The organism is Micromonospora sp. NBRC 110038, assembly GCF_020884815.1.
GTDB classification, from domain to species: domain Bacteria; phylum Actinomycetota; class Actinomycetes; order Mycobacteriales; family Micromonosporaceae; genus Micromonospora; species Micromonospora haikouensis.
This window is the reverse complement of the sequence record NZ_BBOL01000008.1, coordinates 57,672-158,957: the sequence shown is the minus strand read 5'-3', so window position 1 is coordinate 158,957 and position 101,286 is coordinate 57,672. Positions and strand designations below refer to the sequence as shown.

Annotated in this window: 70 protein-coding genes (1 of these 70 cut by a window edge); 47 read left to right on the top strand and 23 right to left on the bottom strand. The window is 74.2% G+C overall.

The annotated features are described in order from the left end of the window. Positions 1 to 1,144 (top strand): cellulose-binding protein (locus tag LPU61_RS24820; protein ID WP_229406319.1); only part of this gene is annotated, 1,144 nt, incomplete at its 5' end. A 98-nt stretch (positions 1,145 to 1,242) separates the two neighbouring features. On the opposite strand, the gene LPU61_RS24815 is transcribed toward LPU61_RS24820, so the two are convergent. The 3 genes from LPU61_RS24815 to LPU61_RS24805 form a co-directional block, all read right to left on the bottom strand. After that, entirely contained in the window at positions 1,243 to 2,469 is a 1,227-nt protein-coding gene (locus tag LPU61_RS24815) for an ROK family transcriptional regulator (RefSeq protein WP_229406318.1), read from the bottom strand. Positions 2,470 to 2,690: 221 nt separating this feature from the next. Continuing rightward, complete coding sequence (locus tag LPU61_RS24810; protein ID WP_082106340.1) at positions 2,691 to 3,209, bottom strand: cupin domain-containing protein; 519 nt, start codon at positions 3,207 to 3,209, stop codon at positions 2,691 to 2,693. Further along, on the bottom strand, positions 3,206 to 4,108 hold the full coding sequence (locus LPU61_RS24805) for a LysR substrate-binding domain-containing protein (protein ID WP_043963439.1): 903 nt from the start codon (positions 4,106 to 4,108) through the stop codon (positions 3,206 to 3,208). The genes LPU61_RS24810 and LPU61_RS24805 overlap by 4 nt, the downstream gene beginning before the upstream one ends. Positions 4,109 to 4,578: 470 nt before the next feature. Between LPU61_RS24805 and LPU61_RS24800 the strand changes: the two genes are divergently transcribed. The 17 genes from LPU61_RS24800 to LPU61_RS24720 all read left to right on the top strand — a co-directional run bounded on the left by LPU61_RS24800 (position 4,579) and on the right by LPU61_RS24720 (position 25,269). Then, positions 4,579 to 5,949 carry an NtaA/DmoA family FMN-dependent monooxygenase gene (locus tag LPU61_RS24800; protein WP_229406317.1) on the top strand — a complete coding sequence of 457 codons (1,371 nt, stop codon included), beginning with the start codon at positions 4,579 to 4,581 and terminating at the stop codon, positions 5,947 to 5,949. Then, complete coding sequence (locus LPU61_RS24795; protein ID WP_229406316.1) at positions 5,946 to 7,493, top strand: ABC transporter substrate-binding protein; 1,548 nt, start codon at positions 5,946 to 5,948, stop codon at positions 7,491 to 7,493. Before LPU61_RS24800 ends, LPU61_RS24795 begins: the two co-directional genes overlap by 4 nt. After that, the gene (locus LPU61_RS24790) at positions 7,490 to 8,473 is read left to right on the top strand and encodes an ABC transporter permease (RefSeq protein ID WP_043963441.1); all 984 of its coding nucleotides are present in this window, start codon (positions 7,490 to 7,492) and stop codon (positions 8,471 to 8,473) included. The genes LPU61_RS24795 and LPU61_RS24790 overlap by 4 nt, the downstream gene beginning before the upstream one ends. A 1-nt stretch (position 8,474) precedes the next feature. After that, the gene (locus tag LPU61_RS24785) at positions 8,475 to 9,347 is read left to right on the top strand and encodes an ABC transporter permease (protein ID WP_229406315.1); all 873 of its coding nucleotides are present in this window, start codon (positions 8,475 to 8,477) and stop codon (positions 9,345 to 9,347) included. Then, complete coding sequence (locus LPU61_RS24780) at positions 9,347 to 10,219, top strand: ABC transporter ATP-binding protein (RefSeq protein WP_052503804.1); 873 nt, start codon at positions 9,347 to 9,349, stop codon at positions 10,217 to 10,219. The genes LPU61_RS24785 and LPU61_RS24780 overlap by 1 nt, the downstream gene beginning before the upstream one ends. After that, the gene (locus LPU61_RS24775) at positions 10,209 to 11,069 is read left to right on the top strand and encodes an ABC transporter ATP-binding protein (RefSeq protein WP_043963444.1); all 861 of its coding nucleotides are present in this window, start codon (positions 10,209 to 10,211) and stop codon (positions 11,067 to 11,069) included. Before LPU61_RS24780 ends, LPU61_RS24775 begins: the two co-directional genes overlap by 11 nt. A gap of 12 nt (positions 11,070 to 11,081) precedes the next feature. Next, positions 11,082 to 12,818, top strand: coding sequence for an FAD-dependent monooxygenase (locus tag LPU61_RS24770; protein WP_305071993.1), 1,737 nt, complete (start codon positions 11,082 to 11,084; stop codon positions 12,816 to 12,818). 26 nt (positions 12,819 to 12,844) lie between these two features. Continuing rightward, entirely contained in the window at positions 12,845 to 13,639 is a 795-nt protein-coding gene (locus LPU61_RS24765) for an alpha/beta hydrolase (protein ID WP_229406314.1), read from the top strand. Between the two features lie 31 nt (positions 13,640 to 13,670). Further along, positions 13,671 to 14,201: a flavin reductase family protein gene (locus LPU61_RS24760; protein ID WP_229406313.1), complete on the top strand. Its 531-nt coding sequence runs from the start codon at positions 13,671 to 13,673 to the stop codon at positions 14,199 to 14,201. 155 nt (positions 14,202 to 14,356) lie between these two features. Continuing rightward, positions 14,357 to 15,865 carry a PQQ-dependent sugar dehydrogenase gene (locus LPU61_RS24755; protein ID WP_229406312.1) on the top strand — a complete coding sequence of 503 codons (1,509 nt, stop codon included), beginning with the start codon at positions 14,357 to 14,359 and terminating at the stop codon, positions 15,863 to 15,865. A 52-nt stretch (positions 15,866 to 15,917) separates the two neighbouring features. Then, positions 15,918 to 17,072, top strand: a complete 1,155-nt coding sequence (locus LPU61_RS24750) for a hypothetical protein (protein ID WP_229406311.1) — start codon at positions 15,918 to 15,920, stop codon at positions 17,070 to 17,072. Positions 17,073 to 17,277: 205 nt separating this feature from the next. Next, positions 17,278 to 17,742: a hypothetical protein gene (locus tag LPU61_RS24745; protein ID WP_043963450.1), complete on the top strand. Its 465-nt coding sequence runs from the start codon at positions 17,278 to 17,280 to the stop codon at positions 17,740 to 17,742. Beyond that, entirely contained in the window at positions 17,724 to 20,531 is a 2,808-nt protein-coding gene (locus tag LPU61_RS24740) for a M48 family metalloprotease (protein ID WP_229406310.1), read from the top strand. The genes LPU61_RS24745 and LPU61_RS24740 overlap by 19 nt, the downstream gene beginning before the upstream one ends. Further along, a complete protein-coding gene (locus LPU61_RS24735) occupies positions 20,486 to 20,863 on the top strand; it encodes a hypothetical protein (protein ID WP_229406309.1) in 378 nt (125 codons plus the stop codon). The genes LPU61_RS24740 and LPU61_RS24735 overlap by 46 nt, the downstream gene beginning before the upstream one ends. Before the next feature lie 453 nt (positions 20,864 to 21,316). Further along, positions 21,317 to 22,381, top strand: a complete 1,065-nt coding sequence (locus tag LPU61_RS24730; RefSeq protein ID WP_043963452.1) for a cellulose binding domain-containing protein — start codon at positions 21,317 to 21,319, stop codon at positions 22,379 to 22,381. 222 nt (positions 22,382 to 22,603) lie between these two features. Continuing rightward, the gene (locus tag LPU61_RS24725) at positions 22,604 to 23,827 is read left to right on the top strand and encodes a multidrug effflux MFS transporter (protein WP_043964704.1); all 1,224 of its coding nucleotides are present in this window, start codon (positions 22,604 to 22,606) and stop codon (positions 23,825 to 23,827) included. A gap of 80 nt (positions 23,828 to 23,907) precedes the next feature. Next, the gene (locus tag LPU61_RS24720; RefSeq protein ID WP_229406307.1) at positions 23,908 to 25,269 is read left to right on the top strand and encodes a glycoside hydrolase family 43 protein; all 1,362 of its coding nucleotides are present in this window, start codon (positions 23,908 to 23,910) and stop codon (positions 25,267 to 25,269) included. Between the two features lie 90 nt (positions 25,270 to 25,359). Here the strand turns inward: LPU61_RS24720 and LPU61_RS24715 are convergent, their stop codons facing one another. The 9 genes from LPU61_RS24715 to LPU61_RS24675 all read right to left on the bottom strand — a co-directional run bounded on the left by LPU61_RS24715 (position 25,360) and on the right by LPU61_RS24675 (position 38,964). After that, positions 25,360 to 26,934: a DHA2 family efflux MFS transporter permease subunit gene (locus LPU61_RS24715; RefSeq protein ID WP_229406306.1), complete on the bottom strand. Its 1,575-nt coding sequence runs from the start codon at positions 26,932 to 26,934 to the stop codon at positions 25,360 to 25,362. A 256-nt stretch (positions 26,935 to 27,190) separates the two neighbouring features. Continuing rightward, entirely contained in the window at positions 27,191 to 28,261 is a 1,071-nt protein-coding gene (locus tag LPU61_RS24710) for a hypothetical protein (protein WP_229406305.1), read from the bottom strand. A 169-nt stretch (positions 28,262 to 28,430) separates the two neighbouring features. Next, the gene (locus LPU61_RS24705) at positions 28,431 to 30,548 is read right to left on the bottom strand and encodes an alpha-glucuronidase (protein WP_229406304.1); all 2,118 of its coding nucleotides are present in this window, start codon (positions 30,546 to 30,548) and stop codon (positions 28,431 to 28,433) included. Next, positions 30,545 to 31,237 (bottom strand): hypothetical protein, encoded by a 693-nt coding sequence (locus tag LPU61_RS24700; RefSeq protein WP_229406303.1) that lies wholly within the window; start codon positions 31,235 to 31,237, stop codon positions 30,545 to 30,547. The genes LPU61_RS24705 and LPU61_RS24700 overlap by 4 nt, the downstream gene beginning before the upstream one ends. Further along, positions 31,234 to 32,835, bottom strand: a complete 1,602-nt coding sequence (locus LPU61_RS24695) for a xylan 1,4-beta-xylosidase (RefSeq protein WP_229406302.1) — start codon at positions 32,833 to 32,835, stop codon at positions 31,234 to 31,236. The genes LPU61_RS24700 and LPU61_RS24695 overlap by 4 nt, the downstream gene beginning before the upstream one ends. Positions 32,836 to 32,920: 85 nt before the next feature. Next, on the bottom strand, positions 32,921 to 34,555 hold the full coding sequence (locus LPU61_RS24690; protein WP_043963458.1) for an extracellular solute-binding protein: 1,635 nt from the start codon (positions 34,553 to 34,555) through the stop codon (positions 32,921 to 32,923). 49 nt (positions 34,556 to 34,604) lie between these two features. Then, positions 34,605 to 35,537: a carbohydrate ABC transporter permease gene (locus tag LPU61_RS24685; protein ID WP_229406301.1), complete on the bottom strand. Its 933-nt coding sequence runs from the start codon at positions 35,535 to 35,537 to the stop codon at positions 34,605 to 34,607. Further along, entirely contained in the window at positions 35,534 to 36,532 is a 999-nt protein-coding gene (locus LPU61_RS24680; RefSeq protein WP_043963459.1) for a sugar ABC transporter permease, read from the bottom strand. Before LPU61_RS24680 ends, LPU61_RS24685 begins: the two co-directional genes overlap by 4 nt. A gap of 29 nt (positions 36,533 to 36,561) precedes the next feature. Next, entirely contained in the window at positions 36,562 to 38,964 is a 2,403-nt protein-coding gene (locus LPU61_RS24675) for a glycoside hydrolase family 3 N-terminal domain-containing protein (RefSeq protein WP_229406300.1), read from the bottom strand. Between the two features lie 225 nt (positions 38,965 to 39,189). On the opposite strand from LPU61_RS24675, the gene LPU61_RS24670 reads away from it, so the two are divergent. From LPU61_RS24670 to LPU61_RS24655, 4 genes are all read left to right on the top strand, one after another. After that, positions 39,190 to 40,230, top strand: a complete 1,041-nt coding sequence (locus LPU61_RS24670) for an acetylxylan esterase (protein WP_229406299.1) — start codon at positions 39,190 to 39,192, stop codon at positions 40,228 to 40,230. Further along, a complete protein-coding gene (gene manD / locus LPU61_RS24665; RefSeq protein WP_043963462.1) occupies positions 40,227 to 41,435 on the top strand; it encodes a D-mannonate dehydratase ManD in 1,209 nt (402 codons plus the stop codon). Before LPU61_RS24670 ends, manD begins: the two co-directional genes overlap by 4 nt. A gap of 63 nt (positions 41,436 to 41,498) precedes the next feature. Further along, entirely contained in the window at positions 41,499 to 42,833 is a 1,335-nt protein-coding gene (locus tag LPU61_RS24660; RefSeq protein ID WP_043963463.1) for an SWIM zinc finger family protein, read from the top strand. Beyond that, complete coding sequence (locus LPU61_RS24655; protein WP_229406298.1) at positions 42,830 to 45,481, top strand: DUF6493 family protein; 2,652 nt, start codon at positions 42,830 to 42,832, stop codon at positions 45,479 to 45,481. Before LPU61_RS24660 ends, LPU61_RS24655 begins: the two co-directional genes overlap by 4 nt. A gap of 7 nt (positions 45,482 to 45,488) precedes the next feature. On the opposite strand, the gene LPU61_RS24650 is transcribed toward LPU61_RS24655, so the two are convergent. Together LPU61_RS24650 and LPU61_RS24645 are read right to left on the bottom strand one after the other, a co-directional pair. Then, complete coding sequence (locus tag LPU61_RS24650) at positions 45,489 to 46,292, bottom strand: IclR family transcriptional regulator C-terminal domain-containing protein (RefSeq protein ID WP_229406297.1); 804 nt, start codon at positions 46,290 to 46,292, stop codon at positions 45,489 to 45,491. Between the two features lie 53 nt (positions 46,293 to 46,345). Continuing rightward, on the bottom strand, positions 46,346 to 47,794 hold the full coding sequence (locus LPU61_RS24645) for an amidohydrolase family protein (RefSeq protein WP_043964714.1): 1,449 nt from the start codon (positions 47,792 to 47,794) through the stop codon (positions 46,346 to 46,348). A 252-nt stretch (positions 47,795 to 48,046) separates the two neighbouring features. Here LPU61_RS24645 and LPU61_RS24640 point away from each other — a divergent pair, with 252 nt between their 5' ends. From LPU61_RS24640 to LPU61_RS24625, 4 genes are read left to right on the top strand one after another with little or no spacing between them, the layout of a single operon-like run. Beyond that, positions 48,047 to 49,210, top strand: coding sequence for a CaiB/BaiF CoA-transferase family protein (locus LPU61_RS24640; protein WP_229406296.1), 1,164 nt, complete (start codon positions 48,047 to 48,049; stop codon positions 49,208 to 49,210). Then, the gene (locus tag LPU61_RS24635; RefSeq protein ID WP_229406295.1) at positions 49,195 to 49,995 is read left to right on the top strand and encodes a citryl-CoA lyase; all 801 of its coding nucleotides are present in this window, start codon (positions 49,195 to 49,197) and stop codon (positions 49,993 to 49,995) included. Before LPU61_RS24640 ends, LPU61_RS24635 begins: the two co-directional genes overlap by 16 nt. Positions 49,996 to 50,011: 16 nt before the next feature. Beyond that, positions 50,012 to 50,875 (top strand): extradiol ring-cleavage dioxygenase, encoded by an 864-nt coding sequence (locus tag LPU61_RS24630; RefSeq protein WP_043963466.1) that lies wholly within the window; start codon positions 50,012 to 50,014, stop codon positions 50,873 to 50,875. Next, positions 50,872 to 51,234 (top strand): hypothetical protein, encoded by a 363-nt coding sequence (locus LPU61_RS24625; protein WP_229406294.1) that lies wholly within the window; start codon positions 50,872 to 50,874, stop codon positions 51,232 to 51,234. Before LPU61_RS24630 ends, LPU61_RS24625 begins: the two co-directional genes overlap by 4 nt. Positions 51,235 to 51,361: 127 nt before the next feature. On the opposite strand, the gene LPU61_RS24620 is transcribed toward LPU61_RS24625, so the two are convergent. Both LPU61_RS24620 and LPU61_RS24615 read right to left on the bottom strand, forming a co-directional pair. Further along, positions 51,362 to 52,816 carry a family 43 glycosylhydrolase gene (locus LPU61_RS24620; protein WP_229406293.1) on the bottom strand — a complete coding sequence of 485 codons (1,455 nt, stop codon included), beginning with the start codon at positions 52,814 to 52,816 and terminating at the stop codon, positions 51,362 to 51,364. 22 nt (positions 52,817 to 52,838) lie between these two features. Further along, positions 52,839 to 55,379, bottom strand: a complete 2,541-nt coding sequence (locus tag LPU61_RS24615) for an alpha-L-arabinofuranosidase C-terminal domain-containing protein (RefSeq protein ID WP_229406292.1) — start codon at positions 55,377 to 55,379, stop codon at positions 52,839 to 52,841. A 466-nt stretch (positions 55,380 to 55,845) separates the two neighbouring features. On the opposite strand from LPU61_RS24615, the gene kdpF reads away from it, so the two are divergent. The 6 genes from kdpF (at position 55,846) to LPU61_RS24585 (ending at position 64,072) form a co-directional block, all read left to right on the top strand. Continuing rightward, positions 55,846 to 55,935: a K(+)-transporting ATPase subunit F gene (gene kdpF, locus LPU61_RS24610; RefSeq protein WP_036343797.1), complete on the top strand. Its 90-nt coding sequence runs from the start codon at positions 55,846 to 55,848 to the stop codon at positions 55,933 to 55,935. Further along, positions 55,935 to 57,590, top strand: a complete 1,656-nt coding sequence (kdpA, locus tag LPU61_RS24605; RefSeq protein ID WP_229406291.1) for a potassium-transporting ATPase subunit KdpA — start codon at positions 55,935 to 55,937, stop codon at positions 57,588 to 57,590. The genes kdpF and kdpA overlap by 1 nt, the downstream gene beginning before the upstream one ends. Before the next feature lie 20 nt (positions 57,591 to 57,610). After that, on the top strand, positions 57,611 to 59,809 hold the full coding sequence (kdpB, locus tag LPU61_RS24600; protein ID WP_229406290.1) for a potassium-transporting ATPase subunit KdpB: 2,199 nt from the start codon (positions 57,611 to 57,613) through the stop codon (positions 59,807 to 59,809). Then, positions 59,809 to 60,690: a potassium-transporting ATPase subunit C gene (locus LPU61_RS24595; RefSeq protein WP_229406289.1), complete on the top strand. Its 882-nt coding sequence runs from the start codon at positions 59,809 to 59,811 to the stop codon at positions 60,688 to 60,690. The genes kdpB and LPU61_RS24595 overlap by 1 nt, the downstream gene beginning before the upstream one ends. Positions 60,691 to 60,782: 92 nt before the next feature. Further along, on the top strand, positions 60,783 to 63,389 hold the full coding sequence (locus tag LPU61_RS24590; protein WP_229406288.1) for a DUF4118 domain-containing protein: 2,607 nt from the start codon (positions 60,783 to 60,785) through the stop codon (positions 63,387 to 63,389). After that, a complete protein-coding gene (locus LPU61_RS24585) occupies positions 63,386 to 64,072 on the top strand; it encodes a response regulator (RefSeq protein WP_043963474.1) in 687 nt (228 codons plus the stop codon). Before LPU61_RS24590 ends, LPU61_RS24585 begins: the two co-directional genes overlap by 4 nt. A 16-nt stretch (positions 64,073 to 64,088) precedes the next feature. On the opposite strand, the gene LPU61_RS24580 is transcribed toward LPU61_RS24585, so the two are convergent. From LPU61_RS24580 to LPU61_RS24570, 3 genes are read right to left on the bottom strand one after another with little or no spacing between them, the layout of a single operon-like run. Continuing rightward, positions 64,089 to 64,727, bottom strand: a complete 639-nt coding sequence (locus LPU61_RS24580) for a hypothetical protein (RefSeq protein WP_229406287.1) — start codon at positions 64,725 to 64,727, stop codon at positions 64,089 to 64,091. Positions 64,728 to 64,765: 38 nt separating this feature from the next. After that, positions 64,766 to 65,146: a YccF domain-containing protein gene (locus LPU61_RS24575; protein WP_043963476.1), complete on the bottom strand. Its 381-nt coding sequence runs from the start codon at positions 65,144 to 65,146 to the stop codon at positions 64,766 to 64,768. Between the two features lie 47 nt (positions 65,147 to 65,193). Further along, a complete protein-coding gene (locus tag LPU61_RS24570) occupies positions 65,194 to 65,928 on the bottom strand; it encodes a DUF2470 domain-containing protein (protein ID WP_229406286.1) in 735 nt (244 codons plus the stop codon). A 46-nt stretch (positions 65,929 to 65,974) separates the two neighbouring features. Between LPU61_RS24570 and rpsD the strand changes: the two genes are divergently transcribed. Beyond that, positions 65,975 to 66,583 (top strand): 30S ribosomal protein S4, encoded by a 609-nt coding sequence (gene rpsD, locus LPU61_RS24565; RefSeq protein ID WP_229406390.1) that lies wholly within the window; start codon positions 65,975 to 65,977, stop codon positions 66,581 to 66,583. 30 nt (positions 66,584 to 66,613) lie between these two features. On the opposite strand, the gene LPU61_RS24560 is transcribed toward rpsD, so the two are convergent. Then, on the bottom strand, positions 66,614 to 67,399 hold the full coding sequence (locus LPU61_RS24560; RefSeq protein ID WP_043963480.1) for an alpha/beta fold hydrolase: 786 nt from the start codon (positions 67,397 to 67,399) through the stop codon (positions 66,614 to 66,616). Positions 67,400 to 67,555: 156 nt separating this feature from the next. On the opposite strand from LPU61_RS24560, the gene LPU61_RS24555 reads away from it, so the two are divergent. Beyond that, complete coding sequence (locus tag LPU61_RS24555; protein WP_229406285.1) at positions 67,556 to 69,985, top strand: glycogen debranching N-terminal domain-containing protein; 2,430 nt, start codon at positions 67,556 to 67,558, stop codon at positions 69,983 to 69,985. A 16-nt stretch (positions 69,986 to 70,001) separates the two neighbouring features. Here LPU61_RS24555 and LPU61_RS24550 read toward each other — a convergent pair whose 3' ends face one another. Continuing rightward, entirely contained in the window at positions 70,002 to 71,087 is a 1,086-nt protein-coding gene (locus tag LPU61_RS24550; RefSeq protein ID WP_043963481.1) for an SRPBCC family protein, read from the bottom strand. Positions 71,088 to 71,292: 205 nt separating this feature from the next. Here LPU61_RS24550 and LPU61_RS24545 point away from each other — a divergent pair, with 205 nt between their 5' ends. Continuing rightward, a complete protein-coding gene (locus LPU61_RS24545) occupies positions 71,293 to 72,546 on the top strand; it encodes a glycoside hydrolase family 16 protein (RefSeq protein WP_229406284.1) in 1,254 nt (417 codons plus the stop codon). A gap of 165 nt (positions 72,547 to 72,711) precedes the next feature. Then, positions 72,712 to 73,671 (top strand): hypothetical protein, encoded by a 960-nt coding sequence (locus tag LPU61_RS24540; protein WP_229406283.1) that lies wholly within the window; start codon positions 72,712 to 72,714, stop codon positions 73,669 to 73,671. Positions 73,672 to 73,733: 62 nt separating this feature from the next. Here LPU61_RS24540 and LPU61_RS24535 read toward each other — a convergent pair whose 3' ends face one another. Both LPU61_RS24535 and LPU61_RS24530 read right to left on the bottom strand, forming a co-directional pair. Beyond that, positions 73,734 to 74,954: a S8 family peptidase gene (locus LPU61_RS24535; RefSeq protein WP_229406282.1), complete on the bottom strand. Its 1,221-nt coding sequence runs from the start codon at positions 74,952 to 74,954 to the stop codon at positions 73,734 to 73,736. Between the two features lie 68 nt (positions 74,955 to 75,022). Beyond that, positions 75,023 to 76,258, bottom strand: coding sequence for a S8 family peptidase (locus LPU61_RS24530; protein ID WP_043963484.1), 1,236 nt, complete (start codon positions 76,256 to 76,258; stop codon positions 75,023 to 75,025). 401 nt (positions 76,259 to 76,659) lie between these two features. Between LPU61_RS24530 and LPU61_RS24525 the strand changes: the two genes are divergently transcribed. The 11 genes from LPU61_RS24525 to LPU61_RS24475 form a co-directional block, all read left to right on the top strand. Beyond that, the gene (locus tag LPU61_RS24525) at positions 76,660 to 77,574 is read left to right on the top strand and encodes a ribokinase (RefSeq protein WP_229406281.1); all 915 of its coding nucleotides are present in this window, start codon (positions 76,660 to 76,662) and stop codon (positions 77,572 to 77,574) included. A 5-nt stretch (positions 77,575 to 77,579) separates the two neighbouring features. Then, positions 77,580 to 78,608, top strand: coding sequence for an ABC transporter permease (locus LPU61_RS24520; protein WP_229406280.1), 1,029 nt, complete (start codon positions 77,580 to 77,582; stop codon positions 78,606 to 78,608). A 55-nt stretch (positions 78,609 to 78,663) separates the two neighbouring features. Next, entirely contained in the window at positions 78,664 to 79,686 is a 1,023-nt protein-coding gene (locus LPU61_RS24515) for a substrate-binding domain-containing protein (RefSeq protein WP_229406279.1), read from the top strand. Positions 79,687 to 79,689: 3 nt separating this feature from the next. Then, positions 79,690 to 81,234 carry a sugar ABC transporter ATP-binding protein gene (locus LPU61_RS24510; protein WP_043963489.1) on the top strand — a complete coding sequence of 515 codons (1,545 nt, stop codon included), beginning with the start codon at positions 79,690 to 79,692 and terminating at the stop codon, positions 81,232 to 81,234. Continuing rightward, positions 81,231 to 81,686: a D-ribose pyranase gene (gene rbsD, locus LPU61_RS24505; RefSeq protein ID WP_043963491.1), complete on the top strand. Its 456-nt coding sequence runs from the start codon at positions 81,231 to 81,233 to the stop codon at positions 81,684 to 81,686. The genes LPU61_RS24510 and rbsD overlap by 4 nt, the downstream gene beginning before the upstream one ends. A 44-nt stretch (positions 81,687 to 81,730) precedes the next feature. Further along, positions 81,731 to 82,438, top strand: a complete 708-nt coding sequence (gene deoC, locus LPU61_RS24500; protein WP_043964721.1) for a deoxyribose-phosphate aldolase — start codon at positions 81,731 to 81,733, stop codon at positions 82,436 to 82,438. Positions 82,439 to 82,514: 76 nt separating this feature from the next. Then, positions 82,515 to 83,282, top strand: a complete 768-nt coding sequence (locus LPU61_RS24495; protein ID WP_043963493.1) for a GntR family transcriptional regulator — start codon at positions 82,515 to 82,517, stop codon at positions 83,280 to 83,282. A gap of 1,507 nt (positions 83,283 to 84,789) precedes the next feature. Continuing rightward, positions 84,790 to 86,025, top strand: a complete 1,236-nt coding sequence (locus tag LPU61_RS24490) for an NAD(P)/FAD-dependent oxidoreductase (protein ID WP_043963494.1) — start codon at positions 84,790 to 84,792, stop codon at positions 86,023 to 86,025. Positions 86,026 to 86,123: 98 nt separating this feature from the next. Next, positions 86,124 to 87,284: an SRPBCC family protein gene (locus tag LPU61_RS24485; protein WP_198956574.1), complete on the top strand. Its 1,161-nt coding sequence runs from the start codon at positions 86,124 to 86,126 to the stop codon at positions 87,282 to 87,284. Further along, on the top strand, positions 87,281 to 96,817 hold the full coding sequence (locus tag LPU61_RS24480) for a polyketide synthase (RefSeq protein WP_229406278.1): 9,537 nt from the start codon (positions 87,281 to 87,283) through the stop codon (positions 96,815 to 96,817). Before LPU61_RS24485 ends, LPU61_RS24480 begins: the two co-directional genes overlap by 4 nt. 10 nt (positions 96,818 to 96,827) lie before the next feature. After that, positions 96,828 to 101,286, top strand: the 5' end (the start) of a protein-coding gene (locus LPU61_RS24475) for an SDR family NAD(P)-dependent oxidoreductase (RefSeq protein WP_255700204.1). It continues 4,739 nt past the right edge of the window; 4,459 of the gene's 9,198 nt are visible here — the first part of the coding sequence; its start codon is at positions 96,828 to 96,830; the stop codon falls past the right edge of the window.

Here is a 101,286-nt window from a genome sequence, read left to right as displayed (position 1 = left end):
CACCCCGCCCCCGACCACCCCGCCCCCGACCACCCCGCCGCCGACGACCCCGCCCGCCAGCGGCGCGGTGTACGCCTCGCCGCAGGGCACCGACGGCGCTGCCGGCACCCAGTCCAACCCGACCACGATCACCTCGGCGATCACCCGGGTCGCGGCCGGCGGGACGATCTACCTGCGCGGCGGCACCTACAGCCTCGCCAAGACGGTCACCATCGCGCCGGGCAACAACGGCACCTCCAGCGCCCGCAAGAAGCTGATCGCCTACCCGGGCGAGACCCCGGTGCTCAACTTCTCGGCGATGAGCGAGGACCCGGCGAACCGGGGCCTGGCGCTGAACGGGTCCTACTGGCACGTCCAGGGCGTCGTCGTCGAGCGCGCCGGTGACAACGGCATCTTCGTCGGCGGCAGCAACAACATCATCGAGCGGACGATCACCCGCTTCAACCGCGACAGCGGCCTGCAGATCTCGCGGATCGCCTCCGACACGCCCCGCGACCAGTGGCCGGCCAACAACCTCGTCCTGAGCGCGGAGTCGCACGACAACGCCGACTCCGACGGCGAGGACGCCGACGGGTTCGCGGCGAAGCTGACCGTCGGCAACGGCAACGTCTTCCGCTACGCCGTGTCCCACAACAACATCGACGACGGCTGGGACCTCTACACCAAGAGCGACACGGGGGCGATCGGCCCGGTGACCATCGAGGACTCCCTCGCCTACAACAACGGCACCCTCAGCGACGGCAGCCAGGCGGGCAACGGCGACCGCAACGGCTTCAAGCTCGGCGGCGAGGACATCGCCGTCAACCACACCGTGCGCCGCACCATCGCGTTCCGCAACGGCAAGCACGGCTTCACGTACAACCGCAACCCGGGCTCGATGTCGATCTCGAACAACATCAGCATCGACAACACCGAGCGCAACTTCTCGTTCGACGCGGGCACCTCGGTGTTCCGGAGCAACACCTCGTGCCGCAGCGGCAGCGGGTCCAACGACAAGACCGTCGGCAACGTCGACAGCTCGAACCAGTTCTGGACCGGCTCGAACGGCTCGCGGTGCGCCAACTACTCCGGTGCCCTGAAGTGGTCGTTCGCCTCCGACGGCCGCCTCGTGGTGACCCTCGGCGGCAAGACGGTGACCTTCTGACCGGTCCCGTCACCCGTCGCCCGGCGGGTCGGCCCAGTGCGTCGCCGTACTGGGCCGACCCGCCGGGGTCGGCACCATCCCGGTCGGCGCGTGCCCGGCTAACCGCGTCGCGGCTCTGCCGTCGGCCGTGCCGCCGTCCGGGCCAGCAACCCGTGCGGGTCGGCCAGCAGCTCCGCGAAGCCGAGTTCGGCGGCGCCGACGAGGGTCGCGTCGTCGCCGAGGGCCGACGTGCGCAGCCGCACCCGCTCCTTGGCCACCGGCAGCACGCTGCTGGCGATACGGGCGCGGACCTGCTCCGCCGCGCCGGGGTACACGTCGCGCAGCATCCCGCCGAAGATCACCACCCCGGGGTTGAACAGGTTGATCAGGTTCGCCACCCCGATGCCGAGCCAGTCGCCGACGCGGCGCAGCGCCTGCCGGGCCACGAGGTCGCCGCCGTCGGCGTCGGCCACCACGTCCCGCAGGGCGTCGCGGCCGAACAGCCCGGCGGGCCGCCCGGCGGCGTCGAGCAGTGCCCGCTCGCCGACCTCCGCCTCCAGGCACCCACGGGAGCCGCACCCGCACGGCCGTCCGTCGTACGGGTTCACCACCATGTGCCCCAGCTCGCAGCCGTAGCCGCCCTCACCGTCGAGCAGCCTCCCGCCGACGATGATCCCGCCGCCCACGCCGACGTCGCCGTGCAGGTAGACCAGGTTCCGGAAGCCCACGCCCGCCCCGCGCTGCTGCTCGGCCAGCGCCCCGAGGTGGGCCTCGTTGCCCACCGACACCGGCGGACCGAACCCGAGCCGGCGGCCGAGCTCGACGCCGAACGCCTGGTCCACCCAGCCCAGGTCCGGCCCGAACCGGACCATGCCGTCGCCCGGCCGGATCATCCCGCAGTACGACGCGCCGACGCCGACGCACGTCGAGCCCGGCGGCGCCGCCTCCCGCAGCTCGCGACCGAACCCGGCGAGCGCCTCAACCACCCGGTCGAGGTCCGGGCCGGCCCGAGGCCGCGCCGCCCGCCGCCGGTCCAGCACGACCCCGCCCAGCCCGACCCGGGCGGCGAACAGCCAGTCCACGGCGACGTCGAACGCCAGCACGTACGCCCGGCCGGTCTCGGGCCGCACCAGCAGCGACGGCCGGCCCGCGCGCCCGGTCTCCGTCGGCGCCTCCTCGCGGACCAGGCCGGCGGCGGCGAGCTCCGCCGTCAGCGCCCCGATGGTGCTGCGGTTGAGACCCATCCGTTCGCCCAGCGCCGCCCGGGACACGGGGCCGTCCAGGTGGACGTGCCGGAGCAGGGTGGCGAGGTTGCTCCGGCGGATCTCCTCCTGGACCACCACCATGACCTCCAGGGCTCGCGGCGTCGCGGAGCCCCATTATCGCGGCGGGGGACCGCGAGGGTCGCACCCGTCGCGTAGCCGCCGGCCTCGCGGGGTGAGCCCGCCCGCCCCTGACGCAGCCGCTCGACGGGATCGGGGCTGGCGACGAGGGTGCCGAGCCAGGTGTCGCGGAGCCCGGGTGGAGCGGGCTCCTCGGCGGTGGCCTGGTGGTGGACGTACGCCGGTCAGCCGGGGCGGACCTGCGACCAGTCGAGCGCGTCGAGGTTGACCACGATCGCCTCCTGGGTGGTGCGCGCGATCACGACCACCGCCTCGACCTCCGGGTCCGGGTTCTCCTCCCGGTGCGGCACGTACGGCGGCACGAAGATGTAGTCGCCCGGCCCCGCCTGGACGCGCGTCTCCACCGGCTCCTCGCCCTCCAGGTCGAGGAAGACGAATGCCGGCGTCCCGGAGACCACGAAGATCGCCGTCTCGGAGGCGCCGTGGTGATGGTTGGCCGACGCCGTTGCCCCCGGGACGTGGGTCTGCCCCATCCACAGGTTGCGGGCGCCGACGGTCTTGCCGCTGACCGCCTCCAGGCGCCTCATCCCCGGCGTCTGCGTGGTCTGCCCGACCAGCCCGTCGGGAGCGATCCGGTGCAGCCGCCGGTGGAACGGGTCGATGTCGGCCGGCAGCAGGACGCCGCTCGGCGTGCGGACGAGGTCGCCGCCGGCGGAACCGGCGGGAACGTGCACGATGCTCATCGGGCTCCTTGCGCGGCGAGGACGGTCGCGTCCGACGGCGGACGCCCCTGGGATGCGGACAGCAGGCGGCGCAGCGCGTCGGCGGCGTTGTCGGGCACGTCCGGGCGCAGCCCCCGGCGCGCCCATACGGACAGCTCCAGCGGCTGCGGCACCGGCAGGTCGTCGCGGGCGACCAGGCCCTGCGGGGTCTGCCCGAGCGTGGCCATCAGGCCGACGCCCAGCCCGGCCTGCACCGCCGCCTGCACGCCGGCCAGGTAGGCCGCCTCGGAGCCGACCTCGGCGGGCAGGCCGTGCGCGGCGAGGGTGTCCAGCGCCCGGGTACGCAGCGCGCAGGGCGCGTCGAAGGCCACCAGCGGGATCGGCTCGTCCCGGGGCGGCCACCGCCAGTCGGGGGCGGAATACCAGGTCAGGTCCAGCTCGCCGACGATCCGCGCGTCGGGCTGCTCCACCCGGCCGAGCAGCAGCGCGAGGTCGATGCGGCCGTCGGCGAGGGCGGAGCGCAGCGGGGCGCCCCGGTCGATGCGGAACCGTACGCGCCAGTCGGGGAACGTCTGCGCCAGCGCCGCGGTCAGCTCCGGCAGCAGCTGCGCGGCGGCGTGCTCGGTCGAGCCGACGACCAGGGTCTGCTCGGGCTCGACGCCGAAGCCGCGCAGCGTCTCGTCGTGCGCGGCGAGGATCAGCCGGGCCTGGCGCAGCAGGATCTCACCGTCGGCGGTGAACCGCGAACCCCGCCCCTGCCGCTGCACGAGCGGCCGCCCGATCGCGGCCTCCAGCCGGCGGACGTGCTGGCTCACCGCCCCCTGGCTCAGGTAGAGCGCGGTCGCCGCGCGCTGGAAGCCGCCACAGTCCGCGACAGCGACGAAGCTGCGCAGCGGGGCGATGTCCAGGATGCGGCTCATGGCTGGTCAGTCTAGGAGCGGGGGAGCCGCGGATTATGAACAGTGTTTCACAGAACGTGAACAACGATCAGGAATCGTGATCGGTCCCCATCACGATCCGTTGTTGGACATCCGCCCTGCTCAGGGGCCAGGCTTGAGCCCATGAGTCGGAGAGCCGTCGTGAAGCTGACACGTCGCCGCTGGCTCGACAACGCACGCAGCCGCGCAACGCTCTGTTGCTGAACCGGCGACGTCGCTGATCGAGCGAGTCGCACCGCCGCGCCCGCCCTGCGAGGCGCCCGCACCGCCTGCGCGCTGATCCTCCGGGGTGCCCCGCACCGTCGCGAGCACCCCGCCCACCCGTACCGCCCGCCGGCCCCGGCGGGCCGACGGCTCGCATCCCCACGACCGCTCCGCCCCGACGCCGGGCTGTGCCCGGCGGGCGTCGGCGTGGCCTCCGCCTGCACCCTGCTGACCGAGAAGGCACCCTCATGACCGAAAAGACCCTCAAGCTGGGCGCCGTCCTGCTCGGCGTCGGTGGCCCCGGCCAACACCACACGTGGCTCGACCCGGAGATCCCCGGCACCGCCAGCGTCGACATCCACTGGTACATCGCCCGCGCCCGGCAGGCCGAGGCGGCCGGGTTCGACCTGGTCTTCATCGTCGACAGCCAGTTCATCACGCCGGACTCGCCGCACCACTACCTCAACCGGCTGGAACCGCTGACCCTGCTGTCCGCCGTGGCCGTGCACACCACCCACATCGGCCTGGTCGGCACGCTCACCACCTCCTACAACGACCCGTTCAACGTCGCCCGCCGACTGGCCTCACTGGACCTGATCAGCGGCGGCCGGGCCGGCTGGAACGTCGTGGCCACCGGCGACGGCGGCACCGCCGGCAACTACGGCCGCGCCGAGCACTACGACTACGCCACCCGCTACGGCCGCGCGCTGGAGCACGTCCGCGTCGTGCAGGGCCTCTGGGACTCCTACGAGGACGATGCCTTCCCCCGCGACAAGGAGCGGGGCGTCTTCTTCGACCGGTCCCGCCAGCACGCCCTGCACCACGTGGGGGAGCACTTCTCCGTCGCCGGGCCGCTGAACATCGAACGGTCCCCGCAGGGCCAGCCGGTCATCTTCCAGGCCGGCGACTCCGACGAGGGGCGCGACCTGGGCGCCACCGTCGGCGAGGCGATCTTCACCCACGCCCAGACCATCGAGCAGGGGCAGGCGTTCGCCCGCGACATCCGCGCCCGGGCGGCGGCGAGGGGCCGCGACCCCGAGCACGTTCTCATCTTCCCCGGCATCAGCCCCGTCGTCGCCGACACCGACGCCGAGGCCCGGGAGAAGGAGCGCGCGACCCGCGACGGCAAGAGCTTCGACCGGGCGCTCGCCGAGCTGGGCCGCCCCTTCGGCTGGCACGACTTCTCCCGCTACGACCTCGACGCGCCCTTCCCCGAGGTCGGCGCCGCCGGGGACCGCAGCTTCAGGACCCAGGCCGAGCGGATCAAGAAGCTCGCCCGGGACAACGGGTTGACCCTCCGGCAGACCGTGCAGCACCTGCTCGACGCCCAGCGGTCGCCGTTCGTCGGGTCGCCGCTGACCGTGGCCAACGAGATCGAGCGGTGGTTCCGCGCCGGGGCCCTCGACGGGCTCAACGTCAGCGTCACCGTGCCCAGCGAGTTCGCCCGGTTCACCGACGACGTCCTGCCCATCCTGCGTGAACGCGGCGTCGCGCGCAGCGGCTACGCGGCCAGCACCCTGCGCGGCAACCTCGGCCTGCCGATCCCCGAGAACAGGCACACCGCCGCCCGCCGGGCCGCCGCGCACTCCGCCCCCGCCGACCTCAGCCCCGTCCCGTGACCATCCCCGACACGATCCGGAAAGGCACCACCATGACCATCGCCCGACGTACGAGATGGGCCGCCGCGCTCGGGGCGGCGCTCGCCCTGGCGCTGACCGGCTGCGCCACCGACGCCGGCAGCTCCGGCGGCACGCCCACCCTGCGGTGGGCGGTGGCCCTGCCCGCCCACTGGGACCCCGTCGTCAGCGGCAGCGGCGCCCAGTTCCGCATCCTCTCCCTGGCGTACGCGTCCCTGACCGAGATCGACGAGTCGGGCAAGGCGGTGCCCGGCCTCGCCCAGGGCTGGGACTACAACGCCGCCGGCGACGAGGTGACCTTCCACCTGCGACCCGGCCTGAAGTTCACCGACGGCGAGCCGCTGGACGCCGAGGCGGTCAAGCTCTACCTCGAACGCGCCAAGACGCAGCAGAACTCGGCCCTGTTCGGCGACCTCACCTCCATCAGGGAGGTCACCACCCGCGGCGACCTCGACGTCGTCGTCCGGCTGACCCAGGTGGACTACCAGATCCCGCTGCTGCTGGGCCAGCGCGTCGCGCAGATCACCAGCCCGAGGGCCGCCCGGGACCCGGCCAAGCTGGACCAGTCCCCGGTCGGCGCGGGCCCGTTCGTCGTCACCGAGAACGTGCCCGGCTCGCACGTCTACCTCGCGAAGAACCCGGACTACTGGAACGCCGCCAACATCCACCTCGACCGGGTGGAGCTGCACTCCGCGCCGGACGCCGCCACCGTCGTCTCCAGCGTGCAGACCGGCGTCTACGACCTGGCGTACCTCGAACCCACCCAGGTCAAGCCGGCCAAGGCCGCCGGGCTCGACGTGGTCTTCCAGCCCGGCTTCAACGCGGCCAACATCAGCATCAACGTCAACAAGAAGCCCTTCGACGACCCGAAGGTCGTCGATGCGGTGCGGCACGCCGTCAACCGCCAGGAGTACGTCGACAAGGTCACCTTCGGCTACGGCAAGGCCACCGACCAGCCGTTCCCCCCGGGCTACGTCGCCTACGACGAGCAGTCGGCCAACCGCTATCCCTACGACCCCGACCGGTCCCGCGAGCTGCTCGCCGAGGCCGGCTACACCCCCGGGCAGATCAAGCTCGACCTGGTCGTCCCGGCCCAGTCGACGGCCGCGGAGATCGTCCAGTCCCAGCTCGGCGCCGTCGGCATCGACGTCGCCATCAAGGTCGACCCGAACTGGTCCACGCCGTTCTTCGCCAAGGACCTCACCCTGTCGCTGTACGGCACCACCGGCCGCGAGTCGCCGGTGCAGACCCTGACCGCCCACTTCGGCCCGAACGGCCCGCTCAACCTCAGCACCCCGTACGAGCCCGACGGCTTCGCCGAGGCCGTATCCCTGGCCCGCCGCACGCCCCTGGAATCGCCCGACTACGCCCGCAACCTTCAGGCGGCCACCCGGGCCGGGCTGGCCAGCCGGGCGCTGGTCTTCACCTACTCGCAGCCGAACATCCTCGTCAAGAGCACCAAGCTGTCCGCGCTGCCGGCCGTCCCGGGGCAACTGCACTGGACCGGCGTCAAGGTGACGCCGTGACCGCGACCCGTCTGCGCCGGGCCCTGGGCCGCACCGCGGCCGTGACCGCCCGCTCGGTCGCGATCTTCGTCCCCGTCTTCGGTGTGGCGACGTTCGTGACGTTCGCGCTGCGTGCCCTCAGCGGCCTCAGCCCGGCGCAACTGCAACTCGGCGAGTCGGCCACGCCGGAGTCGATCGCCCGAATCGAGCACCAGTGGGGCCTGGACCGGCCCTTCCTCACCCAGTACCTCGACTGGTTCGGCGACGTGCTCTCCGGCGACCTCGGCACGAGCTGGCACAACGGGGCCGACATCTCCCGACTGCTCGCCGAGGGCGCGGTGATCAGCCTGTCCGTCGCCGGGCTCGCGCTGGCCATCGGCGTCGTGTTCGGGTTCGGCTTCGGCGTCCTCGCGGCGCTGCGGCGCAGCACCTGGGTCGACCGGACCATCACCGGGTTCATGACCGTCGTGTCGGTGATGCCGTCGTTCGTCGTCGGCATCGTCCTGGTCGCGGTGTTCGCGGTCGGGTTCGGCTGGTTCCCGTCCGCCGGCTACGCCCCGGCGGACCGGGGGCTGGGCGTCTGGCTGGCGCACATCACCCTGCCGGCGATCGCGCTCAGCTTCGACACGGTCTCCGACGTGGCCCGACAACTGCGCTCCGGCCTCGTGGCGGCCTACCGGGAGAACTACGTCACCGGGGCCGTCGTGCGCGGCCTCGGCCCCCGCCGGATCTTCTTCCGGCACGTGCTGCGCAACGGCATCGGGCCCGCGCTCACCGTGCTGGGGATGAAGTTCCCCAACCTGCTCGGCGGTGCGGTGGTGACCGAGGCGATCTTCGGGATGCCGGGGTTCGGCCAGTTCGCCGCCAGCTCGGCCCAGCGCGGCGACGTCCCCGCCGTGCAGGGCGTCCTGGTCGTCTCGATCGTGCTCGTCGTCGTGTTCAACCTGCTGGTCAACGTCGTTCTGAGCCGGGTCACCCCGGCCTCGGCGAGAGGGGTGTGACGTGATCCGCCGGATCCTCGGCCTCACCTCCGGCCGCATCGCCGTGGGCATCCTCGCCGCGATCGCGCTGCTGGCCCTGTTCGGGCCGCTGCTGGCTCCGCAGGACCCCCTGGCCGGCGGCACCGACATCCTCGCCCCGCCGTCGGCGCGGCACCTGCTCGGCACCGACTACCTCGGCCGCGACGTGCTCAGCCGGCTGCTGGCCGGCTCCCGGCTCAGCGTCCTGGGCGCCGTGCAGGTCACGCTGATGGCGCTCGTCGTCGGCGTCGTCCCCGGCATCCTGTCGGTCTACCTCGGGCGCGGCTTCGAGTGGGTGACGCTGCGGCTGGCCGACACCCTCATCGCGCTGCCGTTCCTGGTGTTCGCCGTCGCGGTGACCGCCCTGCTCGGCAACGGCATCCCGCAGGCGATGCTCACGGTGGGCATCATGGTCTCGCCGCTGTTCTTCCGGGTGTCCCGGGCGGCGACGCTGTCGGTCGCCCGCTCCCCGTACGTCGAGGCGGCGGTCATTTCCGGCGCGTCCGTCGGCTGGATCGTGCGCCGGCACGTCTGGGCCAAGGTGCTCCCGCCCATCGCGATCGCGCTGGCCAACACCGCCGGCGTCGGCTTCGTCGTGGTGTCCAGCCTGACGTTCCTCGGCATCGGCGTACGCCCGCCCGCCCCCACCTGGGGCGGGGTGCTCGCCTCCGACCTCGGCTACCTCAGCTACCGGCCGTGGGCGCCGCTCGCCCCGACCGTGCTGATCATGGCCACCGTGTGGGCGTGCAACCTGCTCGCCGACGCGATCCGCGACGTGTCCGGCGAGGCCGGCCGCGCGCTGTTGCACAGCAGGACGATCCGGGGCCGGCTGGCCGCCGCGGAAGGGAGTGCCTGATGGCCGACGAGGTGCTGAGCCTGCGCGACGTGCGCATCCACGACGCGGTGCGCAACCGGGACGTGGTGCGCGGGGTGTCCTTCTCGCTCACCCCCGGCCGGGCGGTCGGCATCGTGGGGGAGTCCGGCAGCGGCAAGACCCTCACCTGCCGGGCCGTGCTCGGCATCCTGCCGGAGCACTTCACCGTGGCGGGCGGCGCGATCCACCTCGCCGGCCGGGACGTCGCCGACCTCACCCGGCGGGAGTGGACCGACCTGCGCGGCGCGACCGTGAGCGCCGTCTTCCAGGACCCCGCCTCCTACCTCAACCCGTCGCTGCGCGTCGGCGCCCAGATCGCCGAGGTGCTGCGGGCAAAGCGGCGGCTGAAGCGGCGGGAAGCCCGGCGGCGGGCCGTCGACCTGCTCGCCACCCTGCGGCTGCGCGACCCGGAGGGGGTCTACCAGCAGTACCCGCACGAGCTGTCCGGCGGCATGCTGCAACGCGTCCTCATCGGCACGGCGATCGCGGCCGACCCGCAGGTCCTCATCGCCGACGAGGCCACCACCGCGCTCGACGTCACCGTGCAGGCCGAGATCCTCGACCTCCTCGCCGAGCTGCGGGAACGCGCCGGGCTGGCGCTCGTGGTCGTCTCCCACGACCTGGCCGTCGTGGCGCAGCTCTGCGACGAGGTGCTCGTCATGCGGGCCGGCGAGGTCGTCGAGCAGGGACCCACGGCCGACATCCTGTTCCGGCCCCGGCACGAGTACACCCGGCTGCTCGTCGCCGAGCACGAGCAGTACGGCCTCGACCGCTTCCTCGACGACCGCGAGCCGGCCGACGCCCACGCCGGGGCTCCGGCGCACCACGCGAAGGAGCTCGACCATGTCGGCTGACCCGACCCGGCCCGTCCTCGACGTGACCGGCCTCGACGTGCACTACCGCCGCCGGCACGGGCGCCTGCACGCGCTGCGCGCCGCCACCCTGTCGGTCGCGCCCGGCGAGACCGTGGGCGTCATCGGCGAGACCGGCTCCGGCAAGTCGACCCTCGCCCGCGCCGTGCTCGGCCTGGTCCGCCCCTCGGCCGGCCGCGTCGTCGTCGCCGGCGAGGACGTCACCGGCCACTCCGCCCGCCGGTGGCGGGCCCTGCGCCGCCGGGGCGTCCTGCAGTACGTCTTCCAGGATCCGCTGCGCAGCCTCGACCCCGACCTCAGCGTCGAGGAGTCCCTGGTCGAACCGTTGCTCATCGCCGGCCGGACCCGGGCGGAGGCCGCCGCACGCGTCCGCGCGCAGCTCGCCCGCGTACACCTCGACGCCGCGCTGCTGTCCCGGCTGCCCGGCGAGCTGTCCGGCGGCCAGCGCCAGCGCGTCGCCGTGGCCCGGGCCCTGGTCACCGATCCGGAGCTGGTCATCCTCGACGAGCCCGTCAGCGCCCTGGACTCGGCCAACCGGGTACGGGCGCTGGAGCTGCTCAAACACCTGCGCGACGCCGGCACGGCGCTGCTGTTCATCTCCCACGACCTCGGCTCCGTCGCCGGCGTCGCCGACCGGATCGCCGTGCTCTACCAGGGCGAGATCGTCGAGGTCGGCCCCGCCCGGTCCGTCGTCAACGCGCCCCGGCACCCCTACACCCGCCTGCTCGTCGGCTCCGCGCCCACGCTGCGCTCGGCCGCTGCCGACCGCACCCGGCGCGACGCGCTGCGTGACCTGCTGCACTCCGCCGCGCACGCCACCACCGACGCCTGAAGGAGAACCGTCATGCCCGAACAGCACTCCGCCACCGGCGGACGGGACGTGCACACCGTCCACTTTCCGTCGACCACGCCATCGGCGAGCACCGGCGTCCTCGTCGTCGGCGCGGGACCGGTGGGGCTCGCCGCCGCCGTGGAACTCGCCGCCCGGGGCGTGCCGGTCGCGGTCGTCGACGCCGCCCGTTCCGCCGCCCTCGTCCGCGCCGGCGCGATGGGACACTCACCCCGCGTCGTGGAGCACTTCCGCCGGTGGGGGCTGCTGCACCGCATCCGTGCCGAATGGACCTTCCCACCCGAGTGGAACCGGGGCATCCGCCTGGCCACCTCCCTCGTGGGCCACGACCTCGCGCCCCGCCCGGCCGCCGACGCCGAGCGCGCCCGGTTCTCCCTCGCCCGGCCGATCCGCCGCCCGCAGACCGCCCTCCAGCGGGTCTTCCTCGACCACCTGCGCCAGCACGACGTGCCCGTCTGCGGCGGCTGGCGGGTCGACGCGCTGCGCGACACCGGCGACGGCGTGGACACCACCGTCGTGTCCACCACCACCGGCGATACCCGCACGATCCGGTCCGCGTACGTCGTCGGCGCCGACGGCGGCAGCAGCACCGTGCGCCGCCTCGCCGGCATCGCCCGCGAGGGCGCGTACGCCGACGAGAAGATGTTCCGCCTCGTCGTGCGCACCGGCGACGCCACCGACCGTCTCGGCCCCGCCCCGAGCGGCACGAACATCGTGTTCAACCAGCGGGCGTCGGGGTTCCTCGCCGCGATCAGCACCCACGAGTGGCGGGTGTACGCCGGCCCGTACCCGCTGGACGCCCAGCCCGCCGACGCCGAGCTGCTGGCCAGCGCCCGCGCGGCGTTCGGCGTCGACCTCGACCTGGAGCTGGCCTCGGTCACGTCCTTCTACCAGGCCACCCGCATCGCCGAGACGTTCCGCGCCGGCCGGGTGCTGCTCGCCGGCGACGCCGCCCACGTGCGCACCCCCGGCGGCAACCTCGGCGAGGGGTTCGGCGACGTGGTCAACCTCGGCTGGAAGCTCGCCGCCGTCCTCGCCGGCCACGGCGGCGACGCCCTGCTCGACTCGTACGACCACGAGCGGCGGCCGCACAACTGGCGCGTCGCCGACCACGCCCTCGACCGGGCCCGCCGCGCCCGCGACACCCTGCGGGCGATCCGCGACATCGGCGTGCCCGACGACGCCGACACGGGCCCCGACGCGGCCCGCCGCCGCGCCGAGATCGGCGCGCTGCTCGCCGGCGACCGGGGCGGGGACGCGCCCGGCGTGACCTACGACGAGCGCTACGACGCCTCCGGCGTCATCTGGTACGAGCCGGACCAGCTCACCTCGGAGACCCCGTGGGCGGCCGACGCGTACGTCGACGACCCGCGCCCCGGACACCGGGCACCCGACGCGTACGTCGACCCGTGGGGCGACACCCTCTACGACCGGCTCGGCGACGACCTCGGCCTGCTGGTCGCAGACGGGGACGAGGCCGTCGCGCCCGCCTTCGCGGCCGAGGCCGCCGCGCGGGGCCTGCGGCTGTCCGTCGTGCACCTCACCCACAGCGCGGCCCGCGACGTCTACTCGGGCGGCGTCGTACTCGTCCGCCCCGACCAGCACGTGGCCTGGCGGGGGACGACGCTGCCGGCCGGCGGCGCCGCCGCCGTGCTCGACCGCGTCCTCGGCCGGTCGACCGTCGCGCCGGACGCCGCCGGAGCCCTCGTCGCCGCCGCCCCCGCCACCTGAGCCGTCCTCCGAAGAAAGGGCCCCTCATGGCCGACTACCTCGACTTCACCGGCCCCGCCGAGCTGCGGACCCGAGGCACCGTCCTCGTCGCCCCCGGACGTGGCGAGAGCCAGGCCAGCTACGTACGCCTCGGCCGCCGGCTGGCCGCCGACTCCTACCGGGTACGCGTCGTGCCCGCCCCCATCGTCGACGACGCCGACGTCGCCGGCTCCCTGGACCGGTTCGCGTCCGTGCTCGCCGACGCGGTCAAGGGCACCGGCGACGACGCGGCCGAGGGAACCGGTGCCGACAGCCCGGTGCGCCCGCTGGTGCTCGTCGGCGCCGACACGGGTGCCGCCGTCGTGGCCGCCCTCGTCACTCGCGCCACCCCGGACGCGGTGTGGTGGCCGGCCGCCGTCGTGCTGGCCGGGCTGCCCGGCCAGGCCGCCCACCGCCCCGGCGACTGGGCCGACGAACTGGACACCCGCACCCACTGCGCAGTGCACCGGGGCGTGCTCAGCGACGACCCGTCGGTGCATCCGGGCACCCTCGCCGAGCCGGTTCCCGCGCCGCTGCTCGACGCCGCGTATGCCGGCCGGGCCGGGGTGGCGCACCTGCTGCTGGTGGGGGAGGCCGACCCGTACGCCGACCGGGACCGGCTGACCCGGCTGGCGCGCGCCCTGCCGCTGGCGCGGCTGTCGGTGATCCGGGGCGCCCACCACGACGTCCTCAACGACCTGCAACACCGCTCCGTGGCCGCGGAGATCGTCGGCTTCCTCGAGCGACTGCGCCTCGGCGCGCCGCTGGCGCCGATCGTCGCGCTGCAACACACCGCCTGGTGACCAACCGACCCCTCGAACCGGAGGCCAGTTCATGACCACACCCCTGGACGCCCCGCCGACTGCCGCCGACGCGCTGCGTACGCTGCTGCGCCACCAGGCCAGCACCGTCGTCGTGGTCACCGCGCCCGGCCCGCCGAAGGCGGGCTTCACCGCCACCTCGTTCACCTCGGTCTCGCTGGCGCCGCCGGTCGTCTCGTTCTGCCTGAACCTGCGCTCGTCCAGTTGGCCCGCCGTCGCGAAGGCCCGGCACGTGGGGGTGCACCTGCTCGCCCACCAACAGCAGGAACTGGCCCGGACCTTCGCCACCAGCGGCATCGACCGGTTCGCCGCGCCGACCCGCTGGCGTACCGGACCGCAGGGGCTGCCCGTCCTCGACGACACCCTGGCCTGGCTGCTGTGCCGGGTGGTCGACCGGGTGACCGTCGGCGACCACGCCATCGTGTTGGCCGAGCCGGAGCTGCTCCGGCACGCCGACGTCGGCTCGCCGCTGCTCTACCACCAGGGCCGGTACGCCGGCCTGGCCGCCGGGGCCGAACCGGTCGTCAGGCGCGGCGCGGCCTGACCGGATGCGGCGGGGCCCGGCCCGGTCGAGCCGGCCGCCTCGACCGGGCCGATGCCGGCCCCCGCCCGACGTGGTCGCCCGCGTCGCTGTCTGTCGCATTTCCCGCCGGCCGGATATATTGACGTCATTCTCTGGATGGTTTGGAGGGGTTTGCCGTGAGAGCCCGGTCGATGATGGTGGCAGCGGTCGTGGCGGGTCTCGCGGTGAGCGGCGCCGGCGCCGCAGCTCTCGCCGACCCGCCGTCGCCCGCCGGCCCCCGCCCGGCGGCCGGCGTCGCCCTGGCCGTCGGTGACTTCGATCTCAGCCGCCCGCAGGTCGCCGCCAGCGGCCTGACGGTGCCCTGGGGGATGGACTTCCTGCCCGACGGCAGCGCCCTGGTGACGCTGCGCAACTCCGCGCAGGTGCTGCGGGTGCGGCCGGGGCAGCCGCCCGAGGCGGTGGCCCAGATCTCCGGCGTCACCCCGGTCGGCGAGGGCGGCCTGCTCGGCCTCGCCGTCTCGCCGACGTACGCCCAGGACGGCTACGTCTACGTCTACCTGACCACCGCCACGGACAACCGGATCGTCCGGTTCCGGCTCACCGCCCCGCAGACCCAGACGCCGATCCTCACCGGCCTGGCCCGGGCCAGCAACCACGACGGCGGACGCATCGCCTTCGGGCCGGACGGCCTGCTCTACGCCGGCGTCGGCGACGCGGGGCAGACCGCCAACGCGCAGAACCCGGCCAGCCGCAACGGCAAGATCCTGCGGATGCGGCCGGACGGATCGGTCCCGCCGGACAACCCGTTCCCCGGGTCGCTGGTCTACAGCCTCGGCCACCGCAACGTGCAGGGCCTGGCCTGGGACGCCCAGGGCAGGCTCTACGCCACCGAGTTCGGGCAGAACACCTGGGACGAGGTCAACCTCGTCGTCGCCGGTGGCAACTACGGCTGGCCGACGGTGGAGGGCCGGGGCAACGACCCCCGCTTCCGCGACCCGCTGCTGGTGTGGACGACCGCCGAGGCGTCCCCGAGCGGCGCGACGATCGCCGGCAACCGGCTCTTCGTCGCCGCGCTGCGCGGGACCCGGCTGTGGAACGTGCCGCTCGACGGCGCGGGCGGCGCGGGCACCCCGGTCGCCGAGCTGGTCGGCGCGTACGGGCGGCTGCGCACGGTGGAGTACGGCCCGGACGGCTGGCTCTGGGTCGCTACCAGCAACCGCGACGGGCGCGGCTCGCCGGCGGCGACCGACGACCGGATCCTGCGCTTCCCGCCGCGCGACACCACGCCCCAGCCCACCACGACGCCCCCGCCGACGACCGCTCCGCCGACCACCCAGCCCACGACGCCCCCGCCGACCGGTGCGCCGGCCCCCTGCCTGGTCACCTGGACGCCCAACCAGTGGACCGGCGGGTTCACGGCGGAGGTGCGGCTCACCAACCGCGGGCCGGCGCTCAACGGGTGGGCGCTGACCTGGTCGTTCGCCGCCGGGCAGCGGGTCACCAACGCCTGGAACGCGCAGGTCACCCAATCCGGGGCCGGTGTCACCGCCCGCAACGTCGACTGGAACGCCGGTCTGCCGCAGGGTGCCACGGCGAGCTTCGGCTTCCAGGCCAGCTACGGCACGAGCAACCCGCGCCCCGACGACTTCGCCCTCAACGGGGCCGCGTGCCAGGTCGACCAGTAGCCGGCGGCACCGGGATTCCCCACTGGACGGTGGGGCCGGAATGATGCGGGGGGTGACCAACCCCGGATCGATCCGGCACCCTCGGCGGTGGTCGGCGGCAGCAGCCACGGCGGCCACGGTCGTCGCCCTCGCCCTCGCCCCCGGCGTCGCGGCGGCGGGACCCGTCACCGCGCCCGCGCCGCCGGCGGGCCGGCCGGTGTGCGACATCCGCGACGACCGGTTGACCGAGATCTCCGGCCTCGTCGCCACCGACGACGGGTTCGTCGTGGTCAACGACGGCGCCGACGAGGAGTCCCGCCGCCGGATCTTCTTCCTCGACGACCGCTGCCGCGTGGTGCGGACGGTGCGTTACCCCTCGCGGCCCCGCGACACCGAGGACCTGGCCGTGGGCGCGGACGGCACGATCTGGGTCGCCGACACCGGAGACAACGACCGGGCCCGCCGGACGGTCGCCCTGTGGCGGCTGTCGCCCGGCGCGGCCCGCCCGGTGCTGCACCGGCTGACGTACCCGGACGGGGCCCACGACGCGGAGGCCCTCCTGGTCGACGCGGCCGGGCGGCCCGTGATCGTGACGAAACAGGGCGGCAGCGCGGGCCTGTACCGCCCGGCCGCGCCGCTGCGGGCCGGCGGTACGGTGCCGCTGGCCCGGGTCGGGCAGGTGCGGTTGCCGTCCACCACGACCGGCAACCCGTACTCCTTCCTGGGCCGCAGGGTGGTCACCGGCGGGGCGAGCGCGCCCGACGGGCGGCGGGTGGTGCTGCGCACCTACGCCGACGCCTTCGAGTTCGACGTCGCCGACGGCGATCTCGTCGGGGCGCTCACCACCGGCCGGCCGAGGAGTATCGCCCTGCCCGACGAACCGCAGGGCGAGTCGGTCAGCTACAGCCCCGACGGCCGGTCCCTGCTCACTGTCTCGGAGACGGCGAACCAGCCACCCGGCACGCGGCCGCGGATCCTGCGCTACGCCCTGCCCCCCGGCCCGACCCCGTCCGCGCGCCGGACCGGACCGGGGCCGACCGGGCGTGCCGCCGACCGTGGCGCGGCCGACCGGGCCGGCGACCGCGCCGCCGCCGGACCCGGCTCCCGGGACCGGGCCGGGCGCGGCGGCACCGCATCCCTCGTGGTGGGCGGCGTCGCGGTGGCGCTGGCGTTGGTCGCCCTCGCGATGGTCGGCGCGCGGGGCGTCCGCCGTAGCGGCGGGCGGTGACCGTCCCCGCCACCCGCCCGCCCGGCTCGCCACCCTGCCCGTCATCCGCCCGGCTCGACCGCCCGACCGGGAGGAGCCGCCAGCCGATCGGCCGCGCCGACGCTCGGCCGATCCGGCGAACGCGTGGGCGGTGTCGGTCAGCCGACACCTCGCCCCGCGCCGCTCTGCCACGCTGCCCCTGACTCCGGATTCAGGGGAGAGCGCGGTGCCGGTCACAGAACAGCGCAAGGTCATCGACATCGCCCGCGACATCGTCGCGGAGGTGGCACCGGACGAGCTGTCGGACTTCGACTTCGTGGCGACCGCCTACCTGCGCGATCCGGCCGCCGCCAGCCGGGCGGGCCGGGCCGGCGCGGAGCCCACCGCCGCCGGCTGGGAGGAGGCGGGCCATGCGGTGGGCGTGCTCGCCGCCGCGGTGGTCGTGGACATCTGCAAGGACCTCGTCGTCACCGGCGCGAAGGCCGCCGGACGCCGCTACCGGGCGGCGGGCTGGTGGCCGTTCCGCGGCCCCGCCGTCGGCGAGGACAGCACGGCCCCGCCGATCCCGCCCGGCCAGGAGGAGCGGATCAGGGCGCTGGCGGCCCGGCGCGCCGCCGACCGGGGCGCGCCCGAGGCCCTCGCCGCCGACCTCGCCGCCGCGCTGGTGCAGCGGTGGAACGCCCGGCCGTAGCGGACCCGGCCACCGACCGGGCACGGCTGAACCCGTTCACCCTCCCGCCCGCGACCACCTCGCTGTTCCTGCTGCTGATGACGCTCACCCTCAGCGCCGCCGCCTACACCTACGACGCCGTGGCCGGCGGCCTGACCGGCTGGGAGAGCAGCTACCGGCGGTGCGTCGTCGCCGCCGACACCGCCGCCGCGACCGGGCCGCCGCAGCGGGTCACCGACGGCTACCTGGCCTGCAAATCGGCGGTCGACGTCCGCCGGGCGGGGGTCGGCCTGGGCGCGGCGGCACTGGTGGCGACCGCGATGTTCGTCGGCTACCGGCGGCACCCCCGCCGGCTGATCCGCCGGCAGGGGCTGCGTCCCCTCGACCCGGTCGTCTACCCGGTCGCGGCGCGGGAGATCGCGCGGCTGGTCGACGAGGCGCGGTTGACCCGCCCGCCCCGCTTCGTCGTCAACCCGTACCGCACCGGGCCGGGCGGCCGGGCCTTCGGCTGCCGCCCCCACCACCACGTCCGCCTCAACCGGGGACTGCTGCACGACACCAGCGACGACGGCCTGCTGGCGCTGCGGGCGGTGGTCCGGCACGAGCTCGCCCACCTGCGCAACCGCGACGTCGACCGCACCGTCCTGGCGCTGCTCAGCGGCTGGGCGTTCGTGCTGGTGGTGGCCGTGCCGCTGCTGGCCTTCGTGGCCGTCCGGACGCCCGCCCTGCTGTGGCCCGTCGGGTGGCGGCTCGGCGTCGCGGTCGCCCTGCTCTGGCTCGTCAGGGCGGCGGTGATCCGCGCCCGGGAACACCACGCCGACGTGCGCGCGTCCGTGGCCGGCCCCGACCGCACCGATCCGCCCTTCCACCCGCAGGCATTCCCGGAGCGGGAGCCCCCGGCGGGCGGGCCGCTCGGGCCGGCGCGGCGCGCGTGGTGGCGGCTGCTGCGGCTGCACCCGACCAACGGCGACCGCGCCGACGTGGTACGCCGGCCCGAGGCGCTGCTGCGCGCCGGTGCCGTCGAGGCGCTGGCGGCCGGCGTCACCGTCGGCGTCTCGCTGCCGTACCTGAGCACCATCACCACCAACCTGCTCGGCGGTGACCGGCTGCACGGCCTGTTGCTGGCCTCGGCGCTGCTCGGCGCGCTGACCGTGACCGTCGTCGGCACCGGCCTGTGGCGGCAGGCCCTCGTGTCCCTGGTGACCGGCACGCCGCTGCCCACCGGCGTCCGGCCCGGCCTGGCGCTGGCCGCCGGCATCGCCGGTGGCGAACTCGTCGCCGCGCCGCTGAGCGACGACGCGACCTGGCCGTCGATCCTGCGGCAGTTCCCGGCGCAGGGCGTGCTCGCGCTGGTGCTGCTCACCCTGGGCTGCCTGCTGTTCGCCCGCTGGTCGGTGGCCTCGGCGGCGGCGTGGCTGCCGTCGGCGGCCGGCCGCACCCTGACCCCGGCCGTACGCGCGGGCCAGGCGCTGGCCGCGCTCGCCTTCGGCGCCGGCCTGACGGCCTGGTCGACGGGGACCTCGGTGGCCGGCACCGGCGTGCCCGTCGCGCTGCCCGTCGGCGTGTTCGGCAGCGCGCTGGACCCGTGGGTGCTGCTGCCGCTGCTCGCGGCTGCGGCGTACCCGCTGACGGCCGCCGTGCGGCGCGGCGGGATCCTGCGGGCGGTGCGCCTCGACCGCGCCGACGGCGCGGCCCTGCCCCGGCCGCGCATCCGGCCCGCGGCGGCGCTGCTGCCGCCCGCGCTGGTCTTCGTCGTCGCGCTGGCCGTCAACGAGGCCAGCTCCGGTCGGCTGCTGGTGGCGGCGGCGACCTGGCTGGGCCGTGAGCTGGACCCGGGCAGCTACCAGCGGGCCCTGCTCAACGTCTACGCGCTGCTCGGCGTCGTCGCGCTCGTGCAGCTGGTGGTCGCGTTCGTCGCCGCGGCCCTCGGCGGCCGGTCCGGCGTCGGGCTCGGCCCGGCGCACGCCCTCGTCGCGGCGGTGCTCACCGGCTACGCGCTGGTGTCGGTGCTGCTCACGCTCTCCTTCGTCGAGTTGTGTCTGGGCGCCGGCTGCGGCAGCGTCTACCAGGGCGTGCTCACCATCGGTGGCGCGAACACCCTGGTCGGGGTGTTCGGCCTGGCGGCGGCGGTCGTGGCCGGCACGCTCGTGGCGTCGGTGGGCCGGCTGGTGCGGTGGCGCCGCGCGCGGTGGCCGCGGGGCCACCCGGCCGCGCCCGCCGGTGCCCGCCGGGCCCGGCGCTGGCCCCGCGTCGTCGTGGTCGCCGTGACCGGGCCGGTCGTGCTGGGCTACGTCGGCCCGGTCGTCGGGTTGTGGCTGTCCGCCAACGAGTTCATACCCGGCCGGGGCGGATCATGGGTGCCGGAGCAGGTCGCCGCCGCCGCGCCCCCGCCGGCCGCCGGCACCGTGGCCGCGCCCGACGTCTGCCGGTTCGCGCAGACCGCGGCCGGTCGCCCGCTGCTGGTGGACCAGCAGGCGATCACCAACGTCGAGGTGGGCCGGCGGGCCGCCGGCTCCGACGCGCCGGGGCTGCGCGCCTTCGGTCAGGTGCTCTACGACGGGACCCGGCGCGGCGAGGTGCGCCGCCCGGGCCGGGCCCAGGTGGCCCTCACCACCTACTGCCGGTGGCTGCCCACCGGCGGCCGGCCCGGCCGGACACCCCACCGCCGCCGGACCCCGGCCCGACGGGACCGGTGCCGGCGCCGGTCCGGCTGGCCTTCGGGCAGACGTACGCCTGGCCCGACGGCGTCACGCTCACCCTTGCCGTGCCGCAGCGGGTCCAGCTCCAGGGCACCTGGTACGCGGTGGTGATCGCCAGCCTCACCAACGGCCGGCCCGGGGCGCTGGACGTCAACGAGTTCTCCTTCCGGGGGCTGGTCGACGACCGGTTGACCCCGGCGATCGTCGTGCCCGACCCGGAGTACCCGAACGCCGGCCCGACGGTGGAGGCGGGGGCGGCGCGGCGGCTCAACTACGCGTTCGCCGTCCCCGCCGACGCGGCGCGGCTGCGCATGGAGGTGTTCCACCGGGTGCGCGACGCCGACCGGCCGGCGGTGGTGTTCGACGGGCCGCTGGGCGCGTCGCCCAGCCCGACGCCGCAGGCGTCCGCGCCCCCGTCGCCCCCGTCGTCGACCCCGCGCTGACGGCGGTCCCGACGTACCCTCCTTCGCGCCCGGTACGCGCTGTTCTGACCGCCGCAGCCGGGGCCCGGTCCGGCCCGCCGCGCGCCTGGAAGTATCGCCCGGTGACGATCCATTGTGGGTGTTAGCGGTCACAAGCTATGGTGTCGGCGGCCAGGGTGAAGGGCACGCTCCAGCCACGGGCCGCCGGTCGTCCGCCCGGACGCCGGGGCCGGCGGCGCAGCCGCACGGGCACTGCTGACGGTTGGCCTTCCCATGCCGTACCCGGCAGTTGCGGTGGTGCGCCGACCCGCCGCGCCTCCGTTCACCCTCGTCCGCCCGTGGGCGGACCTCGACGGGGCCACCGCCGCGCCCGGATTCCGCACCTCGCCCGGCGTGTCCCTCGCCCGGGCAACCACCATCGGGAGGATACGCATGACACGAAGAACTCGCCTGTTCGGCGCCGCGGCGGCCGTCATGGCGGTCGTCGCCACCGCCGTCACGTTCGCGATCGCCCCCGCCAACGCCGAGTCCAACGGCGGCGTCCGGGTGATGCCGCTCGGCGACTCGATCACGGACGGCTTCAACGTCCCCGGCGGCTACCGCATCGACCTGTGGCAGAAGTTCGCCGCCGGCGGCTACCGGATCGACTTCGTCGGCTCGATGTTCAACGGGCCGGCCAGCCTCGGCGACCACGACCACGAGGGCCACTCGGGGTGGACCATCTCCCAGGTCGACGCCAACGTCGTCAACTGGCTGCGGGCGACGACGCCCCGCACGGTGCTGCTGCACATCGGCACCAACGACATGTACGGCGACCCGACCGCCGCCGCGTCGCGCCTGTCCACGCTGATCGACCGCATCACCTCGACCACGCCGACGGCGGACGTCTTCGTCGCGACGATCATCCCGCGCTCCGGCACCGAGAACGCCGTGCGGACGTACAACGCGGCCATCCCGGGCATCGTGCAGGGCAAGGTCAACGCCGGCCGCCGCGTGCACCTCGTGGACATCGGCAGCGCGCTGACCTACGCCGACCTGGCTGACGGCATCCACCCCAACGCGACGGGCTACGGCAAGATGGCCACCGCCTGGTACAACGCGCTGCGGGCGGTGCCGGGCAGCATCGGCGGCACGCCCCCGACGACGACGCCCCCGCCGACCACGCCCCCGCCCACGACGCCCCCGCCCACCACCCCGCCGCCGACCACGCCTCCGGCGTCCGGGGCGTGCCGAGTGGCGTACACGGTCAACGCCTGGAGCACCGGCCTGACCGCGTCCGTCACGATCACCAACACCAGCACCGCGGCCGTCAACGGCTGGACCCTGGCGTTCACGCTGCCGACCGGGCAGAGCATCACCAGCGGCTGGAACGCCACCTACTCGCCCACCAGCGGCGCGGTGACCGCCCGCAACGTCTCCTACAACGGCAGCCTCGCCCCGAACGGATCGGTGGACATCGGGTTCCAGGCGAACCACACCGGCAACGCCGGCAAACCGTCCTCTTTCACCCTCAACGGCGCGACCTGCTCGACCGTCTGACGCCCGGCGGGCCCCCCGCGCCCGTACCCTTCGTGGGGGGCCCGCCGGCCTGTGACCTGCGTTACCTGTCGCCGGGCGGGGAATCAGATGCCGGGCTCCGGATTTGGAGCCTGTTGTGACCGTTGCATCATTTCCCGCCCGGCCGCGCGCCGGCCGCGCCGGGGCGTCCCGATGAAGGCCGCCACCGTGGCACCGGCAGCCCCGCCGATGCCGGGCGACGCGATGGGTCGCCGGCAGCGCCTGCGGCTCGTCCTCGTGCTCGGCTCGCTGATCGCGGTGGGCCCGCTGACCATCGACATGTACCTGCCGACCTTCCCGGCGCTCGTCGCCGACTTCCAGACCACGTCGGCGGCGGTGCAGTTGACCCTCACCGGCACCCTCGCCGGCCTCGCCGTCGGCCAGTTGCTGATCGGCCCGCTGTCGGACGCCGTCGGGCGGCGCAAGCCGCTGATCGCCGGCATCGCCCTGCACGTCGTGGCGTCGGCGCTCTGCGTGGTCGCGCCGAGCGTCGCCGTCCTCGGCGCGCTGCGGGTGGTGCAGGGCCTCGGCGTCGCGGCGGCCTCGGTGGTCGCGATGGCCGTGGTCCGCGACCTGTTCAGCGGCGCGGCCTTCGCCACGCTGCTGTCCCGGTTGCTGCTGGTCATGGGGGCCGCGCCGGTCCTCGCGCCGACCCTCGGCGGCGGGCTGCTGCGCTGGACGGACTGGCGGGGCGTGTTCGTGGCCCTGGCCGCCTTCGGTGCGGTGCTCGTCGTGGTCGCCGTGTTCGGCCTGCGCGAGACGCTGCCGGCCGAGCGGCGGCGGCGCGGCGGCGCGCTCGCCACCCTGGCCGTGTACGGCTCGCTGCTGCGCGACCGCACGTTCGTCGGCCTGGTGCTGGTCGCCGGCCTGGCCATGGCGGCGCTGTTCGCGTACGTGGCCGGGTCGTCGTTCGTCCTGCAACAGCAGTACGGCCTCGACGAGCAGCAGTTCGGGCTGGCCTTCGGGGCGGGCGCGGTGGGGCTGATCGGGGCGACCCAGTTCAACGTGCGGCTGCTGCGTCGCCACTCCCCGCAGCGGATCCTCGTCGCGTCCCTGGGCGCGGGGACCGTGGCCGGGCTGGCGCTGCTCGTCTTCGCCGCGACCGGCCTGGGTGGGCTGCCGACCCTGCTGGCGTCGCTGTGGGCGGTGCTCGCGGCGGCGGGGCTGGCGATGCCGAACGCGCCGGCCCTGGCGCTGTCCCGGCACGGCGAGGCGGCGGGCACGGCGTCGGCCCTGCTCGGCGCGGTGCAGTTCGGCGTCGGCGCGGTGGCCGCGCCCCTGGTGGGGATGCTCGGCACCGGTGCGGTGGCGATGGCCCTGGTGGTGGCGGGCGGGATGGTGGCGGCCATGGCGGTCCTGCTCGTCGTCGTGCGGCCGGCCCGGCTCGCCGGCCTGCCGGCCGACGCGGTGGTCGTGGCGGCGCACTGACCGGCGGCACACCCTCGTTGTCACCCGGTGAGGCGAGCGTTAACATCGAGTAACTTCGATTGTTCGCGTGGGGGTGGCAGATGGTCCGAACCGTCCGTCGGTCGTGGCGTCGGGCGGCGCTGACGGCCGTGACCGTCCTCGCGTCGCTCGCCGCCGCGCTGCCGCCCGCCGGGGCCACCCCGGCGGCCGCCGCGCCTCCACCGGGGCAGACCTCCCGCTACACGATGACGGCGTTCACCAACAGCAGCGAATCCAACATGTACGTCTACGAGTCGGCCGACGCCACCGGCTACCGGCTGCTGCGCGGGCCCGCCTACACGCCGCCGACCGGGCTGATCCGCGACCCGAGCATCATCCGGCACACCGACGGGCGCTACTACGTCGTCTACACCACCAACTGGACCGGCAACACGATCGGCTTCGCCACCAGCACCGACCGGGTCAACTGGACGTTCCTGCGCAACCACACCATCCCGATGACGGTGCAGAACACCTGGGCCCCCGAGTGGTTCGTCGACAGCGACGGCAGCGTCAACGTGATCGTCTCGCTCTCCACCAACGGGGCCGACTTCAAGCCGTACCGGCTGCGCGCGACCAACGCCTCGCTCACCGCCTTCGGGGCGCCCACGCTCCTTTCCGGGATCGGCCCCAACCACATCGACACGTTCGTGGTGAAGGTCGGCGCGACGTACCACGCCTTCGCCAAGCAGGAGACCACCAAGTACATCGAGCACGCCACGGCGAGCAGCCTGAACGGCCCCTACACCTTCGTCGGCACCGGTGACTGGGCCGGCTGGGGCGGCCCGCGCGAGGGTCAGGCGCTGGTGCCGCTCGACAACGGGGGCTGGCGGATCTACTTCGACGGGTACACGGTCGGCAAGTACTTTTTCAGCGACAGCTCCGACGGGCTGCGCACCTGGACCCCGCCGGTCGAGCTGCCCGGGTTGTCCGGATTCGCCCGGCACTTCACGGTGCTCCGCGAGACGGTCTCCGGCGGCGTCACGCTCCCCACCGGCACCCGGTCGTTGCAGTCGGTCAACTTCCCCGACCGGTACGTGGCCCGCCGCGCCGACAACCTCGGCTACCTCGACCCGGTCTCCACGGCCAGCCCGGCGCAGGCCCGCCAGGACGCCACCCTCACCGTCGTCGCCGGGCTCGCCGACGCCAACTGCTACTCGCTGCGCACCGCCGACGGCAGGTACCTGCGGCACTACGACTACCGGATCCGGGCCGACGCCAACGACGGCAGCGCGATCTTCGGACGGGACGCCACCTTCTGCGCCCGGCCCGGCTCGGTCACCGGCGCGGTCTCGCTGGAGTCCTACAACTACCCCGGCCGGTACCTGCGTCACTACGACTACGCGCTGCGGATCGACCTGTACCAGGACACCGCCGTCTTCCGGGCGGACAGCTCCTTCCGTCCGGTGGCCCCGCTGGCCTGAGCGCCCGGCCCCACCGGGTGGGCGCGGGCCGGGACGCCGTCGCGGTGTGGGGCAGGGCGCCCCACGCCGCGACGGGCGGCGATCAGTGGATCAGTGGATCAGCACCGGGGCCGGCGTCTGCTCGTCGTCGAGCAGGTGGGACACCTGACGACGGCGCGGCAGGAAGAAGGCCGGCACGAACGTCGCCAGCACCAGGGCGAAGCCCACCCAGAACGTCGTGGCGAACGAGTCGGCGACGAACTCCAGGCCGCGCTGGAGCAGCCCCGGGTCGACCGGGAACTGCTGGGCCAGGTCCGGGTTCTGCTTGACGGCGATGGCCAGCCCGGCCTCGGTGACCGGCGCGCCCGTGTTCGGGTCGACCACCCCCGGGATGACCGGCGCGTCGTTCAGCTTGCTGGTCAGGATCACCGACATGATCGCCGAACCCACCGACCCGGCGATCTGCTGGAGGATGTTCAGCAGCGTGGAACCCCGGGCCACCTCGTGGTTGGTCAGCGTCTTCAGCGCCGAGGTCATGATCGGCATCATCGTGCCGCCCATGCCCAGGCCCATGACGAACAGCGAGCCGCACAGCAGCAGGTAGGACGTGTCGGTGTCGACCTGGGTGAACGCGAAGAAGCCCGCCGCGATCAGCACCAGCGCGAACGGCACCGTCCGGCCGACCGGGATCTTGTCGGCCAGCATGCCGGCGATCGGCATGGTGACCATCGCGCCGATGCCCTGCGGCGCCATCAGCAGGCCGGCGTCGAGCGTCGACTCGCCGCGCACCTGCAGGAAGTAGCTCGGGAACAGCAGCCCGGCGCCCATGAACGCGACCATGAACACGGCCATCGTGACGGACGCGACGGTGAGGTTGCGGTCGCGCAGCAGCCGCAGGTCGAGCAGCGGGTGCTTCGGCTTGAACGAGTAGACGACGAACGCGACGACCAGCAGCCCGCCGACGAGCATCGGCAGCCACACCTTGCGGTCGCCGAACGTGCCGGTCTCGGGCAGCGACGACACCCCGTAGAGGAAGAGGGCCAGGCCCGGCGAGAGCATCAGCATGCCGACGAAGTCGAACGACTCCGACGGCTCCGGGGCGTCCTTCGGCAGCGCCCACTGCGCGTAGGCCAGCGCGACGACGCCGATCGGCAGGTTGATCAGGAAGATCCAGTGCCAGCTCGCCACGTCGATCAGCCAGCCGCCCAGGATCGGGCCGCCGATCGGGCCGAGCAGCATCGGGATGCCCAGCACCGCCATCAGCCGGCCGATCCGCTCCGGGCCGGCCGCCCGCGTCATGATCGTCATGCCGAGCGGCATGAGCATGCCGCCGCCGAGGCCCTGCAGCACCCGGTAGCCGATGAGCTGGCCGATGGAGTCGGCGGTGGCGCACAGGCCCGAGCCGAGCGTGAACAGCACGAGCGCCGCCATGTAGAGCCGCTTCGTGCCGAACCGGTCGGCGGCCCAGCCGGTCAGCGGGATGACCGTGGCCAGCGCGAGGGTGTAGCCGGTCATCGTCCAGGCGACCCGGGCGTAGGAGGCGTCGAACTCGGTCTGGAACGTGGGCAGCGCCACGCTCACCACGGTCACGTCGAGGATCGACATGATCGCACCGAGGACCACGACCCCGGCGATCTTCAGTACGGCGGCGTCGAGCTTGGCCGGCGCCGCGGGTTGACTGCTCACAGCGAATCTCCTGATGAAGCTGGCGGGTGCCGCCGATCGGCCGCGTGCCGCACCTCGGGCGGCAGCGCGTTGTGGGTTAGCTGTCGGGCGGGGCTGTCGCACACGGCGGCCCCGTGCGCCCGGTTGGCTGCAACCGCCCCCCTGGTGGACGCGCGGCCACGCGAACGCACCGCGAAACGGTAACAAGGCGGTCCACGGTTTCACGCGCCCAATTCGGCCGCGTGAACTGTGGTTACGATCACGGCAGCCGGGGCGGTCAGCGGGTCGGGCAGCCCTCGCTGGAGAGGCCCTCGATGATCGTGCCGGTTTCCGCGTAGAAGCAGCGTGAACGCCCCTCGCTGCCAGTGAGCAGCGGAAGCCCGTCCAGTTCGTCCACGGTGAGCGTCCCCCGCCGGCCCTGCGACGCCCAGTCGATCTCCAGCCGCCAGGAGAGGACCTGTCGCTGGCCGGACTGCGCCCGCACGGGCAGCACCGACGCCGACCGGGTGACGGCGAGCGGGAAGCGGACGCCCCCGGTCGATCGGGCGGTTTCGGCGTCGAGGTCGAACCGGAGCGCGTCGCCCCCGGGCTCGTCGTCGCCGGGCCCCCCGCAGGCGAGGCCGATGGTGGTCGAGACCTCGGGCGGCTCACTCCGCCGGGCCACCGTGGCACGGATGTCCGTGACGGTGACGGTGGCATCCGAGCGGGACCGCATGGTCAGCGTCACCCAGGCGGCGCCGGTCCGGGTGCCCCCGAGCCGGGTGAACCAGTCGGCCCAGCCCCCGGGCGTGTACCGCTGCGGCAGGGCCGGGAGTCGGGCGGGCGCCGCCGCGGCGAGCACCGCGCCGTCGCACCACGGCCAGTCGACGGCGGCGACGACCGCGAACGGCGGCGGCTCGTCGACGGGGGGCGGCGCGTTCAGGCTCGACTGCGTGGTCGTCGCCACGGTGCACGAGAGGATCGTGGTCCCCACCACGCCGGCGGTGAACCCGAACGTTCGGCTGCGCTGCTGCGAGCGGGGGCCGCTGGACTCGCGACCACCGCCTCCCGGGCCGCCGTTCTCCGGGTTCCCGTTGCCGCCGGGACCCGCCTGCCGGTCCCGCCTGCGCGGAAACAGCGACACGAGGCCGACGAGCACGCTGGAGATCCCCGCGAACAGCCCGAACACGCTCGCGTACTTGTCCGCCCTGTCGATCCCCTCGGTCGCGAGGAAGACGATGGTCACCGGCACAAGGAAGACGAGGGCTGCGACGAGCACGACGAGCAGGACGCGCGACCGGTCGCCCGCGCCCCGGCCGTCGTCCTCCGGCGCGGCCGGCAGCGGGTCCGGACCAGCGGGTTCGATCACCGTGCGAGCCTAGGCAGGCGGGCCGCGCCGTGGGAACGCCGTCCGGGCCACCCGCCGGCGTAGCCCCGGGCCCGCCGCCGACGCTCCACCTTCCGACCTGCGGGAACCCGGGCTGGCGCGGGGCGGCGGCCGGGAAGCTGTCACATGATTGACAGCCCGCCGCCTGCGTTCAGTGGATCGTCCGCCCGCGCACGTCCGGCACCCCTGACTTGCGGAAGAAGTACGTGTTGACCTGGTCGCGCCACTCGATGGCGCAGCGCAGCTGCTCGTCGAGGCGCTCGGCCACCCGGGCGTGCACCGCCGGGTCGATCACCCCGGCGAGGCGTCGCCACCGCTGCCGCATCTGCGCCACCTGCTGCACCCCGGCGAAGTGGGTGTCGTAGATGTGCTGGATGACGGTCGACCCGCTGCGCAGCACGTGCCCGTACGGGACGTGGTGGAAGAACAGCAGCAGCTCGTCGGGGCAGTCGGACAGCGACTCGTACACCTGCGACCACGGCTGCGGATACTGGCCCGTGAAGCCGGTGCCCGTGGCGCGGGTGCGGTCCACGCCCACCCCGTCGCGGTCGGCGAAGTGGTAGGTGCCCCACCGCGAGTACTCGTACCCGTCGACGTCGGGGCCGTAGTGGTGGCGGGCCGGGCTGACCATGAAGCCGACGCCCAGCGGGGCGGTGTACCGCTCGTAGGTGCGCCACGAGTCGTCCATGACGGCGTGCAGCGTCTCGCGCACCAGCGCCGGGTCGCCGACCGTCGACGCGGGGAAGGTGAGGTCGATCCACTCGTCGAGGACCGCGATCGGGTCGAGGCCGGGGTCCCAGGCGAGCCGGCCGTAGGCGTACAGGTTGGCCTGGGCGAGGGGGTGCCCGGTCCAGAACGGGTCGTCGCCGACGTTGGCCACGGCGGCCAGGCCGCCGCCGGTCGCCGGACCCGGCCCCGAGCCGGCGGCCACGTCGGCGACCGTCGGCCCGCCGGGCCCCCACGGCGCGAACGTCAGCACCTCGCTCCAGCAGGGCGCGAGATAGCACACGTGCTGCTGCTGGCCCGTGTACTCCTGGGTGACCTGGAACTCCACCGCCAGCCGGGTCGCCGGCATCGCGGCCAGCACCGGCGACACCGGCTCCCGGGGCTGGAAGTCGATCGGGCCGAACTTCGCCTGCACCACCACGTTGTCGTGGAACCGGCCGTCGAGCGGGGCGAAGTGGTCGTACGCGGCCCGCGCCCGGTCGGTCGAGCGGTCCCGCCAGTCCTGCCGGTGGTTGTAGACGAACGCCCGCCAGTGCACCACGCCCCCGAACGGCGCGAGGGCCTCCGCGAGCAGGTTCGCGCCGTCGGCGTGGTCGCGTCCGTACGTGAACGGGCCCGGCTGCCCCTCCGAGTCGGCCTTCACCACGTAGCCGCCGAAGTCGGGGATGCGCTCGTACACCTGGCGGGTCGCGGCGGCCCACCACGCGCGCACCGCCGGGTCGAGCGGGTCGGCGGTCGGCAGGCCGCCGAGGACGACGGGCGCGGCGAAGGTGACCGACAGGTGCACCCGCACGCCGTAGGGACGCAGCGCGTCGGCCAGCTCGGCGACGTCGCCGAGGCGGTCGGTGAGCAGCCGCGCCTCGGTCGCGTGGACGTTGACGTTGTTCACCGAGATCGCGTTGACGCCGCAGGCGGCCAGCAGCCGCCCGTACGCGCGGACCCGGTCGAGGTCGCGGCGCGCCGCCCCGGCCCGCCAGAAGATCGACCCGCCCGCGTAGCCCCGCTCGACCTGTCCCATCACCGGGTCCACGTCGACGTTGTCCCAGTGGTCGAGCATGCGCCGCGCCATCGCCGGCGCGTGCCGCCGCGCCGGGTGGTCCCCCTCGAACGCCGCCGCGCCGAGGCGCACCACGTGGAACAGCCCGTAGAGCAGGCCGGCCGGCGCGTCGGCCAGCACCACCGTGACGCCCTCGGCGCGGGCCAGCGCGAACCCCTCCGCGCCGAGCGGCCCGCCGGCGCCGGCCGCCCGGGCCAGCGCCGCCGCCGGCGCGGGCAGGGGCCCGGCGTCGCGCAGCGCGAGCACCAGGTCCACCTCCCGGTCCCCGGCGGTCCGGTCCGCCCGCCCGCCGTGCCCGGCGCAGGCCCGCTCGACCTCGTCGAAGACGGTGTCGACGAGCATCCCGTCGCCGCGCACGAGGACGCGACGCGAGCCGAGCGGGGCGAACGCCTCCGGCGGCAGCCAGGCGGCGTGCACGCCCCCGCCGTGGCCCGTCGTGTCGTGGCCGGCGGTGGCGGGGCCGGTCGTGGCGGGGGGCAGGCTCATGCGGTGAACTCCTTGCGGATCGTGTCGACCATCGGGGCGGCGACGCGCAGCAGCGCGAGTGCGCACACCGAGCCCGCCAGCGCGAGCACCGCCTCCGAGGTGACCGCCGTGACGGCGGCACCCGCCACCAGCACCAGAGCCGTGCCGATGCCCACCCCGGGGGCGCGGACCGCGAAGTGCAGGGCGAGGCGGGCCACGTCGCGGGCCCGGAACGCGAACAGGGAGGTGATCACCAGCGCGTTCGCCCCGACGAGGGCCGCCAGCGCGGCGACGCCGACCAGCGGCACCGCCCACCACCGGGGCACGCCCGCGACGTCCAGGTGGGCGAGGTTCACCGCGACGACGGTGAGCAACGCCAGCAGCGGCACCCAGATCCACAGGACCCCCGCCAGGTTGGCCCGGTAGCCGCGCCGGAACGCGGCGGCGGGCCGCAGGTCGGTCAGGTCGGGGCGCTGGTGGTGCAGCGCGTACAGCGCGGCCGACAGCGCCGGGCCCAGCGGCAGCGCGCAGGCGGCGTAGAGCGGGATGTTGCTCGCGTCGGATTCGAGCAGGACCAGCGGCACCAGGCCGGGCAGGCAGGCCAGCAGCAGGAGCAGTTCGACGACGAGCAGGGTGTAGACCCGCGCGGCGGACCGCGACAGCGGGCCCTCGCCGAACTGCCGGGAGGCGCGCGCGGCGTCGCCGCTCACGGGCGCTCGCCCCCGCCGGCCGGGTCGCCGTCGCGTCGCCCCCCGTCGGCTCGCCCGTCGCCGCCGTGGCCGGTCCCGTCGCGGCCGGGCAGGCCGAGCAGCCGGTCGCCGTCCCACCACGGCGGGGTCTCGTCGCGCACCGCGTCGATCTCCACCAGGGTCACCTCGTGCCGGGCGAGGGTGAGGTCGACCTCCACCCGGCCGCCCGTCACCGGCAGGCTGCGGTGGGCGCGGGCCGGCTCGGCGGCCTCCCGCAGCGCGTCGAGCTGGCGCGGCAGCGGGGACCGGGGCCGGCCCATCTCCGCCCAGGCCGCGTAGACGTTGCCGGCCTCCTCGCTCACCGACGAGCGCGCCAGGTACGCCGACGTCGCCCCGGGCGCGTCCAGTGGCACCGACAGCGCCAGGGTGTGCCGCTCCGGCACCGGCTCGCGGCCGGTGACGTCCACCGGTGCCCACGCCAGCACGGTGACCCGGCCGTCGGCGTCGCGGGTGACCAGGTGGTCCGCGCCGCGGGCGAGGACCTGGTCGCCCATCCGGGCCAGGAACGCGTACAGGTGGTAGGTGGGCTTCTTGAGCTGCCGGTGGGTGAGCAGGCCGAAGCCGCCGTGCAACAGCGCCGTCGGTATCCCCACCTCCTCGAACATGTCGCTGAACGTCCAGTACGAGAAGGAGTCGACCAGGTCGCCGCCGGCGGCCACCACGGGGGCGAGGTACGCGGCGTGGAACGCGGTGTCGTGGATCGGGTTGTCGGGCCGGTAGGAGGAGTTGAACTCGGTGATGTGCACGGGCAGCTCCGCCAGGGCGGTGCCGGCCAGCAGCCGGCGCGGCGCGGCGAACTGCTCCAGCAGGTGTTCCGCCGGGGCCAGGGTCTGGTGGGTGCCGAACGGCACGTGCTGCGCCGGGCCGGAGGTGTAGGCGTGCCGGCTGACGAAGTCGCACGGCACGTCCCGCGCGGCGACGAACTCGGCGAAGGGCACCAGCCACTCGTCGGAGCCGGGGGAGATGGCCGGGCCGCCGACCTGCAGGGACGCGTCGACCTCCTTCACGGCGTGCGCCGACACCTCGTACAGCCGGTGGTAGGCGTCGCGGTCCGCGTCCTGCCAGAAGGCCGTCAGGTTCGGCTCGTTCCACACCTCGATGGGCCAGCCGCGCACCTCGTCGAGACCGTACCGGTCGACCAGGTGCGCGACCGTGGCCCGGACCAGGTCCGCCCACTCGGTCCAGGACCGCGGCGGGGTGACGTTGCCCTGCCACCAGAACACCGTCTGGTCGCCGGAGGCCAGGCCCGAGGGCATGAAGCCCAGCTCCACGAAGGGCCGGATCCCCAGCTCCAGATATGCGTCGACGACCTGGTCGACGTACGTGAACGAGTGCCGCACGCGCCGCGACCCCGCGTACTCGTAGGGGCGGTGCACGCCGACGCCGTCGCTGAGCAGGCCGTGCCCCCGGATGTGCCGGAAGCCGATGTCCCGCTGGACGAGCGCCAGCGAGTCCTGGTAGTCGCGCCGCAGCGCCAGCTCGAACCGGCCGGTGCCGACGCAGGCCCGCCAGGCGTCGGTCAGCCGGCCCGTGGGCCGGTCTGGAACGTGGATCCGCATCGTCGTCCTTGTCCTGCTCGTCGTGCCGGCCGGGCCCGCCGGTCCCGGCCGACCCCGGTGGTGAGGGCCGGCCGGGACCGGACGGTCAGCCGTTGTCCTTCTTGAACCGCTCGTACGCCTTGTTGACCACCTCGATGTACTGGTCGGCGTTCTTGGCCTTCAGCTCGCCGACGTAGGCGTCCCACTCGGTCAGCGGGCGCTGGCCCAGGATGAACTTGAGCGTGTTCTGGGTGACGTAGTCCTTCAGCGGCGTCTCCCACAGCGACACCTGCTCGCGCTCGGCGTCGGTGAGCGGGGCCGGCGGCGGCACCTCGATCGGCTTGCGCGTGTTCATCACCTTCTGGAACTCCAGCTCCTCCGGGGAGAAGAAGGACTGCATCAGGTCCAGCTTGCCGCCGTAGGCGAAGACCCCGTTGGCGAAGCCGAAGTCCTTCTGCAGGTGCTTGGTGCCCTTGGGGTTGAGCCCGATCATGTCGACGTCGGGGGCGGGCATCCGCTTGCCGGCGGCGTCCTTGACGAACGTGGTGCCCTCGATGCCCCACTTCGCGAACTCCTGGCCGGCGTCGGAGTAGTAGAGCCAGTCGATGAACTGCATCATCGCCACGAAGTTCTTGCTGTCCCTGGCCTTCTTGGAGATCATGACGCCGTTCTCCAGCCGGGAGGCGGGGTTGATCTCGCCGGCCGGGCCGACCGGCAACGGGATGTTGACCAGCTTCGCGCCGGGGATGGTCTTGGCCAGGTCCGGCCGGTAGTCGTTGACCAGGGTCTGGGCGTTGCTGGTGATGACGAACGACTTGCCGTTGGCGAGCTTCTGGCGGGCGGCCTCGTCGCTCTGGGTGAAGCTCTCCGGGTCGAGCAGCCCCTCGGTGACCAGCTTGTTGAGGTACTGGATCATCTGCTTGTACTGCTCGGTGGCCCCGGTGTAGACGAACTTGCCGGCGGCCGGGTCCCAGGTGCTGTGCTGGAAGGACCAGCCGGCCTGGGTGCCGAAGGAGCTGCCGGCGATCCGCAGCAGCGCGCCGCCGGGGGTGGGCTTGCTCCACCGGTCCGAGTACGGGTACGAGTCCGGGTACTTCGCCTTCATCGCCTTGAGCACCGTGTAGAACTCGTCCCACGTCTTCGGGACGGGCTGCTTGAGCTCGTCGAGGATGTCGGTGCGGACCGCCACCGTGTATTCCTGCCAGGGCTTCTCGTGCAGGCCCGGCAGCAGGTAGAACTTGCCGTCGGACTGGCGCAGGGTGTCGATCTCCGGCTTCAGCCCCCACTTGTCGATCTTCTCTTTGAAGTTCGGCATGAGGTCCAGGTAGTCGCTCACCGGCAGGATCGCCCCGGAAGAGACGAACTGGTTCTCCGCCGGGTGGTAGGTCTTCGGGATGATCAGCGGGGCGTCGCCGGCGCCGACGAGCAGGCTGCGCTTCTGCTCGTAGTCGCTCAGCGGCACGGCGACCGGTTCGAGCTTGACGTTGGTCCGCTTGGTCAGCTCCGACCAGAACAGCCACTCGTTCTTCAGCGGATAGTTCGGGTGGTTGTTGTAGAGGATGGAGAAGGAGAGCGGCTCCGTCGCCGTGAACTGGGTGCCGACGGCGTAGTCCGCCATGGCGCCGGCCCGGTTGCCGGACAGGTCCTTGGCGTCGCCGGCCTCCTCGGAGCAGGCGACGAGGGTGAGGGTGAGCAGGCTGGCCGCGGCTATGGCCGCGCGCCGCCACGTTCTGTGGAGCACGGCTCGTCCTTTCCGAACGGTGGTGGGGTGGTGGGGGAACCTTGCCGGGCTACCCCTTGACCGCGCCGAGCATCACGCCCGACACGAAGTAGCGCTGGATGAAGGGGTAGACCGCCAGGATGGGCAGGGTGGTGAGCACGATGGTCACCGCCTGCAGGGTCGCGGCGGCCTGGACTGCGTCGGACTCGGCGACCCCGCCGGCCGACTGGGCGCCGGTGGCCCCCGCGATGAGGTTGCGCAGGTAGACGGTCACCGGGAACATCTCCTGCTGGTCCAGGTAGAGGAACGCGGTGAACCACGAGTTCCAGAACGACACGGCGTAGAACAGCACCATCGTGGCGATGATGGCCTTGGACAGCGGCAGCACGATCCGCAGCAGCGTCCCGTACGTGTTCAGCCCGTCGACGGCGGCGGCCTCCTCCAGCTCCTCCGGCAGGCTCTCGAAGAACGCCTTCATCACCAGCAGGTTGAACACGTTGATGGCGTTGGGCACGACGACCGCCCAGATGGTGTTCTTCATGCCCAGGCTGGTGATCAGCACGTAGTTGGGGATCAGCCCGCCGGAGAAGAACATGGTGAACACGGCGATGCCGACCAGCGCCCCGCGCCCCTTGAGCCGCGGCTTCGACAGCACGTACGCGTAGCAGGTGGTCAGCACGATGGAGATGACCGTGGCGACCACCGTGTACACCACCGTGTTGCGGTAGTTGGTCCAGAACAGCGCGTCGGACATCACCAGCTTGTACGTCGTCAGGTTGAACCCGCGCGGGACGAGGTTGACCCGCCCGGCGATGATGTACGCCTCGTCGCTGAGCGAGCGGGCCACGATGTTGACGAACGGGTACAGCGTGACGATCACGACGCCGGTGAGGATGACGGCGTTGACCGCCTGGAAGACCCGGTAGCCCCGGGTCGGGCGGATCCCCTTCGGCCGGCGGGCCACCCGCCGGGTCTCGCCGGTCTCGGCGGCTTCCACGGTCACCACAGGCTCGTCCCCACCGTGCGCTTGGAGATGGCGTTCGCCGTCAGGACCAGGGTCAGCCCGATCACGGCCTCGAACAGGCCGATCGCGGCGGCGTAGCTGAAGTTGCTGGACTCGAAGCCCATCCGGTAGAGGTATGTGGAGATCACGTCGGCGGTCGGATAGGTCAGCGGGTTGTACAGCAGCAGGATCTTCTCGAACCCGACCGCCATGAACGTGCCGATGTTGAGGATCAGCAGCGTCACCATCGTGGGCCGGATGCCGGGCAGCGTCACGTGCCAGGTCTGCCGCCACCGGTTCGCCCCGTCGATGCGGGCCGCCTCGTAGAGGTTCTCGTCGATGGTGGTCAGCGCGGCGAGGTAGAGGATCGTGCCCCAGCCGACGGTCTGCCAGACCTCGGAGGAGACGTAGATCGTGCGGAACCACTCCGGCCGTTGCAGGAACGGCACGGCCTCGCCGCCGAGGCCGCGCACGATCTGGTTGACCGTCCCGTCCATCGACGTCAACTGCATGACCATGGCGGCCACGATCACGATGGACAGGAAGTGCGGCAGGTAGGACACCGACTGCACGAACCGCTTGAGCCGGCGGGCGCGGACCTCGTTGAGCAGCAGCGCCAGGACGATCGGCAGGGGGAAGCAGAACAGCAGGGTCAGCGTCCCGAGCACGAGGGTGTTGGTGAACACCTCCCAGAACGTCGGGTCGGCCAGGAACAGTCGTATGTAGCGCAGGCCCACCCAGGTCTCGCCGAACAGGCTGCCACCGGGGGAGAACCGCCGGAAGGCGATCACGTTGCCGGCCATCGGCAGGTAGCGGAAGACCAGGAAGAACACCAGCGGTGCCACGGCGAGCGAATAGAGCTGCCAGTCCTTGCGCAGCGCCTGCCGCCAGGTGCGGCGCCGCCCCCGGCGGCGCCGTGCGGGGCGGCCCGCCGGCCGGGCGGCGTCCCGCGCCGGGGGCACCGGCGGCGGGGTGAGGGTGTCGGGGGTGGTCATCGACGGCCTCCAGGACGGGGCGGAGGTGCCTAGGCGGACTGCGGGACGGCGGCGGGGGCGACCCGTGCGGTCGACACCAGCCGACGCTGGTGGCCGACGGTGCGTTCGGCGCCGACGAGACGCAGCGGGAGGGTGGCGGCGAACTCGCCGCTGGACCGGCCGAGCCGCAGCTCCACGTCGCCCGGCTCGACGACGCGCCGGCCGTGCACGCCGGTGAAGGACGTGACGTCGGCGGGCACTCCGAACGTCACCCGCGCGCTCTCGCCCGGCGCGAGCGGGACGCGGGCGTAGCCGACCAGGCGGACCACCGGCCGGGTGGTCTGCGCGACCGGGTCGTGCAGGTAGAGCTGGACGACCTCGGTGCCGGCCCGGTCGCCGGTGTTGCGGATCGTCACGTCGACCTCGACCTCGCCGTCGACCGCCCAGTCGAGGCGGTCGCCGCCGGTGGCGACGGCGGGGGCCTCGTCGACCCCGCGTACGCCCGCGTCGTCCCACTCGAACGTCGTGTAGCTCAGCCCGTGGCCGAACGGGAACGCCGGGGTGGGGTCGACCGACGACACCTCCGACCGGCGGCCCAGCGCCGGGTTGAGGTAGGTCGACGGCAGGGCGCCGGCGTCCCGGGGCACGCCGACGGGCAGCCGCCCGGACGGGTTCACCGCGCCGGTGAGCACCTCGGCGAGGGCCTGCCCGCCGCGCTGGCCGGGGAAGAACGCCTGCACCACGGCCGCGGCGGAGTCGACCTCGGGCCCGAGAGCGTACGGCCGCCCGGCCAGCAGCACCAGCACCACGGGCGTGCCGGTGGCGAGCACCGCCCGGACCAGGTCGGGCTGGACCCCGGGCAGCCGCAGGTCGGTGGCGTCGCAGCCCTCGCCGGACGTGCCGCGGCCGAACATGCCGGAACGGTCGCCGACGGCGAGCACGCACACGTCGGCCTCGGCGGCCGCCGCGACGGCCGCGGCGAAGCCGGAGGTGTCGTCGCCGGTGACCGCGCACCCGGGGGCGTGGGTGAGCCCCGGCAGCAGGCGGCCGAGGGCCTCGCGCAGGGAGGACAGCTCCACGCCGAGCCCGTGCTCGGGGTGGCGCACCCCCACGTGGGAGGGGAACGTGTAGCAGCCGAGCATCGCCATCGGGTCGTCGGCGACCGGGCCGACGAGGGCGACGCGGCGGCCGGCGTCCAGGGGCAGCAGCCCGCCGTCGTTGCGCAGCAGGACCACGGACTCGCGGGCCAGGCGCAGGGCCACCTCCTGCGCGGCGGGGTCGTCGAGGCGCAGCCCGTCGACGCCGTCGGGCAGCGGCTGCCAGCCCTGGTCGAGCAGGCCCAGCTCGGCCTTCTGCGCCAGCACCCGGCGCAGCGCGCGGTCGACCAGCGCCTCGTCGACCTCGCCGGCGCGGACCGCCTCGACCAGCGGGGGACCGAACGCGTCGACGGTGGGCAGCTCCACGTCGATCCCGGCGCGCAGGGCGAGCCGGGCCGCCTCGACGCCGTCGGCGGCGACCGCATGCAACGTCTGGAGGAAGCGCACCGCGAAGTAGTCGGCGACCACGGTGCCGGTGAAGCCCCACTCGTCGCGCAGCAGCCGGGTCAACAGGCCCTCGTCGGCGGCCACGGGCAGGCCGTCGATCTCGGCGTAGGAGTGCATCACCGAACGGGCGCCGCCGAGGCGCAGCGCCATCTCGAACGGCGGCAGGATGACGTCGGCCAGCTCCCGGCGGCCCATCGACACCGGGGCCAGGTTGCGTCCGCCGCGCGAGGCCGAGTAGCCCGCGAAGTGCTTGAGGGTGGCGACGATGCCGGCGGCCTCCAGGCCGCGCACGTACGCCGCGCCGGTCGTCCCGACGAGGTACGGGTCCTCGCCGATGGTCTCCTCGGTGCGACCCCACCGGTAGTCGCGGGTCACGTCGAGCACCGGCGCCAGGCCCTGGTGGACCCCGGCCGCCCGCATGGACCGGCCGATCTGGCCGGCCATCTGCTCGACCAGCACGGGGTCGAAGGACGCGCCCCAGCTCAGCGGCGTCGGGTAGACCGTCGCGCGCCAGGCGGCGAAGCCGGTGAGGCACTCCTCGTGCACCTGCGCCGGGATGCCGAACCGGCTCGCCGCCGCGATCTCGGCCTGGGACGCGGCCAGCGAGCGCGCGCCGGCCACGGGGTCGACCGGTGCGGTGCCGAACGGCCGGGTCAGCTGCCCCAGCCCGTGCCGGATGACGTCGCTCCACCGCAGCTCGCCGTCGACCATGTCGGCCTGGTGCGGCGCGACCCCCTCGCCGGAGGCGTCGGCGCCGACCCACACCCCGACGAGCTGGGCGACCTTCTCCTCCAGCGACATCAGCGGCAGCAGGGCGTCGGCGCGCTCGGTCGGACTCAGCCGCGGGTCGCGCCACCGCGCGGCGTCCGGGGACGCCTCCGCGTCGTGGACGGGCAGCTGACTGTTCATGCCACACCCCTTCAGCCGGGCCCGGGAGGCTCCCCGGTGGCTCGCGACGACTGGCGACGGCGAGCCGGCCCGAAATTTTCGGAAATCCCCGCGTGACCTATTTCGGGCAACTTAAGGGCCTTAAATGGGCATGTCAAGGCTCGTCCCGCCCGAAGCGGATCGACGGGGGTCATCGTACCCGGGCACCGCGCGTGTTACAGTCCTCGAAAATTTCGGAGAGGTTCCATGCCCCACTTCGACCTGCCCCTCGACCAGCTCCGGCAGTACGCCCCCACCGTGGCCGAGCCCGCCGACTTCGACGCGTTCTGGCGGGCCACCCTCGCGGCGGCGGCCGAGCACCCCGTGCTCGTCGACGTCCGGCCCGAGCCGACCCACCTGCGACTCGTCGACACCTGGGACGTCACGTTCGCCGGCTACGGCGGTGACCCGGTGCGGGCCTGGTACACCCGTCCGGCCGGGGCGGACGGGCCGCTGCCCGTCGTCGTGGAGCACGTCGGCTACGGGCGCGGCCGGGGCCTCCCGCACGAGCGCCTCACCTGGCCGGTGGCCGGCTACGCGCACCTGCTGATGGACGCCCGGGGCCAGTCCGGCCACCACGCGGCCGGCGACACCCCCGACCCCCGCGCCGGCGCCCCGGGCGGCCCTTGGCCGGTGACCTGGGGCATCCTCGCGCCCGAGGACTACTACTACCGGCGGCTGATCACCGACGCCGTGCGGGCCGTGCAGGCGGCCCGTGCGCTGCCGGGCGTCGACCCCGGCCGGGTCGTGGCCGCCGGCAACAGCCAGGGCGGGGGGATCGCCCTCGCGGTGGCGGGCCTCGTCGACGACCTGGCGGCCCTGATCACCACCGCGCCCTTCCTGTGCCACGTCCAGCGGGCCATCGAGATCACCGACGCCGAGCCGTACGGCGAGATCGCCCGCTACCTCGCAGCCGACCGGACGGCCGAGGACGCGGTGCGGCGCACCCTGTCCTACGTCGACGGCGTCACCTTCGCCCGCCGGGCGGTCGCGCCCGCGCACTTCGGCGTCGGCCTGCGCGACACCGTGTGCCCGCCGAGCACCGTGTTCGCCGCCCACAACCAGTACGGCGCCGCCAACGGCCGGCCGGAGCCGCCGCGGCGGGCGATGCACGTCTACCCGTTCAACGGCCACGAGGGAGGGGAGGCGGTGCAGGTCCGCCGGCAGCTCGCGTGGCTCGCCGGGGTGCTCGCCGCGCCGGGCGACGTCGCCGGCCCCGCCACCGACACGACGGAGGAGAGCGCGTGAGGATCGTCGACGCCCGGGTCATCGTCACCTGCCCGGGCCGCAACTTCGTCACCCTGAAGATCATCACCGACGAGGGCGTCACCGGGGTCGGCGACGCCACCCTCAACGGCCGCGAGCTGGCCGTCGAGGCGTACCTGCGCGAACACGTCGTGCCGCTGCTGATCGGGCGCGACCCGGCCCGGATCGAGGACACCTGGCAGTACCTCTACCAGGGGGCGTACTGGCGGCGCGGCCCGGTCACCATGAGCGCCGTCGCGGCGGTGGACACCGCGCTGTGGGACATCTTGGGCAAGGTCGCCGGCCTGCCGGTCTACCAGCTGCTCGGCGGCCGGTCCCGCGAGGGCGTCACCGTCTACGGCCACGCCAACGGCGAGACCGTGGACGAGGTGCTGGCCGAGGTGGCCCGCTTCGTCGACCTCGGCTACCGGGCGGTGCGGGTGCAGTGCGGCGTGCCGGGCCTGGCCAAGACGTACGGCGTGAGCGCCGACAAGATGTTCTACGAGCCGGCCGACGCGGCGCTGCCCACCGAGACGGTCTGGTCGACGGCCCGCTACCTGGCCCACACCCCTGGCGTGTTCGCCCGGGTCCGCGAGGAGTTCGGCCCGACGCTGCGGCTGCTGCACGACGTGCACCACCGGCTCACCCCCATCGAGGCGGCCCGGCTCGGCCGCAGCCTGGAGCCGTACGCGCTGACCTGGCTGGAGGACCCGGTCCCCGCCGAGTTCCAGGAGGGCTTCCGGCTCATCCGGCAGCACACCACCACGCCGATCGCCACCGGCGAGGTGTTCAACTCCGTCTGGGACGCCACCACGCTCATCCGCGAGCAGCTCATCGACTACGTCCGCACGACCGTGGTCCGGGCCGGCGGCATCACCCACCTGCGGCGCATCTTCGACTACGCCGCGCTGCACCACGTGCGCAGCGGCTCCCACGGCGCCACCGACCTGTCGCCGGTCTGCCTGGCCGCCGCGCTGCACCTGGACCTCGCGATCCCGAACTTCGGCCTGCAGGAGTACATGCGGCACACCGAGGAGACCGACGCGGTGTTCCCGCACGGCTACCACTTCGCCGACGGCTACCTGCACCCCGCCGAGACGCCCGGGCTCGGGGTGGACATCGACGAGGAGGCCGCCGCCCGCTACCCCTACTCGCCGGCCTACCTGCCGGTCAACCGCCTGGAGGACGGCACCCTGCACCCCTGGTGACCCAAGGGCGCGAGAGGCCCGGCCGGGGCGCGGTGTCGGGGGGATCTTGTACCGTCCGGGCCCGTGAGCGCCCAACAGACGTACAGGTACCTCGGATCCTCCGCCCTGAGCCGGTCCGGCCTCGCCCTGTCCACCAGCGGCGGGCCCGCCCCGAACCCCCGCTTCTTCAGCGGCTTCCTCACCACGCCGCAGGCCGCCGCCGTCGGGCTGCTCGCGGTCGCCGAGGTCGCCCGCACCCGCTACTTCCGGCCGGTGAGCCCGGCCAGCCTCGACCCGGTGGTCACCGGCAGCCGCGACCGGCTGCGCTTCGAGTCGTTCTCCGGTTGCTGCGGCGTCTACGCCCGCCTGGACGCCCTGCCCGAGGGGCTCGACGGCGACGTGCTGGAGCACGGCACCACCAACGTGGACGTCAACAACCCGCTGCGCGAGGCGCTGTCGCGCGTCGGCGGCCTCGACCCGCTGCGCCTGTCCGTCGGCCCCGACGACCTCACCGTGGAGACGATGGACGGCGCGGTCGTGGAGAAGAAGGTGCCCCTGCCGCAGCGGTGGCTGCGCGGCTTCGCCGAGGTGCAGGTGCTCGCCGCCGGGTTCGAGCCGCGCGCGCAGCTCCCGGCGGCCGAGGCGGCGACGTTCCTGCGCCGGCTGCCGACCGCCGGGGACCGGTCGGTGCTCTGGGCCGTGCCCGCCGGGCGGAGCCTGCGGCTGACCTCCCGGCCCGTGGCCGGCGCGGTCTGCCTGGCCGGCGCGGGCCGGCTCGCCGCCCTGCGCGGCCTGCTGCGCCACGCGCGCACCCTGACCGTCTACGGTCCGACCGTCGCGCCTGGCGCCGGGGCGCTGCCCAGCACCTGGGAGCTGGACACCGGGGCGCTGCGGCTGTCGCTGACCCTGTCGCCGGAGCCCTACCGGGGCTTCTCCGGCGAGGGCGCCGCGCTGGCCGCCCTGGCCGGCGACGACGTCGCCGACGACGCCGAGCTGGTCTCGGCGCTGTTGGCCTGGGACCCGACGATCGACGTGGACGCCCTGGCGACCTCCGCCGGCCTCGACGCCGCCCGGGTGCGGGGCGCCCTCGCCCAGCTCGGCACCGCCGGACGGGTCGGCTACGACGTCGCCGAGGCGGCGTACTTCCACCGCGTCATGCCCTACGACGCGGGCCGGGCCGAGCGCGACAACCCCCGCCTGGTGGGCGCGCGGGCGCTGGTCGAGTCCGGCGCCGTCGACCCCGACGACGCCGGGGCCACCGTCCGCAGCGCAGACCAGGTCTACCGGGTGCGGCGGCTCGCCGACGACGCGTACACCTGCACCTGCCCCTGGTGGGCCAAGCACCGCGGCCAGCGCGGGCCGTGCAAGCACGCGCTGGCCACCCGGATGGCCGGCTCCGTCGCGCGGGAGGCGGTGTGAAGTCCACGGTCCGGCGTCGGTGGGAGCTGGCGGCCGGCGGCAGCAGCGACCTGTTCGACCTCGTCGACGCCGGGTCGGCCGACCTCGTCGCCGCCGCCCTGACCGGGCTGCCCGAGCAGCGCCGCCGCGCCGTCGGCGGCGAGCTCACCGAGTGGTTCAAGACGCGCCGGTCCACCTTCTGGGGCAGCGGCAGGGGCACCGCCCTGGCCGTCGCCGTGGTCGGCTGCCTGCCCACCGCCGCCCAGGCCGCCGCGATCCTCACCCGCCGCACCGTCACCGTCGACGGCGACCGGGCGGCCCGGCTCGTCCGCGTCGTCGCCGCCGAGCGGGGCATCGACTGGCTGCCCGAGCTGGCCCGCCGGCTGGCCGACAAGCTGGCCCGCGACGCCTGGATCGGGCACTGGCGGTTCGTCGCCGCGCTGCTGCCCGCCGACGCCGCGCCGCCGACGGGGGAGCGCTTCGTCGAGCTGTGGGTGCAGTCGTTGGCCAGCCCCGACCGCCGCCGCGGCGCGCCCGTGCCGTTGCTCGACCGGCTACGGAACGACCCGCTGCTGGCCGCGCTGCTGCCCCGGCTGTTCGAGATCGACGGCATCGGCGCGCCCATGATGTTCGACGAGGTCCACACCGACTGGGAGAGCCGGCACCGCCACGTCCTGCCCACCGCGCTCGCGCGGCTCGCCGCCGACGGGGTCGTCGACCGGGCGGCCCTGCTCGACGGTGCTGTCGGCCGGCTGCTGCGCGGTGACCGCCCGGCCGCGCTGCGCGCGTTCACCGTCCTGCTGCACGAGCTTGCGCCCAGCGCGCAGGAGGTCGCGGCCCGCGCCACCGACTACCTGCGCCTGCTCGCCGACGCCCCGGCCCCGGTCGCCGTCATGGCGCAGAAGGCCCTGCGCGCCCTGCCCGACCCGGAGCCGGAGGCCGTGCTCGCGGCCTCCCGCGAGGTCCTGCTGCGCCCCGACAAGGCGCTGGTGCGCGGCCAGCTCGCCTGGCTCGACCGGCTCGCCCGCCGGCACCCGGACCGGGTGGCCCAGATCGCCGAGGTGATCGCGGTCGCCGCCGGACACCCCGCCGTCGACGTGCGCGACCGGGCGGCGGCCCTGACGGCCCGGCACGGCCCCGCCCCGGCGGTCGCCGGTCCCGTCCCGGCCGGCGGCGACACCGCGCCGGCGGTCGCCGTCGCGCGCGGCGACGACCTGCCCCACCCCGGCCCGCCCGCGCCCGCCCCGGCCCCGATCACCGACCTCGACGAACTCACCGAGGAGGTCGCCGCGCTCGTCGGCACCGAACACCGCGGCGAGCCCTTCGACCGGATCCTCGACGGGCTGGTCCGTCTCGCCCCGACCGACGGCCCGCGGCTGCGCGCCGCGCTCGACCCGGTCCTCGCCCGCCGGCACTGGGCCTGGGCCGCCGAGCACCAATGGGACCCGTGCTGCCTGTGCGGCCTCGTCAGCGACCTGCTGGAGACCGCCGGCGAGCCCCGCCCGGCCGTCCCGCAGCGCGGTCGGTGGGCCGCGCTGCTCGCCGCCGTGCGACGCACCGGCCCGCAGGGGCCGCCGCGCGAGCTGGTCGTCACCGATCCCCGGGTGCCTGCGCCGCACGCGCTGCTGCGCGCCCGTCTCGCCGAGGTCGGCCACCACCTCGGCGAGCCCGGCCACGCCGGCCTGCTCGCCGCCCCCACCTCGGCCAACGGCGCGCTCGACCCGCTGGCCCTGCTGGAGCGGCTCACGGCGCTCGGCGAGCGCCAGCCCTGGCGGTGGGACCTCACCCAGGCGCTGCTGCGGCTGCCCCCCGGCGTCGACGACACCCTCGCCGGCAAGGCGGAGGCGCTGCGCACCCCGGCCGGCGACCGGCTCGCCGCCTGGCTGCGCGCCGGCGGGCTGCCCGACCCGGTCGCCCGGGTCGTCCCGCTCGCCCGCCGCCCCCGCAAGGTCGGCTACGACTGGCAGCACGACCAGCTCCCGCCCCGGCGGATCGCGGTCGAGCTGCGCCCGCCGGCCGGCTACCCCGACCCGTACGGGCTGCTGACCGTCGACCCGCCGCCGATGGAGACGGACCACGCCACCTGGGCGGGGATGTGGCCGTCGGTGCTGCCGCACCACCTCGGCGTCGTCGCCGCGTACGTGCTGCCGCAGGTGACCGCCGCCGCGGACCTGGACCGGCGCGACGGCGCGCTGGTGCTGCCCCTGCTCGCCGAGTGCGGCGGTGCCGGCGGGCCCGCCGTCGACGTGGCCCTGGCCTACGGGCTCGGCGCGCGCCACGGCGCCGACCGGGTCGCCGCGCTCGACGCCCTGCTCGGCCTGGCCGCCACCGGCCGGCTCGACGCCGCCGGGGTGGGCGCGCGGCTCGGCGACCTGGTCGCGGGCAACCTGGTGAAGCTGACCCGCGCCGTCGAGCCGCTGCGCGACGCGGCCGGGGCGGGCGCGCCACTGAGCGTGTGGCGGCTGACGGCCGCGGCGCTGCCCCCGCTGCTCGCCGCGGCGACCCCGCCCCGGGGCCTGCCCGACCTGCTGACCCTGGCCGCCGAGACGGCCACGGCCACCGGGGCGCGCGTCGAGGTGCCGGGGCTGGCCGAGGTGGCCGGCCGGCGCGGGACGAGCCGGGTGGTGACCGAGGCGCGCCGCCTGCACCGGGCGCTCACCGTCGGCTGACCGCCGGTCAGCCGGCGGCGGGGGCGGCGAGCGGGACGCTGTCGCGCAGCGCCCAGTCGCGGCTGATGTCGGCGGCGGTGCGCAGCAGGCGCGGCAGGTGCTCGTCGACCAGGGTCTCCACGCTGGTGTCGGCCGCGTGCACGGTCACGTTCAGCGCGGCGACGATGCGACCGTCGCCGTTGCGCACGCCGGTGGCCACGGAGCGGATGCCGGGGGCGAGGTCCTGGTCGGCGAGCGCCCAGCCCTTGGCCCGCACGTCGCGCAGCGCCCGGTCCAGCTCGGCGCGGTCCGGCTGCCACCGGGAGACGACCCCGGAGCGGCTCGGCTCGGCCAGCGCCCGGTCGAGGCCGGCGGGGTCGAGCGCGGCGAGCAGGACCTTGCCCATCGACGTGGCGGGGGCGGGGAAGCGGGTGCCGATGGTCACCGCCAGGGTGACGATCTTCGGTACGGCGACCCGCGCGACGTAGACGATGTCGCCGCCGTCGAGCTGGGCCATCGAGGTGGACTCGCCGGTCTGCCCGACGAGCCGCTGCATGTGCGGCCGGGCGACGTCCCACATGGTCAGCGAGTTGATGTAGGACATGCCGAGCTCCAGCACCCGGGGGGTGAGCGCGTACCCCCGGTCGGCGACCCGGACGTAGCCGAGCTCCTCCAGGGTGAGCAGGATGCGGCGGACGGTGGGCCGGGCCAGGCCGGTGACGCCCGCGACCTCGCTGAGCGTCATCACCGCCTGGCCCGGCCGGAAGCAGCGCAGCACGTCGAGCCCGCGGGCCAGGGCCTCGATGAAGTCCGGTCCCGCCTCGCGTGCCATCGGGCTCCCTCCGTCCGTGCTCGACCGGCCGCCCGGAGCGCCCGGGCGGCAGGCTAATGCTTCCACTGGGCCGAGCCGGCGTCCCACTCGGTGTACGTGTACGGGTTGTCGAGCACCGCCGTGGCCGGGATGTCGGGGTTCATGCCCCTGCGCCACGCCTCCTCGCCCATGGCGTCCATCAGGTACGACACCGTCGCCTCGACCCCGCGCCGCGCGGCGGCCAGGTCCACCCCGACCAGCCGGTGCTCGTGCTTGACCACCCGGCCGTCGACCAGGACGGTGTGCACGTCGCCGCGCTGCGCCTGGAAGGCCACGTGCCCGTACGGGTTGAGCAGCGGGAACATCACCGGCGAGGCGTCGTTCCTGAGCAGCACCACGTCGGCCTTGCGGCCGGCCTGGAGGCTGCCCACCTGCGAGTCCATGCCGAGCGCGCGGCTGCCGCCCCGGGTGGCCCAGTCGACGACGTGCTCGGCGCGCAGGTGGGCGTGGGTGACGGTCTCCTGGCGGGCGTGCGCGTCGAGGTGCTCCCGGGCGCGGTCCGCGCCGAGGGTGGCGCGCATGGCCGAGAAGAGGTCGCCGCTCCACCAGACGCTGGTGTCCATCGACAGGGAGACGCCGATGTCGTGCCGGCGCAGCGCCCAGGTGGGCGGGTAGCCCTGGCCGGCGCTCTGCTCGCTCTCGGTGGACACCGACACGGAGCCGCCGGTGGCGGCGATGCGGTGGTACGAGTCGGGGTTGAGGGTGGCGGCGTGCACGTAGACCGTGGACGGGGTCATGAAGCCGTGCTCGTGCATGAGCCGGATGCCGTCGTCGTTGGTGGCGCCCCAGACCCCGGCGTGGGTGGTCACCGGCACGTCCAGTTCCCGGGCGACCTCGAAGGCGGCCTTCTCGGGGAACGACGGGTCGCCGGTGACGTCGAAGGCGAGCTGGAAGCCGAGGCGGCCCCCGTCGATGCGGCGGCGGTGGAAGTCGCGGAACTCGGGGCTGGTGGCCCACTCCCAGGGGCCCTGCTGGATGTTGCCGTAGGCGAGGACGAACCGGCCGGGCACGGATTCGAGGGCGTCGGCCGCCGCGTCGGCGTGCTCGACGGTGCGCAGGCCGTGCGACCAGTCGACGGTGGTGGTCACCCCGGCGTCGATCGCCTCCAGGGCGGCGAGCACGTTGCCGGCGTGCACGTCCTCGGGGCGGAACAGCCGGCCGTGGTCGAGGTAGTACCAGACGAAGTACTGGGTGAGGGTCCAGTCGGCGCCGTAGCCGCGCATGGCCGTCTGCCACATGTGCCGGTGCGTGTCGATCATGCCGGGCATGAGGATCCCGCCGGTGGCGTCGATCTCGACCGCGTCGGCGGGCGCGTCGAGGCCGACGCCGACGGCCGCGATGCGGTCGCCGACGACGAGGACGTCGGCGTCCGGCAGCACCGTGTGCCGGTCGTCCATGGTCAGCACCAGCCCGTTGCGGAACACCACCGGCCGGCCGTCCGCCACCGGGTCGCCTGCGCTCATCGCGGCCACCACCCCTTCCCGGGTCGGGGCCCGCCGGGCTTGCGGACGGATGTCCGTCCAGCGGTCGGCGGGCCGATTGGCGCAAGTGTGTTCCGGGCCACCGGGCATGTCAAGAACGTGTTTCCGTGCCGGTCATAATAGTTCTTAACGTGCATCTCGGTCAGACCTCGCCTCCAGGGTGTTGCCAGCGTGCGACCGTTGACAGCGGCCCGGCCGCCGGCAAGACTGGCGGCACGGCGGACGGTTGTCCGCATGGCGGTCGAGGAGGGTGGTCGGGTCATGGGGGAGCAACGCTCGGGGCCACTGGACGGGCTCCTCGTCGCGGACTTCTCGCGGATTCTCGCGGGGCCGTACGCGACGATGCTCCTGGCCGACCTCGGCGCGCAGGTGATCAAGGTGGAGGGCCCGGCCGGCGACGACACCCGCACCTGGATGCCGCCGGTGCGCGACGAGGTCTCGACCTACTACCTGGGCATCAACCGCAACAAGCGCTCGATCGCCCTGGACCTGAAGAATCCCGCCGACCTCGACGTCGCCCGGCGGCTCGCCGCCCGCGCCGACGTCATGATCGAAAACTTCCGGCCCGGCGGCCTGACCCGCTTCGGCCTGGACTACGCCACCGTCGCCGCCGGCAACTCCCGCGTCGTCTACGCCTCCATCAGCGGCTTCGGCACCGGCGCGGGCGCCAACTACCCCGGCTACGACCTGATGGTCCAGGCGATCTCCGGCCTGATGAGCCTCACCGGCGACCCCGACGGCCCGCCCTACCGGGCCGGGATCTCCGTGTTCGACGTGATGGCCGGCCTGCACGCCAGCATCGGCATCCTCGCCGCCCTGCACCACCGCGACCGCACCGGCACCGGCCAGCACGTCGAGGTCAACCTGCTCTCCTCGGCCCTGTCCGGCCTGGTCAACCACAGCAGCGGGTACGTCGCCGGCGGCACCGTGCCGTTCCGGATGGGCAACGCCCACCCCAGCCTGTTCCCCTACGAGCCGCTGCCCACCGCCGACGGCGAGCTCATCGTCATCGCCGGCAACGACAGGCAGTTCCGCAAGCTGTGCCAGGTGCTCGACCTGCCCGACCTGCCCGACGACCCCCGCTTCGGCCGCAACCAGGACCGCACCGCCCACCGCGAGGACCTGCGCCCGATCCTCGTCGAGCGGCTGGCCCGGCGCACCAAGGACGAGTGGTTCCGCGACCTGCTCGCCGCCGGGGTGCCCTGCGCCCCGATCAACACCATCGACGGCGGGGTCGCCCTGGCCGAGGAGCTCGGCCTCGACCCCGTGGTCACCGTCGGCGACGTGCCCGGCGTCCGCAACCCGATCACCTTCTCCGACACCCCGGCCCGGTACGAGCTGCCGCCGCCGGGTCTCGACGAGCACGGCGAGGAGATCCGCGCATGGCTGACCAGCTGAGCTTCCCCACCTCCCTCGGCACCTCCGACCCGACCACGATCCGGCTGCTCGGCCACGACCTCGCGGCCGACCTGATGGGCTCGGTCGGCTTCGGGGAGCTGGCCTACTGGCTGGTCGCCGGCCGCCGCCCCACCCCGGGCGAGGTGCGCGTCTTCGAGGCCGTGCTGGTGGCGCTCGCCGACCACGGGTTCACCCCGACCGCGATCGCCGCCCGGCTGACGTACCTCAGCGCCCCCGAGTCCCTCCAGGGCGCGCTCGCCGCCGGCCTGCTCGGCGGCGGCTCCCGCTTCCTCGGCGTCACCGAGGACTGCGGGCGGTTCCTCGCCGACACCATCGCCGCCGCCGGGGACGCCGCGGCCACCGCCGCCGAGACCGGCGACTGGGACGCCATCGCCCTCGACGCGGTGCGCCGCGCCCGCGCCGACAGGCGCCTCGTCCCCGGGCTCGGCCACCCGGTGCACAAGGAGCGGGACCCGCGTACGCCGGTGCTGATCCGCATCGCCGACGAAGAGGGCCTGCGCGGGCCGCACCTGCGCCTGTTCGAGGCCATCGGCCGGGTCCACCCCCAGGTGCTGGGGCGTACCCTGCCGCTCAACGGGGCCGGCGTGTGCGGCGCGGCGTTGGCCGACCTGGGCCTGCCCGTCGAGCTGCTGCGCGGCTTCGCCCTGCTCGCCCGCGCCGCCGGGCTGCTCGGCCACCTCGCCGAGGAGCGCCGCAACCCGATCGGCATGGACGTCTACCTCGCCGTCGACCGCAACGCCGTCTACCAACCACCCGAGAGCTGACCGTCAAGGAGCCGCCATGGCCACCGTCGTCGCGGTGATCGCCTCCACCCACCACCCGTTCTACTACCGGGCCAGCACCGCCACCGGCGCGGACCGTCCCCCCTTCGCCGACGAGTGGGTCAGCAAGATCCTCGCCTTCCGGGAGACCCTGACCAGGGCGAAGCCGGACGTGCTGGTGATGGTCGGCTCCGACCACTTCCACCAGCTCTGGCTCGACAACATGCCGCAGTTCCTCGTCGGCAAGGCGCCGTTCTACGACGCGAACTGGTACAACGAGGAACGCGAGTTCGGGCTGCCGCGGATGCTGCTCACCGGCCAGGAGGACCTGTCCGGGCACATCCTGCGCGCCGGCCTGGACGCCGGCTTCGACCTGGCGTTCAGCAACGAGCTGCGCATCGACCACAGCATCACCTGCCCGATCGTCACGCTGCGCCCCGAGGCCGACCTGCCGATCGTGCCGATCTACACCAACATCTTCGCCCCGCCGCTGCCGCAGCCGAAGCGCTTCGTCCAGCTCGGCCAGGCCATCCGCGAGATCGTCGAGTCGTGGCCGTCGCACCTGCGGGTGGCGATCATCGGCACCGGCCACCTGTCGCTGGAGCTCGGCGGGCCCCGCCAGTTCGGCCCGCACGGCCCCGACCCCGAGTTCGACCGCCGGGCCGTGGAGTGGATCGCCAACGGCGACCTCGACGGCTGCCTGTCGGAGGTGACCCTGGACAGCCTGCACGCCCCCGGCAACGCCACCCACGGCTTCATGGACTTCATGCTCATGATGGGCGTCGCGGGCGCGGGCGCGAAGGCCGACCACGTCGACACCCTCGACCTGTTCCACACCATGGAGGCCTACTTCACCTGGTACCCGAACGGAGCGCCGGCATGAGCAAATACCTGCTGGACAAGTTCCTCTACACCGTCGACCGGGACCCGGAGCTGGTGGAGCGCTACCGGGCCGACCCGCAGGGGCTGGTGCGGTGGTGGGAGGCCGAGCGGGCCAACGCCGTGCTCAACTGCCACACCGCCGAGGCCAGCACCTGGCTGCGGTTCACCCCGGCCGAGCGGGCCGCCCTGATCGCCCACGACCACGTCGCGCTGTTCCAGCTGGGCGCCCACCCGTTCCTCACCCTGACGCTGTTCATCGCCATGTTCGAGCGGGACAACACCGAGCCGCTGGAGTACCAGAAGGCGTACGCCGCCCGGTTGGCCCACTTCGACCTGCCGTACCCGGACATCGCGACCTGACCGGGCGGGCGCGGCGGCGGGAAAGCACCATGTGCGCGCTCACACCGGCCGGCTTCGCCAATCTGTGTACGTCGATCAGTGGCGCGTCGTGGCGGTGGCCCGGCCGGGCCACCGCCACGACGCCGGCTCAGCTCAGCAGGAACGTCGTCCGGTCCCCGGCCGCCGGCCCGACGATCAGCCGGCCCCGGTCGTGCCGCAGGTACGCGGTGGCGTCGCCAGCGAGCTGGAGGGAGATCCCGCCACCGTCGCGGGGGACCCGGCGGAAGCTCGCCGAGGTCGCCTCGGGGCTGCCGGCCGCCACCGGGACGATCTGGACGGTCCCGTCGACGACCCGGACGTACCGGTCGGGGAAGTTGACCGACCGCAGCGACTCGGTGCCCGCGCCGGCCAGCCCCGGCACGAACCGGAACTGGGTGTCGGCCAGCTCGCGCACGCCGGAGTCGACCCGCAGCACGTACTCCCAGTGCCGCACGTACGCGGTGCGGGCGTCGGCGGGGGACAGGCGCACGATCGGGCCGCCCTCGCCCACGGGCACCCCGAACAGCGGCGAGCCGTCGCCGTGCCAGTACAGCCGCTGCACCCGGGTGTGCCGGTTGGGGTCGTATAGCGGGTCGCCGGTGATGTCGCGGTAGTCGCGGGCATGGTAGACGAGCACGTCGGTCACCCCGTCCTCGGCGACGGTGAACGAGTTGTGCCCCGGGCCGTACCGCCGGGTCTGCTCCCAGGTGGCGAAGACCGGGTCGGGGGTCTTCACCCACGACCGGTTGTCCAGCAGGTTCGCGCCCGCGTCGGCGGTCAGCAGGCCCATGCAGTAGCGGGCGTCCGTGGCGCTGGCGGAGAAGGTCAGGAAGACCCGCCCGTTGCGCACGAGCACCGCCGGGCCCTCGTTGACCGCGAAGCCCTGCGTCTCCCAGGCCCGCGTCGGCGTGGCGATGCGCACCGGCTTGGTGCGGATGGACCACGGCGTGTTCATCTCGGCGATGTACAGGCTGGTGTTGACCGCGATCTCCGGCTCGGCCTGCGCCCACACCAGGTAGCGCCGCCCGGCGTGCGCGAAGGTGGTCGCGTCGAGGGAGAAGTCGTCCCACTCCGTGGCGATCTGGCCGCGCAGCGTCCACCCGGCGGGGTCGCGCGGGTCGGCCAGCCCCGACTCCAGCACGTACATCCGGATCCGGAACACGTTGTCGGAGTCGCCGGCGGCGAAGTAGACGTACCACCGCCCGTCGATGCGGTGCAGCTCCGGGGCCCAGATGTGCCCGGCCATCCGTCCGCTGGCGGGCCGCCGCCAGATCACGGACTCGGCAGCGGTGGCCAGGCCGGCGATGGTGGACGCGCCCCGCACGACGATCCGGTCGTACTCCGGCACCGAGCCGGTGAAGTAGTACGTCCCGGCGACCGGGCGGGTGATGAACGGGTCGGCGCGCTGGGTGATCAGCGGGTCGACGGTGGTGACGCCGTAGACCTCGGAGTCGGTGCGGGCCACGCCCGGCCGGGGGCCGGCGGTGGCCGCGGAGGACAGCCCGGCGACCATGCCGGTCGCCGCCACGCCCAGCCCGCCGCGCAGCAGGACACGCCGGCTCATCGGGTACGTCATCGTCTCTACCTCACTTGGTCCGGATGCGCAGGAAGGTGACGGAGTTCGGCGCGAAGGTGCGGGTGAAGGTGCTGGCGATGCCGCCGACGGTCCGGGTGGCCGGCTGGATCGGCTCGGCCGAGCGGGTGTTCTGCTCGCCCGGGTCGCCGGTGATCACGGTCATCCGGGCCCGGTCGCGCACCCGCAGCCCGCCCAGGTCCACCCGGGTCACGGCGGGCTTGTCCTGGGCGTTGACCACCTTGACGATCAGCTCGCCGGTGGCGTCGTCGCGGGTGACGACCTGGGTGAACGTGCGGGTCACCCGGTCGTCGGTGAAGCTGGCCCACTCCTGGCCGTCGAGGAACAGCGTGACCTTCGTGCCGCGCACCTGCACCCGCACGTCGTACGTGGTGCCGGTGGTGATCCGGTTCGGCTTGGCGACCAGGGTCTCCTTGGCCCCGTTGGTGGCCTTCTCCACCGCGCCCTGGGTGTTGTTCCAGCCGCCGAGGTTCCACCAGTAGAAGTTGCCGGAGTCCTTCACCCCGAACGCGACGAGGAAGCCCTCCGCGCCGGCGTTCTTGCGGGCCTTGAGCGTCAGGTCGTAGTCGCTGGCCGTGACGTCGGCGGCCCTGACCAGGGTGTCCTGCGCGCCGGTGTCCGACTGGGTGTACGCCCCGTCGACCACCGACCAGGCGCCCCGGTTCGCCAGCGGCGTCCAGGCGCCCGCCCCGGCGGAGAAGTCGTCGGCGAACAGCACCGTGCCGTCGGGGGCGGTCACCCGCACGTCGTCGTACGTGGCCGAGGTGGCCCAGGTCGACAGGCCGATCCCGCCGGTGATCGGCGCCGGCGCGGTGGACGGGCCGGTGACCCGGCTCGGCACGGTCCGGTCGCCGACGTTGTTCATGAACAGCTTCTGCACCTGGTAGCTGGTGGAGCCCCACGACTCGTCGTTGTCGAACCAGATCAGGTCCGGGCGCCACTGGACGTTGTCCACGTTGGCCAGCAGCGGCGCGTACGAGGCCATCCGCACCACGTCGGCGTTGCGCTCCAGCCCGGTCAGGTACGACGCCTCGGCCAGCGAGTTGGACAGCTTGTTGCCCTGCGAGGCGTACTCGCCGAGGAAGACCTTCGGGCCGGCGCGGTCGTAGGAGTCGTAGCGGGTGTTGTTCTGCAGGAACCACGCCGGGCTGTTGTAGTAGTGCTCGTCGACCATGTCGACGCCGGCGTCCCGGTTGAGCTGCCAGAGCCGGTCGAAGGTGACACCGGCGTCGTCGGGGCCGGAGTTGCCGATCACGGTGATCCCGGGGTGCTCCGCCTCGATCGCCGCGCGGAACTTCTGGAAGTTGGCGAAGTACGCGTCCGGCAGGTTCTCCTCGTTGCCGACGGCGAGGTGGGTCAGGCCGAACGGCCTGGGGTGCCCCATCGAGGCACGCAGGCCGCCCCAGGTGGAACTGGTCGGGCCGTTGGCGAACTCGATCAGGTCGAGGGTGTCGGCGATGTGGCGTCGCAGCAGCGCCTCGTCGGCGGTGGCCTGGTTCTGGCCGCAGCCGGTGACCAGGGCGGGCACGACGGGCAGTGGCATCGCGCCGATGTCCTCGGCGAACTGGAAGTACTCGTAGTAGCCCAGGCCGTAGGACTGGTTGTAGCCCCAGAAGTTGGCGTTGGTGGCGCGGGTCTCGACCGGGCCGACGGTGTCCTTCCACTGGTAGGAGCGGGCCCGGGGCCAGTTCGAGGCGGCGTCGTAGCCGTACATGCTGCCGGTGTTGACCAGGCAGCCGCCGGGGAAGCGGACGAAGCCGGGCTTCAGCGCCGCGATCTTCTCGGCGAGGTCGCGGCGCAGGCCGTTCGGGCGCGTGCGGAAGGTGTCGCGGGGGAACAGCGAGACCATGTCCAGCCGCAGGACGCCGGTGCCGCCCGCGCGCACGGACAGCCGGCCCGCGTCGGTGGTGCGGGTCGCCTTCAGCGTCCCGGTGTACTTCGTCCAGCCGTCGCCGCGCACGGCACGCCTCAGGGGCGCGGCGAGCGGCTGGCCGGCGGCGTCGTGCAGGGTGACGGTCAGGGGGGTCCCGGCGGCGGCGTCGGTGCGGGCCCAGACCGAGAAGTCGTACGCACCGCCGGCGCGCAACGCGATCCCGTTGTTGAAGCCGGCGTTCGTCACGCCGTACCGGCCGTCGCCGGTGCTGGCGAGGTCGAGGCGCAGGTAGGTGCGGTTGCGCTCGTGCAGCCGGGCGGCGTCGTCCGCCGTGGACGCGGTGCCCGCGCCGCCGGCGTCGGCGGTGGGCGTCCAGCCGGTCAGCGGCGTGTAGGACCGGTTGTCGGCCGGGCCGAACTCGAAGGAACGGTTGCGGACCAGTTCGGCGTAGAGCCCGCCGTCGGCGGCGAAGTTGATGTCCTCGAAGAACACCCCGTACATGGAGTCGCTGATCGGGGTGCCGGCGGCGGCCGGGTCGACGGTGATGGTGTATTCGGGCTCGGGGGCCGGCGTCCTGGCCAGGCCGGGCGCGGCGGTGGCGACAGTGGTGGCCACCAGCGCGGCCGCCGCGAGGCCGAGCAGTGGGTGTGGTCGGAACATGTGTGCCTCCTGGACATCGGCACCGCCCCGGCGTGCCGTGGTCGGGGCCCGACGCGCCGCGCCCCGGTCGGACGGCCCTGCATGTGAGCGCTAACACGGGCGAGTATTGCCGGCGGATGAAAACCGGTCAATAGCCGGGTTACGAGGAATCGCCCGCGGCGTCCGGTCGCCCGGAGCGGGCCGCCCCCGGTGGTGTCCTCCCGCCGGCGCCTCCGGTGACCGCGATCACGAAAGTGGTGCGCCGCGTGAAAGCGGCGTCAAGAAACGGCCCCTCGCCGTCATGGTCGCGTTATGACCCCTGGCCGGGCGCCGCCGAGGGGGGTTGTGTTTGCCCGGCGCGACCGGAAGGCGGTCGCGACAACCGTGTCCGGTAGGAGGAAACGACCGTGTCCGACCTGGGGTACGTGCTGGTGACGGTGGCGCTGTTCGCGGCGCTCGCCCTCGTGGTGAGGGGCGTGGAGAAGCTGTGAGCGCCGTCAACGCCGTCGGCCTGGTGCTGGCGATCGGCCTGGGCGTGTTCCTGGTGGTCGCCCTGCTGTTCCCGGAGCGGTTCTGATGACCACGACGACAGCAGGCGTGCTGTTCGCGCTCTCGCTCGTGGTGGCCCTGGCCGCCGCCTACAAACCGTTCGGCGACCACCTGTACCGCGTGGTGGCGGGCACCCGGCACGCCCGCGTCGAGCGGGTCGTGTACCGCCTGGTCGGGGTCGACCCGGCCGCCGGGCAGACCTGGGGCGTGTACGCCCGCGCGGTGCTGGCCTTCTCCGCGGTGTCGATCCTGTTCCTGTACGCGTTCCAGCGCGTGCAGAACCACCTGTGGCTGTCCCTGGGCTTCGCCCCGGTGGTGCCGCACGGGGCGTGGAACACCGCCGTGTCGTTCGTGACCAACACGAACTGGCAGTGGTACGCGGGCGAGTCGACCATGGGCCACCTGGTGCAGATGGCCGGGCTGGCGGTGCAGAACTTCGTCTCCGCCGCCGTCGGCATCGCCGTCGCGGTCGCCCTGGTCCGCGGGTTCGCCCGGGGCCGCACGGGTGAGCTGGGCAACTTCTGGGTCGACCTGACCCGGATCGTGCTGCGGGTCCTGCTGCCCGTGGCGGTGCTCGGGGCGCTCGTGCTGATGCTCGGCGGCGTGGTGCAGAACCTGTCCGCCGGCACCGACGTCACCACGCTCACCGGCGGGACCCAGACGATCACCGGCGGGCCCGTGGCCAGCCAGGAAGTGATCAAGGAGTTGGGCACCAACGGCGGCGGCTTCTACAACGCCAACAGCGCCCATCCGTTCGAGAACCCGACGGCCTGGACGAACTGGCTGGAGATCTTCCTCATCCTGGTGATCCCGTTCAGCCTGCCCCGGGTGTTCGGCCGGATGGTCGGCCAGAACCGGCAGGGGTACGCCATCGCCGCGGTCATGGCGATCCTGGCGGTGGCGAGCGTCGCCCTGACCAACGTCTTCGAACTCGCCGGCCACGGCACGGTGCCGCAGGCGGTCGGGGCGGCGCTGGAGGGCAAGGAGGTGCGCTTCGGGGTCTCGGGCTCGGCGACCTTCGCCGCGGCGACGACGCTCACCTCCACCGGCGCGGTGAACTCGTTCCACGACTCGTACACGGCCCTGGGCGGGATGATGCCGCTGGTCAACATGATGCTCGGCGAGGTGGCGCCCGGCGGGGTCGGCGCCGGCCTCTACGGCATGCTGGTCCTCGCGGTGATCACCGTCTTCGTGGCCGGCCTGATGGTCGGCCGGACCCCGGAGTACGTGGGCAAGAAGATCGGCGCCCGGGAGATCAAGCTCGCGTCGCTGTACTTCCTGGTCACCCCGGCGCTGGTGCTGGCCGGGACGGCGGCGGCCTTCGCCACCGGCAACGACTCGACGGCCCTGAACACCGGCCCGCACGGCCTGTCCGAGGTGCTGTACGCGTTCACCTCGGCGAGCAACAACAACGGCTCCGCGTTCGCCGGCATCACGGTCGGCACCCCGTGGTGGAACACCGCCCTGGGCCTGTGCATGCTGCTGGGCCGGTTCCTGCCGGTCATCTTCGTGCTCGCCCTGGCCGGCTCCCTGGCCCGCCAGGCGCCCACCCCCGCCACCGGGGGCACCCTGCCGACCCACCGGCCGCTGTTCGTCGGGATGGTCGTCGGCGTCACGGTGCTCCTGGTGGCGCTGACCTTCCTGCCCGCGCTCGCGCTCGGCCCCCTCGCCGAGGGGCTGTGACCACCATGAGAGAGAAGGACATGACCACGTCCACGCCGGCACCGCACGGCACCGCCGACGCGTCGGCCGCCGGCACGCCCGCCACCCGGGGCAACCCGGCCGGCGGCGGCCTGCTCGACCCGGGGCAGCTCCTGGCCGCCCTGCCGGACGCGCTGCGCAAGCTCGACCCGCGCACCCTGTGGCGCAACCCGGTGATGCTGATCGTGGAGATCGGCGCGGCCTTCACCACCGTTCTCGCCGTGACCGACCCCTCGGTCTTCGCCTGGGCCATCACCGGCTGGCTCTGGCTCACCGTCGTCTTCGCCAACCTCGCCGAGGCCGTCGCCGAGGGGCGCGGCAAGGCCCAGGCCGCCACCCTGCGCCGGGCCAAGCAGGAGACCATCGCCACCCGGCTGGTCGGCTGGTCTGCGGGCGCGCCCGCCAACGCCTACCGGGACGAGGCGGTGCCCGCCGCCGAGCTGCGGCAGGGCGACGTCGTGCTCGTCTGCGCCGGCGGGATCATCCCCGGCGACGGCGACGTCGTCGAGGGCATCGCCAGCGTCGACGAGTCGGCCATCACCGGCGAGTCCGCCCCCGTCATCCGGGAGTCGGGCGGCGACCGCAGCGCCGTCACCGGCGGCACGAGGGTGCTCTCCGACCAGATCGTCGTGCGGATCACCCAGCGGCCGGGGGAGAGCTTCGTCGACCGGATGATCGCCCTGGTCGAGGGCGCGAACCGGCAGAAGACGCCGAACGAGATCGCGCTCAACATCCTGCTCGCCGCGCTCACCGTCATCTTCCTGCTGGCCGTGGTCACGCTCCAGCCCCTCGCCATCTTCTCGAAGGGCTACCAGGGCGCGGCGCCGGACACCGGCGCGATCACCGACGCCGGCGTCAGCGGCGTGGTCCTGGTGTCGCTGCTGGTCTGCCTCATTCCCACCACCATCGGCGCGTTGCTCTCGGCGATCGGCATCGCCGGAATGGACCGCCTGGTGCAGCGCAACGTGCTGGCCATGAGCGGCCGGGCCGTCGAGGCCGCCGGTGACGTGAACACCCTGCTGCTGGACAAGACCGGCACCATCACCCTCGGCAACCGGCAGGCGGCCGAGTTCCGGCCCGTCGGCGGGGTCACCGCCGCCGAGCTGGCCGACGCGGCCCAACTGTCCAGCCTCGCCGACGAGACCCCCGAGGGTCGATCCGTGGTCGTCCTCGCCAAGAACGACTTCGGGCTGCGGGAGCGGGAACCGGGCCTCGTGCCGCACGCCACGTTCGTGCCGTTCACCGCCCAGACCCGGATGAGCGGCGTCGACCTCACCCCGGACGGCGACGCCACCGGCCCCACCCGGCGGGTCCGCAAGGGCGCGGCGGCAGCCGTGACGAAGTGGGTCCGTGAGCACGGCGGCCACCCCACCGAGCAGGTCGGCCAGGTGGTCGACGAGATCAGCGGGCTCGGCGGCACCCCGCTCGTGGTGGCCGAGCACGTCCGGGGCGAACCGGCGCGGGCGCTCGGCGTGATCCACCTCAAGGACGTGGTCAAGTCGGGCATGCGGGAGCGCTTCGACGAGATGCGCCGGATGGGCATCCGTACCGTCATGATCACGGGCGACAATCCGCGCACCGCGCGGGCGATCGCCGAGGAGGCCGGGGTGGACGACTTCCTCGCCGAGGCCACGCCGGAGGACAAGCTCGACCTGATCAAGCGCGAGCAGGAGGGCGGCCGGCTGGTCGCGATGACCGGTGACGGCACCAACGACGCCCCGGCGCTGGCCCAGGCCGACGTCGGGGTGGCCATGAACACCGGCACGTCGGCGGCGAAGGAGGCCGGCAACATGGTCGACCTCGACTCCGACCCGACCAAGCTCATCGAGATCGTCGAGATCGGCAAGCAACTCCTCATCACCCGGGGCGCCCTGACGACCTTCTCCATCGCCAACGACGTCGCGAAGTACTTCGCGATCATCCCGGCCATGTTCGCCGGCATCTACCCGGGCCTGGACACGCTGAACGTCATGCGGCTGGCCAGCCCGGAGTCCGCGATCCTCGCGGCCGTCGTCTTCAACGCGATCGTCATCGTCGCGCTCATCCCGCTGGCCCTGCGGGGCGTGCGGTACCGGCCGGCGGCGGCGGCGACGCTGCTGCGCCGCAACCTGCTGGTCTACGGCCTCGGCGGCATCGTCGTGCCGTTCGTCGGCATCAAGCTCGTCGACCTGATCGTCCAGTTCGTCCCGGGGGTCTCGTGATGCGCCCACCCACCTGGCTCGCCCCGCACCTGGCGGCCCTGCGCGCCCTGCTCGTGTTCACCGCCCTGCTCGGTGTCGCGTACCCGCTCGTCCTGGTCGCCGCCGGCCGGCTGCCCGGCCTCGACGCCCGCGCCGACGGATCGCTCGTCACCGCCGGCGGCCGGACCGTCGGTAGCGCGTTCATCGGCCAGGCGTTCACCGACGCCGACGGCAACCCCGTCCCGCGCTACTTCCAGTCCCGCCCCTCGGCGGCCGGCGACGGTTACGATCCCACCTCCACCGGGGCGAGCAACCTCGGCCCGGAGAGTGTCGTCGACACCCTCGCCGCCGACCCCGCCGGATCGGCGCCGAGCCTGCTCACCCGGGTCTGCGCCCGCAGCCGGGCCGTCGGCGCGCTCGACGGGGTGGACGGGCGGCGGCCCTACTGCACCGCCGACGGGGTCGGCGCCGTCCTCGGCGTGTTCCACCGCGACGGGTTCACCGGCCCGGTGACCCGCGTCGTCAGCGTCAACCAGACCGCCCCCGCCACCCCGTTCGTGGCCACCTGGCAGGGCGTCGCGGTGGAGCTGGCGCGGCCCGGCGAGGACTACGTCGCGGCCGGGGCGGTGATCGTCCCGGTGCGCGGCGACGCCCCGGCCGACCCGGCTGTGCCCGCCGACGCGGTGACCGCCAGCGGCAGCGGCCTCGACCCGCACATCAGCCCCGCGTACGCCGAACTCCAGGTCGCCCGCGTGGCCCGCGAGCGTGGCGCGGACCCAATGGCCGTCCGGCGGCTGGTCGCCGCGCACACCACCGGCCGGGCGCTGGGCTTCCTGGGCGAGCCCGGCGTTAACGTGCTGGAGCTGAACCTCGCCCTCGACCGGCGGTTCCCCGCTCGTTGAACCGTCGCCGGGGCGGACCACCGCTGGCCCGCCCCGGCCCGGCCCGCCGATGCCCGCCCGGACGACGTCGACCCACGGAAGGAGGAACCAGCGTGCCCACCGGAGAGCTGCGCGTCTACCTCGGGGCCGCGCCTGGCGTCGGCAAGACGTACGCGATGCTCGAAGAGGCCCAGCGGCGGGCCGCGCGCGGCACCGACGTGGTGATCGGGCTGGTCGAGACCCACGGCCGCCCGCACACCGCCGCCATGGTCGGCGACCTCGAACAGGTGCCCCGACGCGTCCTCACCCACCGGGGTGTGCAGCTCACCGAGCTGGACCTCGACGGCGTGCTGGCCCGCCGCCCCGAGGTCGTCGTCGTCGACGAGCTGGCCCACACCAACGTGCCCGGCTCCCGCCACGACAAGCGCTGGCAGGACGTGCGGGAACTGCTCGACGCCGGCATCACCGTGCTGACCACCGTCAACGTCCAGCACCTCGAGTCGCTCAACGACGTCGTCGCCCGGATCACCGGCACCACCCAGCGCGAGACCGTCCCCGACGCCGTCGTCCGCGCCGCCGAGCAGGTCGAACTCGTCGACATGACCCCGGAGGCGCTGCGCCGTCGGATGGCCCACGGCAACATCTACGGTCCCGACCGGATCGACGCCGCCCTCGGCAACTACTTCCGGGTCGGCAACCTGACCGCGCTGCGCGAGCTGGCCCTGCTCTGGCTCGCCGACACCGTCGACGACCAGCTCGGCGCGTACCGCGCCCAGCAGGGCATCTCCGACACCTGGGAGGCCCGTGAACGCGTCGTCGTCGCGCTGACCGGCGGGCCGGAGGGGGACACGCTGATCCGCCGCGCCGCCCGGATCGCCGCCCGGGGCCGGGGCGCGGACCTGCTGGCCGTGCACGTCGCCCGCAGCGACGGCCTGGCCGGCGCCGACCCCGCCCGGCTGGCCCGCCAGCGGGTCCTCGTCGAAGGCCTCGGTGGCACCTACCACCAGGTGCTCGGCGCGGACGTCCCGGCCGCGCTGCTCGACTTCGCCCGGGGCGTCAACGCCACCCAGCTCGTGCTCGGCGCGAGCCGGCGGGGCCGCTTCGCCCAGCTGTTCTCCCGGGGGGTCGGCGTCACCACCACCGCCCTGTCCGGGCCGATCGACGTGCACCTGGTCACCCACCCCGAGGCCGGGCGCGGCCGGCGGGCCGCCACCACACCGGCCGCCCTGTCGCGACGGCGCAGGCTGCTCGGCTTCGCCCTCGCGGCGCTCGGCATGCCGGCGCTCACCCTGGCGCTGCGCACCCTGCCCGACCTCACCCTCACCAACGACATCCTGTTGTTCCTCGCCGGGGTCGTGGGGGTGGCCCTCGTCGGGGGCCTCTGGCCGGCGCTGGTCGCCGCCCTCGGCGGATCGCTGCTGCTCAACTGGTTCTTCACCCCGCCGTACCGCACGCTGACCATCGCCGAGGCCGACAACCTGCTGGCGCTGGGCGTCTTCGTCGGCGTCGCCGTCGCCGTGAGCTGGGTCGTCGACGTCGCCGCCCGGCGTACCCGGGAGGCCGCCCGGGCCTCCGCCGACGCGCAGACCCTCGCCACCGTGGCCGGCGGCGTGCTGCGCGGCGAGCGCCCGCTGCCGGCCCTGCTGGACCGGCTGCGGGAGACGTTCGCGCTGCGCGCGGTCAGCGTCCTGGAGCTGGTCGACGAGGCGCGGGGCCGCCCCGACCGGGCCCGCGACCGGGCCGCCTGGCGGGTGGTGGCCAGCGTCGGGGACGCCCCGGCCGGCAGCCCCGACGCCGGAGAGACGGCCGTGCCCGTCGACGACACGCTCACCGTCGTGCTGTCCGGCCGGCGGCTGGAGGCCGCCGACCGGCGCGTCGTCGAGGCGTTCGCCGCCCAGGCCGCCGTCGCGCTGCGGCAGGAACGCCTCGCCGTTCAGGCCGCCGCCGCCGGGCCCCTCGCGGCGGCCGACCGGATGCGTACCGCGCTGCTCGCCGCCGTCAGCCACGACCTGCGTACGCCCCTGGCGTCGGCGAAGGCGGCGGTGAGCAGCCTGCGCAGCCCCGACGTCGAATTCGACGCCGAGGACCGCGAGGAGCTGCTCGCCACCGCCGACGAGTCCCTCGACCAGCTGGGTCGGCTGGTGGCGAACCTGCTGGACATGAGCCGGTTGCAGGCCGGCGCGCTCGGCGTCACCGCCACCGCGATCGGGCTGGAGGACGTGGTGCCCCGGGCGCTGGACGAGCTCGGCCCGGCCGCCGCCGACGTCGGCACCGACCTCCCCGCGGACCTGCCCGCCGCGCTGGCCGACCCCGGGCTGCTGGAACGCGTGCTGGTCAACGTCGTCGCCAACGCCCTGCGGCACAGCCCGCCCGGTCGGCCGCCCACCGTCGCCGCCAGCGCCCACGCCGGCCAGGTCGAGCTGCGGGTGGTCGACACCGGCCCCGGCATCCCGGCCGACCAGTGGGAGCACGTCTTCCTGCCGTTCCAGCGCCTCGGCGACCGGGACAACCAGACCGGGGTGGGCCTCGGTCTCGCCCTGTCCCGCGGCCTCGTCGAGGCCATGGGTGGCACCATCACCCCCGAGACCACCCCCGGCGGAGGGCTGACCATGGTGCTGCGCCTGCCCGCCGCCGGTCCACCGGGCCACCCCGGTCCGCCGGAGGCGGAGGATCGGCACGGGCCGCAAGCGCAGCGGGAGCCGGAGGGGCCGCAGGAATGAGCCGCATCCTCGTCGTCGACGACGAACCCCAGATCCTGCGCGCCCTGCGCATCAACCTGCGCGCCCGCGGCTACGACGTGCGGGTCGCCGAGACCGGCACGGCCGCGTTGAAGGCCGCCGCCGCCCACCCGCCGGACCTGGTGGTGCTCGACCTCGGGCTGCCCGACCTCGACGGCGTGGAGGTGATCCGGGGCCTGCGCGGGTGGACGAGCGTGCCGATCATCGTGCTGTCGGGCCGGGCCGGCAGCGAGGACAAGGTCGCCGCCCTCGACGCGGGCGCCGACGACTACGTCACCAAACCCTTCGGCGTCGACGAACTGCTCGCCCGCATCCGCGCCGTCACCCGCCGTCTCGCCGCGCCGTCGGCGGACGGCGCGACCCCGGCCCCCCGGGTGGGGCGGCACACGGTGGACCTGGTAGACCGCACCGTCACCCGCGACGACGGCGCGCCGGTGCGGCTCACCCCCACCCAGTGGGCCGTGCTCGACAAGCTGCTGCGCCACCCCGGCAAGCTGGTCAGCCAGCGCCAGCTGCTGCACGACGTGTGGGGCCCGGAATACCAGAACGAGACCAACTACCTGCGCCAGTACATGGCCCAACTGCGGCGCAAGCTGGAGGACGACCCGGCCCGGCCCCGGCACCTGATCACCGAGCCGGGCATGGGCTACCGCTACCGGCCTTGATCCGACGGTCAGGCGGTCATTCCCGCGCCCCGGCGCGGGGCCGTTCCCACGGCGCCGGACGCCGGACGCCGGCCCCGAGCAGGCGGCTGTGGTTCCACCAGTCGTCCTCGGCGGCGTCGAGCTGGTCCAGCACCAGCCGGGCCGGCGGGAACGGCCGGCCGGGGCGCAGCTGCGCCAGGTCGGTCAGGTGCCGCCGGGCGGCGGCGAGATCGCCCGGCCGGTCCAGGGCGGCCAGCCCGGCGCGCAGGGTGTCGTAGAACTCCCCCTCGTCGACCAGCACGGCGATCTCGTAGGGATCGACGGTGACGAACCGGCCCGGCATGGCCGCCACGCCCGCGCGCAGCAGCGCGGCGTGCTCGTGCAGCGGCCCCTCCGCGGCGAAGATCCGGGCCAGGGCCGGCAGCGCGGCGTCGAGCTGGTCGAGGGCCCGCCGGCGGGGCGCGACCGGGGCGGTGACCGCCAATTCGCCCTCGTCCTCGTCGTCGGACGGGAAGGTGGCCGTCACCAGGTCGCCGGGCCGGAACATGGCCAGCCACAGCAGCGGCACGGCAGCCACGTCCTCGGCGAGGACCTGCTCCTCGACGCCGGGCACCTCCGCCCCGGCGGGGCAGATGCCGTCGTGGTCGGTGACGAAGAGGTACGAGAGGTTGGCCATGCCGGGAACGTACCGGCCGGCACCGACGACGGCGGCGGCTACGGCGCGTCGACGACCTCCCGCCCCAGGGGCCAGAACGCGGCGGGGACGAGCTTGAAGTTGGCGATCCCGAACGGGATGCCGATGATCGTGACGCAGAGGGCGACGCCGGCGACGATGTGGGACAGGGCCAGCCACCAGCCGGCCAGCACCACCCACAGCACGTTGGCCAGCCCGGAGCCGACGCCCGCGCCCGGCTTGGGCACCACCGTCCGGCCGAAGGGCCACAGCGAGTAGCTGGCCAGGCGCAGCGACGCGACGCCGAACGGGATCGTGACGACCAGCACGAAGCAGATCAGCGCCGCGATCCCGTATCCGACGGCCAGCACGATCCCGCCACCGAAGACGAGCCACAACACGTTCAGCAGAAAGCGAATCACCCTTCGAGCATGACCGACGCCCGCCACCGGCCGGTCGGGCGTCGCCCTCAGCGCCCGGCGCGGGACACGCGGCGCGGGGGCCGGCCGAGCAGCGCGTCGAGGCGCGCGCCGAGCTGGTCCGGGTCGCGCAGCGGCCGGGCGAAGGGCAGCCGTACGTCGTGCGGACGCGCGGCGGACCCGGCGGGGGACTGCACCCGCAGGACGATGCCGGCGCGGTCCAGCCGCAGCAGGCGCACGCGGGCGTCCTCCCGCCGCAGCCGCGCGGGGACGAGCCCGGTGAGCTGTTCCACGGTGGGGGTGTCGGCGTCGAGGCGGCGCAGCAGCTCCGCCTCGGCCGGGGCGAGCGGGTCGGGCCGGGCCGTGGCGAACGCGTCCGGGTCGACGGGGGCGGTCCCGCCGGTGTCGGTGATCCCGGCTGTGGCGAGGTGCAGCACCGCGACGAGGTCGGGCCGTCGGCCGCGCAGCCCCTCGACGGTCAGCCAGCCGGTGAGGGTCGCCCGGCCGCGTACCCGGTCGGGCATCGGGATCGGGGCGAGGTCCGTCACGTGGACGACGACGGGCACGTCCCCCTCCCGCGCCAGCTCGTGGGCCGCGCCGGAGTCGGCCGGCACCTCGACGCGGAGCCGGCCGTCGGGGCCGACGCGGTGCCGGCCGGTGAGCTCGGCCCGGTGCGTCGGGGTCAGCAGCGTCACCGAGTCGGCGGCCACGAGCAGGGTACGCAGCCGCTCTGCCGGTGTGCCGGCGGCCACCGCGACGGCGACCGGGGGGATGTTGCCCGACATCTGCACCTCCTATTAGGTTAGCCTTACCTTACCTGAGAGGCAGATGATGAATCAGTCCCGCCCCAAGGCCAAGCGGTCGCGTCGACTCGGCATCGCCCTGACCCCCAAGTGCGTGCGGTACGTCGAGCGCCGCCCGTTCCCGCCCGGAGACCACGGCCGGGCCCGGACCAAGGACAGCGACTACAAGGTCCGGCTGCTGGAGAAGCAGCGTCTCAAGGCGCAGTACGACCTGCGGGAGGGGCAGCTGCGGCGCGCGTTCGACCGGGCGGCGCGCCGGCCGGGCAAGACCGGTGAGGAGCTCGTGGTCGACCTGGAGACCCGGCTCGACGCCCTCGTGCTGCGCGCGGGGTTCGCCCGCACCATCTACCAGGCGCGGCAGCTCGTCACCCACCAGCACCTGACCGTCAACGGCCGGCGGGCGGACCGCCCGTCGGCGCGGTTGCGCCCCGGCGACGAGATCGCGGTGGCCGCACGAAGCCGGGGCAAGACGCCGTTCCTGCTCGCCGCCGCAGGAGCGCACGCCCCGCACCGGCCCGCGCCGTACCTCGACGTCGACCTGGCGGGGCTCGCCGCCCGGCTCACCCGGCTGCCCCGGCGGGCCGAGGTGCCGGTGATCTGCGACGAGCAGCTCGTCGTCGAGCACTACTCCCGCTGACCGGGGCGTGCCGGCCCGCCGGTGGGTTGGTCAGCCGGTGAGCTCCAGGTGCCGGTCGATCATCGCGTTGACCTGGTCCGGCACCTCGAGCTGCACGAAGTGGCCCGAGCCGGCGGCCTGGCCGATGTTCGCCTGCGGGGCCAGCCGGGCGAGCCGGGCGTAGTCGGCGAACGGCGCGTTGCTGCCGACCAGGAGCAGCGGGCGGTCCCACCGGGTCAGGGCCGCCTCGTCGCCGCCGGAGCCGACGTACGCGGCCAGGGCGGCGATCGGCGCGTACGCGACCTCGGTGGAGGGGCGCGCCATGGCCGAGACCACCCACTCCACCAGCCGGGGGTCGGACTGCGGCAGGAAGTACGACCGGACGATCGACTCCCGGGCCGCGCCGGAGGTGTCGTCGCGCAGCGACCGGGCGACCTCCTCGATCGCGGCGGCGGCGCCCGGCGGCCCGGCCACCGCGGAGTCGAGCATGACCAGGCCGGCGAAGCGGTCCCGGTCACCGGCGGCGGCGGCGAGCGACCAGACCCCGCCCAGGCTGTGCCCGATCACGACGACCCGCCGCAGGTCGAGCTCGGCGACCAGGGCCCGGAGCCGGGCGGCGAGCTGCTCCACGCCGTAGCCCTCGGGCGGTGGCGGGCTCTGCCCGTGCCCCGGCATGTCGACCGCGATCACCCGGGCGGGTCGGCCGGCCAGGTGTCGGGCGATCGGCTCCATGAACCGGTGGTCGCAGCACCAGCCGTGCACCAGCAGGAACGTGTCGCGCCGGCCGCGCCCGTACGTCCAGTAGCGCATGCCGGCGGCGGTGTGTCGGTCTGTCATCGGCCCTCCCGGGCGGTGGGTGGGTGGAGGGTTCTCGTTCCACTGAAGCGCGGCCGTCGCGGGCCGCCATAGCGTACTGTGGCCTTCGTGTCATTACATCCGTTTCGTCGGCTATAGCGAAAGGGGTGTGCGGGTGCGTGGCGACAGGAGCACCCTGTGAGCGCGGAGATCGACCGGTTCTTCGCCGGCCTCCCGGAGGCCTCCCGGGGCCGACTGCCCACCACGCCCGCCGGGCTCATCGCCTTCCGCTTCGTCACCGACGACGGGCCGGCCAGCACCTGGTTCGTCACCCTCGACGGCGGGCGGGCGCGGGTGGACCGCCGCGGCCACGACCCGGACTGCCTGGTGGAGATGCGGCCGGAGACGTTCGAACGGCTGGTCGCCGGCGCCGACCACAGCGTGGCGATGCTCTTTCGCGGCGTGGTGTCCGTCGAGGGCGACCTGCCGTTGTTCCTGGTGTTCCGCCGGCTGCTGCCGATCCGCGCCGACAGCGGCGCCACCGAACCGATCGCCGACGTCCGGCCCGGCGTCGAGCACGACGGCGTCGGGTCGCACGACACGACCAGCATCTTCTACGGCAACATGTTCATGATCAGCTCTCGCAACGGCGACGTCGCGACCGAACCGGTCACCCCGCTCGGCCTCTTCTTCTTCGACACCCGCTTCCTGTCGACCTGGCGGCTGAGCCTCGACGGCGAACAACTCACCGAACTGTCGATCGACGACGTGCGCTCCTTCGAGTCGAAGTTCGCCCTGGTGCCCGGCCAGCCCACGCACTACGTCAACGCCACCACGTCGATCCTGCGGCACCGCTCGCTGGGGGAGGCCTTCGAGGAGGAGGTCACCCTGTTCAACTACGGGGCGGAGCCCGTGCGGTACACCGTCCGCCTGGACGTCGGGGCGGACTTCGCGGAGGTGCAGGACATCCGCGACGGCCTGCGGCGGGAGCGCGAGGTGACCACCACGGTCGACGACAGCTCGCTGCGGCTGCACTACCGCAGACACACCCTGCACCGGGAGACGGTCGTCTGCGCCAGCGCACCCGCCCACGTCGATGAGCGCGGATTCACCTTCACCGTCTCCGTCGACCCGCACGACACCTGGACGGTCCGGCTGCGCGTGCTGACCCTCGTGCGGGACCTGCACCGGCGCGACCTGCGGGAACGGCTGCGCAGCTCCACCCACCGGTCCCGCGCCGAGGCCGGCCGGGAGATCGACGACATCGTCGCCGGGGTGCCCGAGCTGCGCGCCGACCACGGGCCGCTGGCCGAGGCGTACCGGCGCAGCGTGCTCGACCTCGCCGCCCTGTACTACCAGGGCCTCAACTACCGCGACCGGCTGCCCGCCACCGGGCTGCCCTGGTCGATGACCCTGCTCGGCCGGGAGAGCCTGGTCAGCAGCCTCCAGGTGCTGCCGTTCCTGCCGCACCGGGCCGTCAGCACGCTGCGGATCCTGGCGCTGAGCCAGGGTGCCCGGATCGACCCGTTCCGCGGCGAGCAGCCGGGCCGGATCGTCCAGGAGAGCCGGTACGGCGAGTCGGCCGCCTTCGCCGACACCCCCGACGCGACCGACTTCTCCGCCGCCGACACCACTCCGCTGTTCGTCATCCTGCTCGACGAGTACGAACGCTGGACCGGCGACGCCGAGCTGGTCCGCCGCTACGAGTTCGAGGTCCGCGCCGCCATCGCCTGGCTCGACGACTACGCCGACGTGGCCGGCGACGGCTACGTCTGGTCCACCCGCCGGCAGCGCCGGGCCGGGCCGGTCAACGAGAGCTGGCGCAACTCGGTGCAGGCCGTCTGCTTCCGCGACGGCCGGCTCGCCACCTTCCCGCAGGCGATCTGCGAGATCCAGGGGTACGCCTACGATGCCCGGCTGAGGGCGGCCCGGATGGCCCGGCTGTTCTGGAACGACCCGGCCTACGCCGACCGGCTCGAACGGGACGCCGCCGCGTTGCGGGAGCGGTTCGACCGGGACTTCTGGCTGCCCGAGCGGGGCTGCTACGCGCTGGCGTTGCAGGCCGACGGCCAGCGGGCCGACGCGCTGGCGTCCAACGTCGGGCACCTGCTGTGGAGCGGGATCGTCCCGCCCGAACGCGCCGAGCGCCTGGTGGACCACCTGCTCGGGCCGGCGCTGTTCTCCGGCTGGGGGGTGCGGACCCTGGCCAGCACCGAGGAGCAGTTCAACCCGCTGGGTCACCACACCGGCGCGATCTGGCCGGCGGACAACTCCCTCATCGTCTGGGGGCTGCGCCGCTACGGCTTCCGGCAGGAGGCCGCCCGGATCGCGCTGGCGCTGCTGGAGGCGGGACAGCACTTCCAGGGCGCGCTGCCCCCGTACTTCGCCGGCTACGACCGGGCCGTCACCCGGGTCCCCGTGCCGCACCACTTCACCGACAGCCCGTACGCCCCCTCCGCCGGGGCGCCGCTGCTGCTGCTGCGCGCCCTGCTCGGCCTCGAACCGCACGACGACCACCTGGCGATCGACGCCGGGGTGCCGGAGGAGATGGGTCAGATCGAGCTGCTCGACATCCGGGGCCGCTGGGGGTACGCCGACGCCCTGGGCCGGGGCCGGCCCTTCCGCTGATCCGCCCCGGCGGCCCTCACAGGCCGGCGCACGGGGTGTCGGCCACCGCGCACGCCTCGGGCGCCTTGACGAACGGGTCGGCGTCGCGGACGTCGAACCGGACGGTCTGCGATCCGCCGGCCGGCACCGCCGGCCCGGTGATCGTGACGGACCGGCCGTCCTGCTGCCATTCGCCGCCCTCGACGTCGCCGATCGTGCTGCCCGAGGGCAGGGTGAGCACCACGGTCCAGTCGCGGGCCGCCGCGCCGGCCGCGTTGTCGACCACCACCTCGCCGGTGTAGCCGAAGATGCGGGTCGCCACAAGCTCGTACCTGGCGGCCAGGGGCGCCTGCGGCGTCGGGGACGGGGTGGCCGTCCGCGACGGCGTCGGCGAGGCGGAGCGGCTCGGGCGGGCGCTGCTCCGGCTGGCGCCGGGGGTGGGCCGCGCGGTCGGCGTGGCCCGGGGCGGACCGCTGGTGGCGGCGGTGGTCGCGACGGGCGGGACGGTCGCCGGCTCCGGGGCGGCGGCGCGGTCCGGGTCCGACGGCAGCAGCACCCACGTCGCCAGCCCGGTGACCAGCACGCCGCCGCCGAGCGCCGCGACCAGCGCGGTGCGGCGGCGACGCCGCAGCGGGGCCGCGTCGCCGGGCGTCTCGACGATCGGCATCTCGGCCGTCGGCGGCCCCTGGTCGCGGAGCAGGTCGACCTGCTGGAAGGCCAGCCAGTCGAGGATGGCGGGCAGCCGGCCGGTGAGCGCCTGCTGGTAGAACTGCTCGCGGCGCACGCGTTGCTCGACGGGCCAGGAACCGTGTTCGAGGGTTTCGTGGACCGTCAGCCGGCAACCCTCGGCGGTGGGGGTGACGGCGCAGCTCAGCAGCGTGCGCCGGCCGGCCTCCTGGCAGCGCAGGGCGATCGCGTCCGGCTCCCGCCGCTCGGTCACCTCCGCGTCGACGGCGGCGTCGAAGCCGGGCAGCCCCGCCGTGTAGAGCAGCAGCCGGCCCGGCCGGCCGGCGGCGGGCTCGACCTCGGTGTACCAGCGGGCCAGCAGCGTCGGGTCCGTCAACGCGCGCCAGACCCGGCCGGTGGGATGGGGCAGGTCGATCCGGGCGCCGATCTCGATCACGGCGAGACTCTACGGGTCCCGGCGGTCGCCGGTCCGCCGGGGCGACGCCCCGGGTTGCCCCGGTGACCCTACGGAACTGGCAACAGTCTTGACGGACAGGAGCCGCATCGACAGACTTCGCTAGAGAGAGCGCTCTCTGCGCACCGCCGCCGGTCGGCTCGCCGCACCCCGCGTCGCCGTCCGGACCGTCCACCGAGGAGACAATGTGACCAGACGTCGATCCGTCCCCCGGGCGCTCGCCCTCGCCGCCGCGCTCGTCGCCTCCAGCGTGGCCCTCGTCCTGCCCGGCCACGCCGAGCCCGCCGCGGCGGCCATCGGCTCGATCACCTGGCAGGACGAGTTCAACGAGCCGGCCGGCACGCCCGTCGACCAGAACCGGTGGCGGTTCGACATCGGCGGCAACGGCTGGGGCAACGACGAACGGCAGTACTACACCAACAGCACGAGCAACGCGGTGCACGACGGCCAGGGCAACCTGGTCATCACCGCGCGCAAGGAGAACCCCGCCAACTACCAGTGCCACTACGGCCGGTGCGAGTACACCTCCGCCCGACTGCTGACCGCCGCGACGTTCACCCAGGCGTACGGCCGGTTCGAGGCCCGGATCAAGATTCCCCGGGGCCAGGGCATCTGGCCGGCGTTCTGGATGCTCGGCAACGACATGGGCAGCGTCGGCTGGCCGAACGCGGGCGAGATCGACATCATGGAGAACATCGGCCGCGAGCCGAACACCGTGCACGGCACCATCCACGGCCCGGGCTACTCCGGTGGCGGCGGCATCACCAACAGCCGCACCATCGGCGCCCCGCTGGCCGACGCCTTCCACACCTACCGGGTCGACTGGGAGCCCAACTCGATCGTGTGGTACCTCGACGGCGTCGAGTACCACCGCGTCGACCCGAGCCGGCTCGGCGGCAACCGCTGGGTGTTCGACCACCCGTTCTTCATGATCCTCAACGTGGCCGTCGGCGGCAACTGGCCGGGCTACCCCGACGCCACCACGCAGTTCCCGCAGCAGATGCTCGTCGACTATGTCCGGGTGTCCGGGTACACCTCCGGCGGCAACCCGCCGGCCGGCACCACCCGGCTGCGCGGCGCGCAGAGCGGGCGGTGCGTCGACATCCCCAACGCCGACCCGGTCGACGGGGCCAAGCTGCAGATCTGGGACTGCAACACCACCGCCGCCCAGGCCTGGACGTTCGCCTCCGACGGCACCGTGCGGGCGATGGGCAAGTGCATGGACCCGGCCTGGGCCGGCACCGCCAACGGCACCGAGGTCAATCTCGTGACCTGCAACGGCAACCCGGTCCAGCGGTTCACCCTCAACGGCAACGGTGACCTGGTGAACCTCAGCGCCAACCGCTGCGTCGACGTCCGCGACCAGAACCCGGCCAACGGCGGCAAGCTCCAGCTCTGGGACTGCACGGGCGCGGCCAACCAGAAGTGGGCGCGCTACTGACCCGACCCGCGCCCCGCCGCCGCCGGTGCGTCGGCGGCGGCGGGGCCGTCCGGCGCCGGGCGCCGGGCGACCGGTGAAGATCGGAAACGCCGCGCCCAGCGTCGATCGATCCCGGCCCCGGATCCGTACTCCCCGGTGCCGTTCACCGGACAGAGAGGTCAGCGCATGTCCGCACCCGAGGCGCGTCCCGCACCGTCCGACGTCGACGGTCGCCGGCCGCGCGTCGTCACCGGGGTCGTCGTGGAGCCCGATCCCCACGTCGGCGTCGGCGCCGCGCACCCGGCCGAGGCGTACGCCGGGTCGGGTTTCTTCGCCGGCCCGGTGATCGACGTCGAACCCGCGCGCCGCGCGCCGCCCCGCCGGCGGCCCGTCGTCGGCCTGGTCGGGGTCGGGGTGATCCTGGCCCTGCTCGCCGCCGCCGCGCTGGCCCTCGCCTCGGGTCCGCCCGGCCTGCGCGCGGCCGGGGCCGGGCCGGCACCGGCGGTCGGCGGCGGCCCCGCAGCCGGCGGCGGCCTCCCGCACACGGTCACCGCGCCCCTGAGCGGCCGGGCCCGCGCGGCGTTCGAGCTGGTCACCGGCACCACCGCCGTCGACCTGCGCCTCGTCGACCTCGGCGCGGACCTCTACCGGATCAGCACCCCGGCGGACGGCGACAGCACCCCGCGGCCGGTGCGCACCGCCGAGGGCGTCGCGCTGCACCTGACGCCCACCGGCCGCGCCGGACCCGGGGCGGTGCAGATCCGGCTCACCTCGCGGGTCGCCTGGCGGCTGGTGATGGGCGGCGGCGCGAGCACCCAGCTGCTCGACCTGCGCGCCGGCCGGCTGATCGGCGTGGACCTGGCCGGGGGCACCGACCGCACGGAGCTGCGGCTGCCCGCCGGGGACGGCAGCCTCGCCGTGCGGCTGAGCGCCGGGGTCAACCAGCTCACGGTGTCCGTGCCGGACCTGCGACCGGTGCGGGTGCGGGCCGTCCGCGGCGCCGGCTCGGTCACCGTGCACGCCGACCGCCGCGTCGGCGTTGCCGGCGGCACGGTGATCACCACCCCGGGCTGGGAGGCCGCCACCGACCGCCTCGACCTGGACCTGGTCGGCGGGGCCGACGCGGTCACCGTGCTGCGGCGCTGACCGGACCTCCCGCCGCGGTCCGCCCCGCCCGGCGGGCCGCGGTCGGGGCGGTCACCGGGGCGTCAGGGGCCGCAGTAGAGCATCCGGTTCGGCGAGCCGGCGCCCGGGCTGCCGACGACACCGGCGGTGGCGGTGGCAGCGAGGTGCGCCGCCACCTGCGCCGGGGTCCAGGTGGGATGGTCGGACAACACGAGGGCGGCGCAGCCGGCGACGTGCGCGGCGGCCATCGGGCTGCCGCTGACCGTGTTGGTGGCGGTGTCGCTGGTGTGCCAGGTCGAGGTGATGCTGCCGCCGGGGGCGAAGATGTCCACGCAGGTGCCGTAGTTGGCCGAGCCCATCTTCACGTCGGTGGCCAGGGTGCCGGAGACGGTGAGCGCCGTGGGCACCCGCGCGGGCGAGAAGTTGCAGGCGTCGCTGGACGAGCTGCCCGAGGGCACCGTGTACGTGACGCCGGAGTTGATGGAGGCCGTCAGCGCGGCGTCGACGGCGCTGCTGGCGCTGCCGCCGAGGCCCATGGTGGCCACGGCGGGCTTCACCGCGTACCGGGTGACCCAGTCGATGCCGGCGATGACCTGGGCCCAGGTGCCGCTGCCGGTGCAGTTGAGCACCCGCACCGGCACCAGCCGGGCGTCCTTGGCCACCCCGTGCAACTGGCCGCCGACGGTGCCGGCGAGGTGGGTGCCGTGGCCGTTGCAGTCGTCGGCCGGCAGGGCCCCGTCGACCGCGTCGTACCCGCCGGCGACGGAGCCGCCGAAGTCGACGTGGCTGGCGCGGATGCCGGTGTCCAGGACGTAGGCGTGCACGTTCGGCGCGGTGTTCGGGTAGGCGTACCGGCCGTCGAGCGGGAGCGCGCGCTGGTCGATGCGGTCCAGCCCCCACGACGGCGGGTTGAGCTGGACGCCCGCCGCCAGCGCCGTCACGTGGTTCTGCTCGACGTACGCCACGGCCGGGTCGGCGGCGAGGCGTCGGGCGGCCCGCTCGGGCAGGCGGATCTCGAAGCCGCGTACGGCGGCGTGGTAGACGTGGCCGCGTACGCCGCCGAACCTGCCGGCGAGGCGGTCGGCGGTGGCGGCGACCGCGGCGGCCGACCCGGCGGTGGCCCGGTCGTCCAGCAGCACGAGGTAGCTGTCGGGCACGGCGGTCGCGCCGCCGGCGTGCCGGATGGGTCCGGTGGCCGCGGCGGCCGGCGACGCGGCGGCCGGGCCTGCGCCGAGCGCGAGGGCGAGGGCGACGCCGAGGGTGGCCGCCAGCGACCGCCGGCGTCGGGTGCCAGGAACGATCATGTCCGGTCCTTTCCTCCGACGCGCCGGCCCCGGGGTGGTCACCCCGGGGCCGGCGGCTGGTCGTCAGGTCAGCTGGTGGGGGCGAGGTAGAGCAGGCGGTTCGGCGAGCCGCTGCCGGGGCTGCCCACCGTGCCGGTGCTGGCGGTGGAGGTCAGGTACGACGCCACCTGCGCCGGGGTCCACGACGGGTTGTTCTGCAGCACGCGGGCGGCGCCGCCGGCCACGTGCGGCGAGGCCATCGAGGTGCCGCTGATGGTGTTGGTGGCCGTGTCGCTGGTGTACCAGGCGGACAGCACGGCCGAGCCCGGCGCGAAGATGTCCAGGCAGGAACCGTAGTTCGAGTACGACGCGCGGGCGCCGTCGCTCTGGGTCGCGCCGACGGTGAGGGCCGTGGGCACGGCGGCCGGGGAGGTGTTGCAGGCGTTGGCGTTGGAGTTGCCGGCGGCCACCGCGTAGGTGACGCCGTCGGCGATCGAGTTGGCCACGGCGGTGTTCAGGGAGGTGTTGAGGCCGCCGCCGAGGCTCATGTTCGCCACCGCCGGCTGGCCGGCCTGGTGGTTGGAGGTCACCCAGTCGACCCCGGCGATGACGCCCGCGGTGGTGCCGCTGCCGGCGCAGTTGAGCACCCGCACGGCCACCAGCCGGACGCTCTTGGCCACGCCGTAGGTCGACCCGCCGACGGTGCCGGCGACGTGCGTGCCGTGGCCGTTGCAGTCTGCGGCCGGCAGGGCGTTGTCGACCGCGTCGTAGCCGTCGACGGCCCGCCCGCCGAACTGGCTGTGGGTGGTCCGGATGCCGGTGTCGATGATGTACGCGGTGACGCCCGAGCCGGTGCTGACGTAGCTGTAGGTGCCCGACAGCGGGAGGGCGGCCTGGTCGATCCGGTCCAGGCCCCACGGCGGGTTGGTCTGGGTCGTGGTGGCCGTCACGGTCTGGTTCTGCTCGACGTACGCCACGGCCGGGTCGGCGGCCAGCCGCTTCGCGGCCCGCTCCGACAGCCGGACCTCGAAGCCGTTGAGCGCCTCGCCGTACACGTGGCCGACGGTGGCGCCGTACCGGCCGGCGAGGGTGCCGGCCGAGTTCGCGACGGCGGCGGCCCGGGTACCGGCCCGGCCACCGACGGCGCTGTCCTTCAGCACCACGATGTAGCTGTCCTTGACCGCCGTGGCGCTGCCGGCGGACAGGATCTCGCCGGTGGCGGGTGCCGCGCTGGCCGGCGCACCGACCGTGGCGGCGGCCAGCGCGGCGGTGGTGAGGACGCCGAAGGCGGCCAACCGGCGGGGGCTCGTGCGGGGGAGTGTCATCTCCCGGTCCTCCCTTGTTCTGGCCGGCCCGGGCTTCGTGAACCCGTAGGGCCGGTCCGAGCGGTTGTGGGGAGCCTAAGGTCAATCCGCGAACATCGATATATACCGAACGGTTCATAGCGTGGCCCTATGGCCGGCGGGTCGGATCCCGGGCTCGCCCGCGCGGTCGGCCGCGGCGTTCCGGCCCGGCGATGCCGACGGAAACAAAAGCCCCATGTGGTACGAAAGCCACGGGGATCATCCTCGCGAAGGCGGCCTAAGCCACCTTTCGGCACCGGTCGGCGGGTTTCCAGGTTGCGGGAATGTTGCCGCGAAATGTCGTCGCAGCTCTTGACACCGCCCTTCGGCGATCCTTACGGTCCCCTGAGTTGTACATGGTTGTCCATGAACATGGGGTCGGGATGAAGATAGCAGTGATCGGCAGCTACGGCGCCGGGCTGACCATGCGGGTGCCCCGGGTGCCGGTGGCCGGGGAGACCCTCTCCGGCGGCAGCTTCGCCTCGGGCCACGGCGGCAAGGGCTCGAACCAGGCCGTCGCCGCCGCCCGGCTCGGCGCGCAGGTCAGCCTGCTGACCGCCGTCGGCGCCGACCAGTTCGGCGTCGCCGCCCGGGAGCTCTGGGCGCGGGAGGGGGTCGACGCGGCGGGCGTGCGCACCACCACCGCGTCCGCGACCATGGTCGGCGTCATCCTCGTCGACGCCGACGGCGAGAACCGCATCGCCATCGCCCCCGGCGCGCTCGACGAGCTGACCCCCGCCGACGTCGCGGGCTTCGCCGAGCGCATCGCCGACGCGGACCTGGTCGTGGTCTCCCTGGAGATCCCCCTGCCGGTGGCCCTCGCCGCGCTGCGCACCGCCCACGAGCGTGGCGTACGCACGCTGCTCAACCCCGCCCCCGCCGTCGCGCTGCCCGACGAGGCGTGGGACTGGATCGACGTGGTCACGCCCAACGCCAGCGAGGCCCGGGTGCTCACCGGTCGCGACCCCGGGGACCCGGCCACCGGCGACGAGCTGGTGGACCTGCTGCGCACCCGGTACGCCGGGACGATCGTGCTCACCCTCGGCGCCGAGGGCGCCCTCGTCGACCACGACGGGCGGCGCACCCGCGTCGACCCGGTCACCGTCGCCCGCGTCGTCGACACCACCGGCGCGGGCGACGCCTTCACCGGCGCGCTCGCCGTGGCCCTGGCCCGTGGCGACGCCCTCACCGACGCGGTGCGCTTCGCCGCCGCTGCCGGCGCGCACACCGTCGGCGTCGCCGAGGTGATTCCCGCCCTGCCCTACCCGGACGACGTCGCGGCCCTGCTGAGGAGATGAGACCGATGGCCCAGACCACCACCCCCGTGGCGCCCGCGGCGGGCTTGCCCGCCGCCCCGCCCGCCCGTTCCCCGCTGCGCCGCTTCCTGCACGCCCGGGAGGCCAGCACCTTCCTCGCCCTCGTGGTGCTGTTCGCCCTGGGCACCCTGATCGCCCCGGGCTTCGTGGGGACGGGCAACTTCCTCACCGTCGGCCAGCAGATCGCGCAGATCGGCATCATGGCCGTCGGCGTCACGTTCGTCATCATCAACGCCGAGATCGACCTCTCGGTGGGCTCGATCTACGGCCTCGGCGCCGTCGTCTGCGGGCTGCTCATGACCTCCGACGTCGCCTGGCCGCTGGCCGCCCTCGGCGGCATCGCCGCCGGCGCGGCCGCGGGCCTGCTCAACGGGCTGATGACGGTCGGTTTCGGCATCCCGTCGTTCATCGTCACGCTCGGCACGCTGAGCGTCTACCGGGGCGTGACGCTGCTGCTCAGCGGCGGCGCGCCGATCTCGCTGTCGGCCAAGGACCCCGCCGTGGCCGAGTTCAACCTGCTCGGCCAGGGCAAGCTGTTCGGCGTCGTGCCGATGCAGCTCGTGCTGTTCGCGCTCGTCGCCGTCGTCGGCACGATCGTGCTGTCCCGCTCCCGCTACGGCTTCAACACCTACGCCGTGGGCGGCAGCGCCGAGGCCGCCCGGCTGTGCGGCATCGACACCGGCCGGGTGAAGGTCGCCGCGTTCACCCTGTCCGGGACGCTCGCCGGCCTGGCCGGCGTGCTCGGCCTGTCGTTCCTGTCCTACGTGCAGGGCGTCACCGGCACCGGCATGGAGCTGACCGCGATCTCCGCCGTGATCATCGGCGGGGCGGCCCTGTTCGGCGGCTCCGGCACCATGCTCGGCACCGTCATCGGCGTCGCGTTCATCGGCGTCCTGCAGAACATCCTCAACCTGCGCGGCATCTCCTCGTTCTGGCAGACCGTGGCGACCGGCGCGGTGATCATCCTCGCCGTCGCCGCCGACACCTGGCTGCGCAGACGCTCCGGGCGTCGGTGACCGTCCCCGGCCCGAGCCTTCCCCCCTTTCCCCCTACACCCAAGGAGCCACCCCGATGAAGCTGTCCCTCCGGCGCCGGGTCGCGGTCGTCGCGACCCTCGGCCTGGCGCTGCTGGCGAACGCCGCCTGCGGCGCGGTCACCCCGGCCAGCACCGCCTCCGCCGAGAACGGCGGCGGGTTCAAGCTCGCCGCCTACATCAAAGACGCCGTCGAGAAGGGCGAACCCCTCAAGATCAAGATCAGCTACCACGACCCGTCGCTGGCCTTCGCCGTCCCGATCCGGCAGGGCATGGAGCGCGGCGCCAAGGAGTTCGGCGTCGACGCGCAGATGATCGGCCCGTCCGGCGGCAACCCCGCCGACCAGGTCGCCGAGCTGCAGACCCTGATCAACCAGAAGCAGATCCACGGCCTCGCGGTCTCCTCGGCCAGCAACGACGCCCTCAAGCCGGTCATCGCCCAGGCGTACGACGCCGGCATCCCGATCATCTCGTTCAACACCAACAACCCCGAGTCCAAGCAGATGGGCTTCGTCGGCCAGGACCTCGTCGCCTCCGGCCGGTCCCTGGCCAAGGAGCTGCTGGGCGTGCTCAAGGGCAGGACCGGCAAGGTCGTCGTCGCCTCGGTCGATTCCGGCGCCGGCTGGTCCAACGACCGGTTCTCCGGCTTTCAGGAGGGGGTCAAGGACTCCGGCCTGCAGATCGTCGGCCCGGTGAACACCGGCAACGAGCCCAGCGCCGCGTACAACACCATCGAGTCGACGATGGCCGCGCAGAAGGACGCCATCGCCCTGGTCTCGCTCGACTGCTGCAGCTTCACGGCCGGCGCCAAGTGGCTCCAGCAGTCCGGCAACGTCGGCAAGATCCACTCGGTCGGCTTCGACGTGCAGCCGCAGACCGTCGAGTACCTCAAGGCCGGCGTCGTCGACCTGACCATCAGCCAGGCCCCGGCCGAGCAGGGCTACCAGGCGGTCAAGCTGCTGGCCGAGTTCCTCAAGAACGGCACCCCGATCGCCGGCGTCGACACGGGCGTCCTCGTCGTCACCCCCGCCACCGTCGACGACGTGCCGGTGGAGGGCTGACCGATGACCAGCCCGGCCACGATCGCCGCACCGCCGACGGCCGCCGTCGAGGTGACCGGCCTGTCGAGGCACTTCGGCGTCGTCCGCGCCCTGCAGGACGTCACCCTGAGCGTTCCCGCCGGCAGCCTCACCGCCGTGATGGGGGAGAACGGCGCCGGCAAGTCGACACTCATGAAGATCCTGGCCGGGCTGGACACGCCCACCACCGGTACGGTCCGGGTGGCCGGCGAGGAGGTGCGCCGCTTCGACCCGGCCACCCTGCTCAGCCGCCACCGCGTCGCGCTGGTCCCGCAGGAGCTCGCCCTGGCCCAGGACCGCACGGTCGCCGAGAACATCATGCTCGGCGCCGAGCCGGGATCCCGGCCCTTCCCGCACCGGCGGCGGATGGACGAGCGCGCGGCCGAGCTGCTGGACCGGCTCGGCCTGCGGGTCGACCCCCGGCGCACCGTCCGCCACCTCGACGCCGCCGCGCAGCAACTGGTGGTGGTCGCCCGGTCCCTGGCCCGCGAGGCGCGGGTGGTCATCCTCGACGAGCCGACGTCGATCCTGTCCCCGGCCGAGTCGGACCGGCTGTTCGAGGTGATCCGTTCCCTGCAGGCCGACGGCGTCACCCTGCTCTACGTCTCGCACCGGATGCCGGAGGTCTTCGCGCTGTCCCAGCACATCCACGTGCTGCGTGACGGCCGGCACGTCGCCGACTGGCCCACCGCCCGGGTCAGCCCCGACGAGGTGGTCTCGGCGATGGTCGGCCGCGAGCTGGCCGCCGAGTTCGCCCGGCACGACACCGTCGCTCCCGCGGCGACGGCCACCCCACGGCTGCGGATGCGGGCCGTGACCGGGGCCGGGTTCACCGGCGTCGACCTCGACGTCGCGCCCGGCGAGGTGCTCGGCGTGGCCGGCCTGCCCGACAGCGGCCGCGTCGAGCTGCTGCGCGGCGTCTTCGGCGCCGACCCGGTCCACGGTGGCGAGCTGCGGCTCGACGGCGAGCCGTTCGCCGCGCGTAGGCCCCGCGACGCGATCCGCGCCCGCGTCGCCTACCTGCCCGGGGAACGCCGGCAGCAGGGCATCCTGCCGACGATGAGCGTCGCCGACAACGTCAACGTCCTGACGCTCGGCCGCCGGCAGCGCCTCGGCCTGCTGCGGCGCGGGGCGCTGCGCCGCGACGCCGACACCCGGGCCCGCGAGCTGACGGTGAAGACGTCCGGCACCGCGCAGGGCATCACCCAGCTCTCCGGCGGCAACCAGCAGAAGGCCCTGCTCGCCCGCTGGCTGTCCATCGAGCCCCGGCTGATGCTGCTCGACGAACCCACCCGCGGCGTCGACGTCGGCGCCAAGGCGGAGATCTACCGGCTGTTCCGCCGCCTGACCTCCGACGGCGTGTCGATCGTCGTCTCCTCCTCGGACCTGCCCGAGCTGCTGACCGTCAGCGACCGGATCGCCGTCATGGCCGCCGGGCGTCTGGTCGGCGTGCTCCCGGCGGAGCAGGCCACCGAGGAGAAGGTCATGGCGCTGGCCACCGGCGCGCACACCATGAAGGAGAACGCATGAAACGCACAGGCCTGCTCCACGCCGAGCTGTCCGGGGTGCTCGCCACCCTCGGCCACACCGACCTCCTGCTCGTGGTCGACGCCGGGTTCCCGATCCCCCGCACGGCGCACCGCATCGACCTCGCCGTCGCCGAGGACCTGCCCGGCCTCACCACCGTGCTCGACCTCGTCGCCGACGAGATCATCGTCGAGGGCGTCGTCGTGGCCGAGGACGTGACCACCCACAACCGTCCCCTCGCGGACTGGCTGGGGCAGCGTTTCCCCGGCGCGCCGCTGACCACCCGCCCGCACGCCGAGATGCTCGGCGAGCTGGCCCACCAGGCCAAGGCGATCGTCCGCACGGGCGCGTTCAACCCGTGGGGCAACGTCGGGCTGGTCTGCGGCGTGGACGTGCCGCGCTGGTTCGACGAGCCCGGCGTCGTCGTCCCCGACTACTACCGGGACCGCATGTAGCCCGGCATCCGCCCGCACCACGACGCACCGACTTGGAGAAGAACGTGAGCACAGCCATCCTGCCCGACGCCGAGATCACCCCGGCGGCGCTGGCGCCCTACATCCAACACACGCTGATCGACGTCGGCGTCACCCGCGACCGGATGGTCGCGCACGCCGAGGAGACCCTCCGGTACGGCTTCGACGCCGCCATGGTGCCCGGCTCCTGGGTCGCCGAGGTCGCCGAGGTGCTGCGCGGCACCGACGCCGGCGTCGCCTCGGCCCTCGACTTTCCCACCGTCGGCGTGACCACCAGCGCCGGCAAGGCCGCCGAGGCGGAGAGCCTGGTCCGGGCCGGGGCCACGCAGATCGACATCGGCGTGCAGATCGGCTGGCTCAAGAGCGGCCGCTACGACGACTTCCGCGACGACATCGCCGGCGTCGTCCGGGCGGCCGGCGTGCCGATCAAGGTCATGCTGGAGCTGCCGCTGCTCACCCCGGCCGAGCGGGAGGCCGCCGTCGAGCTGTCCATCGAGGCCGGCGTCGCGTTCCTGAAGAACGCCAGCAGCGGCGCGGTGGAGATCGCCAACCCCGACAGCATCGCCTACCTGGTCGACCGCGCCCCGCAGGGGGTCCGGGTCAAGGCCTCGGGCGGCATCAAGTCCTTCGCGCAGGCCGTGTCCCTGCTGCGGGCGGGGGCGGTGCTGCTGGGCACCAGCGCCGGGGTGGCTATCGTCACCGACGAAGTCAACGAGCACACCACGAGCTACTGACCGTCCGTCGCCCCTCGACGGCGGTGGCGGCACCGGCCACCACGTCGAGGGGCGACGGCCCCCACGGGAAGGCACCATGTCCGACCAGTCCAGCCCGCACGAGGCGACCGAGCGGCTCGACCGCGACGCTCCGGCGCCCCTGCACGCCCAGGTGTCGGAGCAGATCCGGGCCCGGATCCTGGCGGGCGAGTGGCCGCCGCACTACCGGCTGCGCAGCGAGCCCGAGCTCGCCGCCGACCTGGGCATCTCCCGGGGCACCCTGCGCCGGGCCCTGTCCACGCTGATCCGTGACGGCCTGCTCGTGCAGGTCCGGGGGAGGGGCACCTTCGTCACCTCCACCGCCATCGAGCCGTCCATCGCGCAGAAGCTGACCACGCTGTCCGAGGACTTCGCCCGGCAGGGCGTCTCGTACACCACCCAGGTGGTGACCCAGCGGGTGATGGCGGCCCCGCCGCCGCTGGCCACGCTGCTCGACCTGAACCCCGGGCAGTCCGTGCTGCGGCTGGAGCGGCTGCGCTGCGCCGCCAGCGGGCCGGTGGCCTGGCTGGTCAACTACGTCCGCACCGATCTGGCCCCCGGCCTGGAACGGGCGGACCTGGCCGACCGGTCCCTGTTCGGCCTGCTGGAGAACGACTACGGGCTGAAGATCACCACCGGCCGGCGGACGTTCACCGCGACCGCCGCCACCGGGCGGATCGCCGAGGCCCTCGGCGTGCCGGAGCACTTCCCCCTGCTCTACCTGGAGCAGATCACCTACCTCGACGACGGTCGCGCGATCGAGTATTCCGACGTGTGGATCCACAGCGAACGGATGCGGGTCACCTCCCTGCTCAGCCGCCGCTGATCGCGGGAGCACATCGGGTCGGCCCGATTATGGGCACCCCGCGCGGAGTCCGCCAGGTGGAACGTGACCGTGATCTCATTGTCATGCCTCGATGTGTTGCAGCGCGCGTTGCAATCCTGTGTGTGAGCTGTGGAAGGCGGTCGGCCGTCTTCCCGGTGGCGCGGCGTGCGAGGTCGGCGAAGGGTCGTGCCTGGGACGGGGCGCCGAGCCGCGTCGGATGCCGGGAAGTCGTCTCGCGGAATTGTCGTCCGTGGGATTCGCGCGGCGCATTGCGGTGCCGGGTGGCCGCCGTGTCCCCGGGCGCCGGTGGCGGTCGTCCGAGACCGGGGGCCGGACGGTGTCACTCGGGAGTGACATGGGGATCGCGGCTGCTGAGGCGGCGGTTCGCCGGGGTGCCGGGGTCCGCGCCCGGCGTCGCCCGGCTGCGCGGCGGAGTCCTCCCCGGGGGCGCGCCGTCGCCGCCCGGCGGGTGAGGGGCGAGTCGTCCGCGCGTTCTCGTGGGGCCGGCTGGCCGCGCCTATCCGTCCACCGGCCGGCTAATGTGATTCGGCGATCGCCGAGAACTGTTCTGCGGGCGATCGTCCACCGGTGCCCGGCCCCGTTCAGTGCGCGCGTTGTCGCGTCCGGGGGCGGCGCCCCATCCGTCGTTCTCGCGGCGGCGCGGCGGAAACGACCAATCCGGGCGGGCGTCGGATCTGCCAGCGGGCGGCAAACGTCACCGGCATGCTTCCTCCTATTACGAATTCGGCCCGCCGAAATGCGATCCCGCCCTGATTCCTTTCTTCGATTCCTCGGCCCGCCGGCTTGGCGGCGCGGCTGAGGAAACCGCGGCGCGGGGCGCGGACGGGTGGGCCGAGGCGGACCGGCCCGCCCCGACGCCCTGTGGTTATCCAGGGCAAATGTTCTCCGAGGCAACCACACGTCGGTGCAGAAATCGCCAAAGGCAACCGAACTGATTCCGGGTGACCGGCGGGCGTCGCGTCGGTTAATTGTCGTCGATCAACCAAACTGGCCGCGTTGCCGCCACATCGCCGCAGCTCAGAGGGGTGATGACCGGAATGTAGCGTTCGGTGGGAACGGCTGGGCTGGCCCCCATCTCGGCTCGTTCGCCGCCTTATGGGGCTGATCCCCCCGCCTATGGGCTTCGCCGGCAAGGATCCCTTCCGTCGGGACCGGACGAGGTGTCGACCGGCTCAGCGCTGCGGTTTCCGGTGTCGTTACGTATTACTGATAGTGATTGCCGCTGGTCAGCCGTATTCCCAGCTTGCTTTCAGGAAACTTTGCAGATGTGATACGCGTCACACTTCGTTCGGGTATTTGTCGGGGTTCATGGTCAACATGCAGGGGCTTGCCGCCTCGGTGGTCGTTCCGATAGGTGCCTGCGGCAACCGGGTACCCCTACCTATCCATTGACCGACTGGAACGCCGTAACTAGCCTCTTGGCCATCCCACACCCGCATTGGACGGTTGCTTTATCTCGGGCTGACGACTGATCGGAGCAAGCCCCATGTTCGATGTAATCGTTGTCGGTGCACGCTGCGCTGGTTCGCCGGTCGCAATGCTATTGGCCAGGCGTGGCCACCGGGTTCTGATGGTCGACCGCTCCTCCTTTCCGAGCGACGCGGTGTCGACCCACTACATCCACCAGTCCGGGCTGGCCCGCCTCCAGGCATGGGGTCTGCTCGACGAGGTGATCGACGCGAAGACGCCGGCCATCCGCAAGATGAACTACGCCAACCACGGCATCCCCCTGGTGGGCTTCGCCGATCCCATCGACGGGATCGACGCGGTCTACTGCCCCCGGCGCGTCGTGCTCGACGAGATCCTGGTCAACGCCGCCCGGCGCGCCGGCGTCGAGGTCCTGGAGCAGTTCACCGTGTCCGACCTGGTCTTCGCCGACGGCCGGGTGGTCGGCATCCGCGGACGCGAGGGCGACGGGCCGGACCGGGAGTTCCGGGCCAGCGTCGTCGTGGGCGCCGACGGCTTCCACTCCACCGTGGCCAGGAAGGTCGGCGCGGAGCTGTACAACGTGCGACCCGCCGCCGGGTTCACCTACTACTCCTACTACAGCGGGCTCGACTGGGGCCTGCACCACAAGACCGGCTTCCACGAGCAGTGGTACGGCACCTGGCCGACCAACGACGACCTCAACATGGTCGCCGTCATCTGCACCCGGCGGCAGCTCAAGGAGTTCCGCCAGGACCCCGAGGCCCGCTTCCTGGCCGTCCTCGACGATGTCGAGCCGGAGATGGCCCAGCAGCTGCGCGACCAGGGCCGGCGCGAGGAGCCGCTGCGGCCGATGCGCTACCCGGACAACTACTACCGCCAGTCACACGGGCCGGGCTGGGCGCTCGTCGGCGACGCCGGATACCACAAGGACCCGATCACCGGTTGGGGCATGACCGACGCCTTCCTGCACGGCGAGCTGCTCGCCGACCGCATCCACGAGGGACTGTCGGGGGCACGGACCATGGACGACGCCCTCGCCGACTACGTGAAGGTGCGCGACGAGGAGACCGCCCCCGTCTACGACTACACGACGAGCGTCGCCGAACTCACCCTCACCCCCTACCTGGAGACCGTGCTGGGCGCGATCAGCACCAGCCAGGAGTGGACCACCAAGATGCTCGGCATCATCGCCGGCGGGGTGGAGGGCTACGAGATCTTCGCGCCGGACAACCTGGACCGGCTCTACGACGACGCCGGCGTGCCCCAGCACAAGCGCATCTACGAACCGTCCTGACCTGAGTGAGGCCGCGCCGGGCGAGCGCGGCACGACGGGGGAGGGCCGCGGCCCTCCGCCCCTCGTTCGGTGCACTTCATCCTCAAGGAGCCAAGCAGATGACGCGCGCGTCCAGCATGTTCGACCTCATCGGCCAACAGGACGACCAGCGGGCCTACTACGACACCGGCGGCCGTGGCCGGTCCCACGCGTTCTACACCGGCGAGGAGCAGTACCGCCGGGAGATGGAACGCATCTACGGCCGCCGGTGGCTGCCGGTGGACCACGTCTCCCGGTTCCCCGAGAAGGGGTCCTACGTCACCCTGACCATCGGCACCGGCTCGGTGCTGATCATCAACGGCGACGACGGCATCCAGGCGTACCACAACTACTGCCGCCACCGCGGCTACCGGCTCGTGGAGGAGGCCGCCGGCAAGCGGCAGAGCCTCGTCTGCATCTACCACTGCTGGGTCTACGACCGCAACGGCAAGCTGAAGAGCCTCAACGGCACCTACTTCGACCACTTCTTCGACAAGGAGAAGAACGGCCTGCTGCCGGTGCGCACCGAGGTCCGGTACGGCGTCGTCTTCATCACCTTCTCCGACGACGCCCCCGACCTCGACGCCTCCCTCGGCGAGTTCGGCGAGTTCGCCCGGGTCTACGAGCTGGCCGACCTCAAGTGCGTGCAGGCCAAGGACTACCCGGTCGCCTCCAACTGGAAGCTCGTGGCGCACAACGTCAACGAGAGCCTGCACTTCCCGACGGCCCACAAGGACCTGCACCGCATCACCGACTTCGACGACGCGGGCACGTACGAGCTCAAGGGCGACATCGTCGGCGCCTGGCAGGTCATCCGGGACAGCTACAACTCGGTCTCCATGACCGGGCGCAGCCAGCGCGCGCCCATGCCGCTGGTCCCGGAGGCCGACCTCAAGAAGATCAACTGGATCACGATCCTGCCGAACCTGCTCTTCGGCTTCACCGCCGACTACGTGATGATGCAGTGGGTCTGGCCCGAGAGCCCCAGCACCTGCATCGTCCGGCACTTCTGGCTGTTCCACCCCTCCGAGACGGCCAAGAGCGACTTCTCGCACGAGGCCGTCTTCGCCCTCTGGGACAAGGCCAACTACGAGGACTGGGAGCTGTGCGAGCGCACCCACCGCGGCCTGTCCAACCCGCTGTGGTCGCCCGGCCAGCTCTCCCTCGACGAGGAGGTCGTCTCCCAGATCGACGCCTGGGTGGCCCGGGAGACCGCTGACTCCGTCGAGAACGAGGGATGACCGCCGTGGTCAACTGCTTCGTCATCGGCGGCACGCGGGTCCTCGCCCGCTGCGCCGACCAGCTCGTCGCGGCCGGCGTACGCGTCGAGGGCGTCTTCACCGACGACCCGGCCGCCACCGCCTGGGCGGCCGAGCACGGCGTGCCCGTGCTCGACCCGCGCGCCGACCTCGTCGCCGCCCTCACCGACACCCCCGTCGACTACCTGTTCAGCATCGTCAACTTCCGCATCCTGCCCGGCGCCGTGCTGGAGCTGCCCCGGGTGGCCGCCGTCAACTTCCACGACGGCCCGCTGCCCCGCTACGGCGGCAGCAACGTCGCCGCCTGGGCCCTCTACGAGGGCGCGTCCCGGCACGCCGCGACCTGGCACCGGATGACCGAACGCGTCGACGCGGGCGCCGTCCTGCTCGAACGGTGGTTCCCGATCCGGACCCACTCCACCGCGCTGTCGCTGACCTACGAGACGGCCGAGGTCGGCATCGCCCTCTTCGCCGACCTGGTCCCGCACGTCGCGGCGGGGACGCTGCCCGAACCCGTCGACACCGGCGGCCGGGAACGCCGCTTCTACCTCCAGTCCGACCGCATCGCCGACGGCGGCCTCATCCACGCCGGCACCACGGCCGCCGAGGCCGAACGCATCTCCAAGGCCCTCGACTACGGCACCTTCCCCAACCCGCTCGGCGTGCCGACCCTCGTCACCGCCCAGGGCGCGGTCTTCACCCGCCAGGTCCGCCGCATCCCCCGCGAGGACCCGCTGCCCGAGACCGTCGCCACGGCCATCACCGACTCGGCCCTGACGCTGTCCGCCCCCGACGCCGACCTGCTGCTGAGCGACTTCGTCGCCGTCGACGGCAGCGCGCTGTCCGCGCGGGCCGCCGCCCAGCGCCTCGGCATCGCCCCCGGCCGGCCGCTGCCCGCCGCGCCGCCCGAGCGGCTCGCCGCGATCGCCGGGGCGCAGGCCCCGCTGCGCCGGCACGAGCCCTGGTGGAAGGCCCGCCTGGCCGACCTGCGTCCCGCGCCGCTGCCCGCCGACGACTTCTCCGCCGCCGCCGCGCACTACGGCCGCTACGAGCTGGCCTACCTGCCCCGCACCCGGGCCGAGACCGTCAGTGTCGTCCGCGCGTTCCTCGCCGTGCTCGCCGAGCGCATGGAAGCACCCACCTTCGACTTCGCCTGGTCGCCCTCGTCGGCCCGCGCGCTGGCCGAGGCGACCTGCGGGCTCGCCGCCGCGCGCGTGCCGGTCCGGTTCGACGCCGCCGACGCCGAGGCCCTCGCCGACCGGCTCGACGAGGCATCCGCCCGCCACGGGTACGCCACCGACCTGGAGGTCCGTCTCGGGCTGGCGTACCGCCCGCCCGGCTCCGACACCCCGACCTTCACCCGCGTGATGGTGCTGGAGCGCGACCCCGACGAGGAGGCCGCCACCGACCCGGACACCGAGATCGCCCTGCTCTGCCTGCACGACGGGCCGCCGATCGTGTTCGTCCGCGAGAAGGCGATGACCGCCGACGACGCCCTCGACTTCGCCGAGCGGGTGGAGGACATCGCCCTCGGCGCGATGCTCCCCGGCGCCGCCAGTCCGGCCACGCCGCGCGCCGCCGCGCCGGTGCCGCCGGCCCCCGAACCGGCCGCCGTCTCCGACAGCGCCGCGTCCGACAGCGCCGCGTCCGGCAGTGCCGCGTCCGGCAGTGCCGCGGTCGACGACGTGGCGTCCGGCAGCGCCGGGTCCGACGCCGCCACGCCCGTCGCCGCCGTGGCGGAGCCGACGCCGACCGGCCCCACCGTGCTCGACCTGGTCGCGGCCACCGTGGCCGCCCGGCCGCACGCCGTCGCCGTACGTGCCGGCGACCGCAGCATCGACTACGCCACCCTGGACGCCTGGGCCGACGCCGTCGCCGCCCACCTGTACGACCAGGGCGTCGAGGCCGGCAGCGTCGTCGGCCTGCTCACCGAGCGCGGCCCCGACCTCGTCCCCGCGATGCTGGGCATCCTGCGCGCCGGGGCCGCGTTCCTGCCGCTGGATCCCAACTACCCGGTGGAGCGGCTGCGCCGCTACGTGGAGGTCGCCCGCTGCGACCTGATCCTGGCCGACGCGCCCAGCCGCGCCTTCGGCGAGACCGTCGGCACCGTCCTGCCGATCCCCGGCCCGGACGCCTCCGCGCTGGCCGTGCCGCCCACCGTCACCGGGGCGGACCTCGCCTACGTGCTGTTCACCAGCGGCTCCACCGGCGAGCCGAAGGGCGTGGAGATCGGGCACGCCGCGCTGGCGAACTTCCTCACCGGCATCGGGGAGCGACTCGGCTCCTCCGCGGCCGACGTGATGCTCGCGCACACCACCGTCGCCTTCGACATCTCCCTGCTGGAGCTGCTGCTGCCGCTGACCGTCGGCGGCACGGTCGCGCTGGCGTCGCGGGCGGTGGCCCGCGACCCGCACCGCCTGGCCGAGCTCATCGGCGAGGTCACCGTCGCCCAGGCGACCCCCAGCATGTGGCGGCTGCTGCTGGAGACCGGCTGGACCCCCGGGGCGGGGCTCACCGTCCTGTCCGGCGGCGAGGCCCTCGCGCCGGCCGTCGCCGAGCGGCTGCACGCCACCTCCCGCGCTCTGTGGAACCTGTACGGCCCCACCGAGGCGACGATCTGGGCGTCCGCCCACCGGGTCGACGCCGTCGGGTCGTACCTGCCGCTCGGCGAGCCGCTGCCCAACCTCGACCTGCACGTCCTCGACGCCGAACTGGACCCGGTCGCCCCCGGCGACACCGGCGAACTCCACCTCTCCGGCGTCGGCCTGGCCCGGGGTTACGCCAACCGCCCCGACCGCACCGCCGAGGTGTTCCTCACCCACCCGGCCACCGGCCTGCGCCTCTACCGCACCGGCGACACCGTACGGCTGCACACCGACGGCACGATCGAGTGGCTGGGCCGCGCCGACTCCCAGGTGAAGGTCCGGGGCAACCGGATCGAGCCGGCCGAGATCGAACGCGTCCTCGGCGGCTACGACGGCGTCACCGCCGCCGCCGTGATCGCCGTCCCGTTCGAGGGCCGCGGCGAGCCGCGGCTCACCGCGTACCTGGTCGCCGACCGCACCCTCGTCAAGGCCGACCTGGACGAGTTCGTCGGGCAGCGCCTGCCGGAGTACATGGTGCCCGACGCCTACGTGCGCCTCGACGCCATGCCGCTGACCGACAACGGCAAGATCGCCCGGTCGCGGCTGCCCGAGCCGTCCCGGGACACGATCATCCGCACCGGCGTGCCCTCCGTCGCCGCCGTCGAGCAGCCGACGGCCGAGTCGACCGAGCCGCCGGCGCAGCGCATCGCCCGGATCTTCGCCGCCGTCCTCGGCCACGACGTCTTCCTGGCCACGGACAACTTCTTCGACCTCGGTGGCGACTCGGCCAACGTCACGATCGCGGCGGCGGCCCTCACCGAGGAGTTCGGCGTCGAGGTGACCCCGCCGGCCATCTTCGCCACCGGCACCCCGCAGCGGCTCGCCGAACTGCTCCAGCCCGGCGCCGCCCCGGCCGAGCGGCCCCGCACCGGCACCGGCACGGTGCGCAGCGGCGCCGGCAAGACCCCCGAGCAGGCCGTCGTCGCCGCCGCGGAGGCCGTCGTCGCCGCCGAGGCCGCGACCGAGCCGGCGGAGCAGCCCGCGGCCGGTACCCCGGCCGCCGACCGGCCGGAACCGGCCCGCCAGCGGCCGCCGGCCGGCCCGGCCCACCCGGACGACCCGACCGGCCCGGCCGAGCGCGGCGACACCCGCGCCGGCCACGGCACGGTCCGCGCCGACCACGGAGCCGGTACGGCCGGGCCCGCCGACGCCCCCGCCGACCACGGCGACGCCCTCGCCGTCATCGGCATGGCCTGCCGGTTCCCCGGCGCGGCCACCCCCGACGAGTTCTGGGCCAACCTCGCCGGCGGCGTCACCAGCGTCGGCGACGCGCCGCCCGGCCACCGGGGCTGGGCGCACCTGTGGACCGACGCCGACGAGGTGCCGACCGGCTGGGTCGACCGCGTCGAGTACTTCGACGCGGCCCGCTTCCACCTCACCGACCGGGAAGCCCGGCGACTGGACCCGCTGCAGCGCATCCTGCTCAGCGTCACCGACGAGGCGCTGGAGAGCTGCGGCCACGACGCCGCCTCCCTCGGCACCGCCACCGGCGTCTTCGTCGGCACGATCGCCAGCGACTTCCCCGAGCTGGTGGCCGGCAGCATCGGCCACGGCGACCCGCACGTGGCCACCGGCACCGCCGTGTCCATGGTCGCCAACCGGCTGTCGCACGCCTTCAACTGGACCGGGCCGAGCTTCGCCGTCGACACGGCCTGCTCGTCGTCGCTGGTCGCCCTGCACCAGGCCGCCATGTACCTGCGTACCGGCGAGATCGACGCCGCCGTCGTCGGCGCGGCCAACCTGGTGCTCACCCCGACCAAGACCCGATCCTTCCTGCGCAACGGCATGCTCTCCCCGAACGGGGTCTGCCGCACCTTCGACGACGACGCCGACGGCTACGTCCGCGGCGAGGGCGCGGGCGTGCTCGTCCTCAAGCGGCTCGCCGACGCCCAGCGCGACGGCGACCCGATCCTCGCCGTCGTGCGGGGCGCCGCCGTCAACCACACCGGCGCCGCCGGGTTCCTCACCGCGCCGAGCAGCACCGCCCAGGAGGCGGTCATCCGCACCGCCATGCGGCGGGCCGGCGTCGACGCCGACGGCGTCGGCTACGTCGAGGCGCACGGCACCGGCACCCAGCTCGGCGACCTCATCGAGCTGGAGGCGCTGCGCGCCGCCCTCGGCGGGTCCGGTCGCGCCACCGTGGCCGTCGGGTCGGTGAAGACGAACATCGGCCACCTCGAACCGGCGGCCGGCATCGCCGGTCTGATCAAGACGATCCTGGCGTTGCAGGCCGAGCGCATCCCGCCCTCGGCCAACCTCACCTTCCCCAACCGCGGGTTCCGCTTCGAGGACTCGCCGCTGTTCGTCCCCGACCGGCTCGTGCCCTGGACGGGGCCCCGGGTCGCCGGGGTCAGCAGCTTCGGCTTCGGCGGCGTCAACGCCCACGCCGTGCTCGCGGCGGCGCCGCAACCCGCCCCGGCCCCCGCCGACGCCGGCCCCGGCCTGCTCACCCTGTCGGCGGACTCCGCCGACGGGCTGCGGACCCTCGCCGGCCGGCTGGTCCTGCTGCTGCGCTCGCCGTACTGCCCGCCGCTGGCCTGGCTCTGCGTGGCCAGCCGGCAGCGCCCCGCGGCGACCCACCGGCTCGCCTGCGTCGTCGACACCGTCGAGCAGCTCGACGACAAGCTCATGCTGTTCCTCGCCCGCGCCGAAGGCACCCGCAACCTCCACGTCGGCGTCGTCGACCCGGCGGCGGCGGGCGGCACCATCGCACCGCTGGGCACCGACCGCGACGCCCTCGACGCGGCGGCCCGCCGGTTCGTCGCCGGCGACACCCTCCCGACCGGGGAACGCGCCCCCGTGCGCTTCCCCACCGCGCCGCACGAGGAGAAGCACCTCTGGCTCGAACCCGCGCCCGCGCAGCTCACGGCGGGCCCGACGGCCCCGCCGCGCCCGCACGGCTGGACGTGGGGCGAGCACCCCGAGGCCGCCGAACACGTCGTCCTCGGCAACCCCACCCTGCCCGGCTCCGGCTACCCCGGCAAGGTCGCCGAGGTCGTCGGCCGCGCCGCGTACGCCCTGCGGGACCTCACCTTCCGGGCGACCGTGCAGCCCCCGGCCACGCTCACCGCCGAGCGCACCGGCGACCGGATCACCTTCCGCGACGGCACCTCCGGCGTCGTGGCCGACCTGGAGCTGACCGAGCCGACGCCCGCCGACCCGGCGCTCACGCCACCGGCGAGCGCCGTCGGGTTCACCCCGGTCGGCCTCGACGAGATGTACCGCGACTTCGACCGCAACGGCCTGCGCTACGGCCCCGGCTTCCGCTGCGTACGGTCGCTGTCCACCGCGTACGGCCAGGCGATCGGCACCCTGCGCGCCGACGGCGACCCCGCCGGAGCGGTCGACGCCCGGCTGCTCGACGGCGCCTTCCAGGTGGCCCTCGCCGCCTGCGGGGCCCAGGGCCTGTACGTGCCGTTCACCATCGCGCGGCTGACCGTGCACGCCCCGCTCCCGGCGGCCGTGCGCGTCTACGCCCGACGCGACCGCGGCAGCGCGCCCGACGCGGGGCTGCTCACCGCCAGCCTGGTCGTGCTCGATGGCGACCGGCCCGTGCTGACCGCCGAGGGCATCACCTGGCGGCGGATCTCCCCGGCCCCGCCGCCCGGTCAGCCCGGCTCCGCCGGCGCGCAGGACCGGGCCCGGCACGACGGCGTCGCCACCGGGACGACCGCCGCCGGCAACGGCCGCGCCCCGGCCGCGCCCGCGCACCCCGCCGTGCCGAGCGGCCACCACCGCGCCAACGGCTCCGCCGCCTCCGCCTCCCTCGGGCCGGCGCTGGCCAGGTGGATCGCCGAGGGGCTGGAGACCGACGTCGAGTCCCTCGAACTGGACCGCCCGCTGGAGGCCCAGGGCCTCGACTCGATGCTCGCCGTCTCCCTGGCCCAGGACATCCGCGCCCGGCTCGGCGTCGACATCCCGGTGACGCTGCTGCTCGAGGTGGGGACGGTGGAGAACCTCGTCACCGAGCTGCGCGACACGTACGGGGTCACCGCCGTGCCCGGCGCCGAGGCCGCGCCCCCCGCTGCCCCGGTCGTCGAATCACCGGCACCCTCGCCCATCCCGGCGGCCGCGCCGGCCCCTCCCGTCGCGGCTGCGCCCTCCGCCGCCGCGGCCCCCGTCGCACCGGCGGTCGCGGCGACGGAGGGGCCGGTCGACCGGCACGACATGGCGATCATCGGCTTCGACGGGGTCTTCCCGAACGCCGGCAGCCCGGACGAGCTGTGGGAGGTCGTCACCAGGGGCGAGGACTGCCTGCGCGAGGTGCCCAAGTCCCGCTGGGACATCGACGACTACTACTCCGAGGACGCCGAGCCCGGCACCGTCTACCTGCGCCGCGCGGGCTTCGTCGACGAGCTGACCGGCTTCGACGCGGCGTTCTTCCGGATCTCGCCCGCCGAGGCACAGTGGATCGACCCCCAGCAGCGCCACCTCATCCAGTCCGCCTGGCGGGCCCTGGAGGACGCCGGGCTCTCCGGCCGCGCCTCCGAGCGGCCGACGGGCGTCTTCGTCGGCGCCAGCTACCAGCACTACCGCGACATGGTCGTCGGCGACGTCGTGCAGACCGCCGCCGGCCTCGGCAACCACAACGCGATCCTGGCCAATCGGGTGAGTTACTTCCTGGATCTGTCGGGTCCGAGCATGACGATCGACACGTTGTGTTCGTCGTCGTTGGTGGCGTTGCACACGGCGGTGCGCAGCATCCGCAGCGGCGAGTGCGACCAGGCCATCGTCGCCGGCGTGCACCTCGCGATGTCCCCCCAGTACTTCCAGCTCGGCTCCCGGCTGCGGTCGTTCTCCCCGACGGGTGCGTCGCGGGCGTTCGACGCGTCGGCGGACGGGTTCGTGCCGGGTGAGGGTGTGGTCACGGTGGTGGTCAAGCCCCTGGCGGACGCGGTGCGGGATGGGGATCGGATTCGTGGGGTGATCCGGGGTACGGCCGTGAACCACGGTGGTCGTACGAGCGGGTTGACCGTGCCGAGCAGTGCCGCCCAGCGGGAGGTGATCGTGGCGGCGTTGCGCGACGCCGGCATCGGCCCGGACGGGATCGGTCTGGTGGAGGCGCACGGCACCGGGACGAGTCTGGGTGATCCGATCGAGGTGGAGGGTTTGACGCGGGCGTGGCGGGAGTTCACGTCGCGGACGCAGTTCTGTGCGATTGGTTCGGTGAAGTCGAACATCGGTCATCTGGAGCCGGCTGCTGGGTTGGCTGGTGTGGTGAAGGTGTTGTTGGCGTTTGAGCGGGGGCAGATTCCGCCGACGCTGCATGTGCAGCGGCCGAATGATCACATCCGGTTCGAGGAGTCGCCGTTCTTTGTGGCGGATCAGCTCATGGGGTGGCCTCGGGTGGAGGGGGCCCCGAGGCGGGGTGCGGTGTCGGCGTTCGGGATGGGTGGGGTCAACGCCCACGTGATCCTGGAGGAGCCGCCGGTTGTCGCGTCTCGGGAGCTGCCGGGGCAGGAGTCGTTTGTGGTGCGGGTGTCGGCGTCGAGTGAGGAGGGCGTGCGCCGGTTGGCGGCCGATTATGCGCGGGCGTTGTCGCGGGTTGCCGGTGACGGTGTGGGCGATTTCGGGTTCACGGCGAATGTGGGTCGGGCGTCGCATCGGTTCCGGGTGGCGGTTGCCGGCGCGGATGGCGCGGGTGTGGTGGAGGGGTTGTCGGCGGTGGCGGTGGGTGATCGGTCGGTGGGTCGGTTGGTGAATGCGGCGCCGGTGTCGGTGTTCATGTTTTCGGGTCAGGGTTCGCAGTATGCGGGGATGGCTCGGGGTTTGTATGGGGTGGAGCCGGTGTTCCGGGCGGCGTTGGACGAGTGCGCGGAGCTGGTGTCGCCGGCGGGTGTGCCGTTGCTGGACTTGTTGTTCGGTGACCGAGGTCAGGAGTTGGTGCAGACGCGGTTCGCGCAGGTGGGGATCGTGGCGGTGCAGGTGGGGTTGGTGCGGCTGTTGGAGTCGTGGGGGATCCGGCCGGGGCTGGTGGTCGGTCATTCGGTGGGCGAGTTGACGGCTGGGTGGGCGGCGGGGGTGTTCGGGCTGGCCGACGTGTTGGGGCTGGCGGTGGCGCGGGGCTCGTTGATGCAGGAGCAGCGTTCGGGTGGGGCGATGGCGGCGGTGTTCGCTGGTGTGGGCGACGTCGAAGAGGCGGTGGGGTCGGGGTCGTTTCCGGGGTTGGAGGTGGCGGCGTGGAACGGGCCGCGGAGTGTGACGGTGTCGGGTCCGGTCGAGGCGGTGGACGCGTTCTGCGCGGATTCCGGGTTGCGGTGTCAACGGTTGGTGGTGAGTCACGCGTTCCATTCGGAGGCGATGACGGGTGCGGTCGAGCCGTTCGCGGAGGCGGTGTCGCGGGTGGCGGTGTCCGCGCCGCGGATCGGGTTCGCGTCGTCGATCACCGGCCAGTGGCATGACGCGGAATCGGTGGCCGATGGCCAGTTGTGGGGTGCAGGAATCCGGGGGCCGGTGTTGTTCGGCCGGGCGTTGGGGCTCGTGGGCGCCGCCGGCGGCGGGGTGTTCTGGGAGATCGGTGCGCATCCGGTGTTGACGGGCCTGGGCCGGCAGGTGTTGGCGGACGACAGGCTGGTGTGGTTGTCGACGTTGCGCAGGGACCGTTCGGATCAGGTGCAGGTGCATTCCGCGGTGGCGGAGTTCTACAGCCGTGGCCTGGGTGAGGTCGACTGGGTGGGGGTGCACGCCGGTAAGGGGCACCGCACGACCACCATTCCCACCTACCCCTTCGAACGCCGCGAGTTGAGCGCGCCCCGCGTCCACGAGACCGCCCCCGCGCACCGCCGCCGCCCCGAAGCGCAGGTTTCCGTACCCACAGCAGGTGACGAGGCCGCCGGCCATCCGCTGTTCGACCGTCACTACGAGCACTGAGCGAGGGAACGTGACGTACCGGGTTGAGACCTACGAGAAGACCTTCGCGGGGCACGAGCCGTTCATCGCCCAGCACCGCTCCTCCGGCTTCGGCATCCTGCCCGCGTCCGTACAACTGGAGATGGCCCTGCTCGGGGTCGCCCAGCGCCGGGCCTTCGCCCCGCTCGAACTCGTCGACGTCGCCTTCGTCCGGCCGTTCACCGTCGCCGACGACGAGCGCGTCACCGGCCGACTCGACGTGACCTTCGCCGAGCGGACCCGCTTCGAGCTGAGCGCGGTCACCCCCGACGGCCGCAAGGCCGTCTCGGCCGGCACCGGCGGGCCGCTGCCGGCCGACGCCCGACCGCCGGCCGCGTGGGAGGTGACCTGCCCGGTGCCGGTCCCGCCCGAGCGGATCTACCGCGGCTGGGCCGAGGCCGGCCTGACGTACGGGCCGGACTTCCACACCGTACGCCGGCTCTCCGTCGGCGACGGCACCGCCGAGGCGAGCCTCGCCACGGTGGCCCAGCCGGTGCCCTGGTACTCCCACCCCCTGCTCGTCGACGGCGTCTTCCAGGTGGTCAGCTGCGCCCTGCAGGATCTCGCCGACGGCGACGCGCCCGGCCCGATGCTGCCCATCGGCGTCGCGCGGTTCGCCCTGTACGCGAACCTGTCCGCCCTCACCACCGGGGTGACCGTGCGGGTGCGCCGCACCGCCGTGCAGGACGCCTGGTCCGTCGCGGACGCCGTGCTGCTGGACCCCGCCGGCCAGGTCGTCGCCGAGCTGACCGGGGTACGCATGCGCCGGCTGCCGGCGCACCGGTCCGCCTCGGCTCCCGGGCTGCTCACCCGCATCGAGTGGGCCCCCGCCGAAGCCCCCGCGCCCCGCCGTCCGGCGACCGGCACCTGGGTGGTCCTGCACGACGGCGGACCCGACGCCGCGGGCGCGGCCACGGTGCGGGCGCTGCGCGCCGACGGGGCCCGCGTCGTCGAGGTGCTGCCCGAGGCGCCGGACCCGGCGACCGGGGCCGACCGGCGGGTCATGCCCCAGCCCGACGAGGCCGCGTTCCAGCGGCTCTGGGAGGAGATCGGCGCGCCCGTCGAGGGCGTCGTGCACCTGTGGAACACCGGTCCCGCCCGGCCGGAGCAGGCCGAGCTGGGCGCCGGCCTCTACGCGTGCCTCGCCGCCCTGAAGACCCTCGGCCAGCGGCAGCGCTCGGGTCGCTTCCTCGTCGCCACCGAACGGGCCCAGCCGGTGGCCGCCGGGGACGCCCCCGAGCCGGCGCGGGCCGCCCTGTGGGGACTGGTCCGCACCGCCGCCATCGAATACCCCGGGCTGCGGCCCCGCCTCGTCGACCTCGACCCCGCCTCGGCCGACGCGCTCGTGGCCGAGCTGGGCGGCGACGGTCCGGTCGAGGTCGGCTACCGCGCCGGCGTGCGACACGTTCCGGTCCGCGTCCCGCTGCGCGCGTCCGACAGCGGCCGGCCGCCGGTGCGGCGCGACGGCCGGTACCTGATCCTCGGCGGGCACGGCGGCCTGGGCCTCGCCGTCGCCCGCCGCCTCGCCGGCGACGGTGCCGGCCTGGTCGCCCTGGTCAGCCGCTCCGGCGGGACCGGAGCCGACGCCGACGCCCTGGCCGGGATCGAGTCGTACGGCTGCCGCATCGCCTCGTTCGCCGCCGACGTCGCCGCGCCCGGCGCGCTGACAGGCGTGGTGGCGGAGATCCGGCAGCGCTTCGGCGACCTGCACGGCGTTGTGCACGCCGCCGGTGCCCTCCGCGACGGCCTGCTGCGCGGCACCACCGCCGAGGACGTGGCGCAGGTGCTGCGCCCCAAGGTCGACGGGCTGCACGAGCTGGCCGCCGCCGTCGCCGGCACCGACCTGGACTTCGCCGTGCTGTTCGCCTCGGTCTCCGGGACGTTCGGCAACCTCGGCCAGGGCGGGTACGCCGCCGCCAACACCTACCTCGACGCGTACGCCCACGCGCGGGGTGCGCCCTGGACCAGCGTCGACTGGGGACTGTGGGGCGAGGTGGGCATGGGCACCGCCGTTGCCGAGCAGCTCCGCCGTCGGGGCGTCCGGCCGCTGGGCACCGTCGAGGCGCTCGACGCCCTGATGACCGTGCTGCGCGACGACGTCCGGCAGGTCGTCATCGCCCACCCCGACGCCCCGGCCGGCACCCGGGCCGAGACGGCGACGGGCACGACACCGGCCGCGTCGCCGGCACCGGTCCCGCCGGCCACCGCGCCCGCCGCCGCGGCGACCGGCCCGTCCCCGGCCGGCGACGTCGACGCCGGGCGCACCGAGGACGGGCTCGCCGAGTTCCTCGCCGAACGGCTCGGCATCGACGGCTTCGACCGGACGGCGCCGCTGACCGACTACGGCATCAACTCGATCATGAGCGTCGAGCTGGCCGAGGAGCTGTCCCGCCGCTGGCGGGTCACCCTCCCGGCGACCCTCTTCCTCGAGTACGGCGACTTCGCCGAGCTGGCCGCCGCGCTCGCCACCCGGTACGCGGCCGGACCGCCCGCCGCCCCCGAGCCGGCCCCCGCCACCGCCGAACCGCCGACCGCCGCCCCGGCCACCCCGCTGCCCGCGCCGGTCGTCGCCACGCCCGAGGCGACCACCCCCGCGCCGGCCACCCCCACGTCCGAGCCGGTGTCCGCGCCCGCCCCCGCGCCGGCCGCCCGGCCCGCTCCGCGCGGCGGCGACATCGCGGTGGTGGCCGTCTCCGGCGACCTGCCCGGCGCCCGCGACCTCACCGACCTGTGGCCGATGCTCCGCTCCGGCGGCGACGCCTTCACCGAGATCCCGGCCCACCGGTGGAGCATCGACGAGCACTTCCAGTGGCGCGGCCCCGACATGACCGGCACCTACTGCCGCACCGGCGCGTTCGTCACCGGGATCGACCGTCTCGACCCGAGGTTCTTCGGCATCGCCGTGCGCGAGGCGCAGGAGATGGACCCGCAGCAGAAGCTGCTGCTGGAGCACGCCTGGTCCGTCGTCGACGACAGCGGCTGCGCCGGACGGCGGGACGTCGGCGTCTTCGTCGGCGCCACCTACACCCACCACCGCGACGCCAACGGCCTCGACGCCGTCGGGCCGCACACCGCCCTCGGCTCGATGAACGCCGTCCTGGCCAACCGCATCTCCTACGCGCTGGACCTGACCGGCCCCTCGCAGACCGTCGACACGCTCTGCTCGTCCTCCCTGGTCGCCCTGCAGCAGGCGGTGGTGAGCCTGCGCACCGGGCAGTGCGGCGCGGCCATCGTCGCGGCCTGCCACGTCGGACTGACCCCCTGGTACTACCGCAGCCTCAGCCAGCTCGGCGCGCTGTCGCCCACCCGCCCCCGGCCGTTCGACGACCGGGCCGACGGGTTCGTGCCCGGCGAGGGCGCGGTCGCGGTCATGCTCAAGCGGCTCGACGACGCCGAACGCGACGGCGACCGGATCCACGCGGTGATCCGGGGCGCGGCGGTCAACCACGGCGGCCGGGGCAGCGCCCTGCCGGTGCCGCGCAGCGAGGCGCAGGTCGCCGTCATCCGGGCCGCGCTGGCCGACGCCGGCCTCGCCCCGGCCGACATCTCCCTGGTCGAGACCCACGGCACCGCGACCCGGCTGGGTGACCCGATCGAGATCGCCGCCCTGGCCGAGGTCTTCGACGGCGACCGGCCCGAGCCGGTGCACGTCGGCTCGGTCAAGGCCAACATCGGCCACCTCGAACCGGCGAGCGGCCTGGCCGGTCTGGTGAAGGTCCTGCTCTGCCTGCGGCACGGCGAGATCCCGCCCCTGGCCGGGTTCGAGACGCTCGGCACGCACATCGCCCTGCCCGCCGGCCGGCTGGCCATCCCGACCGCGCCCCGGCCGTGGCGCTCCGCCGGGCCCCGCCGGGCCGGCATCAGCGCCTTCGGGATGGGCGGCACCAACGCCCACGTCGTCGTCGAGGAGTACGCCCCGAGCCCCACCGCTGCCGCCGCCCGCCCCGACGAGCCCGCCGGCGGGCACCTGCTCGTCCTCTCGGCGCACACCCCAGATCTGCTCGCCCGACGCATCGCCGACGTGGAACGGCTGATCGGGCGGGACCGGTCGGTCGACGCCGCCGCGCTGTGCTTCTCCGCGTCGGTCGGGCGCAGCCACCTGCCGCACCGGATCGCCGTGCTCGGCGCGACCGCCGACGAGCTGGGCGCGGGCCTGCGCCAGGCCCTGCGCGCCGGGCCGGACCCGTCGGCGACGGTCCTGCGCGGCGCGACCGTCCTCACCGGCGACCCGGTGCCCTGCGGCCCGGACCTCGCCGCCCGGCTCGCCGCGTACGTGCCGCTGACCGCCGAGCGGATCGCCGCAGAGCTGCGCACGCCCGACGGCACGCTGCTCGCCGCCCTGGCCCACCTGTACGTCGCCGGGCGCGACGTCGACTGGCGGCGGCTCCACGCCGGCAGCGGGCTGCGCCGGGTGCCGCTGCCGCCCTACCCCTTCCGCGACCTCGCCGACC

What these genes read in the sequence shown, in the direction of transcription:
- LPU61_RS24815 (WP_229406318.1), bottom strand. Translation starts at nt 2,469, where the DNA reads ATGGTGGTGGTCCAGGAGGAGATCCGCCGGAGCAACCTCGCCACCCTG.
- LPU61_RS24810 (WP_082106340.1), bottom strand. Translation starts at nt 3,209, where the DNA reads ATGAGCATCGTGCACGTTCCCGCCGGTTCCGCCGGCGGCGACCTCGTC.
- LPU61_RS24805 (WP_043963439.1), bottom strand. Translation starts at nt 4,108, where the DNA reads ATGAGCCGCATCCTGGACATCGCCCCGCTGCGCAGCTTCGTCGCTGTC.
- LPU61_RS24800 (WP_229406317.1), top strand. Translation starts at nt 4,579, where the DNA reads ATGACCGAAAAGACCCTCAAGCTGGGCGCCGTCCTGCTCGGCGTCGGT.
- LPU61_RS24780 (WP_052503804.1), top strand. Translation starts at nt 9,347, where the DNA reads ATGGCCGACGAGGTGCTGAGCCTGCGCGACGTGCGCATCCACGACGCG.
- LPU61_RS24775 (WP_043963444.1), top strand. Translation starts at nt 10,209, where the DNA reads ATGTCGGCTGACCCGACCCGGCCCGTCCTCGACGTGACCGGCCTCGAC.
- LPU61_RS24770 (WP_305071993.1), top strand. Translation starts at nt 11,082, where the DNA reads ATGCCCGAACAGCACTCCGCCACCGGCGGACGGGACGTGCACACCGTC.
- LPU61_RS24765 (WP_229406314.1), top strand. Translation starts at nt 12,845, where the DNA reads ATGGCCGACTACCTCGACTTCACCGGCCCCGCCGAGCTGCGGACCCGA.
- LPU61_RS24760 (WP_229406313.1), top strand. Translation starts at nt 13,671, where the DNA reads ATGACCACACCCCTGGACGCCCCGCCGACTGCCGCCGACGCGCTGCGT.
- LPU61_RS24730 (WP_043963452.1), top strand. Translation starts at nt 21,317, where the DNA reads ATGGCGGTCGTCGCCACCGCCGTCACGTTCGCGATCGCCCCCGCCAAC.
- LPU61_RS24725 (WP_043964704.1), top strand. Translation starts at nt 22,604, where the DNA reads ATGGGTCGCCGGCAGCGCCTGCGGCTCGTCCTCGTGCTCGGCTCGCTG.
- LPU61_RS24720 (WP_229406307.1), top strand. Translation starts at nt 23,908, where the DNA reads ATGGTCCGAACCGTCCGTCGGTCGTGGCGTCGGGCGGCGCTGACGGCC.
- LPU61_RS24705 (WP_229406304.1), bottom strand. Translation starts at nt 30,548, where the DNA reads ATGAGCCTGCCCCCCGCCACGACCGGCCCCGCCACCGCCGGCCACGAC.
- LPU61_RS24695 (WP_229406302.1), bottom strand. Translation starts at nt 32,835, where the DNA reads ATGCGGATCCACGTTCCAGACCGGCCCACGGGCCGGCTGACCGACGCC.
- LPU61_RS24680 (WP_043963459.1), bottom strand. Translation starts at nt 36,532, where the DNA reads ATGACCACCCCCGACACCCTCACCCCGCCGCCGGTGCCCCCGGCGCGG.
- LPU61_RS24675 (WP_229406300.1), bottom strand. Translation starts at nt 38,964, where the DNA reads ATGAACAGTCAGCTGCCCGTCCACGACGCGGAGGCGTCCCCGGACGCC.
- LPU61_RS24670 (WP_229406299.1), top strand. Translation starts at nt 39,190, where the DNA reads ATGCCCCACTTCGACCTGCCCCTCGACCAGCTCCGGCAGTACGCCCCC.
- LPU61_RS24650 (WP_229406297.1), bottom strand. Translation starts at nt 46,292, where the DNA reads ATGGCACGCGAGGCGGGACCGGACTTCATCGAGGCCCTGGCCCGCGGG.
- LPU61_RS24645 (WP_043964714.1), bottom strand. Translation starts at nt 47,794, where the DNA reads ATGAGCGCAGGCGACCCGGTGGCGGACGGCCGGCCGGTGGTGTTCCGC.
- LPU61_RS24640 (WP_229406296.1), top strand. Translation starts at nt 48,047, where the DNA reads ATGGCGGTCGAGGAGGGTGGTCGGGTCATGGGGGAGCAACGCTCGGGG.
- LPU61_RS24635 (WP_229406295.1), top strand. Translation starts at nt 49,195, where the DNA reads ATGGCTGACCAGCTGAGCTTCCCCACCTCCCTCGGCACCTCCGACCCG.
- LPU61_RS24630 (WP_043963466.1), top strand. Translation starts at nt 50,012, where the DNA reads ATGGCCACCGTCGTCGCGGTGATCGCCTCCACCCACCACCCGTTCTAC.
- LPU61_RS24625 (WP_229406294.1), top strand. Translation starts at nt 50,872, where the DNA reads ATGAGCAAATACCTGCTGGACAAGTTCCTCTACACCGTCGACCGGGAC.
- LPU61_RS24620 (WP_229406293.1), bottom strand. Translation starts at nt 52,816, where the DNA reads ATGAGCCGGCGTGTCCTGCTGCGCGGCGGGCTGGGCGTGGCGGCGACC.
- LPU61_RS24615 (WP_229406292.1), bottom strand. Translation starts at nt 55,379, where the DNA reads ATGTTCCGACCACACCCACTGCTCGGCCTCGCGGCGGCCGCGCTGGTG.
- kdpA (WP_229406291.1), top strand. Translation starts at nt 55,935, where the DNA reads ATGACCACGACGACAGCAGGCGTGCTGTTCGCGCTCTCGCTCGTGGTG.
- kdpB (WP_229406290.1), top strand. Translation starts at nt 57,611, where the DNA reads ATGACCACGTCCACGCCGGCACCGCACGGCACCGCCGACGCGTCGGCC.
- LPU61_RS24595 (WP_229406289.1), top strand. Translation starts at nt 59,809, where the DNA reads ATGCGCCCACCCACCTGGCTCGCCCCGCACCTGGCGGCCCTGCGCGCC.
- LPU61_RS24585 (WP_043963474.1), top strand. Translation starts at nt 63,386, where the DNA reads ATGAGCCGCATCCTCGTCGTCGACGACGAACCCCAGATCCTGCGCGCC.
- LPU61_RS24580 (WP_229406287.1), bottom strand. Translation starts at nt 64,727, where the DNA reads ATGGCCAACCTCTCGTACCTCTTCGTCACCGACCACGACGGCATCTGC.
- LPU61_RS24570 (WP_229406286.1), bottom strand. Translation starts at nt 65,928, where the DNA reads ATGTCGGGCAACATCCCCCCGGTCGCCGTCGCGGTGGCCGCCGGCACA.
- rpsD (WP_229406390.1), top strand. Translation starts at nt 65,975, where the DNA reads ATGAATCAGTCCCGCCCCAAGGCCAAGCGGTCGCGTCGACTCGGCATC.
- LPU61_RS24560 (WP_043963480.1), bottom strand. Translation starts at nt 67,399, where the DNA reads ATGACAGACCGACACACCGCCGCCGGCATGCGCTACTGGACGTACGGG.
- LPU61_RS24540 (WP_229406283.1), top strand. Translation starts at nt 72,712, where the DNA reads ATGTCCGCACCCGAGGCGCGTCCCGCACCGTCCGACGTCGACGGTCGC.
- LPU61_RS24535 (WP_229406282.1), bottom strand. Translation starts at nt 74,954, where the DNA reads ATGATCGTTCCTGGCACCCGACGCCGGCGGTCGCTGGCGGCCACCCTC.
- LPU61_RS24530 (WP_043963484.1), bottom strand. Translation starts at nt 76,258, where the DNA reads ATGACACTCCCCCGCACGAGCCCCCGCCGGTTGGCCGCCTTCGGCGTC.
- LPU61_RS24525 (WP_229406281.1), top strand. Translation starts at nt 76,660, where the DNA reads ATGAAGATAGCAGTGATCGGCAGCTACGGCGCCGGGCTGACCATGCGG.
- LPU61_RS24520 (WP_229406280.1), top strand. Translation starts at nt 77,580, where the DNA reads ATGGCCCAGACCACCACCCCCGTGGCGCCCGCGGCGGGCTTGCCCGCC.
- LPU61_RS24515 (WP_229406279.1), top strand. Translation starts at nt 78,664, where the DNA reads ATGAAGCTGTCCCTCCGGCGCCGGGTCGCGGTCGTCGCGACCCTCGGC.
- LPU61_RS24510 (WP_043963489.1), top strand. Translation starts at nt 79,690, where the DNA reads ATGACCAGCCCGGCCACGATCGCCGCACCGCCGACGGCCGCCGTCGAG.
- rbsD (WP_043963491.1), top strand. Translation starts at nt 81,231, where the DNA reads ATGAAACGCACAGGCCTGCTCCACGCCGAGCTGTCCGGGGTGCTCGCC.
- LPU61_RS24495 (WP_043963493.1), top strand. Translation starts at nt 82,515, where the DNA reads ATGTCCGACCAGTCCAGCCCGCACGAGGCGACCGAGCGGCTCGACCGC.
- LPU61_RS24490 (WP_043963494.1), top strand. Translation starts at nt 84,790, where the DNA reads ATGTTCGATGTAATCGTTGTCGGTGCACGCTGCGCTGGTTCGCCGGTC.
- LPU61_RS24485 (WP_198956574.1), top strand. Translation starts at nt 86,124, where the DNA reads ATGACGCGCGCGTCCAGCATGTTCGACCTCATCGGCCAACAGGACGAC.
- LPU61_RS24480 (WP_229406278.1), top strand. Translation starts at nt 87,281, where the DNA reads ATGACCGCCGTGGTCAACTGCTTCGTCATCGGCGGCACGCGGGTCCTC.